This window comes from Chryseobacterium sp. T20 (assembly GCF_047345655.1).
GTDB lineage: Bacteria > Bacteroidota > Bacteroidia > Flavobacteriales > Weeksellaceae > Chryseobacterium.
On sequence record NZ_JBLFDU010000008.1, the window covers coordinates 115,344 to 230,686 of the forward strand.

General features: G+C 35.7%; 116 protein-coding genes and 1 tRNA gene (1 of these 117 only partly in view). 46 read left to right on the forward strand and 71 right to left on the reverse strand.

Translation table 11 applies throughout. The features are described from left to right. Together ACMA47_RS17525 and ACMA47_RS17530 are read left to right on the forward strand one after the other, a co-directional pair. On the forward strand, positions 1 to 1,327 hold the 3' portion of the coding sequence (locus ACMA47_RS17525; protein ID WP_413930826.1) for a DEAD/DEAH box helicase. It extends 1,067 nt beyond the left edge of the window; 1,327 of the gene's 2,394 nt are visible here — the last part of the coding sequence; the start codon falls outside the window, past its left edge; its stop codon occupies positions 1,325 to 1,327. Positions 1,328 to 1,612: 285 nt separating this feature from the next. Further along, the gene (locus ACMA47_RS17530; protein WP_413930827.1) at positions 1,613 to 2,098 is read left to right on the forward strand and encodes a hypothetical protein; all 486 of its coding nucleotides are present in this window, start codon (positions 1,613 to 1,615) and stop codon (positions 2,096 to 2,098) included. A gap of 260 nt (positions 2,099 to 2,358) precedes the next feature. On the opposite strand, the gene ACMA47_RS17535 is transcribed toward ACMA47_RS17530, so the two are convergent. The 4 genes from ACMA47_RS17535 to ACMA47_RS17550 all read right to left on the reverse strand — a co-directional run bounded on the left by ACMA47_RS17535 (position 2,359) and on the right by ACMA47_RS17550 (position 4,636). Further along, positions 2,359 to 2,691 (reverse strand): helix-turn-helix domain-containing protein, encoded by a 333-nt coding sequence (locus ACMA47_RS17535; RefSeq protein WP_413930828.1) that lies wholly within the window; start codon positions 2,689 to 2,691, stop codon positions 2,359 to 2,361. Further along, positions 2,667 to 3,086, reverse strand: coding sequence for a helix-turn-helix domain containing protein (locus ACMA47_RS17540; RefSeq protein ID WP_123279938.1), 420 nt, complete (start codon positions 3,084 to 3,086; stop codon positions 2,667 to 2,669). The genes ACMA47_RS17535 and ACMA47_RS17540 overlap by 25 nt, the downstream gene beginning before the upstream one ends. 41 nt (positions 3,087 to 3,127) lie before the next feature. Beyond that, a complete protein-coding gene (locus tag ACMA47_RS17545; protein ID WP_413930829.1) occupies positions 3,128 to 3,592 on the reverse strand; it encodes a hypothetical protein in 465 nt (154 codons plus the stop codon). A gap of 111 nt (positions 3,593 to 3,703) precedes the next feature. Beyond that, positions 3,704 to 4,636 (reverse strand): hypothetical protein, encoded by a 933-nt coding sequence (locus ACMA47_RS17550; RefSeq protein ID WP_413930830.1) that lies wholly within the window; start codon positions 4,634 to 4,636, stop codon positions 3,704 to 3,706. A 433-nt stretch (positions 4,637 to 5,069) separates the two neighbouring features. Between ACMA47_RS17550 and ACMA47_RS17555 the strand changes: the two genes are divergently transcribed. Both ACMA47_RS17555 and ACMA47_RS17560 read left to right on the forward strand, forming a co-directional pair. Then, positions 5,070 to 8,060: a two-component regulator propeller domain-containing protein gene (locus tag ACMA47_RS17555; RefSeq protein WP_413930831.1), complete on the forward strand. Its 2,991-nt coding sequence runs from the start codon at positions 5,070 to 5,072 to the stop codon at positions 8,058 to 8,060. After that, positions 8,053 to 8,691, forward strand: a complete 639-nt coding sequence (locus ACMA47_RS17560; protein ID WP_413930832.1) for a response regulator — start codon at positions 8,053 to 8,055, stop codon at positions 8,689 to 8,691. Before ACMA47_RS17555 ends, ACMA47_RS17560 begins: the two co-directional genes overlap by 8 nt. A 137-nt stretch (positions 8,692 to 8,828) precedes the next feature. Here ACMA47_RS17560 and ACMA47_RS17565 read toward each other — a convergent pair whose 3' ends face one another. From ACMA47_RS17565 to ACMA47_RS17575, 3 genes are all read right to left on the reverse strand, one after another. After that, positions 8,829 to 9,968: a hypothetical protein gene (locus ACMA47_RS17565; protein ID WP_413930833.1), complete on the reverse strand. Its 1,140-nt coding sequence runs from the start codon at positions 9,966 to 9,968 to the stop codon at positions 8,829 to 8,831. A 582-nt stretch (positions 9,969 to 10,550) separates the two neighbouring features. After that, positions 10,551 to 11,060 carry an ankyrin repeat domain-containing protein gene (locus ACMA47_RS17570; protein ID WP_413930834.1) on the reverse strand — a complete coding sequence of 170 codons (510 nt, stop codon included), beginning with the start codon at positions 11,058 to 11,060 and terminating at the stop codon, positions 10,551 to 10,553. A gap of 5 nt (positions 11,061 to 11,065) precedes the next feature. After that, the gene (locus tag ACMA47_RS17575) at positions 11,066 to 12,589 is read right to left on the reverse strand and encodes a catalase (RefSeq protein WP_413930835.1); all 1,524 of its coding nucleotides are present in this window, start codon (positions 12,587 to 12,589) and stop codon (positions 11,066 to 11,068) included. A gap of 467 nt (positions 12,590 to 13,056) precedes the next feature. Between ACMA47_RS17575 and ACMA47_RS17580 the strand changes: the two genes are divergently transcribed. The 3 genes from ACMA47_RS17580 to ACMA47_RS17590 all read left to right on the forward strand — a co-directional run bounded on the left by ACMA47_RS17580 (position 13,057) and on the right by ACMA47_RS17590 (position 17,624). Further along, complete coding sequence (locus ACMA47_RS17580; protein WP_413930836.1) at positions 13,057 to 13,479, forward strand: lipocalin family protein; 423 nt, start codon at positions 13,057 to 13,059, stop codon at positions 13,477 to 13,479. A gap of 526 nt (positions 13,480 to 14,005) precedes the next feature. Then, positions 14,006 to 16,996, forward strand: coding sequence for a two-component regulator propeller domain-containing protein (locus tag ACMA47_RS17585; protein WP_413930837.1), 2,991 nt, complete (start codon positions 14,006 to 14,008; stop codon positions 16,994 to 16,996). After that, on the forward strand, positions 16,989 to 17,624 hold the full coding sequence (locus ACMA47_RS17590; RefSeq protein ID WP_413930838.1) for a response regulator: 636 nt from the start codon (positions 16,989 to 16,991) through the stop codon (positions 17,622 to 17,624). Before ACMA47_RS17585 ends, ACMA47_RS17590 begins: the two co-directional genes overlap by 8 nt. A 623-nt stretch (positions 17,625 to 18,247) precedes the next feature. Here the strand turns inward: ACMA47_RS17590 and ACMA47_RS17595 are convergent. From ACMA47_RS17595 to ACMA47_RS17610, 4 genes are all read right to left on the reverse strand, one after another. After that, positions 18,248 to 18,319, reverse strand: a tRNA-Arg gene (locus ACMA47_RS17595). 66 nt (positions 18,320 to 18,385) lie between these two features. Further along, on the reverse strand, positions 18,386 to 20,149 hold the full coding sequence (locus ACMA47_RS17600) for a TonB-dependent receptor (RefSeq protein ID WP_413930839.1): 1,764 nt from the start codon (positions 20,147 to 20,149) through the stop codon (positions 18,386 to 18,388). Positions 20,150 to 20,184: 35 nt separating this feature from the next. Beyond that, positions 20,185 to 20,676, reverse strand: a complete 492-nt coding sequence (locus tag ACMA47_RS17605; RefSeq protein WP_413930840.1) for a hypothetical protein — start codon at positions 20,674 to 20,676, stop codon at positions 20,185 to 20,187. 3 nt (positions 20,677 to 20,679) lie between these two features. Then, complete coding sequence (locus tag ACMA47_RS17610) at positions 20,680 to 23,643, reverse strand: tetratricopeptide repeat protein (RefSeq protein WP_413930841.1); 2,964 nt, start codon at positions 23,641 to 23,643, stop codon at positions 20,680 to 20,682. A gap of 257 nt (positions 23,644 to 23,900) precedes the next feature. Between ACMA47_RS17610 and ACMA47_RS17615 the strand changes: the two genes are divergently transcribed. The 3 genes from ACMA47_RS17615 to ACMA47_RS17625 all read left to right on the forward strand — a co-directional run bounded on the left by ACMA47_RS17615 (position 23,901) and on the right by ACMA47_RS17625 (position 28,424). Continuing rightward, a complete protein-coding gene (locus tag ACMA47_RS17615; protein WP_413930842.1) occupies positions 23,901 to 26,141 on the forward strand; it encodes a CocE/NonD family hydrolase in 2,241 nt (746 codons plus the stop codon). A 104-nt stretch (positions 26,142 to 26,245) separates the two neighbouring features. Continuing rightward, a complete protein-coding gene (locus ACMA47_RS17620; protein ID WP_034697088.1) occupies positions 26,246 to 27,928 on the forward strand; it encodes an APC family permease in 1,683 nt (560 codons plus the stop codon). Between the two features lie 157 nt (positions 27,929 to 28,085). Then, positions 28,086 to 28,424: a DUF962 domain-containing protein gene (locus ACMA47_RS17625; RefSeq protein ID WP_034697086.1), complete on the forward strand. Its 339-nt coding sequence runs from the start codon at positions 28,086 to 28,088 to the stop codon at positions 28,422 to 28,424. A gap of 527 nt (positions 28,425 to 28,951) precedes the next feature. On the opposite strand, the gene ACMA47_RS17630 is transcribed toward ACMA47_RS17625, so the two are convergent. The 3 genes from ACMA47_RS17630 to ACMA47_RS17640 form a co-directional block, all read right to left on the reverse strand. Further along, entirely contained in the window at positions 28,952 to 29,416 is a 465-nt protein-coding gene (locus tag ACMA47_RS17630; protein ID WP_413930843.1) for a hypothetical protein, read from the reverse strand. A 25-nt stretch (positions 29,417 to 29,441) separates the two neighbouring features. Beyond that, positions 29,442 to 29,900 (reverse strand): lipocalin family protein, encoded by a 459-nt coding sequence (locus tag ACMA47_RS17635; protein WP_413930844.1) that lies wholly within the window; start codon positions 29,898 to 29,900, stop codon positions 29,442 to 29,444. Positions 29,901 to 30,029: 129 nt separating this feature from the next. Next, a complete protein-coding gene (locus tag ACMA47_RS17640) occupies positions 30,030 to 32,051 on the reverse strand; it encodes a hypothetical protein (protein WP_413930845.1) in 2,022 nt (673 codons plus the stop codon). A 148-nt stretch (positions 32,052 to 32,199) separates the two neighbouring features. Here ACMA47_RS17640 and ACMA47_RS17645 point away from each other — a divergent pair, with 148 nt between their 5' ends. Further along, a complete protein-coding gene (locus ACMA47_RS17645; protein ID WP_413930846.1) occupies positions 32,200 to 32,814 on the forward strand; it encodes a DUF4377 domain-containing protein in 615 nt (204 codons plus the stop codon). Between the two features lie 128 nt (positions 32,815 to 32,942). Here the strand turns inward: ACMA47_RS17645 and ACMA47_RS17650 are convergent, their stop codons facing one another. Then, the gene (locus tag ACMA47_RS17650; protein ID WP_034697083.1) at positions 32,943 to 33,881 is read right to left on the reverse strand and encodes an SPFH domain-containing protein; all 939 of its coding nucleotides are present in this window, start codon (positions 33,879 to 33,881) and stop codon (positions 32,943 to 32,945) included. Between the two features lie 197 nt (positions 33,882 to 34,078). On the opposite strand from ACMA47_RS17650, the gene ACMA47_RS17655 reads away from it, so the two are divergent. The 6 genes from ACMA47_RS17655 (at position 34,079) to ACMA47_RS17680 (ending at position 37,834) form a co-directional block, all read left to right on the forward strand. Continuing rightward, a complete protein-coding gene (locus ACMA47_RS17655; RefSeq protein WP_413930847.1) occupies positions 34,079 to 34,651 on the forward strand; it encodes a Crp/Fnr family transcriptional regulator in 573 nt (190 codons plus the stop codon). Between the two features lie 108 nt (positions 34,652 to 34,759). Then, positions 34,760 to 35,293, forward strand: coding sequence for a YceI family protein (locus tag ACMA47_RS17660; protein WP_413930848.1), 534 nt, complete (start codon positions 34,760 to 34,762; stop codon positions 35,291 to 35,293). Between the two features lie 27 nt (positions 35,294 to 35,320). Continuing rightward, a complete protein-coding gene (locus ACMA47_RS17665; RefSeq protein ID WP_291896516.1) occupies positions 35,321 to 35,539 on the forward strand; it encodes a tautomerase family protein in 219 nt (72 codons plus the stop codon). 7 nt (positions 35,540 to 35,546) lie between these two features. Beyond that, a complete protein-coding gene (locus tag ACMA47_RS17670; protein ID WP_413930849.1) occupies positions 35,547 to 36,281 on the forward strand; it encodes an SDR family NAD(P)-dependent oxidoreductase in 735 nt (244 codons plus the stop codon). After that, positions 36,278 to 36,730, forward strand: a complete 453-nt coding sequence (locus ACMA47_RS17675) for a nuclear transport factor 2 family protein (RefSeq protein ID WP_413930850.1) — start codon at positions 36,278 to 36,280, stop codon at positions 36,728 to 36,730. The genes ACMA47_RS17670 and ACMA47_RS17675 overlap by 4 nt, the downstream gene beginning before the upstream one ends. A 30-nt stretch (positions 36,731 to 36,760) precedes the next feature. After that, on the forward strand, positions 36,761 to 37,834 hold the full coding sequence (locus ACMA47_RS17680) for an NAD(P)H-dependent flavin oxidoreductase (RefSeq protein WP_413930851.1): 1,074 nt from the start codon (positions 36,761 to 36,763) through the stop codon (positions 37,832 to 37,834). Positions 37,835 to 37,841: 7 nt separating this feature from the next. Here the strand turns inward: ACMA47_RS17680 and ACMA47_RS17685 are convergent, their stop codons facing one another. Further along, the gene (locus ACMA47_RS17685; protein WP_413930926.1) at positions 37,842 to 39,197 is read right to left on the reverse strand and encodes a deoxyguanosinetriphosphate triphosphohydrolase; all 1,356 of its coding nucleotides are present in this window, start codon (positions 39,195 to 39,197) and stop codon (positions 37,842 to 37,844) included. Positions 39,198 to 39,395: 198 nt separating this feature from the next. Here ACMA47_RS17685 and ACMA47_RS17690 point away from each other — a divergent pair, with 198 nt between their 5' ends. Continuing rightward, positions 39,396 to 40,025: a class I SAM-dependent methyltransferase gene (locus tag ACMA47_RS17690; RefSeq protein ID WP_413930852.1), complete on the forward strand. Its 630-nt coding sequence runs from the start codon at positions 39,396 to 39,398 to the stop codon at positions 40,023 to 40,025. 178 nt (positions 40,026 to 40,203) lie between these two features. Here the strand turns inward: ACMA47_RS17690 and ACMA47_RS17695 are convergent, their stop codons facing one another. After that, complete coding sequence (locus ACMA47_RS17695; protein WP_413930853.1) at positions 40,204 to 40,926, reverse strand: LytR/AlgR family response regulator transcription factor; 723 nt, start codon at positions 40,924 to 40,926, stop codon at positions 40,204 to 40,206. Continuing rightward, complete coding sequence (locus tag ACMA47_RS17700) at positions 40,926 to 42,002, reverse strand: sensor histidine kinase (RefSeq protein ID WP_413930854.1); 1,077 nt, start codon at positions 42,000 to 42,002, stop codon at positions 40,926 to 40,928. The genes ACMA47_RS17695 and ACMA47_RS17700 overlap by 1 nt, the downstream gene beginning before the upstream one ends. A gap of 191 nt (positions 42,003 to 42,193) precedes the next feature. Here ACMA47_RS17700 and ACMA47_RS17705 point away from each other — a divergent pair, with 191 nt between their 5' ends. The 3 genes from ACMA47_RS17705 to ACMA47_RS17715 all read left to right on the forward strand — a co-directional run bounded on the left by ACMA47_RS17705 (position 42,194) and on the right by ACMA47_RS17715 (position 44,513). Beyond that, positions 42,194 to 42,622 (forward strand): hypothetical protein, encoded by a 429-nt coding sequence (locus ACMA47_RS17705; RefSeq protein ID WP_413930855.1) that lies wholly within the window; start codon positions 42,194 to 42,196, stop codon positions 42,620 to 42,622. Positions 42,623 to 42,629: 7 nt separating this feature from the next. Continuing rightward, positions 42,630 to 43,601, forward strand: coding sequence for a hypothetical protein (locus ACMA47_RS17710; protein WP_413930856.1), 972 nt, complete (start codon positions 42,630 to 42,632; stop codon positions 43,599 to 43,601). A gap of 255 nt (positions 43,602 to 43,856) precedes the next feature. Then, entirely contained in the window at positions 43,857 to 44,513 is a 657-nt protein-coding gene (locus ACMA47_RS17715; RefSeq protein ID WP_413930857.1) for a glycosyltransferase family 32 protein, read from the forward strand. Here ACMA47_RS17715 and ACMA47_RS17720 read toward each other — a convergent pair. Continuing rightward, positions 44,510 to 44,845 carry a DMT family transporter gene (locus ACMA47_RS17720; RefSeq protein ID WP_034697067.1) on the reverse strand — a complete coding sequence of 112 codons (336 nt, stop codon included), beginning with the start codon at positions 44,843 to 44,845 and terminating at the stop codon, positions 44,510 to 44,512. The two genes, ACMA47_RS17715 and ACMA47_RS17720, sit on opposite strands and share 4 nt — an antisense overlap. 70 nt (positions 44,846 to 44,915) lie before the next feature. Then, on the reverse strand, positions 44,916 to 45,038 hold the full coding sequence (locus tag ACMA47_RS17725; protein WP_413930858.1) for a hypothetical protein: 123 nt from the start codon (positions 45,036 to 45,038) through the stop codon (positions 44,916 to 44,918). Between the two features lie 1,005 nt (positions 45,039 to 46,043). On the opposite strand from ACMA47_RS17725, the gene ACMA47_RS17730 reads away from it, so the two are divergent. From ACMA47_RS17730 to ACMA47_RS17765, 8 genes are all read left to right on the forward strand, one after another. Then, positions 46,044 to 46,763, forward strand: coding sequence for an AAA family ATPase (locus ACMA47_RS17730; RefSeq protein ID WP_413930859.1), 720 nt, complete (start codon positions 46,044 to 46,046; stop codon positions 46,761 to 46,763). Next, complete coding sequence (locus ACMA47_RS17735) at positions 46,760 to 47,500, forward strand: YggS family pyridoxal phosphate-dependent enzyme (protein WP_413930860.1); 741 nt, start codon at positions 46,760 to 46,762, stop codon at positions 47,498 to 47,500. The genes ACMA47_RS17730 and ACMA47_RS17735 overlap by 4 nt, the downstream gene beginning before the upstream one ends. Before the next feature lie 12 nt (positions 47,501 to 47,512). Continuing rightward, a complete protein-coding gene (locus tag ACMA47_RS17740) occupies positions 47,513 to 47,935 on the forward strand; it encodes a hypothetical protein (protein WP_413930861.1) in 423 nt (140 codons plus the stop codon). Between the two features lie 436 nt (positions 47,936 to 48,371). Beyond that, positions 48,372 to 49,205 (forward strand): hypothetical protein, encoded by an 834-nt coding sequence (locus tag ACMA47_RS17745; RefSeq protein ID WP_413930862.1) that lies wholly within the window; start codon positions 48,372 to 48,374, stop codon positions 49,203 to 49,205. Between the two features lie 52 nt (positions 49,206 to 49,257). Continuing rightward, on the forward strand, positions 49,258 to 49,515 hold the full coding sequence (locus ACMA47_RS17750) for a hypothetical protein (protein WP_413930863.1): 258 nt from the start codon (positions 49,258 to 49,260) through the stop codon (positions 49,513 to 49,515). A 136-nt stretch (positions 49,516 to 49,651) separates the two neighbouring features. Beyond that, on the forward strand, positions 49,652 to 50,290 hold the full coding sequence (locus ACMA47_RS17755) for a Crp/Fnr family transcriptional regulator (RefSeq protein WP_413930864.1): 639 nt from the start codon (positions 49,652 to 49,654) through the stop codon (positions 50,288 to 50,290). 81 nt (positions 50,291 to 50,371) lie between these two features. Continuing rightward, positions 50,372 to 50,611, forward strand: a complete 240-nt coding sequence (locus tag ACMA47_RS17760; protein ID WP_413930865.1) for a hexameric tyrosine-coordinated heme protein — start codon at positions 50,372 to 50,374, stop codon at positions 50,609 to 50,611. Between the two features lie 194 nt (positions 50,612 to 50,805). Continuing rightward, positions 50,806 to 51,318, forward strand: a complete 513-nt coding sequence (locus ACMA47_RS17765; protein ID WP_413930866.1) for a hypothetical protein — start codon at positions 50,806 to 50,808, stop codon at positions 51,316 to 51,318. Between the two features lie 103 nt (positions 51,319 to 51,421). Here the strand turns inward: ACMA47_RS17765 and gcvP are convergent, their stop codons facing one another. From gcvP to tpx (ACMA47_RS17910), 29 genes are all read right to left on the reverse strand, one after another. Continuing rightward, positions 51,422 to 54,280, reverse strand: coding sequence for an aminomethyl-transferring glycine dehydrogenase (gene gcvP, locus ACMA47_RS17770; protein ID WP_413930867.1), 2,859 nt, complete (start codon positions 54,278 to 54,280; stop codon positions 51,422 to 51,424). Positions 54,281 to 54,918: 638 nt separating this feature from the next. Next, positions 54,919 to 55,566 (reverse strand): J domain-containing protein, encoded by a 648-nt coding sequence (locus ACMA47_RS17775; protein ID WP_413930868.1) that lies wholly within the window; start codon positions 55,564 to 55,566, stop codon positions 54,919 to 54,921. Between the two features lie 382 nt (positions 55,567 to 55,948). Next, on the reverse strand, positions 55,949 to 56,593 hold the full coding sequence (locus ACMA47_RS17780) for an alpha/beta hydrolase (RefSeq protein ID WP_413930869.1): 645 nt from the start codon (positions 56,591 to 56,593) through the stop codon (positions 55,949 to 55,951). 142 nt (positions 56,594 to 56,735) lie between these two features. Next, positions 56,736 to 56,993, reverse strand: coding sequence for a hypothetical protein (locus ACMA47_RS17785; protein ID WP_034697056.1), 258 nt, complete (start codon positions 56,991 to 56,993; stop codon positions 56,736 to 56,738). A 91-nt stretch (positions 56,994 to 57,084) separates the two neighbouring features. Then, positions 57,085 to 57,417, reverse strand: a complete 333-nt coding sequence (locus tag ACMA47_RS17790; RefSeq protein WP_079242141.1) for a hypothetical protein — start codon at positions 57,415 to 57,417, stop codon at positions 57,085 to 57,087. A gap of 11 nt (positions 57,418 to 57,428) precedes the next feature. After that, positions 57,429 to 58,007 (reverse strand): RNA polymerase sigma factor, encoded by a 579-nt coding sequence (locus ACMA47_RS17795; RefSeq protein ID WP_079242142.1) that lies wholly within the window; start codon positions 58,005 to 58,007, stop codon positions 57,429 to 57,431. 442 nt (positions 58,008 to 58,449) lie between these two features. Next, positions 58,450 to 60,453 (reverse strand): S9 family peptidase, encoded by a 2,004-nt coding sequence (locus ACMA47_RS17800; protein ID WP_413930870.1) that lies wholly within the window; start codon positions 60,451 to 60,453, stop codon positions 58,450 to 58,452. A gap of 176 nt (positions 60,454 to 60,629) precedes the next feature. Continuing rightward, a complete protein-coding gene (locus tag ACMA47_RS17805; RefSeq protein ID WP_413930871.1) occupies positions 60,630 to 61,088 on the reverse strand; it encodes a DoxX family protein in 459 nt (152 codons plus the stop codon). A 112-nt stretch (positions 61,089 to 61,200) separates the two neighbouring features. Beyond that, entirely contained in the window at positions 61,201 to 61,659 is a 459-nt protein-coding gene (locus ACMA47_RS17810) for an SRPBCC family protein (RefSeq protein ID WP_209784018.1), read from the reverse strand. A gap of 91 nt (positions 61,660 to 61,750) precedes the next feature. Further along, a complete protein-coding gene (locus ACMA47_RS17815; protein WP_413930872.1) occupies positions 61,751 to 62,179 on the reverse strand; it encodes an SRPBCC domain-containing protein in 429 nt (142 codons plus the stop codon). A gap of 143 nt (positions 62,180 to 62,322) precedes the next feature. Further along, complete coding sequence (locus ACMA47_RS17820; RefSeq protein WP_413930873.1) at positions 62,323 to 63,156, reverse strand: SDR family oxidoreductase; 834 nt, start codon at positions 63,154 to 63,156, stop codon at positions 62,323 to 62,325. A gap of 46 nt (positions 63,157 to 63,202) precedes the next feature. Next, the gene (locus tag ACMA47_RS17825) at positions 63,203 to 64,069 is read right to left on the reverse strand and encodes a VOC family protein (protein WP_413930874.1); all 867 of its coding nucleotides are present in this window, start codon (positions 64,067 to 64,069) and stop codon (positions 63,203 to 63,205) included. A gap of 142 nt (positions 64,070 to 64,211) precedes the next feature. Then, positions 64,212 to 64,451, reverse strand: coding sequence for a hypothetical protein (locus ACMA47_RS17830; RefSeq protein ID WP_413930875.1), 240 nt, complete (start codon positions 64,449 to 64,451; stop codon positions 64,212 to 64,214). Between the two features lie 36 nt (positions 64,452 to 64,487). After that, positions 64,488 to 64,901, reverse strand: coding sequence for an SRPBCC family protein (locus tag ACMA47_RS17835; protein WP_413930876.1), 414 nt, complete (start codon positions 64,899 to 64,901; stop codon positions 64,488 to 64,490). Between the two features lie 78 nt (positions 64,902 to 64,979). Then, positions 64,980 to 65,411, reverse strand: coding sequence for a VOC family protein (locus ACMA47_RS17840; protein WP_413930877.1), 432 nt, complete (start codon positions 65,409 to 65,411; stop codon positions 64,980 to 64,982). Positions 65,412 to 65,501: 90 nt separating this feature from the next. Continuing rightward, positions 65,502 to 66,278 (reverse strand): alpha/beta fold hydrolase, encoded by a 777-nt coding sequence (locus ACMA47_RS17845; RefSeq protein WP_413930878.1) that lies wholly within the window; start codon positions 66,276 to 66,278, stop codon positions 65,502 to 65,504. Between the two features lie 2 nt (positions 66,279 to 66,280). After that, positions 66,281 to 66,781 carry a DinB family protein gene (locus tag ACMA47_RS17850; RefSeq protein ID WP_413930879.1) on the reverse strand — a complete coding sequence of 167 codons (501 nt, stop codon included), beginning with the start codon at positions 66,779 to 66,781 and terminating at the stop codon, positions 66,281 to 66,283. A 324-nt stretch (positions 66,782 to 67,105) separates the two neighbouring features. Continuing rightward, positions 67,106 to 67,567 (reverse strand): hypothetical protein, encoded by a 462-nt coding sequence (locus tag ACMA47_RS17855; protein ID WP_413930880.1) that lies wholly within the window; start codon positions 67,565 to 67,567, stop codon positions 67,106 to 67,108. A gap of 29 nt (positions 67,568 to 67,596) precedes the next feature. Further along, positions 67,597 to 68,007: a VOC family protein gene (locus ACMA47_RS17860; protein ID WP_413930881.1), complete on the reverse strand. Its 411-nt coding sequence runs from the start codon at positions 68,005 to 68,007 to the stop codon at positions 67,597 to 67,599. A 97-nt stretch (positions 68,008 to 68,104) separates the two neighbouring features. Further along, on the reverse strand, positions 68,105 to 68,512 hold the full coding sequence (locus ACMA47_RS17865) for a VOC family protein (protein ID WP_413930882.1): 408 nt from the start codon (positions 68,510 to 68,512) through the stop codon (positions 68,105 to 68,107). Between the two features lie 77 nt (positions 68,513 to 68,589). Continuing rightward, positions 68,590 to 69,180, reverse strand: coding sequence for a Crp/Fnr family transcriptional regulator (locus tag ACMA47_RS17870; RefSeq protein ID WP_051934448.1), 591 nt, complete (start codon positions 69,178 to 69,180; stop codon positions 68,590 to 68,592). A gap of 253 nt (positions 69,181 to 69,433) precedes the next feature. Beyond that, positions 69,434 to 70,645, reverse strand: a complete 1,212-nt coding sequence (locus ACMA47_RS17875) for a DUF763 domain-containing protein (RefSeq protein ID WP_413930883.1) — start codon at positions 70,643 to 70,645, stop codon at positions 69,434 to 69,436. Between the two features lie 63 nt (positions 70,646 to 70,708). Next, complete coding sequence (locus ACMA47_RS17880; RefSeq protein WP_413930884.1) at positions 70,709 to 71,839, reverse strand: FAD-dependent oxidoreductase; 1,131 nt, start codon at positions 71,837 to 71,839, stop codon at positions 70,709 to 70,711. A 47-nt stretch (positions 71,840 to 71,886) separates the two neighbouring features. Then, positions 71,887 to 72,720: a helix-turn-helix domain-containing protein gene (locus tag ACMA47_RS17885; RefSeq protein WP_413930885.1), complete on the reverse strand. Its 834-nt coding sequence runs from the start codon at positions 72,718 to 72,720 to the stop codon at positions 71,887 to 71,889. A 7-nt stretch (positions 72,721 to 72,727) separates the two neighbouring features. Further along, positions 72,728 to 73,132 carry a glyoxalase superfamily protein gene (locus ACMA47_RS17890; protein ID WP_121488204.1) on the reverse strand — a complete coding sequence of 135 codons (405 nt, stop codon included), beginning with the start codon at positions 73,130 to 73,132 and terminating at the stop codon, positions 72,728 to 72,730. Positions 73,133 to 73,144: 12 nt separating this feature from the next. Continuing rightward, positions 73,145 to 73,492: a VOC family protein gene (locus tag ACMA47_RS17895; protein ID WP_413930886.1), complete on the reverse strand. Its 348-nt coding sequence runs from the start codon at positions 73,490 to 73,492 to the stop codon at positions 73,145 to 73,147. A gap of 76 nt (positions 73,493 to 73,568) precedes the next feature. Next, complete coding sequence (locus ACMA47_RS17900) at positions 73,569 to 74,258, reverse strand: alpha/beta hydrolase (protein ID WP_413930887.1); 690 nt, start codon at positions 74,256 to 74,258, stop codon at positions 73,569 to 73,571. Positions 74,259 to 74,335: 77 nt separating this feature from the next. Then, positions 74,336 to 74,911 carry a Crp/Fnr family transcriptional regulator gene (locus tag ACMA47_RS17905; protein ID WP_413930888.1) on the reverse strand — a complete coding sequence of 192 codons (576 nt, stop codon included), beginning with the start codon at positions 74,909 to 74,911 and terminating at the stop codon, positions 74,336 to 74,338. Between the two features lie 84 nt (positions 74,912 to 74,995). After that, on the reverse strand, positions 74,996 to 75,496 hold the full coding sequence (tpx, locus tag ACMA47_RS17910) for a thiol peroxidase (protein ID WP_413930889.1): 501 nt from the start codon (positions 75,494 to 75,496) through the stop codon (positions 74,996 to 74,998). A 358-nt stretch (positions 75,497 to 75,854) separates the two neighbouring features. Here tpx (ACMA47_RS17910) and ACMA47_RS17915 point away from each other — a divergent pair, with 358 nt between their 5' ends. Beyond that, complete coding sequence (locus ACMA47_RS17915; RefSeq protein WP_413930890.1) at positions 75,855 to 78,074, forward strand: NADP-dependent isocitrate dehydrogenase; 2,220 nt, start codon at positions 75,855 to 75,857, stop codon at positions 78,072 to 78,074. Between the two features lie 232 nt (positions 78,075 to 78,306). On the opposite strand, the gene ACMA47_RS17920 is transcribed toward ACMA47_RS17915, so the two are convergent. Continuing rightward, on the reverse strand, positions 78,307 to 78,642 hold the full coding sequence (locus ACMA47_RS17920; RefSeq protein WP_034697290.1) for a winged helix-turn-helix transcriptional regulator: 336 nt from the start codon (positions 78,640 to 78,642) through the stop codon (positions 78,307 to 78,309). Positions 78,643 to 78,743: 101 nt separating this feature from the next. Here ACMA47_RS17920 and ACMA47_RS17925 point away from each other — a divergent pair, with 101 nt between their 5' ends. From ACMA47_RS17925 to ACMA47_RS17955, 7 genes are all read left to right on the forward strand, one after another. Beyond that, positions 78,744 to 79,490 carry an SDR family oxidoreductase gene (locus ACMA47_RS17925; RefSeq protein WP_413930891.1) on the forward strand — a complete coding sequence of 249 codons (747 nt, stop codon included), beginning with the start codon at positions 78,744 to 78,746 and terminating at the stop codon, positions 79,488 to 79,490. Positions 79,491 to 79,661: 171 nt separating this feature from the next. Next, the gene (locus ACMA47_RS17930) at positions 79,662 to 80,645 is read left to right on the forward strand and encodes a heme-binding domain-containing protein (RefSeq protein ID WP_413930892.1); all 984 of its coding nucleotides are present in this window, start codon (positions 79,662 to 79,664) and stop codon (positions 80,643 to 80,645) included. Further along, positions 80,642 to 81,085, forward strand: a complete 444-nt coding sequence (locus ACMA47_RS17935) for a hypothetical protein (protein ID WP_413930893.1) — start codon at positions 80,642 to 80,644, stop codon at positions 81,083 to 81,085. The genes ACMA47_RS17930 and ACMA47_RS17935 overlap by 4 nt, the downstream gene beginning before the upstream one ends. Positions 81,086 to 81,165: 80 nt before the next feature. Then, the gene (locus ACMA47_RS17940) at positions 81,166 to 82,179 is read left to right on the forward strand and encodes a sensor histidine kinase (RefSeq protein ID WP_413930894.1); all 1,014 of its coding nucleotides are present in this window, start codon (positions 81,166 to 81,168) and stop codon (positions 82,177 to 82,179) included. Further along, the gene (locus ACMA47_RS17945) at positions 82,160 to 82,918 is read left to right on the forward strand and encodes a LytR/AlgR family response regulator transcription factor (RefSeq protein ID WP_413930895.1); all 759 of its coding nucleotides are present in this window, start codon (positions 82,160 to 82,162) and stop codon (positions 82,916 to 82,918) included. Before ACMA47_RS17940 ends, ACMA47_RS17945 begins: the two co-directional genes overlap by 20 nt. A 332-nt stretch (positions 82,919 to 83,250) precedes the next feature. After that, on the forward strand, positions 83,251 to 84,027 hold the full coding sequence (locus tag ACMA47_RS17950) for a DUF1223 domain-containing protein (RefSeq protein ID WP_413930896.1): 777 nt from the start codon (positions 83,251 to 83,253) through the stop codon (positions 84,025 to 84,027). A gap of 38 nt (positions 84,028 to 84,065) precedes the next feature. Continuing rightward, entirely contained in the window at positions 84,066 to 84,458 is a 393-nt protein-coding gene (locus ACMA47_RS17955; protein ID WP_413930897.1) for a DoxX family protein, read from the forward strand. 291 nt (positions 84,459 to 84,749) lie between these two features. On the opposite strand, the gene ACMA47_RS17960 is transcribed toward ACMA47_RS17955, so the two are convergent. The 4 genes from ACMA47_RS17960 to ACMA47_RS17975 all read right to left on the reverse strand — a co-directional run bounded on the left by ACMA47_RS17960 (position 84,750) and on the right by ACMA47_RS17975 (position 88,394). Further along, positions 84,750 to 85,742 (reverse strand): MBL fold metallo-hydrolase, encoded by a 993-nt coding sequence (locus ACMA47_RS17960; RefSeq protein WP_413930898.1) that lies wholly within the window; start codon positions 85,740 to 85,742, stop codon positions 84,750 to 84,752. An 85-nt stretch (positions 85,743 to 85,827) separates the two neighbouring features. Continuing rightward, a complete protein-coding gene (locus ACMA47_RS17965; protein ID WP_413930899.1) occupies positions 85,828 to 86,829 on the reverse strand; it encodes an aldo/keto reductase in 1,002 nt (333 codons plus the stop codon). 86 nt (positions 86,830 to 86,915) lie between these two features. Then, a complete protein-coding gene (locus tag ACMA47_RS17970) occupies positions 86,916 to 87,821 on the reverse strand; it encodes a helix-turn-helix domain-containing protein (RefSeq protein ID WP_413930900.1) in 906 nt (301 codons plus the stop codon). A 114-nt stretch (positions 87,822 to 87,935) separates the two neighbouring features. Beyond that, positions 87,936 to 88,394 carry a hypothetical protein gene (locus ACMA47_RS17975; protein ID WP_034697280.1) on the reverse strand — a complete coding sequence of 153 codons (459 nt, stop codon included), beginning with the start codon at positions 88,392 to 88,394 and terminating at the stop codon, positions 87,936 to 87,938. A gap of 527 nt (positions 88,395 to 88,921) precedes the next feature. Here ACMA47_RS17975 and ACMA47_RS17980 point away from each other — a divergent pair. Next, the gene (locus tag ACMA47_RS17980; RefSeq protein ID WP_034697278.1) at positions 88,922 to 89,209 is read left to right on the forward strand and encodes a GNAT family N-acetyltransferase; all 288 of its coding nucleotides are present in this window, start codon (positions 88,922 to 88,924) and stop codon (positions 89,207 to 89,209) included. Here the strand turns inward: ACMA47_RS17980 and ACMA47_RS17985 are convergent, their stop codons facing one another. Beyond that, complete coding sequence (locus ACMA47_RS17985) at positions 89,210 to 90,307, reverse strand: MBL fold metallo-hydrolase (protein WP_413930901.1); 1,098 nt, start codon at positions 90,305 to 90,307, stop codon at positions 89,210 to 89,212. Between the two features lie 172 nt (positions 90,308 to 90,479). On the opposite strand from ACMA47_RS17985, the gene ACMA47_RS17990 reads away from it, so the two are divergent. Beyond that, on the forward strand, positions 90,480 to 92,018 hold the full coding sequence (locus ACMA47_RS17990; protein ID WP_413930902.1) for a S41 family peptidase: 1,539 nt from the start codon (positions 90,480 to 90,482) through the stop codon (positions 92,016 to 92,018). Between the two features lie 42 nt (positions 92,019 to 92,060). On the opposite strand, the gene ACMA47_RS17995 is transcribed toward ACMA47_RS17990, so the two are convergent. The 6 genes from ACMA47_RS17995 to ACMA47_RS18020 all read right to left on the reverse strand — a co-directional run bounded on the left by ACMA47_RS17995 (position 92,061) and on the right by ACMA47_RS18020 (position 97,027). Further along, the gene (locus ACMA47_RS17995) at positions 92,061 to 92,651 is read right to left on the reverse strand and encodes a hypothetical protein (RefSeq protein ID WP_413930903.1); all 591 of its coding nucleotides are present in this window, start codon (positions 92,649 to 92,651) and stop codon (positions 92,061 to 92,063) included. 13 nt (positions 92,652 to 92,664) lie between these two features. Then, positions 92,665 to 93,174 carry an RNA polymerase sigma factor gene (locus ACMA47_RS18000; protein WP_413930904.1) on the reverse strand — a complete coding sequence of 170 codons (510 nt, stop codon included), beginning with the start codon at positions 93,172 to 93,174 and terminating at the stop codon, positions 92,665 to 92,667. Positions 93,175 to 93,484: 310 nt separating this feature from the next. After that, on the reverse strand, positions 93,485 to 93,844 hold the full coding sequence (locus ACMA47_RS18005; RefSeq protein ID WP_413930905.1) for a hypothetical protein: 360 nt from the start codon (positions 93,842 to 93,844) through the stop codon (positions 93,485 to 93,487). Between the two features lie 63 nt (positions 93,845 to 93,907). After that, positions 93,908 to 94,723, reverse strand: coding sequence for a hypothetical protein (locus ACMA47_RS18010; protein WP_413930906.1), 816 nt, complete (start codon positions 94,721 to 94,723; stop codon positions 93,908 to 93,910). A 10-nt stretch (positions 94,724 to 94,733) separates the two neighbouring features. Beyond that, the gene (locus ACMA47_RS18015) at positions 94,734 to 95,243 is read right to left on the reverse strand and encodes an RNA polymerase sigma factor (RefSeq protein ID WP_413930907.1); all 510 of its coding nucleotides are present in this window, start codon (positions 95,241 to 95,243) and stop codon (positions 94,734 to 94,736) included. 155 nt (positions 95,244 to 95,398) lie between these two features. After that, positions 95,399 to 97,027, reverse strand: a complete 1,629-nt coding sequence (locus tag ACMA47_RS18020; RefSeq protein WP_413930908.1) for an NADP-dependent glyceraldehyde-3-phosphate dehydrogenase — start codon at positions 97,025 to 97,027, stop codon at positions 95,399 to 95,401. Between the two features lie 286 nt (positions 97,028 to 97,313). Between ACMA47_RS18020 and tpx (ACMA47_RS18025) the strand changes: the two genes are divergently transcribed. Continuing rightward, positions 97,314 to 97,883, forward strand: a complete 570-nt coding sequence (gene tpx / locus ACMA47_RS18025) for a thiol peroxidase (RefSeq protein ID WP_413930909.1) — start codon at positions 97,314 to 97,316, stop codon at positions 97,881 to 97,883. Between the two features lie 297 nt (positions 97,884 to 98,180). Here the strand turns inward: tpx (ACMA47_RS18025) and ACMA47_RS18030 are convergent, their stop codons facing one another. The 8 genes from ACMA47_RS18030 to ACMA47_RS18065 all read right to left on the reverse strand — a co-directional run bounded on the left by ACMA47_RS18030 (position 98,181) and on the right by ACMA47_RS18065 (position 106,040). Beyond that, on the reverse strand, positions 98,181 to 98,912 hold the full coding sequence (locus tag ACMA47_RS18030) for a hypothetical protein (protein ID WP_413930910.1): 732 nt from the start codon (positions 98,910 to 98,912) through the stop codon (positions 98,181 to 98,183). A gap of 177 nt (positions 98,913 to 99,089) precedes the next feature. Continuing rightward, positions 99,090 to 99,851 carry an MBL fold metallo-hydrolase gene (locus ACMA47_RS18035; RefSeq protein WP_413930911.1) on the reverse strand — a complete coding sequence of 254 codons (762 nt, stop codon included), beginning with the start codon at positions 99,849 to 99,851 and terminating at the stop codon, positions 99,090 to 99,092. Positions 99,852 to 100,081: 230 nt separating this feature from the next. Further along, positions 100,082 to 100,624: a Crp/Fnr family transcriptional regulator gene (locus ACMA47_RS18040; protein WP_413930912.1), complete on the reverse strand. Its 543-nt coding sequence runs from the start codon at positions 100,622 to 100,624 to the stop codon at positions 100,082 to 100,084. Positions 100,625 to 100,638: 14 nt separating this feature from the next. Further along, a complete protein-coding gene (locus ACMA47_RS18045; protein WP_413930913.1) occupies positions 100,639 to 102,624 on the reverse strand; it encodes a urocanate hydratase in 1,986 nt (661 codons plus the stop codon). A gap of 319 nt (positions 102,625 to 102,943) precedes the next feature. Beyond that, positions 102,944 to 103,237: a hypothetical protein gene (locus tag ACMA47_RS18050; protein WP_034699741.1), complete on the reverse strand. Its 294-nt coding sequence runs from the start codon at positions 103,235 to 103,237 to the stop codon at positions 102,944 to 102,946. A 49-nt stretch (positions 103,238 to 103,286) separates the two neighbouring features. Beyond that, complete coding sequence (locus ACMA47_RS18055) at positions 103,287 to 104,273, reverse strand: 2-hydroxyacid dehydrogenase (protein ID WP_413930914.1); 987 nt, start codon at positions 104,271 to 104,273, stop codon at positions 103,287 to 103,289. Positions 104,274 to 104,640: 367 nt separating this feature from the next. Next, positions 104,641 to 105,291, reverse strand: coding sequence for a protein-L-isoaspartate(D-aspartate) O-methyltransferase (locus ACMA47_RS18060; protein WP_253318045.1), 651 nt, complete (start codon positions 105,289 to 105,291; stop codon positions 104,641 to 104,643). A gap of 101 nt (positions 105,292 to 105,392) precedes the next feature. Next, positions 105,393 to 106,040: a hypothetical protein gene (locus tag ACMA47_RS18065; protein ID WP_413930915.1), complete on the reverse strand. Its 648-nt coding sequence runs from the start codon at positions 106,038 to 106,040 to the stop codon at positions 105,393 to 105,395. A gap of 134 nt (positions 106,041 to 106,174) precedes the next feature. On the opposite strand from ACMA47_RS18065, the gene ACMA47_RS18070 reads away from it, so the two are divergent. The 6 genes from ACMA47_RS18070 (at position 106,175) to ACMA47_RS18095 (ending at position 111,900) form a co-directional block, all read left to right on the forward strand. Continuing rightward, entirely contained in the window at positions 106,175 to 107,137 is a 963-nt protein-coding gene (locus ACMA47_RS18070; RefSeq protein ID WP_034699728.1) for a Gfo/Idh/MocA family protein, read from the forward strand. A gap of 453 nt (positions 107,138 to 107,590) precedes the next feature. Further along, on the forward strand, positions 107,591 to 109,321 hold the full coding sequence (locus ACMA47_RS18075; RefSeq protein WP_413930916.1) for a cellulase family glycosylhydrolase: 1,731 nt from the start codon (positions 107,591 to 107,593) through the stop codon (positions 109,319 to 109,321). Between the two features lie 66 nt (positions 109,322 to 109,387). Beyond that, positions 109,388 to 110,266 carry a CGA/CIA family class A beta-lactamase gene (gene bla-A / locus ACMA47_RS18080; RefSeq protein WP_413930917.1) on the forward strand — a complete coding sequence of 293 codons (879 nt, stop codon included), beginning with the start codon at positions 109,388 to 109,390 and terminating at the stop codon, positions 110,264 to 110,266. Between the two features lie 31 nt (positions 110,267 to 110,297). Then, the gene (locus ACMA47_RS18085; protein ID WP_413930918.1) at positions 110,298 to 110,708 is read left to right on the forward strand and encodes a hypothetical protein; all 411 of its coding nucleotides are present in this window, start codon (positions 110,298 to 110,300) and stop codon (positions 110,706 to 110,708) included. A gap of 10 nt (positions 110,709 to 110,718) precedes the next feature. Then, complete coding sequence (locus ACMA47_RS18090; protein ID WP_413930927.1) at positions 110,719 to 111,609, forward strand: 3-hydroxybutyryl-CoA dehydrogenase; 891 nt, start codon at positions 110,719 to 110,721, stop codon at positions 111,607 to 111,609. A gap of 51 nt (positions 111,610 to 111,660) precedes the next feature. Continuing rightward, positions 111,661 to 111,900 carry a hypothetical protein gene (locus ACMA47_RS18095; protein WP_002977986.1) on the forward strand — a complete coding sequence of 80 codons (240 nt, stop codon included), beginning with the start codon at positions 111,661 to 111,663 and terminating at the stop codon, positions 111,898 to 111,900. A 49-nt stretch (positions 111,901 to 111,949) separates the two neighbouring features. Here ACMA47_RS18095 and ACMA47_RS18100 read toward each other — a convergent pair whose 3' ends face one another. Together ACMA47_RS18100 and pheT are read right to left on the reverse strand one after the other, a co-directional pair. After that, positions 111,950 to 112,360 (reverse strand): META domain-containing protein, encoded by a 411-nt coding sequence (locus tag ACMA47_RS18100; RefSeq protein WP_047433591.1) that lies wholly within the window; start codon positions 112,358 to 112,360, stop codon positions 111,950 to 111,952. 541 nt (positions 112,361 to 112,901) lie between these two features. Beyond that, positions 112,902 to 115,304 (reverse strand): phenylalanine--tRNA ligase subunit beta, encoded by a 2,403-nt coding sequence (gene pheT / locus ACMA47_RS18105; protein ID WP_413930919.1) that lies wholly within the window; start codon positions 115,302 to 115,304, stop codon positions 112,902 to 112,904. Positions 115,305 to 115,343 lie beyond the last annotated feature (39 nt).

Sequence of the window (115,343 nt, forward strand, 5' to 3'; positions counted from 1 at the left end):
AGCATTCAGCAGTAAACCAACGCGTGCAGAAAAGGAAATTGAGGAGAGTAGAAAGAGAATTTATGATTTCAATAAAGATCTGGAATATTCGAAATATGAACTCTCTGAAATCAGTAAGAAAAGAACGGTTCAGGAGAGAGATTTAGCTGAAATTCAGAAAAAGGTATCTGTAAAAGTCACTAATCTGATTGACCAGACAAAATTTCTTCCGGAAGTTCAGTCGGTTCTTTCTAAACTGTCCGTCACAAATATAAAAGAAACTAAAAAAAAGGCAGACACTATACTCCTTCAAAAAAGAGATAAGTTAGAAGTTGACACCCATCTATTTTCAGAATATAAAAATCACAGCCCAGGTGTAATAGAATCTGAATTGGAAAGATATCTGCATTTAAGGGCTAAACTAGCTATTTCATCTACTGAAGAACGTTTGAAATCCGTCAATATCATTGCATGCACTTTAGACGGCTATATTGGACGTTACGCAGAATCAAAGTTAAATGTTGAGCATATTTTTCTGGATGAAGCAGGCTATGCCAATATTATTAAGGCTTTGACATTGTTTAATCATTCAACGCCCATTTCATTTCTGGGGGATCACAAGCAATTACCTCCAGTTTGTGAAATCAATGATAGCAGTATTGAAAGGGATAGCAAGTTTTATAATATGTTTTTATGGGCTCAGTCTGCCATTTTCCTGGACACTCTTTTTTCCAAATCAGAATACTTTTGCCGAAGTCAGTACCTGGACAATTCGGAATTCAAATCTGAACACATTTCCAAGACTTCTTTAAACTCGACTTATAGATTCGGAAGTAATCTGGCTCAAATTCTGTCTAAACATGTTTATGAAAACGATTTTAGATCCAATAATCCGGAAGGTGAAACCCAGATACAGTATATTAATGCTAAAAAAACTGAAGGCCCAAAATCAAGAGTATCAATGAATGAAGTTTCAGAAATAAGCAAGCTTGTTCATCATCTTAAAAAAAATGGAACGGAGGACTTTGTCATTTTAACCCCATATAAAAAACAAATAAGATTACTCAACAATTCTTTACCACAAGAAAGAAATGATTTGAAAATCCTCACTGTTCACGGCTCTCAGGGCAGAGAATGGGATACTGTAATTTTAAGTATTGTTGACACTTATGATAAATGGTTTGTTGATACTACCATTCCTATTTCCAAAGGTCTTAATCTGGTTAATACTGCTGTGAGTAGAGCTAAACGAAATTTAATTGTAGTGTGTGACAAAAATTATTGGTCAGCGCAAAGTGGACAGCTTGTCACTGAACTTATCAATTGCGGAAAAGAGATAAAAAATTAATATGATCTCACTCATAACCGAAGGAGTAGAATTATTTTATTTTTAAGTCTTGTTTATAATTACATTTTACTTAAAACTGAATAAGCTTTCTGTCATGGGAAAGCTTATTTTAATTTTATGCAAAACGCGCCACCCCCCTCTATCAAACTATTTTACAGTATTTTATAATTTTATTTTCATTTTCTTAGCACCATTCATCAGTGGAAGCTAACTTAAATCATAAAACAATAGCATCCGGTACAACCTTTTTTGCTTATTTTTACTCATTATAAATAAAAATAATACATGAAAAAAATCGTACTTACGGGAATAGCAGTTATAGGAGGGTTTCTAACAGCAAATGCACAGTGTAAACCCGTAACCGCTCTTACAGAAAGTTTTGATACCTGGAAAGATATCAATAAATGCTGGACTGCTCAATCCGGAAAAGCCATGCTTTATGCAAGTGATAAAAGAATTATATTCTATTCAATGAGCAATCCTGGAGAAAATATGTATCTGGTAACTCCTGAAATCAAGGCTGGAACTTATACGCTGTCTCTTGATCTTTCTGATAATGGAGGAGAAACTACCTTAGAACTTTTCTCAGTGGACAACCCTTCTGATGTAAAAACCTATGTTTCAATTACTAAACCTTCCAAAATAACAGGTGAGAAAAAAACATTTACGGTTTCTTTGAAAAAAGACTCCCATATAGGTTTGAAAGTTATGCTGAATGGAGTACATCAGGCAGTTTATATGGATAACTTGTCTCTACAGGCAAAGAAATAGAGACTTACGCTCTATTTTTTACTCATAAAAAAGCATCTGTTTTTACAGATGCTTTTTATATAGGTTACGTGTAACATCACAGATGTACAATAAAAATTAATATTTGTAGGTAAAAAACTACATTCCACAGAAAGCACTCCACTTCAAACCTTTGAAAATTAACAGCAAAAAGAGTATATCTGATGGATATACTCTTAAAAACTTAGAAAAAAAACGAAGTAATACTCCCCTTATTACTTTTTATAATGAAAAGATGCAGATTATACTAAAAACTTACGTTTCCATTTTGTAACGGTATTTCTGCTTAATCTAAAATGTTTGGCCAGCTGGCTATTATTTAATTTATGTGTTTTCTGATAATCAAGAATTTCAAAAATAGTCTGTTTATCATAGGATTTGAATTTCTGACTTTCAGAGAATCCATCAAAAAAAATAATATTATTAATCTTCAAAACATCGGATAAAGAGATGGTATCTTTTGATAGATATTTCTTTACATATTCTCTTTTATCCGGACATTTAGACTCTATGAAATCATGGTAAATTCTTTTATAATTAGGTCCCGTATTTATTGTTTGTACTTGCTTATCCATTTATTCAATGTTGATTTGGGAATTCCGTAATGATTAATAATTTCAACTTGAGTCTTCTGTTTATTTTCGAGGAGCTCCAGCATATAGTCTATAATTTCTTTTGTATATAAACTCTTCCGGAATTGAGGCAGTTTTGATTTTACTACATTTTTATTCTGGCTGGCAACGGGAGCGTATAATATTAAATGATTGGAGTAGAGACGGAAAAAATCATATTCCAACAACTTTGACCATTTTAGAAGTACATCCACATCTAAGGATTTCATAGAATACATTTCCAGGATTTCTTTTTCTGTTGAGTGTAAGAATCTGCAGATTCTGCCCATATCAATATCCTGTTCATTTACACGCTCATATACCAAAGCACCAATATGAATATCTTTTAAATTTTCCATCTTAAACTAATTTGTCTGTATTCAAAAAGCAACATCATTGATCAGCAGTATGTTCCTGATCTTTCCTTTACTAAATTGTCAGCTATATCTCCTAAAAGCTGTTGGGTTTCATTCTCACTACAAAAAGTAATATCAATATTTCTTCTTAATACCTTTCCTGAAGAATTTGAAAAAAGAATGATTAAATATTTCCGAAAGCCTCTATTTTTTATTTCTATCCGTACAATTTTCTTTTGAGGCATTTCAAAGACCGGCAATTTTTTCCCACCTGAAAACCATTGATAGTTTTTAATGGAAACCACCTGTCCGGAATTCTCATATTCAAATACAAAACTTTTTTTCAATGCTCCGTATACGAGCACAAGTAAGGCTGTCAAGCAAAATATTCCTGAAAATAAAGGGTAACCAAAATACCTGAGAATAATAATGATCAAAAAAAGCAGCACCAATACAACTAACTGAAAAGTCATATAATGGCTTACTTTTTTCTTATTATTTATTTTCATTCTCCTCCAATATTAAAATTGTTTATTCTTATTTATTTTCTCTTCATACATCCTTGAATTCAAATGGCGGAATATCGCTATCCCGCTCATTCAAAAATGTAATTAATAATTTTAATTTTTATAAAAACTATATCCTACGGATTGTACTCCCCAGTTTTGCAAAAGACCAGGGTTCGTAAGGGTTTCTCTTGATGAAAAGTTTTCTATTCCATATAACAATTCTACTTTATATTCGCTATCAGGATCTACACTCACTGTCGTACCATCTCCAATACTATAAAAAGCAGATAAAAAATATCTGAAATTCTGGTTGGTACTCCCTGGTGTTGTATATAGATTTCCTGTATTATCTCTGGTTGTAGATTCTTGAAGATATGGTGAAATCTGAGTGGTCTGCATTGTAACTGTAACTACATCCACAACAGACCATGTAGTTCCCGTTTTTTTATAGAGTCTGGCATAGGCCCTGCTATGAAAGAAAAGGGGTAATCTAATTCTCCCAGTTCCTCCAATTATATTTATTTGGGACCAGTCAAATCCATAGGCCATTTCAAACCAAGTACTCCATGTTGCTGTACCCCTCCTTATAGACCCTGAAGGAAACTTAAATATAACTTGTGAATTAGGTATCACCCAGCAGTTAGCTGGCTGTATAGTAGTCCCTGAGCCACCATCCTGTGCATTCGTTTGCAGTGGATTTAATATAGATGTTAAGGGTACATTTGCACTTGTATTTTGTCTAACATTACTATCAACATTGTACAAAATAAAATCGTTTGGGTCAACTGCCTTAAACATTCCTATATTTCCATTGCCATCGGCAACCATAGGAGTTCCTGCTGGAATAATTGGTAAATCTCTCACACGTAACTGGCCATTTACGTCTAGCGTTTTTGTTGGAGATGTTGTATTGATCCCTACATTTCCAGTTTGTGCAAAAATGCCGGATGATAAGCCTAACAGAAGTGCTGTTAAAGATGTAATTTTGGTGTTTTTAATAGTACTGGGGTTTAATTTTTTCACATTCATTTGCTTGTTGTTCATCTTTTGTTTTTAAGAAACAGATATTTAATTCATAATTTATTTATGTAAAATATTTTTCAATGAAAACCTGTATAATTTTCACTTAAAAAAACATGTGTAAAGTAGATCTATTTATCTCTATAAATACAGAGGAGAAGCTACTCCCCTGTATGAAATGACCTTGAAGTCAAGTTTAAAATGCTTGGGAACATATTTAACTTTAATGGTTAAAATCAAGTAATAAATTTATAGTGCAAAGATCTGATAACCTTGATAAACCCTAAAATAATTACTGTAAAGATAGATTAGCAATATTGTCATTTTTAATTGGCTTCGTTGTAGTTTATAAACGACATTTTAAAATTTTAACAATCATTAATTTTTACTACATTTATGTTACTAATAGTTCAATGCAGAAATCACAAATGAAAAAATTATCTTTAATACCCCACCCATGTCTTCTAAAATCCTCATATTCCTGATCTCGGTCTGTATACAGTTTTGTTACAGCCAGCCAACAGCTTCTGTATGGTATGACACGGATAACGGACTTCCACAAAACAGTGTAAAAGACATTATTAAAGATAAATATGGTTTTATTTGGCTCAGTACAGAAAATGGATTAGTACGCTATGACGGCTATAATTTTGTAACATATAATCATCTTAACCTTAAGAATAACCGGTTTTCAGTATTTTTTGGAAGTATAAAAAAAGATTCTATTTATAATATAACTGCCTATACTGAAAACATAGTTCTGCTTACAAAAAGAAATATAAGCGTTTTGCAGCAGCAGACCAATTGTACGAAAAAAGTGCAGCATGAAAGTAAATCATATGGACTATTTGTAAAAAGCGGAACCCCGGAAAAAATAAATACTAAAAGTTTTTTTATCTATTTTGACAAAAAGAATTCCTACCATTTACTGAACAATGGAACCATATGGTATAATGATGCCAACACAGTTCCTTTAAAAGAATTGCACAATAATTATATAGCAGATACATTTTGTTTTGGGCAAGATATTTTTATTGTTTCCAGAACATTAAAAAAGATTATCAAAATTTCGTCAGGGAAAGTTGATTATTTGGAGGCTTCAGACATTTTCTTCCAAAAGAATGTCAAAATTTACTGGAGCCAGATCAACAATCAATGTTTTATCCTCCATGATAATGTTTTGTACAAAGTTTCCTATCAAGACAATGTGATCGGATTAAAAAAAATGATCAATTATGATCTTAATGAAAACTCTTTGGCTTCCATTTATCATGATGAGATCAACAATAAATTGTATCTCGGAACTTTATCAGATGGGTTGAATGTCATCAAGTTTAACAATTTTCATGTAGCCAACCGATCTGATAAATCTTATGAAAATATTTTTTATTCTATACTTCCTTTTGAGAATGATAAAGTAATTACCTCTTCAGGAGATGTATACGATGAAAATGGACTGCTAAAACAGTATCATTTTAATACAACAACCAAATATTTCTTACTGTATGACAGCCAAAAAAATATTATTGTTCAAAATGGCACGTCATTACTCCGTTTTTTAAAGAGTTCTGATTATTCTAGAAACGAATCACATCATTTTGACAAAACAGCATCTTATGTATTGAATATCAACAATTACTACATTATAACGTTTCACATCCCTTCGTTACAATCTGAGCTCACCTTCTATAAAGACTCCAGTTTTGAAACTCCTTTTTTACATTTTTCGATTCCTAATATTGTTACTTCGGTACAGGAACTGGGTCATAATAAATGGCTGGTAGGGAGCAGAGATGCTTTGTATTCGATAGAAGCTCCTTCTTTTATTCCCAAAAAAATATCTGTAAGCCCCATACATATTAGAGAAATTACCAAGACAAGGGATGGAAATTTTTGGATTATGACTCAGGGAAACGGCTTTTTCCTCTATAAAAATGGGCAACTCATTAAAATGCCTGAAGATAAAAACGGTTATCTTTTATTTTCGCATACTATTCTGGAGGATAAAAACGGGTTTCTATGGATCAGTACTAATAACGGTTTATTCAAGGTATTCAAAGACAATCTGCTTCAATCTGCTAAAGACCCAAAAGTCTTACCCAACTATTACCGATACAGCAAAGAAGACGGCTTTAACACGAATGAGTTTAACGGAGGATGTTCGCCCAGTGCAGCAGCTCTTCAGAATGGAAGTTTCGTGTTTCCTTCCATCAAAGGACTGGTATTTTTCGATCCTCAGAAAATAAGAAGCTATTATCCTAAAAACTTCTTTTTGGAACGGGTCGTATTTTCAGAATCCAAAAGCAGTATAAAAGGCCAGAATATTAATCTTGAAAATAATTTCTATAAAGCGGTTATTTTAATTGACATCCCTTATTATGCTAACAGGGCCAATCTGGTTATCGAAGCAAAACTAAAGGATTCCAAGAATGAAAAATGGGAAAGAGTAAACAATGATGGTAAATATTATATAGCCAATCTTGAGCCCGGAGAATATCAGCTCATTGTGAGGGTATTAACATCGCCGAAAGGCAAATACATCTATAAAACACTTAATATCAACGTAAAACATCTATTTTATCAGACGCTTATTTTTAAATCCTTTATTGCTTTACTATTAGCTCTCATTGTATTTACCCTCTTTAAAATAAGAATAAAAAGGCAGGAACAGAAAAAAAGAGAACTTGAAAAAATTATTGAAGCGAGAACCCGAAAGCTATCAAAAACGGTTTCAAAATTAGAATATACTAAAGAACAGCTCCGAAAAGAGAGTGTACAACAGAAAAAACTGCTGGAGACCATAAGCCACGATATTATTACCCCTATAAAGTTTTTATCCATTACAGCGCAAAAGTTATATGAAACCGATGAGCATGACCGTTATATTCAAAAGAAATATTTTGAAAGTTTCTACAAATCTTCGGTAGAATTTTACAATTTCGTGAAAACCTTAAAGGAGTATGCAGAAATTTATAATATTTCTGAAAAGAATGAAACCTATAATATTTATGAAGTTGTAGAAGCAAAAAAAATACTTTTTGAAGTTGCTGCTAAAGAACAGAATACCCTGATCGTTAACAATATTAAAGATCCTACTTACTCAAAGATCAATCAGAATGTGATTGCCGTTATCATCCATAATCTCATAGACAATGCAATTAAAAATACCACCAATGGAGTTATAGAACTTTCTACTATTGAGGATAGCACCTTCTTCTTTCTGGAAGTAAGAGATACCGGTAAAGGAATGAGTAAGGAACAGATGACCTATTATGAAAAGCTTCAGGATAATATCGAAAATGAAAAACTTGTTTTACAAAAATACAGTTTAGGATTGCACCTCATCCTTCAGCTTCTCATGATGATCAATGGTAAAATAGAATTTAAAAATAACACTCCTATTGGAACGATTGTATCAATTAAAATAAAAAAACAAAAAAATGACTAGAAAAATTATTATCGCCGATGATCATTTTGTAGTAAGATTAGGAACAACCCTGATTTTAGAATCACACTACAAAGATGTAAAAATTTCATGTGCAGAATCTTATACAGAACTCACAGAAAAATTACATACTGAACAATTTGACTTGCTCATCCTGGATATCAATATGCCGGAAAGCAAATATTTAAGCATGATTGGAGAATTAAAAAAAATACAACCCACTCTTAAAATTCTGGTTTTCTCTGTATATGACAATGATATTGCAGTACAGTATATCATTGAGGGTGCCGATGGATATATCAATAAATTATCGGATGAAAACAATATTCTGGAAGCAGTTCAGCAAATCCTTGAAACCGGAACCTACTACTCTCCTGAGATTGTGAAAAAACTGGTTTCTTCTGCTAAAAAAAATAACCCGATAAATCCCCTTGAAACATTATCAGAAAGAGAAAAGGAAATATTTGATCTACTGGTTAAAGGCTACGGAAACATAGAAATATCAAATGAATTAAACCTTCACCTTTCTACAGTAAGCACCTACAAGGCAAGAATTTACAAAAAACTGAATATTAAAAATACCGTTGACCTTGTAAGGTTAGGTGATAAAAACCAAACACACAAACACAAATAATCAACTGGTAATTGGTATAAAAAATATCAACCCACATATAGAATGTATGTAAAATAAAAAAACGGAATTAATATATTCCGTTTTTTTAATCATCTGTATTCTATCAGAATCGTCAAGTTCTGGTTACAATTTTATTACTATTTTTTTGACTTAATTTTCTTTTGTAATTTTTGGGTTAAGTCAAGTAGTTTATTGATTTGTTCTTTTTGAGCGTCAATCTGCGCTTGTTGTTTTATAACATGTAAGTAAAGTTCTTCAACCTTCTCTAATGTCTGGGTTGAAAGTTCTGATAAATTAAATGAGTAAAGTCCATTTTCCGTTTTTGCTAAATCATTAATAGAAGTTACCCCAGGTAAATGATTGTTTTCTTTAATAAATTTTTCTGTATCATAAATATTTAAAAATTTATATTTAGAATTCAATAAAGATTTTCCATTATAATACTTATCAAATACATAATCGGGATAAGTAGTTGTTGCTGTCGTAATACTTCCGCTTACTTTTAATTTTTCACCTGGCGCAAAAGTAGTAGTGGAATATCCAACACCTACATTTTTAACAAAAAAGGCATCTCCATTTGGTTCAATACTTACTTGTGTACTTCCATTAGCGCCTGCCGCTGGGGTAGTCACAAAATTAATACCTGTAGGAGCATTTGTAAAACCTGTCCCAATAGAAAGTCCAGTACTGTTTCCTGTAGCTAAAATTTGTGCTTCTGAGTTGGTATCACAATAAATAAACAATGAATAATTTCCACCATTAGAAAATCCCATTGAAGATCTTCCTCCCGTTCCTGAATCCTGTACGATACCGAGCCCCACACTATTATTAATAGTTGTAGTTTGTTGATTCACAAATTTTAAATCCTTTCCATTTTGTGTAACCGTTCTCGTACTGGTAAGAGTACCATCTGCATTATAAATATTGTTATAAGAACTGATCAGTTTCTGCCATACTGTACCATCAAAATAATAGTAGCCAATAGCGTCAATATTTACTCTTGGTCCGGTATTATTACCCGCTGAGATATCTGTAATATATATCAGTGCTCCTTTTTGATTGGCTCCATAAAGAGCATCTCCTTTCGCAGAAAGCTGCCCGCGGGTAAGTCTTGGTGCCTGAAGCCCGTCAATATCAGTAACCCCTAGTTTTCCATTGACATCCAATGTGGAATTAGGTGTTGTAGTATCAATCCCTACACCTGCTGTCTGTGCAAAAATGCCAGCAGAAGTTACCAATAGGACTACTGTTAATAAGGTTGTTAAATTTTTTCTCATTATTTTAATTTTAGTATTTAAACTTTTTTGAAGTGAAAAACATGGGATAATCAAGCAAATATGATTCTCATATCCACTTGTGCACCGATGGCACAAGACTGAGAAATATTCCTTTACTTAAAATGGAATAGGAAAAAGGATGTTTTTGTGTAAGGATAAACAAAAAGTAGAATTAAAATCTTTATAGAGGCTGTACAGTCTGAGATAAATGTATTCTTCTACGGATGTTTTTTTATTACTACCTTGTTTGAGAGTCTAAATATATTTTATTATTGTTTATTTGCATTTTTATCATTATCAAACTAATTTTTCAAGAATTGAACTTATTCATTTTGATGGTACAAATTTAAAATACAAGATGTGAAAAATTCAGTTTTACCATGTAAAAACAAATTGTCGCCCGTGTAGTATTACATCCCGCTTATGTAGTTTAAAAATTACAAACCTCTGTAAATCGTGAAAATATAAATAAACCGGCTGTTACTGCTTCGCAGCCTGGCAAAACATTATAAATAATCCCCCTATCAGGCTGACAGGAGGATTATTGCGGAAGTTGACAAAGAATAAAACTCTTCTCTGAAATTACAATGACTGAAGCAGTTTTACAGCTTCTTCATTATTTTGCATCACGGCATGCTGTAAAGCTGTATTGCCTCTGTTATCCTTAGCATTTTTATCTGCTCCATTTTCTAAAAGCAGTTTTATAATTTCTGTTCTTGCGAAAACCGCAGCATAAATAAGAGGCGTTGCATCATTATAGTTTTTGATGTTTACGTTTGCCTTATGAGAAATCAACAGTACAATCATTTCTTTATATCCTTTAAAGGTAGCTCCCATCAGTGCTGTATTACCACTGTTATCCTGCAGATCAGGCAGGGCTCCATTTTCAAGAAGCCACTTTGCCGTTTTTTCCTGATTATGATATACCGCAAGTATTAAAGGAGTATAGCCTTCCTCATTTTTAGAATTGATTTCTTTTTTGAACTGAGCAATAGCTTCTACATTATCTGTCTTTGCATAAGAAAAAATATCCTGTGCACTCACTCTGCTTATCGCTAGAAGCATCATGATGGTAGAAAAAAGATATTTCATTATTTCTATTTTGAAGATAATAAAGATTCCAGCTGCTGACGATCCATTTTTACATATTGAGCCAGTCGTTTTCCGTATTCTGCATCTGCCTGATAGAAATAAGAGATCATTTTAGCTACTACTTTTTTATTTTCTACACTGTTCAGAGCACTACCCAGATTTTTAATCAGGTTATCCTGGTCTTTTTTTGAGAAAGAACGATAAAGTTCTCCAGCTTGTTTAAAATTGTTTTCCTTATCTATTTTAGCCTGTACTGTTGTTGTACCAGCAGGGAAAACAGTTGGGGAGTATTTGAATTTTTTATTGTCGATAACTTCAGGCTTAGCGGTTGAAGGCTGATAATTTACTTCTCCACTCTGAGCTCTCATAGACATGTAACCGTTTTGGTTATATGTTGTTACATTATTTTTTGAAGCATTAATTGGTAACTGCTGGAAATTTCCACCAATTCTGTGTCTTTGGGTATCAAAATAGGAGAACAGTCTTCCCTGCAACAGTTTATCTTCTGAAGGCTCAATTCCAGGAACAAGAGTTCCGGGAGAAAAAGCAGCCTGTTCTACCTGCTGAAAATAATTTGTCGGATTTTGATTAAGGATCATCGTTCCTACTTTCACTGATTTTGCGATAGATTCCGGCCAAACTTTGGTCACATCAACCGGATTAAAATCAAGCTTTTCAAAATCATCCTTTTTCAGCATCTGTACATATAAATCCCATTTTGGAAAATCTTTCTTCTGGATAGAATTATATAAATCTCTTGTTGCATGTTCTATTTGCGTTGCCTGTATTTTGTCAGCCTCTTCCTGAGTAAGGTTTCTTTCGCCCTGCTTTGGAACCCACTTATATTTCACATAAGTTATTTCTCCTTTTGCATTAATCCATTTGAAAGCGTGTACTCCGTTTCCCTGCATCTCTCTGTAATTGGCAGGAATTCCATTGTCAGAGAACAACCATGTCAGCATATGGGTAGCCTCCGGGATATTAGCCATAAAATCAAAAACCCTGTTATTATCCGAAGCATTATTGGTTACCGGAGAAGGTTTAAATGCATGAACCATATCTGGAAACTTAATGGCATCTCTGATAAAGAACACCGGTAAATTATTACCTACCAAGTCATAATTCCCCTGATCTGTATAAAATTTAACAGCAAATCCTCTTGGATCTCTGAAAGTTTCCGGAGATCCCTGCTGATGTACTACAGTAGAAAACCTTACCAATACTGGAGTTTTCTTACCAGCCTTTGATAAAAAGTCAGCCATTGTAACATCAGAAAAATCAGCATCTGCAACAAATTCACCGATGGCTCCAGCTCCTCTCGCATGCACTACCCTTTCAGGAATTCGCTCTCTGTCAAAAGCAGCCAGCTTCTCAATTAAATGAATATCCTCCAGCAATACCGGACCGTTATTACCAACTGTTTTAGAATTCTGATTATCCCCAACAGGGCTCCCTGTATTGGTTGTCAACTGCTGAGAATAGAATGTTGATGTGATCAGAACACCCACTAGTAAAACATTTTTTTTCATAATTTTTTCTTTTATAGTGGGGCAAATATAGAAAGATGATTTACTGAATTGATCTTAATAAATTCAATCATTTAAATTTACTCAATCTATCACTTTAATGATTGTTGATAGACAATGTCTACTATGTTTTATAAAATAAATATTATAGAAATACACCTCAACTTTCTGGCTGCCAATTAAAATTGTGCCTTATGTAGTTTTATAACTACAGGTTTAAAAACCTCTTATAAAGAACATTTGTGTACTTTTGCGAATAATATTTTATTGACCTTATATTGGTAAAAATAATAGAAATACGATATTAATTTTTGAAAAAAAATCAGCTTATTATTTACTAAAATCTATTATAGCAGCTACTTTACAGGATCAGCCTATAGAGAGATGATCGGTTACAGATTACCTACAGCCGCTATATATAACAGCGTAAATAACAAACACTTAAAGGCATAAAACAAAGACATATAATTATGAAGCAAAAAACAATTTCAATAATTATCCTCAGTATTTTGGCAGCATGTACCTCCCCAAAAAAGGAAAACATAAAGGCAGATCCCAACACAACATCGGACCCTAACACCAAAAGGGCTGAGCTTATAGGAAAATGGGTACAACCTATTCCAGGACAGGAAAATGAAAAGCAAGGGATTGAGCTTCATGACAATGGTATTGCAGCATCAATAAATATGCACACATTGCTGTATGAACAGTGGAAAGTTTCCCATGATACACTTTTTCTATGGAGTCGCACTGTAGGAGTAGCCCAACCCTCAGTCAGTAGCGATATTGACACCTTACTTATTCAAAAGCTTGACCATCAATCGTTAACAGTAGTCTCTTTAATTGGGGATCCAAAAAATAACGTTCCCCAAACTTACAACAAAGGAAAATAAGTTCGGAACCCTGATCATCAACAGTGAAGTTTTTTCTTTAGTATAAAACACTACTATTGAAGAAGTTTATAAGAAAAAACAGATTTTAAAGTCTATTTTTCCTACTGATAATTGGTCCGTTCTATTATTTTATTTCAACCCGTTATAACTAGAAATTACAAATTGTTTCCTGGTCCTGATATTCCCGATGGTATACTTAAGAACTCTATCCGTTCTTTACAATATAAAAATCAGCTTTTTATACTCATCTGATGTCTACTGATTTTCTTTTATCATAAAGAAAACAAATCATATCATTAATAACAAAATTCCTTTCAGCACAAATACTTACACAACACAAAGTTTGACAAGCATTTGATTTACACATCTTGCTCATTCTGACAGCCCTGATAGTTAGCACAGCTATCATTTTAAATGTAAAAGCATGTAGTTTTAAAACGATGCTCAACACTTTTGCCGGCTGTTAAAATTTGATAATCTTAAGAATACTAATCCCATGAATACTTTATAATTACAAGTATTAAAAATGTTTTATAAGCAACTTATATTCCTATTTCTTATCAATATACAACTGTACAACAGCCAGCAGCCCGCTTCTATATGGTATGATACAGATAAAGGACTTCCTCAGAACAGTGTAAAAGACGTTACCAGGGATCAATACGGATTCATCTGGATCAGTACGGAAAACGGGTTGGTGCGGTATGACGGAAATAATTTTGTTACCTATAATCATCTCAACTTTAAGAATAACAGGTTTACCTCTTTTTTTGGAAATGCAAAGAAAGATACAATTTACAACACCACAGCTTTCGATGAAAATACGGCATTAATATCTAAAAGAAATGTAAGCGTTCTTACTCGTAAATCGGGCTGCCTGCAAAGGGTATTGCGTGAAAGCAAATCGAACTTTGTTTTTACAAAGAATGCTATATCAGATCAGTTTGAAGATAAAGATTTCTTTATTTATTTTGACAGGAAAAACTATTATCACTTATTGCATGACGGAAGCGTACAATACAAGGATCATAAAGTTACAACACTGAAGCATCTACCTAAAAACTATATTTCAGATACATTTTGTTTTGACCAGACAATTTTTATCATTTCAAGATCATTAAAAAAAATAATTAAAATCTCTCCTACCCGAATAACTTATCTGGATGCCCCTGATATTTTCTTTACAAAAGGTATAGAAGTATACTGGAGTCAGATCAATAATCAATCTTTTATTATCCTGAATCATACGTTGTATAAAATTGGCTATGAGCGTAATACTTTTAGTTTTAAAAAATTAGCAGATTATGACCTTAATAAAAACTCCCTATCTGCTATCTATCATGATGAAATAAACAATAAACTCTACCTTGGAACATTATCTGATGGGTTGAATGTAATAAAATTCAATAATTTTCATGTTGCCAACAAATCAGATAAATCCTATGAAAATATTTTTTATTCAATACTTCCTTTTGAAAATGATAAGGTAATCACTTCCTTAGGTGATGTATATAATGAAAACGGATTGGTAAAGCAGTATCATTTTAATACGACAAGCAGCTTTTTTTCCTTGTATGATCATCATCAGAATATTCTTGTTCAGGGAGAATCTGGCTTACTACGTTTTCTTAAGAGGTCTAATTATTCTAAAAAAGAAAACCTCAGTTTCCAAAATGAACCTTCTTATGCATGGAGGGTGAGAAATTATTGTATGGTAACGTTTCACAAACCTACTCTGAAATCTCTCCTTACCTTTTACAGAGACTATGATTTTAAAAAACCACTCTTACAATTTTCCTTCCCTAATATTGTAACCACTGTATATGAATATCGGCATGATAAATGGCTGGTAGGAACAAGAGATGCTCTGTTTTTAATAGAAGCTCCTACTTTTGTTCCTAAAAAGATATCTACCAGCTCTTTACATGTAAGAGAAATCACAAAAACAAAAGATGGAAATTTTTGGATCATGACCCAGGGAAATGGCTTTTTCCTTTATAAGAATAAGAAGCTCATTAAAATGCCCGAAGATAAAAACAACTATCTTCTATTTTCACATACTATTCTGGAGGACCCAAGAGGATTCCTCTGGATCAGCACTAATAACGGACTGTTTCAGGTACTGAAAAACAATCTTCTTCAATATGCCAAAGACAGAAAAACTTTACCCAACTATTACCGATACAGCAAGGAAGACGGCTTTAACACAAATGAGTTTAACGGCGGATGCTCGCCCAGTGCAGCAGTTCTTCAGAATGGAAATTTTGTATTCCCTTCCATTAAAGGTCTGGTATTTTTCGATCCCCAGAAAATAAGAAGCTATTATCCTAAAAACTTCTTTCTGGAACGGGTTATTTTTTATGATTCAAAAAGCAGTATACAAGGGCAAAATATTAACCTGGAAAATAATTTCTATAAAGCAGCAATTTGGGTGGATATACCGTATTATGCCAACAGGGCCAATCTGGTTATCGAAGCAAAACTGAAGGGTTCTAAGAATGAAAAATGGGAAAGAGTAAATAGTGATGGTAAATACAGTATTTCAAATCTGGCCCCAGGCCACTATCAACTTATTGTAAGGGTTTTAACTTCTCCAAAGGGAAAATATATTTATAAATCAATTAATATCAATGTAAAATATCTGTTTTATCAGATACTTATCTTTAAGTTTTTTGCCATTGTGTTTATATCTGTCTTTGCATTAAAGCTGATAAAGCTTAGAATAAAAAGACAAATATTAAAAAAGAAGGAACTTGAAGACATCATTGAAACAAGAACCCGGAAATTATCAAAAACAGTTTCAAAATTAGAATATACCAAAGAACAGCTCCGAAAAGAAAGTGTGCAACAGAAAAAACTATTGGAAACAATCAGTCATGATATTATTACGCCCATCAAATTCTTGTCTATAACTGCCAAAAAGCTGTATGAAACTGATGAGCATGACCGTTATATTCAAAAGAAACATTTTGAAAGTTTCTACAAATCTTCAGTAGAGTTTTACAATTTCGTGAAAACATTAAAGGAGTATGCAGAAATTTATAATATTTCTGAAAAGAATGAAACTTATAATGTTTATGAAGTTGTTGAAGCCAAAAAAGCACTTTTTGAAGTGGCTGCCAAAGAACAGAATACTCTTATTGTCAGCAATATTAAAGATCCCACTTATTCAAAGATCAATCAGAATGTAGTAGCCGTTATCATCCATAACCTCATAGACAATGCGATTAAAAATACCACCAATGGAGTCATCGAGCTTTCTACCATTGAGGATGAAAGCATCTTCTTTCTGGAAGTAAGGGATACCGGTAAAGGAATGAGTAAAGAACAGATGACCTATTATGAAAAGCTTCAGGATAATATTGAAAATGAAAAGCTTGTGTTGCAAAAATACAGTTTAGGATTACACCTCATCCTTCAGCTTCTCATGATGATCAATGGTAAAATTGAATTTAACAATAACATCCCCAATGGAACTATTGTATCCATTAAAATAAAAAAACAAAAATATGACTAGAAAAATTATTATTGCTGATGATCATTTTGTGGTAAGACTAGGTACAACCCTGATTTTAGAATCCCACTACAAAGACGTAAAAATCTCATGTGCAGAATCTTATACAGAACTCACAGATAAATTATATGCCGAAGAATTCGATCTGCTCATCCTGGATATCAATATGCCGGAAAGCAAATATTTAAGCATGATTGGTGAATTAAAAAAAATACAGCCCACTCTTAAAATTCTGGTTTTCTCCGTATATGACAATGATATCGCAATACAGTATATCATTGAAGGTGCCGATGGATATATTAACAAATTATCAGATGAAAACAACATTCTGGAAGCAGTTCAGCAAATCTTTGAGACCGGAACCTACTACTCTCCCGAGATTGTGAAAAAACTGGTTTCTTCCGCTAAAAAAGATACTCCAATAAATCCATTGGAAGCCTTATCCGAAAGAGAAAAGGAAATATTTGATCTACTGGTTAAAGGGTATGGGAATATTGAAATATCCAATGAATTAAGTCTTCATCTTTCCACAGTAAGCACCTACAAGGCAAGAATTTACAAAAAACTGAATATTAAAAACACGGTTGATCTTGTCAGGTTAGGAGATCGAAATCAGGTACATAAAAAATAAATTAAAAATTATTGTGTATTTAACAATTTGCAGGGTGTTGCTGTTTTGAGATATGTTGTTCTGGTGGTATTTTAAATTTTAAAGCAGAGCTTTTTACGACTATGAACCCTTCTTAATCACAATAAAAATTGTCAGTCCTATCGTTTAATAACTACAGCTGTGATGGTTTTTCAAGTTACCTTATTGTATAGTTTTGCTTTATGAAAAAAAATAATGTAAAAAGGTTGCTTTTATTTTTCGTCATCCCCATTGGGATGATAGTAGCAGGGATGTGGTTATTCAAATCTAATCATAAAAATGTTTCAGCTCATGATCAGGCATCAGCGGCAGGCTCTTCTGATAGTAAAGGCAGTCACTTCAAGAAACTATATCTTAATAAATGAGAAATAAAATTCCTAAAGAGAGAATGATTAATATTTTTACCAAAACATTCACTTAATAGTTTACCGAAACAAAAACTGAGAGCCAAGAAAGTACAGATCTTTAAAGCTGGCTTAGAAGAATGAAATATCAAGAAAAGATTGATGATAAAAATTATGCATTTAGAAAAACAAATCGTGTATTAAGCGAATTCAATAGCAAAAAAATGGGACAAATCTAAAATTTAGATTTGTCCCAATTAGTGACCGCAGAAGGATTCGAACCCTCACTGTCGGAGCCGAAATCCGAAGTTCTATCCATTAAACTATGCAGCCTATTCCAGGTAGCAGATGATAGGAATTAGGTGTTGAGCCTTTTAATTCTATCCTGTATTCTACCTTTTAGAAAGTAATTTTCACACCTCCCAGAATCTGTGCACCCAGGACTTTATATCCTTTGTACGTCTGGTATTTTGAACTCAGAAGATTATTTCCGAGTGCGAAAATACTGAAATTTTTGTGAATTTTATACTCTGCAGAAAGATTTAAATCAGCATAACCACCCACTTTATCGTTTGTATTCTCCGTAGATTGGAAGATTACATTCGGAGCACCTACTCCTTCAATCGCATAAGAGTTTGTCGTTCTGTCACTTGCAAAGATTCCTTTGAATCCTAACAATAACTTCTTGTCAAGCATGGTATATTTCGCCCCGATGCTTGCATTGAATAAAGGAACGTTATAAATGTTGTCGTAATTCTTAAGATCATAATTCGTAAACCTTAACTCTCCATCAATAATAAGATTGGCCAATGGGAAATACTGTACACTCCCTTTGATATCGCTTACATTTCCGTCATCATATACCGCAGAGAATGTATTGGCAAAATTATATGCAGAACGGTTAACAGATGTATTATCAAAAAGACCGTTGGCTTTAAAGAACATAATATCTCTCATCTTTCCATAACCTGCAGAGAAGTCGTATTTCAACGTTTCATCGATATCTCCTCTCAATCCTACATAAAAATGATATTTCGTCTCTGTAGGCTTTAAAAACTGGTCAGAAAGGATGAATGGATTCGTCTGTAACATGTCACCGTAAGTATTCAGCTTCAGACCTCCGTCTACCCCTCCGTAGAATTTAAACTCTTTGGCAGCTGCAAACTGGAACTCCGCTTGTGGGAACCAATACGTTTTATTGTTTTTCTGCTGAGAAACCAGTTCTGCTGAGTTTTTAGCATTCAGGAAAGAGAATGAAGATCCTAATGTCAAGTAAGAATCTCCTTTTCTGAATGTTACTTTCGGAGTCAGGCTGGTATTGAAGAAATTGGAAGAGTTTTTATCTCTGATGGCAAAATCTGTCTTCACCGCATCCAATCCTACTCCAAGATCTGCATTCAGGTTGATTCCTGATTTTCCTAATTCAACAGCATGTTTGGAGAAATTGGCAAGGATGGAAACCTGGTTTTCCGAAGCATCAAAATGATCCTTCAGGAACGATGATTTTACCCTTACATCATTTAAGATTTCATTGGAATAAAAATCATAATATCCATTTACTTTAAACTGATTTACTTTTTGCTTCAGATCAAGTTCTCCGGTAGGCTGCATGGCATAGATTCCATAATAGTTATAGCTGTCTAAACCATATTCAGCATTAAGGTTAAACTTCCCTTTTTCTCCGTAAGAGTTTAAGAAAGCACCAACATTAGCAGAAGTCTGTCCGGATTTCCAGTCGTACTCTTTTTTAAGACCATTGGTGGAAAGAACATGAACATCTGCTCCTACTTCAAGCTTATTTTCAAGAGTTTTTGAAACGTTTCCGTCTACCAGAACTTTCCCGTAATTACCCATTCCAAACTGGAAATAGTTATTCTGAGCTGTTCCGTCAAATTTTGGAGCCACATCTTCCCCCTGAATGGTAGAAGTTTTGAAGTCTGAAACAGCAGGAACATCCGTGATGTTATACTTCACAGGAGTCTGCGATTTCTCTTCCGGCGGATAATTTTTGATGGTTTCCACAGAAGTTTTCTTCTTCTCAATCTTCTTCACTTCCGGCTCTCTCTTTTTGTTAAGAACCAGTTTTTCCTCCTTGATCTGGGAAAACGCCACCGACGAGAACCCTAAAAATAATATGGATAATAATTGAATTTTCTTGTTCATATTTTCTTTATTTGAAAAAAATATATAACGGGCTTTTATTTATTGGAAGCAATGTAGTTGCCTAATAAAGCTTTCCCTGACTGTTTTGTAAAAGTTCTCCCCAGTCTGAATATATTAAACAGCCAAAGGCTTTGATAAACTTGTAATTTGTATTGATAATTTTTCGTTGTACTGTTCTCAGCTACATCATAACTATAAGAAATATCATATGGAAATCCTGAAGGCAATAATCCGACGGTGAGCATACTTCCAATCATTGGGTTTCCACAAGGAGGAGTACGCGTCGTCATAGGATGCAGCGTGATCTTAGCTGCATTAGCACTGTCTTCTACAATTTCATAAATATCAGAATGTTTTAAAATTTTAAATTCTTCCTCAAGATCCTTATTCACCACAAAAGCTTTTTGCTTTTTGAAATCAGCTTTTGCATGGTTATACTCCTTTGGATATGCACTATATGAAGGAATGCAGCTCCAGAGAGAACCGGAAATTAAAAAAGAATATATGGCAATTTTAAACACCTTCATTTCCTATTTCTTAATCTGCTTTTTAACTTCTTTAGCTTCCGCTACGATCTCAGGGAAATCCTTGTAGTTCGCAATGATCTGATCACAGGTATAACTTGCCTGATAGTTGTCTTTCAGACCGATATAGTTTTTCGCCATCAATACCAAAGCTTTTGCTCCCCAGAATTCTTCTGAAGCATAGTTGTTGGCAAGCTTAAAGATGGTTTCATTAGAAGACTTGAAAGCTTTTCCTTTGTTCTGATAATACGCTTTAGCATACAAAGCTTCCGCAGCTACCGAAGTATTGGATGATTTTTCAAGGGAAACATAAGCAGCCTGTGCCTCTTTATCTTTTCCGGAGTTCATCAGACTTCTTGCCTTAATCACTTTCGCTGTTTCAATAACCGCTGCTGAGTTTTTAGAATTGGCAATCACTGCATTGGCTAATTTTTCCGCTTCAGAGAAATTATTTTCTTCTGCATACAGTTTCATTAACTCTACATTCGCATAGTTTTTAATGCTGATGTTGGAAGAGTTTTTAATGCCTTCAAGGTACTTTTTAGCTTCTGCAGTATTCCCCTGTGCAATAAAGATTTGAGCTAAACGAGTTTGTGCATCATCCTGGTAATCGTTCTGAATTACAGCAACTTCCTGAAGCACAAGTAAAGCTTTAGTTGAATTGTTAGTCTGATAATAACTTTCTCCTAATTCGTACTTAGCCTGGTACAATCCTTCACCTGTCGGATTCTGTGTCAGATACTTTTCGTAGTAAGAAATTGCATTCTTATAATCTTTCTTCGCGAACAACTGCTTCCCTGTAGATAAGTTGATCTCATCAATTTCAGCAGCATCTACATTCACCCCAATATTTCTTGCGAAAGTCTCATAACCTGAAACATCTCCGTTTTTCGTAAAGATTGGTTTTGCAGCCTGAACTACTTTCTGAGCATAGGCTGTATTTTTATACTGCTCACCCAGAGATTTCAGTTCAGAAAGTGCTTTATCATTCTGATTCTGATCGATGTAATTCTGTGCTCTGTAGATAGATGCGTTAGCAATCAGATCCTTGTCTGAAGATCCTTTAATTACTTTTCCGAAATAATCATTTGAGTTCGCAAAATCATCCTGAGCAGCATAGGCTGTTCCTATTTCGTATTGAGCATCATCATAATATTCGGAATCCGGATATTTTGATAAAAGGTTTTTAAGGTTGGTAATCTTCGCCTGCGTATCTCCCTTGAATCCTAAAGCCATTGCTTTTTGGTACAAAGTATAATCTGTAGCATCCTCATTTTTATCGTAGATGGCAATCGCTTCGTTCAGATCATTGTTGGCATAATGAATATCTGCGAGACGAAGTTCTGCATCATTTTTAAATTCCGGTTTCGGATTGGTAAGATATTGTTTGAAATACGTAGCAGCCTGATCAAATTTCTTGGATTTAAAATAAGCATATCCTAAATCATAAGGCAGCTGCTGTTTTTCAGGGAAGTTTTCAGTAAGAAGCTTTTCGTAACGAACAATGGCAGAAGGATAATTTCCTTTCTGATAATATACCTGTGCCAGCCAGTACAAAGCTCTGCTATTGAATTCTTTATTGATATTAAAACCAAGACTTCTTAAGAAATATTTCTCCGCTTCATCATAGTTTCCTTTGTTGAATTCTTCAGTCCCCAATAAATAAGAAACCTCCTGATCTACTTTGTTGATCTCAGGAGTCGAACTCTGCAATCTGTCAATCGCATTCAGCGTTTCTTTATAGTTTCCGGAGTACAGATAAGACTTCACCAATAATGACCTCATTTCTGTGGCATTGGCTCCGTTCTGATTTTCGTTGATATAACTTTGGATAACCGCAGAAGGACTTTCAAACGGGTTACCAATATCGTAACTTAATTTAGCATACTGCTCATGAGCCAGCTTTTTCACTTTTGCATCATAATCCATCTGATAAGAAGAACGGAATGCGGAAAGAGCCTCCTGCTTTTTATCTACAGCCAGATAAGCATTTCCTAACTGGTAGTAAGCATTTTGAGCCAAAGCAGAATTACTATTCAAAAGCTGGTTGTAATAAGAAACCGCTTCATCATATTTTTTAAGCTGTGCAGCCACAAATCCCATCTCATACAAATCGTTTTCTGATGGATTTTGCTGTACGCTCAGATAATCTTTTAAATGGGGGTAGGCAGAAGTATAATCATTCTTCATGAAATAGCTCTCCCCAATGATCTTATGAACTTCAGCTTTATAAGAATCTGAAATATTTTCGTTTAACAGAGCATTTCCTTCTGTAATAGCCTGATCGTAGTTCTTATCATTGTAATACATCTGTACATAATAAGGACGTACCAGTTTGGAGAACTTATCCTGATCCTTTATGGAATCAAAATACTGGAAAGCTTTATCACTTTGTCTGTTGCTATAATACAAATGCCCAAGCATATAAGCAATATCTCCTTTTTGAGACTGATCTGCTGTTTTATAAGCTTCTTCAAGGGCATCGGTAGCTCCTTTGGAATCACCCGTCATGAATTTTGCATATCCAAGCTTCAGAATATACTGGGTATTTTCTTCTTTTGAAAGCTGATACTGATTCACTTTTTTCAGGGTTTCCAGTGCTTTGTCAAAGTCTTTTTTCGCTAAATAGTAATCTGCCAAAGGAAGATTAGCCTGTGCAAAATAAGCAGAGTTAGGATATTCTTTCATAAAAGCCGTTAACCCATCTTCAGCATGATTTTTCTGAAGAATCACACCGATCACATTATCAAAAAACTGCGCAGCTTCTTTTTTCGAACGGGACAAATTCTGATTGTAGAAGTATTGTCTTGCATATTCGTATTGAGAAGCATTGTATATTTTAGTCTGATAAAGATTTTCGGCTAGATTGAACCTGTAATTTTCTTTCTGGGTAAAATATTGAGACTGTTGAGCATCGGAGATTCCGAAATATATTACAGCAGCCGCTAAAAGTATTTTTTTTGATTTCATTCTTCTTGATATAAGAAAATTAGTCTAAATAAGTTAACGAAAATATTAAAAACTTATTGTTTAAGCAAGTTTTAACAGTGTTAATGGCTGTTAATTCTTATTTCATAACAATGTAAATTTTCTCACCATACAATGATAAAATTTACTACTTTCGTTTGATAAAATGTAAACAATTTTAATAAACAGTTATCAAAAACACATTTTAATTTGATACTTTTTCAACAGCAGCTAAAAACATACCATAAACACACCATCACATGAAATTTAAGATTCTTTTAGCATTAATTTTTGTCAACCTCCTGCAGGCACAAAAATTTTACTTTCCGAAGACCGCTGTAACTGACTCTGTTCTATTGGAAAAACAGATACCGGGACTTGCCATGCAAGTAATTCCTCATCTTCAGTCGGAAAAATACAAGCCGGAAAATACCGTTGATCTTATGGACAACCTTTTCCGTTTGCAGATAGTGGCTCAGGATTATAAAAATTCGCTGACTTCTCTTACCGAAAACCGTAAGCTCTTTGCGGATAACAATATGGGAGACTACAGATATATAGGATTTGAATTGTATGCCCTTACGAAAATGGAGCAAAAAGAAAACAATACTTCCTTTTCCAATGCCCTTCAAAAAGTATTTAATAAAAAATATGAAAGCCTTTTAGAAAAAACGATTCCCAGACTAGGAATTGCTCTTGACGGAGATGTGCGAGAATCTAAAAAACAACTGAAGAAAGTACTGGATAAACAAAAAGACAAAGACAGTATAGATTACAGGACAGCCCTTGCTCTATGCAAAAGCTATTTGAGTTATAAAACCTATTCAGGGATCAAACCTCAGGTGATGCAGCTGCTGACTTCAAAAGACAAGGAAAGATTCATTATTGAAACCAAAGATCTTACTATAAAAAACGGAGCTACCTTAACGATCACTATTGTTCGGAAAAAGGGTAATACGTCACCACTTCCTGTTATTCTTACCAGCAATATTTATGCAGGTTCATTTGATGAATTCTTCGGAAAAAGAGCGGCTACTTATAACTACGTAGGTGCTGTTGTTAATACACGTGGTAAAAGAAACAGTAATAATGTAAATAATCCTTTTGAACATGAATCTGAAGATCTTTATGAAGTCATCGACTGGGTAAGCAAACAACCATGGTGCAATGGAAAAGTGGGAATGATTGGGGGAAGTTACTTAGGTTTCAGCCAATGGGGAGCTGTAAAAAAACTACATCCGGCATTAAAAACTATTGTTCCTCAGGTTGCTGTTGGAATCGGGATCGATTATCCGGCTCAGAATAATATCTTCATGAGCTATATGCTTCAGTGGATACAGTATGTGACCAATAACAAACTTACGGACGAGGCTGATTTCGCCAATGCTGTAAAATGGGATTCTATTTATACAAAATGGTACAAAAATGGAAAAGCATTCAGGTCTTTGGACACCATAAGCGGAAAACCGAGCAAAATATTCCAGCGATGGCTGGATCATCCGGGATATGATCAGTACTGGCAGAAAATGGTTCCTTACAAAGAGGATTTTTCTAAAATCAATATTCCTATCCTGACGACTACAGGATATTATGATGATGATCAGATTGGTGCGCTGTATTATTTTAAACAACATCACCTATACAATAAAAATGCAGATCATTATCTGGTCATAGGCCCTTATAATCATGGAGGAGCCCAAAGTTTCGGGTTTACTTATGTGAATGGAAACCCTATTGATCCGGTAGCCAGAATAAGCATTGATGATCTCGCTTTCTCATGGTTTGATTATATTCTTAAAGGCGGTAAAAAACCGGAAATGTTAAAAGACAAAATCAATTTTCAGGTAATGAATACGAATACATGGAAGCATGTGGCTGATCTTGATAAAATGCATAATTCTTCTTTGAAATTTTACCTCCAGGACAAAAAAAATACATCTTCTGTATTTAATAAACCTGAAAACAAGACCTTCACAACACAAATTGTTGATCTTAAAAACAGAGACCAGAAAGACACTTATTACAAAGTCAGCAAAAAAGACAGCATAAAAATGACGAATTCTGTGGCTTTTGAAAGCGAAGTTCTTGACAAGGATATCGCCATGAGCGGAAATCTTTCCGGAGTCTTCAATGTTTCCATCAATAAAAAAGATTTTGACACGGATACTTACCTGTATCAGATTCAACCGGATGGGAAATCTTCGTTACTCTCCACTCATATTGTGAGAGCCAGCTATGCAAAGAATAATGAAAAACGACAGCTTCTTGAACCCAATAAAACGGAACAGATTCCGATTAACAATTCCTATTTCATGAGTAAAAAGATAGAAAAAGGAAGTAAACTCCTGTTATTGGTTGGAGTGAATAAAAGTCCCAACTGGCAAATCAACTACGGTTCCGGTAAAGATGTAAGTGATGAAACGATTAAGGATTCCGGGGAGCCTCTGCAGATAAAATGGTACAACGACAGCTATGTGGAAATCCCTGTTTATAAGGACTAAAGCCTTTTGTTTGAGCATTTTTACCCAAATGTTCTTAACAACTGTTAACATCAAAATAAAAAATCATTACATTTGCTTTTTTTCAAATCAAATATAGTTATTGAATGAGTCAACTTTTTAGAAGAAAAATCTATTCAGATACAGATACTTCAACGGGACTTTTAAGAGTCTTAGGTGTATGGGACATTGTCTTTTTTGGTATAGCGGCCATTATTGGAGCTGGAAGTTTCAGCAGTTTGGGAGAAGCCGTTTTCAGAGGTGGTCCCGGTGTTATTCTACTATATTTGATCTGCGGATTTGCCTGTGGGTTTACCGCTTTATGCTATGCTGAATTTGCCAGCAGAATTCCTACTGCAGGTTCTGCTTACACGTATGCCTATGCCAGTTTTGGTGAGCTTATTGCGTGGGTAATCGGATGGGCTCTGATCATGGAGTATTCTTTCGGGAATATTTACGTAGCCTTTTCCTGGTCAGATTATTTCACCAGTTTCCTAGGACGTCTCGGAATGCATATCCCTGATTATCTAACCTGCAGCTATACTGAAGCGAGAAAAGCGGTTCAATATGGTTCTGAAAACAAGGAATTACTAAATGCATGGAAAACAGCTCCATTAATCGGAAGTTTGAAATTCATTGTAGATATTCCGGCATTGGTTATTAACGGTTTGATTACATGGCTTTGTTATGTAGGAGTAAAAGAAAGTAAAAACTTCAACAACTCTTTGGTTATCTTAAAGCTTGGAGTTATTTTACTGGTTATTCTGGTTGGTTTCTCTTATATCAATACTGAAAACTGGACTCCAGTAAGTCCTACAACAGGAACACCATCCTTCATGCCGAATGGCTTTGCTGGGGTAATGAGTGCGGTATCAGGAGTATTCTTTGCTTATATCGGATTTGATGCTTTAAGTGTTCTTTCTGAAGAGACTAAAGACCCACAAAAGACTTTACCAAAGGGAATGATCATCTCTCTTGTGCTGTGTACTGTGATCTATATCGCATTAACGCTTGTATTGACGGGTATGGTAGATTACAAGAAATTTGACGGCGTGGGAGATCCGCTTTCCTTTATATTTGAAAAAACAAATGCTAATGTAGCCTGGATGGAGCTTGTGGTTTCTTTCGTTGCAATTGTTGCCATTACTACCGTATTATTGGTTTTCCAGATGGGACAGCCGAGAATCTGGTATGCCATGAGCCGTGACGGACTGATGCCTCAGAGATTCCAGAAAGTACATCCTAAGTATAAAACGCCATCGTATGCAACTATTGTTACAGGGATTGTGGTAGGTATTCCTATCCTGTTTACAGATAAAACTTTCATCCTTGACTTTACCAGTATCGGAACTATTTTCGCCTTTGTACTGGTGTGTGCAGGAGTGCTTATGCTTCCGGCTAAAGAAAAAATAAAAGGCAGATTCCACCTTCCGTATGTGAATGGAAAAATCATTTTCCCTGTTATTTTTATTGGTGGTTTGCTGGCATTCTACAAATGGCAACCGGAGTTTTTTGACAACCTGATGAATTGGTCAGATCCTAATGAAGGAGAATTCAGAGCTTCTATTTTCTTCTTTATTATCATTAACCTGATTCTATGTGTCGTAGCTTTTATCAAGAATTTATCATTAATTCCATTGATTGGATTAAGTTCATGTCTTTACCTTCTTACAGGAATGAGCCATGAGAACTGGTTCTGGTTCGGAATGTGGTTCCTGATTGGAATGGTAATTTATTTCTGCTACGGATACAAAAACAGTAAACTTGGAAAAGAATTAAAAGACAGCTAAATAAGCAATCAATACCATTGCGGAAAGGCAAAATAGCAAAGAGGTTAAACCTGATGGAAAGACTGATTCGCTGTTTTGCCTTTTTCTTTTTCAGGCTCTCTTAAAAATCGGCAGCATTATTGCTTTAACTTCAATAGAATCAACAAACTAGATCACCATGGCCGAAAGAATCAAAACATACAGAGAGTTTTACCAGTTCTATCTTACAGAGCACAGTAAAACAGGAACCCGCATCTTTCATTTTATCGGAACATTTCTCGTCTTTTTCGTTATATGGTACGTCATCAGTTCCGGAAAAGAACGGTTTCTATGGTACATCCCAATCGTAGGCTATGGATTTGCCTGGTTCAGTCATGCCGTGATTGAGAAAAATAAACCGGCTACTTTTAAGTATCCTTTATGGTCTCTCATTTCAGATTTCAGACTGTTTTTTGAACTTCTGATCGGTAAACAGAAATTCTTCACCTCCAATAATCAGCCTCAGAAACAGGAATAGCCTTGAGTTTCTTTTCTTTTTTTAGTTTTGAATACGCAAGAACATTTCGACTTCGCTTAATGTGAGATTTCTGCAAATGATACAGTATTATTTTTCTCGCAGATTATGGAGATTACGCAGATTTTTTTTAATAATATCTGCCTAATTTTCAAGAGCTGTAGAGGATATTAAAGTTTAGATTCCTTGCTTTGCTCGGAATGACAAAAATGCTGGTGAATTCATTCAACACCTACTATTTGTAGAAAAGCGAAGCTTTTTAACAAAAAAATCTACTCAATTCGCTTACTCTGCGAGAGAGTATTAAAGTCTGGATTATTTAACTATGTTCGAAAGCCTTCAGTTTTTGTCTGGAGCGCCAAAGGCATCTTTGAAATATCAGTTTCATTTTTAGAGAAGTACAATTTTATCGGAGATAAAATCTTTGCGTCTTAAAAGCATATAGTTTGTAAAAACCTTGTGCCTTTGCGTTTTTCAACGAGCAGCTTTATGAATAATATTGAGATTGCTTCACCTTCGGTTCGCAATGACTATATGTCGGTAGAATTCTGTTTATTATGATGAAGTTTCTTCCCAATCAGATAACCTAATGAAGGCAGAATAAACGATAATAGAACCGGAACAATCAATGCCAGACCTGAACCATCAAGAATAATCGTTAACGGAAAAAGGTATCCATTATAAACAATAAGTGCCAATGAAAAAAGAAAACTGTCACTATTACTTGTAGAAAGGATATTAAAATGGCTCCCAAACTGATCAAACAAACCGGAACAAGCAAATAAAAATACATTCACAAAAAATATCCACAGAACTGTTCTGTAGATCATTCCTTTTTTGGCATTCAGATATCCTGCAAACACCAGAAAGAGGGATAGGATTCCGGAAACCATATAATCCAGACTGGACATTGCCACCTCACTTCCGGTTCTTCCAAAGAAATACAAAGCATACAATACGATGTTAAGGAGATAAATTAGCGTTACATAATTCATACGTCAAAAAGTTTATTATTTATCATCAATACTGTTTTTCAAGGATATCATAGTGAACGGTGTTTACTATTTTTTCAGCAAGAGCATCGCCATTCACTTTTGTCTTTTTAGGAATATAACTTGAAAAAGTGATCGTTTTATCATTATTCAAAGTCACTTCTACTTCTTCCAAAATGTTTTGGTCATCCACATAAAACTGGATTCTGTTTTCTACAATCCTCCAAAAAGAAAGTCTTGGTTCGGAAGGGCTGCAATCTCCTGTTTTTCCTTCTACATAATTATAAATGGCAAAACCATCTTCCCTGATCGCGTAATTCCTCATCAAACGGCAGTTATCAAATTCTTTTATCACTTTCTTTTTCCCTTCATAAAATCCGGCTTCCTTCAGTTTCCAGAATCCTGTAACATTTTCTTTGGTCAAACTCTGTGCTTTAACAAATGAGGAAACCGCAACACAAAGTCCCGCAACCATTATCCTGTTCATATATAAAATTGTATTTTTCAATTGATTATCAATGAATATTATTAGAATAAATAGTTTCGGCGGGCGGCTTCGCCGCTCGCCGAAACTTTAAACCTTGAACCTTAAATTTTAAACTTTGAATGTAAAGCTCTATTTAAATTTCTTTTTAAAGCTGAATTTAAGCATATTCATCAATCCTGGTTCAATGATATCAATTCCCAGTCCGAAATTACTGTCGGCAACGGTATGATGATCTGTTCTGAATTGTTCAAACTCGCTTTGCGGAATTTCAAGATTGATCAGAGGATTATATTCAATATTCACACTAGCCCCGTTCTTGTTCACTTTTTTACGGCTTTTGTAGTCAAAATATGGATTCGCTATTGTGCTTTCCTGAATTGTATATTTTTCTTCAGTATCAATTTTCTGATCTGTATGCAGGTTGATTTCATATTTCTCACTGTCGAAATTATGCCAGAATGGTAAATCTTTATGAATAAAATCTCTTGCACTTGCCTTGACTACATTTCGGTCGAAGTACATCAGAAAACGGTTTTTCTGTGGATCTACAAAATAAGGATTCTCAATAGCAGCGGTATACTGAATCTTCACTTCATTCAGTTTCTTATCATCGCTTACTACATCAATAGCAGCATCTTTGAATACATTTCGGACATCTGTCCCATTTCGGTCACCTGAATAATTGAGTGCATAGAAAAGGAAACTGTTCCAGCTGTCTATAATTTCTCTTTTATTAGTACTTTTAAAATACCTTCTCATAGCATTCGCTCTGTTTCCTTTATAAGTCGTTGACAGAGTAAGTTTTCCGCTATTACCCTGTGCCGTTAAATCAACTCTTTCATTAATGCAGAAATAAGGGAATTTATACGATTTTCTCACCTGAAGTTCCTGATCTCTTTTCACTTCCAGATAATGCATAAAATAGATAAATCCTCTGTTTTCAATCAATCCGAATTCATCGCGGATGGTGGCATCAATGAAATATTCTCCGCCTTTATAGTTTACTTTTACCACTACGTGATTAAAGTTTAATAATGAAGTAAGATAGTATTTAATATAATAATCTGTATTAAAATTCACCAGCACTACAGATGCATCCACTCCAATATAATCAAGGATTACTTTTAACAAAACGGATTTTGCCTTACAGTCTCCCTGTTTATTTTCATAAGTTACTGACGGTTCCTGCGGCTTATGTCCATTCATTTCATCCGCGTTGAAGATGTAATAAATATGATTCTGAACATATTCTATGGCAAACTGCAGCTTTTCATCCTGATCAGTAATCGCATCCAGTTTTTCAATCAGATTCGGAGCAAAATCCTTTAAGGAAGCTTTATTGAAAATCTCCTCATAGATCGGTACAATATAGTTGGAAAGGTCTTTCCAGTTACTTTCTGTAGCAAAATCTATATAAGGGAAAATTTCACGTCCTGAGTCTACAGGATTTATATAATTCTCTTCTTCAATGACGAACCGTTCTCCTTTTTTCAGATGATTGATTTCCGGTTCAAGAACATTGCCCTGTTCATCTCTAAAAAAAGTTTTTTTATAAGCAATTGTCTGTTCACGTTCGTTGATAAATGTGAATTTAAAACTGCCATAAGCCCAATAATTATCGGGACTTACCCAGACATATTTTGAGAATTCCTTTCTCAGAAAATCACGATCTGTAAATTCTTTGATTCTTGAATCTTCTAAAATCAGAACATCATACAGTCTGAGATCTTTGATGGTAATATTGATTTTTTTATTACTGCTCAAGACTCCACCACTGCTCTGGTTTTCACTGTCAAGAACCTTAATTTTCGTATCCGGAATCTTATCAATCAGCACTCCGTCTCTCAACACACTGATCCTGTGAATCTGATAGACTTCATTCTCCTCAACAATCACGTCAGAAACAGAAGCCCTTTCCAGGTTTCCCGGTTCATTCAGAGTGTAGGCCATGCAGACATACTCACTGTTTTCGGTGTTGCTTGTGTAGTATTTTTTATCCAAAAAGTAGCAGTAATCACGACCTTCATCAATTTGTCTTTTGGCAAATTCGGAGTCTTTGATTCGGCTTTTTATTTCCTCATCCCCGATATTTCCTGCCCACATTTCAGGTTTTTGAATCCTGTAATTTTCAACTTGCATTTGATTTTCCATATTTATTATAAGAATTATGTTTTGTGGTTAGTGTTTAAGAAATTCAAATTAAATGATTAAAAAAGTAAAAAGCAATAGCAGAAGTACTACAATTCAGGAAAGCTAATTTCGGCATGGTAATTGCGAGGTATGGGGAAAAATCAAGTTTATGAAAAGTATAGCAACAATTCTAAAAGGGGCAGCTCCCGCATTAGCATTATTCGCAATGACGCAATGTACAACCACAGCCAATGCATCCGCAGGGGATGAAAAAACTTTCATCGTAGGACCACAAACAGCAGATTGTACAGGAGTAGCTCCTATGAAATGTCTGCAGGTAAAAGAAAATGGTTCCGGAGACTGGACGAATTTCTACAGCAATATCGAAGGATTTACTTATGAACCGGGGTATGAATATGTTTTAAAGGTAAAAACGGAGAAAATTGCCAATCCACCAGCTGATGCATCTTCCATAAAATACACCTTGGTAAAGCAGGTTTCTAAGACAAAAAAGAAAGAACTGGCAGCCAATGAAAAAACAATTATCGTAGGACCACAAACTGTAGAGTGTTCTGCTGGAGCTGGCCGTATGCAATGCATGCAGGTAAAAGAAAGTGCTTCTACAGACTGGACGAATTTCTACAGCCACATTGAAGGCTTTACTTATGAGCCGGGTTATGAATATGTTTTAAAAGTAAAAACAGAAAAAATCGCTAATCCACCGGCAGATGCTTCTTCAATCAAATATACATTGGTAGAACAGGTTTCTAAAACGAAGAAATAATAAATAAAAAAAGTTCCTGAAAATTTCAGGAACTTTTTTTATGTTGGAAGCTGGAAGAATGAAGTCAGAAGTTACTTTTGGTCAATCCGGAAAAGTTAACCATTATATCTTCATTTTCCTTTTTTATCTTAAAATCCGGTTTCTTTTTGTGGAGGATCAGGATATTTTCCTTTAGTAGCTTCTCCTACTGTGTTTGCTGTTGTCATAGCAACAACAAGATCGTTCAGCATTCCGCTTGCTGCGGTAGGTGAATTAGGAAGAAGGACAAGATTACTTCTGTTGCTTGCTCCCACTGAATGTAAAGTATCATAATGCTGTGTTACTACAATAAGTGCTGATGCTTCGTGAGAATTGATATCCACGTTATTCAGCATTCTTACAGATTCTTCAAGACCTTTGGCTATTTCTCTTCTTTGATCTGCAATCCCCTGCCCTTGTAGCTTTTTAGATTCAGCTTCTGCTTTTGCAACAGCTACAATACGGATTCTTTGTGCTTCAGACTCATATTCTGCCGCTGTTTTTTCTCTTTCCGCAGCATTGATTCTGTTCATGGCATGCTTCACCTGTTCATCCGGATCAATATCCGTTACCAAAGCTTTGATAATATCATAACCATAACTGTTCATCGCTTCCTGAAGTTCTCCTTTCACTGCGATTGCCACATCATCTTTTCTTACAAACACATCGTCCAGTTTCAGCTTTGGAACTTCTGCTCTTACCACATCAAAAACAAATGAAGTAATTTGATTTTCAGGATTTTCCAAACGATAGTAAGCGTCCCCTACCTGGCTTCTAATCACCTGATACTGAACAGAAATTTTCATTTTAATGAAAACATTGTCTAATGTTTTGGTATCAATCATCACATCAAGCTGCTGAATTCTCAAATTCAGTCTTTTTGCAATCTGATCTATGATTGGTAATTTTAGGTGAAGACCTGAATGTTTTACAGCACGGAATTTCCCGAAACGTTCAATAATCGCCGCTGTTTCCTGCTTAACCACAAAAAACGAAGCGAATAAAATGATAAGCCCAAAGAAAATAACGGGCGCTAAATATATACCCATAGTTTTAATTTTTATTAATATGTCGTCACAAATCCTGTTTTGTTAAAAACAATTTGTGGGTGTCTGTTTAAATATAGGAAAAATAAATGTAAGATTTGGAATATAATTCACAGAAAATCAACCACAATACTACCCGATTTCTTTTCACATTAAAATTATTCTGAAAAAGACTTACTTTTGAATATTCATTACACATCATGGTTAATTCTAAAGAAATATTAAAGGATCACATTTCAAAATTTACTTCTCTCACAGAAGAGCAGTTTGATTATGTTTTTGGGCATTTTAATCTGATTACTTTAAAAAAGGGACAAAGTCTCATCTCGGAAGGTGATTTTGTGAATCATGAATATTTTGTTCTGGAAGGCTGTCTGAAAGCTTTTTATCTTAATGACAGCATGAAAATGTTTATCCTTCAGTTTGCCATGCCTACGTGGTGGGTGACAGATTTTGATGCACTTTACAGTAAAACAAGGGCAACCATCAATGTAGACTGCATCACCAACGCTACAATCCTTTCTATTTCTAACGAAGACCGAGAAAAAATCTGTAATGAAATTCATGAGGTTGAACATTTCTTCCGATGGAGAACCAACAAAGGGTATGTAGCCGCCCAGAAACGTTTGCTTTCTTTTATGAATAATGATGCCAAATTCCGGTATGAAGAACTTCTATCCATGTACCCTCAGTTGTACAACCTGGTTCCAAAGCATCTGATTGCTTCTTATCTGGGAGTAACCAGAGAAACATTGAGCAGACTGCATCAATAATCAACCTCTTTAAAAACGATTGAGCTCCTCCTCTATTTTGTGAGGTATATCACGTAACTTTTTCTTTTGATCGGCTGAACTTTGTGTCAATATTTAAACCCAATAAAAATGGACACAAAAAATTTTAAAGTCAATAAAGAAAACAGTACTATCGACTGGATCGGAAGAAAAGTAACCGGAGCTCATAACGGTACAATTGGTGTAAAAGAAGGTAACTTCACATTTGGAGAAGGAAAACCTGTCTCCGGAAAGTTCATCATTGATACCCAAGCCATCAAAATCCTTGATATTGAGGATGCTGAAACCAACACACAGTTTGCCAATCATCTGGCTTCTGATGATTTCTTTAATTCTGAACAGTTTCCTGAAGCTTATTTCGAAATCACACATGCAGAACCCAGTGAAGAAAATCTTTATTATGTAAAAGGAGATCTTACTATAAAGGGGATTACCCATCCTATCGATACCAGCCTGGAAATTGTAAAAACGGATAATACAGCTGTTCTTAAAAGCAAGATCGCAGTTGACAGAACGAAATTCAACATCAGATTCAGATCGTCTAATTTCTTTACCAACCTTGGTGACACACTCATCTACAACAATTTTGATTTAAACATTCATCTTGTTGCGGAAGCTTATTAATTCAAATAACCTTAAAAATTTACCATCATGCCATTCATCAAAGTAGATGTGCTTCGCGAAGATCTTACCCGCGAAACCAAACAACAATTAATCAGAAAAATAAGTGAAGCCGTGACTTCAGTTTTGAATAAGGATCCTCATTTAACCCATATTGTGATCAATGAAATTGAAGATGATAACTGGGGATATGCCGGAGAACAGGTTTCAGTGTTAAAAGAACAGGGATTTTCAACAGAAAAAAAATAAATCAGTAATGAAAAAACAAACCGTAATTATAACAGGAGCTTCTTCAGGAATAGGATTGGAAACAGCCCGTTATTTCTTAGACAGAGGCGATAATGTCATCATTAATTCACAAACCGCATCCAAATTAGAGGAAGTTTTCCATGAATTGGGAGCAGGAGAAAATCTGGCGATGGTTGCAGGAAATGTTTCAGACAAAACAACTGGAGAAGCACTGTTAAAAACAGCTTTAGAAAGATTCGGATCTGTTGATGTTCTTATCAATAATGCAGGAATCTATGAAAACAAACCATTTCTGGACGTTACAGAAGACTATCTGGACCGTTTTTTAACGACCAATTTAAAAGGAACATTCTTCACTACGCAGGCTGTCATTCCTCAGATGATCAAACAAAAAGACGGTGTGGTGATCAATGTGGGAACGCCATTGGTATATCATGCGATTGCAGAATCTCCTTCTACTGCACCTATTTCGAGTAAAGGAGCTATTCACGCACTGACTTTACAACTGGCTGCAGAGTTTGGAAAAGAGAATATCAGAGTCAATACCGTTGCTCCGGGATTGATCAGAACTCCAATGCACGGTGCAGATCTTGACAATAATGCAGGAATCCATTTGATCAAACGCATCGGAGAACCTGAAGAAGTTGCTCAGATGATTCATGCAATTGCCAAGAACAAATTAATTTCCGGAGCCATCATCAATGTTGACGGAGGAATGGGTGCCGGGCATCATTTATCATGAAACTATCATTAATTATAGCATGGCTGCTCAGCTTTCCGTTGAGCGGCCTTGCACAAAATCTAAAGGATATGAAAACCAATCAGACCGCAGAAACTGAAATAAGAAATGTCATAGAGAATTATTATTTCAAAGGGATTTATGAAGGAAATACGGAACTTCTTACCAAAGCTTTTTATAAAGACGCTCTACTTTTCGGAGACGTTAACGGAGTTCCGTATTTCAAAACAGCAGAACAATATATTGAAGGCGTTGGAAGTCGTGTAAGCCCGGAAAAATCCGGAAAGGAATTTAAAGCTGTAATTATTTCAATCGATATCATTCATTCAATTGCTGTTGCAAAATTAAATGTAAGGATGTATGATTTTAATTATTATAATTTCATAACTTTCAATTATATCGATGGGAAATGGCTGATCGTCAACAAGACATTGACCAACGTACAACCTTAATTCAGATTTTTAATAAAAACCAGTACAATCATGTGGAATAAAAATAGAATTACGGAATTATTAGGAATTGAATATCCTATCCTGCAAGGGCCTTTTGGCGGAGGTCTTTCTACTGTTGAATTGACAACAACAGTGAGTAATCTTGGCGGATTGGGAGGTTTTGGAGCGTATACGTTATCACCGCAGGAAATCTATGATGTTCACAAAGCGATACAATCCAAAACGGACAAACCTTACAATCTTAATCTCTGGGTAAGCGATCACGATATCATTAACGAAGAACATATAAAAGAGCAATATCAAAAGGCGGTTGAGACTTTCCAACCTTATTTTGATCTTTTGCAAACGGATATTCCTTCACCACCACTCTCTTTTGAATCAAGATTTCAAAATCAGCTGGATGTCATTTTTGATATAAAGCCTAAAGTTTTCAGCTTTATGTTTGGACTGCTTAGCGAAAACCTCATCGAAGATCTTCACCGTCAGGGAACCGTTGTGTTGGGAAATGCAACAACGCTTGATGAAGCAATTGCTTTGGAAAAAACAGGAGTGGATGTTATAGTTGCTTCCGGTTTTGAAAGCGGCGGGCACAGACCTTCGTTTCTGGATCAGGCAGAACTTTCTACAACGGGAACTTTTGCTTTGATTCAATTAATTAAAGATCGGGTAAAAATTCCTGTGGTAGCTGCAGGAGGAATTGCCAACGGCCGTGGAATTGCGGGAGCTTTCAAACTGGGAGCTGATGCCGTACAAATCGGAACAGCATTTCTGGCGACTGAAGAATCCGGAGCTTTACCGATACACAAAGAGTTTTTGTTTTCCGACGCTGCTAAATCCACTACGCTTTCCAGAGCGTATACCGGAAGATTAGGACGTGGAATTACAACAAAAATCACAAGAGATCTATTGGCTGCAACGGACAAAACCCTTCCTTTTCCTTTGCAGACTCATTTTATGGGAGCATTGAGAAAAGCTGCTTTGGAACAGCAAAAGAATGATCTGGTATTCTTCTGGTCTGGTCAGATTGCCCCGCTTTTAAAGCATAAAAAAGCCTCCACTTTAATGAAATCATTAATAGAAGAGGCTTCTGAATTATTACAATAAATAGAATTTATACCGTCATTCCGATGTCTATTCCTTTAATTTTTCTATACAAATCGGTAGCGTAATTATCAGTCATTCCGGAAACGAAATCAATGACTCCAAGAACTTTTTGATAATCGGTTCCGTCATTATAAATGAATTGCTTTGGAATTAATTTCAAAGCTTTTACATCATAAGATTTTCTTTGCCCATCAGGCTTTAGGATGGAAGGAATAAAATGATCCAGCAATTCATACATTACGTTATACCCGGCATTTTCAATTTCAACAACGGCTTTATGATTGTAAATTTTTTCTACCGAGAAACTCTCAATATCCTGCAGTGCTTTATTTTCTTTTTTATAAATATCAAGTAAGCCATTACTCAGATTTCCTTCAAGAATTGTTTCAAAGTTATGCTTATACATCTCAATCGATTTGTTGATTAAGGCATTGATTACTTTTGCTCTTAAATAAGAAATCTGTTCATTTTCATTAGAGATAGAACTTAACTTTGTCTCAATTCTCTGAACATCATCTGTTTCTGATTTTACCAGCTCAAAAAACAGGTTTTTACAGTCTGCTGTGGAAACAATTCCCAATCGGTGGGCATCTTCCATATCAATGATGTTGTAACAGATATCGTCAGCCGCTTCTACCAGCCATACAAAAGGATGTCTTTTGAAAATATGAGGTTCCTCACTTTCAGAAATAAGCTGGGTTCCTTTGGCAATTTCCAGGAATATATCTTTTTCATTCTGGAAAAACCCGAATTTCTTTCTGTGAATGATTCCTTTTTTCTTTGCAACTGCTTCACAAGGATATTTTGCAATACTTGCCAGTGTGGAAAATGTCAGCTGAATACCACCAGCATCTTTTCCTTGCTGCTGCTGTGCCAGCACTCTGATGGCATTGGCGTTTCCTTCAAAATTAACCAGATCTGCCCACTCCTTTTCATTGAATTTTGATTTCAGATCTTTTTCATTCCTTTCAAAATAGCTGGCAATAGCATCTTCTCCGGAATGTCCGAATGCAGGATTTCCTACATCATGGCACAAACACGCTGCTGCAATGACATTTCCTAAATTATAGAGATAGAAATTCTTTGAATCTTCAGTCAGTTCATTTTTAAAATCTTCAGCAATAAATTCACCGATAATACTTCCTAAACTTCTTCCTACGGATGAAACCTCTAGAGAATGTGTAAGTCTGTTGTGTACAAAAACACTTCCGGGAAGAGGAAAAACCTGCGTTTTATTCTGCAGTCTTCTGAAGGCAGAAGAGAAGATAATTCTATCGAAATCCCTTTGAAAATCAGTTCGTGAAGCTTTGGTCTGTGGATTGTTTCCTGTACGTTGATTGGTGAAAATCTGGTTTAAATTCATCATTTTTCAAAATTACTCCAAATTTTAATTGTACGGAATAGTATTTAGATTTTTATTAGAGAGATCTTCCATTCAAAAAATCTATTATAGTAAACGTTTTTTAGGGATCGGAAAGCTTGAATAAATATTTTACATTTGATACAACTAATACAATTGAAGAATCCCTATAATTCTTCTTTCAAATTTTAAATTATAACTATGACAGACAACACATGGCTCAACAGATGGGACGAAAGGTACAGCAGCGAAGAATTTGCGTATGGAACAGAACCTAACAATTATCTAAGAGAAAAATTAATCCGATTAACTCCCGGCAAAATACTTTTCCCCGCAGAAGGTGAAGGTCGAAATGCGGTTTTTGCAGCCACACAAGGATGGCAGGTTTCTGCTTTCGATATCAGTGCCAATGGAAGAAGCAAAGCGTTGCAGTTGGCTGAGCAACAACAAACTACTATTGATTATCAAGTGGGAGAACTTTCTACTTTAAATTATCAGAAAGAGCAGTTCGATGCTATTGCTCTTATTTATGCTCATTTTCCAGGTGCTATCAAATCTTCTATTCATCAGATGCTGAATCAATATCTGCGTAAAGGTGGTTGTATTATTTTCGAAGCTTTCAGTAAAAACCATCTTGAATATATTGCAAAAAACGAAAAGGTAGGCGGTCCAAAGGATATCGAATCTTTATTCTCTATTGAAGAAATCAAAGCCGATTTTCCGGATTATAACATTATTGAATTAGAAGAAACGGAAATAGAACTGAATGAGGGATTATTTCACAACGGGACGGGTTCTGTGATTCGTTTTGTGGGACAAAAATTGGTGTAATTTTTAAGTTTGGGCTAAAGCCGTTGAAAGATTTGATTTATTTAAACGGGCTAAAGCCCGTTTCTATTGAATCATAATATTGTATTTTCTCCCACTGATTACACAGATTTTCACAGATTTTTTGATCACTTGAGTGATATTTATTATTACTTATTGCTCATTACCCATTACTCATAAATCAGTCTGAGTTAAGAAGTCCTCCGGCAAATTTTGTAAAGAACTCGGCTCTGTATACTTCTCCAAGAGGAATTTCGGAGTCTTCAATGTATATATTATGATTGTCGAATGAATCTATAAAATTCATATTCACCACGTAGGATTTGCTTACTCTGATAAAAGTTTGCCCGGAAATCTTCTGATGAATGGTTTTTAAATTCATTGCCGTGATGAGCTTTTGCTGCTTTGTATGAATAACGACATAGTCTTTGAGCCCTTCTATAAATTTAATATCGGAAAAACTTATTTTATAGAACCTTCGTTCTGCTTTGATGAATAAAAAGTCTGCCGTATTAGATTCTACGGTGTTTTTTACGGTATCTTTAGACAAAAGCTCAGTATAAAGTACCGCTTTATCAATTGCTTTTTCCAGTCTTTGGGGATCAATAGGTTTCAAAAGATAGTCTACTGCTTCCAGTTCATAGCTTTTCAATGCATATTGAGAATAAGCGGTGGTAAAGATAATCAGGGATTTTTTCGGAAGCATTTCTGCAAATTCGAGACCTGTTACCATGGGCATTTCTATATCGAGGAAAATAAGATCTACTTCATTATCCTTAAGAAAGTCGAGAGCAGAAGGAGCATTGGAAAATTCGCCCAGGACATCCATACTGGAAATTTCAGCAATCAGAGATCTCATTTCAGACCTTGCCAGAGGTTCATCATCAACAATAATACAATTCATCACACGGGAATTTTTAAATTTACAACATATTCTTTATCATCGGATTCTATCTTCAGATCAAAGGTATCACCGTAAAGAAGCTCCAGTCTTCTGGTGATATTGGCAAGTCCAAGCCCACTGTTTTTTTTATCTGAAACGGTATATCCGGTACTTCTTGAATTAATACACCTGAAATAAAGCTGTTTATTCTCAATATTGATTTCTATTTCTACATAAGATTCTCCTCCACTGAGATCTACACTGTGCTTCACCGCATTTTCCACAAAAGTGGTAAACAGATTGGGAGGGATAAAAGTGCTGTTAACAATTCTTTTGTCAAGATTCACCTGAATATCAAAAGTGAAATTGTCACGTCTTATTTTTTCAAGGTTTAAAAAATTGGACAGAAAATCAATCTCTGAAGTCAGTAGCGTTTTCTCTTCACTGTTTTCATAGAGCTGGTATCTGAGAAACTCTGAAAGTTTTACAATCACCACCGAAGCTTTTGTCGGATCTGTTCTGATGAGTGCTTTTACATTATTCAGCATATTAAACAGAAAATGTGGATTGATCTGGTTTCTCAATTCATTCAGTTCCATATTCAGGGTAAGGTTGCTCAGTTCATTGATCCTTTTATTATCACTGATCCATTTCTGCAGAAGCTTGATGGTAGTTGTTGTCATAATAATCGGTATGCACATCAGAACCCCTTCATAAATTCCCCCTTTCTCATTTTCTCTAAGAATATTTTTCACTCTGAATTCTTCAAAGAACATTTTAAAGCCATATCCAATAAAATTGAGTCCTACAACTCCCATCAGAACAAGCAATGCCAGATAAGTGACATATTTTGTTTTAAAGAAAAATCTGGGAACCAATACATATATATTAATGTAGACCATGGTGATCAGAATCGTATACACAAAAAATAAAACATAATACTGATACATCCCTGAATACCAATGCCAGAATCTTGCACTGTAGATCAAAATGAAAAAGAAGATCAGAAATAGCAAATGTCTTCGGAGTCCGTACTTCGCTTCCACCAAAAAATCCATTACAAAGGTTTCTTCAAATTTCCACGGACTGTATTTCATACGATAGGCTCATTTTATGATTAACAAAAATAGTCAATAACGTAAATTACAACTATTTTATTATACAAAACCTGTATTTTATTATACCAATTATCATACTCGGGGATTTTGTATAAAATACCTGCCATTTTGTATAAAAACAAATTTACACACTTCTTTTCTCTATTCCTTTGTACCGTAAAATGACACATATGGAATTAACAGTTTTTCACGAGCTCACTCAGGAAATATCACTAGAATGCTTTTTTATGACAGAATCTCAACAGGAAGAAAAAGTAATACAGCTCATTGATCTGCATCATTTTGTAGAATGTTTCGATTCGGAAATGAAAATTCTCAGCTATCTGCACCATTCTATTAATATTGTAGAACATGAAGGAGAGAAAAAAGGAATTCTGTTTTGTGACCTTAAACATTCTCCTGTGCCTGACAGCAATGCCTCTGAAGAGTTTAGAAGAAGATACGGATTGTCAGAACTCTGGTTTGTTTTTGTAGAGGAAACCTTTGTTCAGGATACTGCGTGCTATACGGATGCTATTATTGAAAACAGTCTGGATATCTTCTATGAGAGAATTTTTACCTTCAGTTTTTTCCAATCTATTATTCAGCCCTTAAAATAAACTACCCATGAAAACATTGAGAAGAGTACTTGTCCCCCTGGCAATACTTCCTTTTAAAAACATTATTTATGCTCAGAAAAAGGACAGTATTCCTTTGAAGGTCCGTGCTTTCTTTGCAGATAAAATCCCACAGTCACGAAACTTCAATATTGAATATACTCTGGTAACTCCATCTTCTTTTTCTTCACAGCTTCAAGGCCAGGATCTGCCGGATAATAAGATCAAAAGTTTTCAGCAAATGAAGGCGGATGCCAATATTTATTTTATCAAAAACAGAAGCTGGCTTTTGAGCACTGCATTGAGTTATCGCTATACTTCTATCATGAATGAAAACCCTGTCATCCCCGGAACTCAGAGTGAGGAAAATTTTCATTATCATTCGGAAGCTATTAATCTAAGCTACTTTTCAACGTTATTTAAAAAGACCGCAGTATATTCCGCCAGCATTTCTACAGATGGAAGTGACCAGCATTTTGAACGGATCAGAGGATTGGTAACCGCTTCATTGATTTTAAAGGTAACTCCAAAAACAAAAATGAGTATCGGGCTGGCAGGTATTATTGACCCTAGTTCCCAAATTCCCGTGCTCCCTGTTTTCACCTATGAGAACAGATTCAATAACGGATGGGTACTGGACGTCCTTCTTCCGAAAAAAGTACTGGTCAGAAAAGATATTTTTTCCAGCGGCAGAATTTCTCTGGGAACGGAAATGGATAACACCTCATTTTATACTTACCATAATGATAACACTTATGAATTCCGGCAGGTTGCCATCAATTCAGGAGCTATTTACGAGCATAATCTTGGTGGAAATTTCATAGGTACTTTCAAAACAGGAATCAGAGCCAATATCAATTCGAGAGCATTTAATAAGCAGGATTCTTTTAATGATTATATATGGAAAGCAACTTATAAACCTTCGTTATATTTCAATATTGGAATTTCGTACAATCCTTTTGAAAGACCGAGGGTAAAATAAATTCAAAATACCATCCAATTTTACAATATCAGGCCTTATTCCTGAACTTCCACCATCGAAAGATTAAAAAAAAATTAAAATTTTTCTCCACACTATTTAACCATTCGTCTAAAATAGAATCAAAACTCCAGCTAAGCATAAGCTATTTCAAAGATAGATATCTCTCTATTTCAGGAAAAATCTTATTACTGCTACACATTGCTGATGAAAAAATGATTCCGGTTTTTATATAAGAATATACTTTAAAAAAAGAAAATGGCAGTACCCAAACAAATATTTCAGACTTTTATAACTAAAAAACTTCCTTTGATTACAAGGTATCACATCTGGAATATGAAAAGGAAAAATCCGGAATACCGCTATTTTTTCTATGATGACCAGGATATAGAGAAGTTTATCTCCGAAGAATTTCCTCCCGAATATATTAAAAGTTATCGTAAACTGACTATTGGAGCGGCAAAAGCAGATTTCTTCAGGTATGCTATTTTATATAAAAAAGGGGGAATATACCTGGATATAGACAGCAGCACTATCAAACCGTTTGAAAAACTTATTCAGGAAGATGATGAAGCTGTAATCAGTGTAGAAAGACACGAAAATCTGTATGTTCAATGGGCCCTTATTTTCAATAAAAATCATCCTTTTCTAAAGAAGACATTAGAATTGATGATTGATAATATAGACACTCACCGCTATCCGCATAATATCCATGCTACTACAGGTCCTACTGTATTCAGTAAAGGAATAAGGGAATCATTAAAGGAAAATCCGACCATTCCTTTTACATTATTTAATGGCATTGAGTTCCGAGGATATTTAAAGTTCAAATATAAACTGGGAAAGTTCTTTTTATACAAAACAAGATCTCAGCACTGGAAACAGAAGCAAAAGCAGCAGGAGATTATTTTTTAATGAGTCCCCATTTTTGAGAACACATTAATAATAATCACTCCAATTACAATCAGGGCAATCCCAATAATCGCAGGCAGGTCAGGAACCTGCTTGAATGCTATCACCCCGATCATCGTTATAAAAATAATACCTACTCCGGACCAGATGGCGTAGGTAATTCCTACAGGAATATGACGAAGAGTAAGACTCAGAAAATAAAATGCACAGGCATAACCAATAACTGTCACTACCGATGGCCATAGCTTAGAAAATTCCTCAGACTTTTTCAGAAAAGTCGTGGCAATAATCTCAAATACAATTGCCAGAGCAAGAAAAATATAACTGCGTCCCATAAATTCATTCTTTCTACAAAAGTAGTAAAAGCCTCCGGGGAATTCAAAAAGAGAATTCTCTCATCCCTCTCTATTCCCCGGACAAGAAATGTTTATAGTATCCCTGAAAGGTCAGCTCTTTCAAAGCTTCAATAATTTTCACAGAAGCCCCAATACCATTAAGTACTTCATTTTCAAAACCAATCATTCTCATTGTAGGGGTTTTACTGAATTGAAATAAATTGGTCAGCAGACAACTTTATTTTCCATTTTGACACCAATTGCTATTTCTCTATGACATGAAATGTGACAGCTGACAAAAATTCCAGCATAAAAATCAGCGCTAAAAATAAATTTTATTAACATAAAAATCTATTTAAAGTGAAAAATTAAAGTTCAAAAATTACAATTTACAATAATATTATGCTACGCATTATTTATTATTTGTTTTATCAACTCCAATATAGAAGTCAATAAACGATTAACACATTCACATAATTTTACAGATAGAATAATAAAAGTATTAATAATTTTCAAATAATACATTAATTTAATGTAAACAAAAATTCACTAATACATGAACCACAACCAACGTAATACACTGATATACATCATAGTGTTTTACTTTGGCACATGATTTGAAAGTAGTAATATTGCAATTGAAAGATTGATAAAAAAAAGTCAAATAATTAAAAATAATACAAAATGGTAACTTATATCGGTATCGTAACAGGTTTAGTGGTAATCACTTCATATTTCGCAACAGTAAGAAGAGAAAGAAACTAATATCAAAATAAAACAAGCCTATAGAATATCTATACTAATTATATTGTTTTATGTTTTTAGTCTGAGAAATCGGATTGCTCTTTTACCATCGGGTAAAAGGGCCCAAAAACATAAGCTGAAAGATCTTAGTTTCATAACAAATTTTAATATCCAAGTGAGAAAAGCCAGTCGCAAGTCTGGCTTTTCTTTTTTTATTGGAAGCGTTTTGTAAAAACATCATTATTTATTTCCCACAGATTTCGCAGATTTTCACAGATGTTTAGGAATATTTTTTGTTTTAAAGATGTACCCCCATACATCACTCATAATTCATAATTTATAATTTATAACTTATCATTCACTTTACGTTGGACCAGACATTTATTCTGATTCAGGATTCTTTTTGACATTCAATAAAGCTTTATCTTTGTTTATTCAATAATCATTAATCATCATGAATCTGTACAACCTCATTATTCAAGATAAAGAACAGGTAAACCTTAACGAAGTATTTCTCAATACCAACAACAGAGAACAGCTTGTACAGCTTATTAAAGAGCATGCTTACGTTAAAGAACTCCAGGAGTACGGCTTGCCGGTTAACCATAAAATTTTGCTTGAAGGAAGCTCCGGATGTGGAAAGACAATGACGGCAAAAGCAATTGCCAATGCCCTTGGAAAAAATATTATTATTTTAAATCTTAGTAATATTGTCTCATCCCGTATCGGAGAAACGTCACAAAACATTAAAATGATTTTTGATAAAGCTGCCAGAGAAAGATCGGTATTATTTCTTGATGAACTGGATCAGATCGGGAAAGCGAGAGGCAGCGATGACAAAGATGTAGGCGAAATGAGAAGATTGGTTAATACTTTGATTCAGTTGATTGACTATTACCCTGAGAATGCTCTTTTAATCTGTGCTACCAATCATCCTGAGATTATTGATACTGCCATTTTAAGACGTTTCCAATTAAAAATTAATTATGAAATGCCTTCTACTGAGATTCTGAATACATTCTACGATCAGTTATTAGCTCAGTTTCCGGAAGATATGAGAACTATTGAAAGAAAGTATTCCATTTCCTTTGCTGAAGCTAAAGATTATGCCTTAACAGCTGTTAAAGCTGCTTTAATTAAAAAACTGGAAGCCAAAGAAACCATCTCATCATGAAAGAAGATACCGTCCACAATCTCACTTTGATCAATGATCGGATAAAAAAGGCCTGTGAGCAATCCGGAAGAAACAGGAATGAAGTCAGATTATTACTGGCAACAAAAACGGTTTCTGCAGAGCGCATCAAAATTGCTTTGGAAAATGGACAGACGTTAATTGCTGAAAATAAAGTCCAGGAACTGAAGGAGAAATATGAGGAGCTAAAGGATATTCCCCATGAAAATCATTTTATAGGCCATCTTCAGACCAATAAAATCAAAGATATTCTGAAATATGGTGTTACCTGCATTCAGTCTCTGGATCGTCTGGAACTTGCCGAGAAACTTCATCAAAAGCTTTTAGCTGAAAACAGAACGATGGATGTTTTAATTCAGGTGAATACGTCCAATGAAGAGAGTAAATTTGGTGTTGACCCCAATGAAGCCATTGAACTTACCCGAAAGATCTCCAACTACTCTACCTTAAAAATAAAAGGACTGATGACAATCGGTTTATTCAGTGCTGAAACCGAGAAAGTAAGAGCATGTTTTAAAATCCTGAAAAAACTTCAACAAGACATCATCACCGAAAATATTCCCAATGTAGAAATGAAAGAGCTTTCTATGGGAATGAGCGGAGATCTGGAGACCGCCATTGAAGAAGGCGCAACCATTGTACGGGTAGGCACTGCTGTTTTTGGAACAAGAATCTATCCGGACAACTATTATTGGAATGAAGGAAAAACAAGTAACTAAGCTTTAAATTATATGTTTCCATTTACTTATACTTTTGAGAGAGAAATCATAAAAGATAAAACCTCTGATGAGGTCATCTATACAGTACGTGATCTGTTAAGAGAGAAAAAGGTTCAAAATATTCTTTACGGACCTGGATTTGTTTATTTCAACGAAGGCTTTCCCAGAGCAAGAAGCAATAATGATTACTTATCTTTAATAGATGATGGAAAATTTACTTATGATCAAAACACCAAGGTGCTGACTTATAAAGTAAAATTATGGAAATTGCATCTGGTTGCCTTTGTATTTCTTATTATTACAATGATTTATTTTGAAGGTTTCTTTGGAAAATCACTTCCTGTTTTCGGACTTTTGATCAATCATTTATTCTCTTATTTTGGAAGTCAAGGTTTAATTGAAGAAATTGTCCATAAGCTGAATTACCTTTCATAATCCCACTCTCCTATTTATTTGTTGGTAACTAAAAGTAATTAAAATCCCTGAAACACTACATTTTTAAAGTCTACAAATCCGGTATACTTTTTGCTGTAAATATTTTATAACCAAACAAATACATTTATGGATAAAAAATTACTATCGGTATGTCTATTCATGACATTATTATTCTTTTTTTCATGTGAAAAAGAAAACACACAGATGAAAAGTGGAATTTCCATTGAAACTATTTCAATTATAACCTGCGTTACTATGGGCGTAGCTATTTTGCTTGCTTATAGCTTTAAAAGAAGATAACAGCTGGAATTTAAATACTAAGACACCTCTCAATTTTTGGGAGGTGATTTTGTTTAAAAATTTTAATTAAATGATTGGCATTTCATTAAAATATAATAAATTTCACAGAAGTTTCCTTTCGTAACTAATAACCCCAATGAAAAAAACATTCCTGTCAGCATTTTTACCTTTGTTCATTTTGAATTGTACTCACAAAAAAGAAAATATTCAACAGACGGACAAAGAGAATCCAAACCTTACCATGTCTATTCCCCTTGAATATCTTGCGAATTACCCTGCAATTAAAGACTCTTCGAAGTTTATTCAAAACCTTCAGCAAGCTTTTGATCTGCATGTTCATGAAAGTCCTGTTCAGCAAAAAGGTGAAAAAATAACAGTATTCAAAAAGGTAAAAATCAATGGTTCAGATCAGGAATACTACTTTATTGAATACGACTGGAAAACGGGACCAAATTCTGGATATCCCTGGAAAAATCAACTCTTATTAACACAAGAAGGGAAGCTTGTTAAAATCTTATCCGCAGAACGGTATGAATTTGTTTCTATTTTCCCCAAACAAAATCCGCACTTACTGGCAACCACGGTCACAGGCCACGGAAACGGAGGCCATGAAATTTACAAGGTAACAGCAGACTCTTTGGAAAATATTTACGGAGGTAACGTCAGAACATATGACGCTCATGAAGACAACAAAATTTATGAACCACATGAGCTGCAATTAAAGATTAAAGACTACAATAATGATGGTTTTAACGATATTGCTTTCACGGGAAAACTTGTATTCATCCAGGGCCGTACTCCTCAAGGTGACTGGTACGATGCTACTACAATAGATGGTAAACAAGTCGATTATTCTGTTGATCATCCTTTTCAAAAAATTCCTGTGGAGTATATTTTTCTCTATGATAAAAAATCAGGACATTTTAAGGCAAAAGAAGATTATGCAGAGAAATATAAACTATTTGAATGATAAAACAGAAATCCTATCAGATATCATTTGCATAATTAATCCATAAAATTTCATGAAATACATTTTCCTTATCCTCACCATTGTGATACAGTTTATTATAATTGTATCATTACAGCTGCTGGACAGCTTTGAACTTATCATCGGAATCTTCATTGCTTGTCTTCTGTTGGGTACTCTTATTTACTTTTCAAGGTCAGAAAAAATATCATCACTTAAAAATCTTGGTTTTGGTCTTTTCTATGGTTCACTGATATCACTGGTAAGCGTGATTGGCTTTATGACGTGGCTTTCTTATAATTTCCCAAAGTAATCAATCAAAGGAAAATAAAGATATCATCAGACTTTGAGATTGCTTCGCTTTGCTCGCAATGACAATAAAAACATAAATCCTTCTCGATATTGAGAGGGATTTGTTATATTCAACGCTATAAAATGCTTCCCGACTTATGGCTCCTACAAACATTCTTGAAAAATGCCTTCCTGATTTTGGAAAAGAACTGATCACAGAAATTGAAAAATTCGGAATCATCAAGACATTTTCCACCCAGGATTTTATTGTAAAACAGGGACAGCTGATCCGTTATCTTCCTATTGTTTTAGAGGGGAATGTAAAAGCCTATAGTGAAGAAGATGGTGTACAATTTCTGTTGTATTTTATTCCGCCAGGATCGTCCTGTATTTTTAGTTTTGTACATCTGTTCAATCAACATCCTATTGATTTTTCAGCAATTCCGGAAGGTCAATCAACCATTCTGCTGATTCCTATTGATAAAGCGAAAGAATGGCTTATCCGCTATCCATCCTTTAATAATTTGATTATCGCGGAATTCCAAAAACATTATAATGACCTGCTTCATACGACGAAACAGATTATCTGCTACAAACTTGAAGACAGGCTTTGGGAGTATTTGCAAACAAAAGCAAAGATTTCCGGTACTCATGAAATTGCTATATCACATCAAAGCATTGCTGATGATCTGGGAACGACAAGAGAAGTAATATCCAGGCTGATGAAAAAGATTGAACTGGATAAAAAATTAATACAGGATCATAGAAAAATAAAATTACTGATCGGTGACTTTTGATACTCATTTCAGAAATAGTGACTTCTATATTTGTTGAGTACAATAAAAACAATATTTAAGCAGAACATTAAAAACAATACAATGAGTGAACAGATTCAACTGGTCCCAAACAATTCTTTATTGACCAAAACGCCTGAAGAAGGACGACAATTAGCCGTAAAAATGGCCAGATTAATTATTAAAGTAACACAACCTGATGCAGCGGTACGTGAAAAACTGCGTCCTGTATATGCAGATGATGCATCCATGCTGATTGCAATAGGGCAAACCGTTGCTACTGAATTTGCGACTATTGCTGCAGCCAATAATTACTGGAGATAATTTAAGATTGCTTCGTATTACCTGCAACGACTACAAAAAACAAAAGTCCCTTTCATTGCTGATGAAAGGGATTCATTTTAGCAGAGAAGCCCCCTTCGTTACTAAGATTTCAGATTCATTTCAATAAAATTCATTATTTTTACAAGTATATAAAATCGGAGTATCAATTCTCTACGATTTAAATTCATTTGTATATGTCCAAAACTAATAATCAAAATTATTTCTTACTCTTCCTTTTATTGATTCCCAATTTTCTTTTAGCCAATGCAGGTTCTCCAATGATTTGGTTTAGCTTTTTACATTTGATTTGGATCAATTTCATCATCGGAACCTTTGAAAGTAAACTTCTTGCAGAAAAATTCAACCTCCAAAACAGAAAGTGGCTGATCATTGCAGCCAACTATGTTTCTATGTTTGTAGGATACTATTTCATTGCACCACATTTTTCTTTGGTAAACGGATATCCAGACTTTTGGGGTATGAAATCAGGGGTAGGCCAATATGAACTGGGAGGATTTTTTATTGGTTTCCTGTACAGTTTTGGAGCAACTCTGGTTATTGAATTTCCTTTTTACTGGCTTTCATTGAAAACAAAACAGAAGGGATGGAAATTATTAGCACCATTCTTTTTAGTCAATCTTTTCACAAATATTATCATGCTTACTATTTATTTTGCAATTGTTGCTTTTGCTGCAAAATGGAACTAATGAGTAAAGTTGAGATTGCTTCGCTTTATTCGCAATGACATACAAAAAAACAAAAATCCCTCTCATTACTGAAAGGGATTTTTTATCGTTAAAAAAACTGAGATTACATATAAGCTTCAATTGGCTCACAAGTACATACCAAGTTTCTGTCTCCGTATGCTTCATCTACTCTTGATACAGAAGCGAAGAATTTGTGGTCTCTTACCCACTCTAATGGATAAGCTGCCTTTTCTCTGCTGTATGGTTTATCCCAAGAATCAGAGATTACCAATTGTTCTGTGTGAGGAGCGTTTTTCAATACGTTGTTGGTAGCATCTGCTTCACCGTTTGCAATTTCATCGATTTCTTTTTTGATAGAGATCAATGCTTCTGCAAAACGATCAATTTCAGACTTGCTTTCAGATTCTGTAGGCTCAATCATTAGTGTACCTGCAACCGGGAAGGAAACGGTAGGAGCATGGAAACCATAATCCATTAATCTCTTCGCCACATCAGCCACTTCAATTCCTAAAGACTTGAACTGACGGAAATCTACGATACATTCGTGGGCTACTCTTCCGTTTTCGTTTGAATATAAAATCGGGAAATGCTCTGCCAGAATTTCTTTCAGGTAGTTAGCATTCATGATAGCATGTCCTGTAGCCTTTTTAAGACCTTCTGTTCCTAACATTTTGATGTAAGAATAAGAAATATTAAGGATCAATCCTGAACCGTAAGGTGCAGCAGAAATACCCTCGATAGCTTCTTTAGAACCAATTCTGATATTCGCGTTAGAAGGAAGGAAAGGTACTAAGTGTTTAGCAACACAGATCGGACCAACTCCAGGACCTCCACCTCCGTGAGGAATTGCGAAAGTTTTGTGAAGGTTAAGGTGGCAAACGTCAGCTCCGATGTTTCCAGGACTTGTAAATCCTACCTGAGCGTTCATATTCGCACCATCCATATATACTTGTCCTCCGTGCTCGTGGATAAGGTTGGTAATTTCTTTAATGTTAGCATCAAAGAATCCGTAAGTAGAAGGGTAAGTGATCATTACAGCAGATAAGTTAGCTGAATGAAGTTCTGTTTTAGCTTTAAGATCTTCGAAGTCGATTTCCCCGTTTTCAAGGTTTTTCACCACTACGATTTTCATTCCTGCCATTGCAGCAGAAGCCGGGTTTGTTCCGTGTGCAGACTGAGGAATCAATACTACATTTCTGTGGTGGTCTCCTCTTGAAATATGGTATTCTCTGATTACCATTAATCCTGCATATTCTCCCTGTGCTCCGGAGTTTGGCTGAAGAGAAGTTCCTGCAAAACCTGTAATTTCTGCTAAGTCTTTCTCCAGTTCACGGATCATTTCCTGATATCCTTCAGCCTGGTTTACAGGCACAAATGGATGAACTGCTCCCCAGTTTTCCCATGAAAGCGGTAACATTTGAGTCGCTGCGTTCAGTTTCATGGTACAAGATCCTAAAGAAATCATTGAATGAGTCAATGATAAGTCTTTTCTCTCAAGACGCTTGATGTAACGCATCAATTCTGTTTCCGTATGGTATTTGTTGAATACTGATTCTGTAAGAATTTCGTCTTTTCTTAAATTCTCTTCCGGAATGCTGTATCCTTCTTTGATTTCTAATTTGAAAGTCTGCTTGTCTTTAAACTGAGCGAAAGAAGCCATTAGGTAGTTTAATTTCTCTAATGTTGTACTTTCGTTGATCGCAATGCTTACTACTCCTTCTGTGAAATAGTTTAAGTTTAATCTGTGATCAAGCATCAGTCTTACCAATCTTGCTTTCTCATCTTCAGCCATTGTGATTTTCACAGTATCGAAGATTGGCTCTTCTACTACCTGATATCCTAATGCCTTAAGACCGTTTTTCAAAGCATTTGCTTTAAAGTGGATCTGATCAGCAATATAGCCTAACCCTTTCGGACCGTGGTAAACAGCATACATACCAGCCATTACTGCCAAAAGAACCTGAGCTGTACAGATGTTTGAAGTAGCTTTCTCTCTTTTGATGTGCTGCTCTCTTGTCTGTAATGCCATTCTTAAAGCACGTCTTCCGTACATATCCTGAGAAACTCCAATGATTCTTCCAGGAATATCTCTTTTATAATCTTCTCTACAAGCAAAGAAAGCTGCGTGAGGGCCTCCGTACCCTAATGGAATACCGAATCTCTGCGTAGTTCCTACCGCACAGTCAGCACCCATTTCTGCAGGAGACTTTAGCTTAACCAAAGCCATCGGGTCACATGCAACCGCTACCTGAAGATCAAGTTTTTTATAGTCTACGATATCATCTGTATAATCTAAAACGATTCCGTTTTTACCAGGATATTGTAATAAAATACCGTAATAAGAAGCATCAAACTGGTGAGTTTTATGATCTCCTACTACGATTTCGATTTCTAATCCTTCAGCTTTTGTTTTTAATACAGAAACTGTTTGAGGAAGTACAAGATCCGAAATGAAGAACTTATTAGCTCCTGCTTTTTTCTGGTCTTTAGATCTGTTGTTGAAGAACATGTGCATTGCTTCAGCAGCAGCTGTAGATTCATCCAACAAAGAGGCATTAGCTAATGCAAAACCAGTAAGATCACATACTACAGTCTGGAAATTAAGAAGAGCTTCAAGTCTTCCCTGTGCAATTTCAGCCTGATATGGAGTATATGCCGTATACCAGCTAGGGTTTTCAAAAATATTTCTCTGGATTGCTGAAGGTAAAAGTGTATTGTGGTATCCAAATCCGATATAACTTGTATAATCAGTATTTTTAGATGCCAATTCCTTTGAGTGGTTCAACATTTCGTATTCAGAAAGTGGTTCCGAGATCTCAAGATCTTTCTCTAAACGGATAGATGAAGGGATGGTTTGAGAAATTAACTCTTCAATACTAGAAACGCCAAGTTTTTCCAACATCGCCTGTTTATCGGCTTCATTAAGGGAAATGTGACGGCTCACAAACTGTTCTGTATTCATTTTTATTTATTAGATTTTGTTTGTAAAAAGATGGGTAAAATTACAATTTTTTGGACGATTGTACAAGAGGGTATCCAAAGCGATAATTCACAAAAATATTTGTGACTTTTCTCACAATTTGTTTTTCACAAACATCACACAAGGTTCGCATTAGTTTCAACAATAATATTCATTATTCTACACATAATACATAATAAAAACATCAATTATCATACAATTAAACACTCTCGATTTTATCAAAGTGAAATAAATTATTCAACAACATCTGTTCTATTGATTAAACTTATCTTGTAAAAAGTCTGTAAATTTTAATTTTATTCAAAAAACAAACTTTAGCGTCATTTATGGTGAATGTAAGAAGTGAAGAGAGCGCCAATCCAGCCCTTTTATTTCTTTATGTAAAGGACTTTTCCCGTTATACATCAGGTTTTAAGAATTTTATGAAATTTTATTAATTATATTTATTCTAAATTAATATATTTGCAGCATGAATATGATTGTCCCATTTAAAGTTCCGCCATTGGCGCCTTACTCATTCAATAACGAAGAGATGTTCTGTGAAAAGAAATCTTGTTGTAAAAAATTCAAAAAAGGGAAAAGATGTAAAAAATGCCCGGGAAGAAAGAAAATGGCATAAACTAGCTGAAATTCTTTATCAGTATATAGATAGCAATCGCTAAAATAATAATTCCCCAGATCAGCATCATAATCTTAGGCTGACCAGATTTGTTAATTCTTGTTCTGGGCTGCGGCTTAAACATTTCTTCTACTGAGTTTTTGAACTTTTCAGAATCGTTCTCAAAAACTTCTGTAATGGTAATTCCCTGAACAACCGTTTTGTGCAAAAGAGAATTTGTTGCATGAAGCAAAATCTGGAATTTCCCGTCTTTAAATTCTGTGATCTTGAAGATCCTCTCTCCATACGGCTTTTCCAATCCGAAAGGCAATACCTTTACTACATCAGCATTGCTCGTCTGCCAGTTGATGATAATCTCCTCTCCTTTTTTCGCATGAATTTTATTCGCTGTAAAAGTTTTGATAGCTGGCGGAATATTATATCTGAAACTTCTCTGATGATTTTCCAGATTCTGATCATAAGTACGTCTAAGCGCACGATCACTTAAGGTCTCATAGGCCTCCTGAATCTCACGGAAACGATCAGCAAAAAAGTCGTCATTGTCATTTTTATCAGGATGATATTTTAAAGACAGTTTCCGATAGGCTTTTTTGACGTCTTCTTCCGAAGCATCCTGCGATATACCGAGAAAATAGTAGTAATCTTTCATTGAGCAATACAAAAATAAGGATTTATTTTTCTTTGTGTTGGATGTTTACAGTAATTTTTTGTTGAAAGTAAGGATCAAAAAGTCATTGCGAACCGAAGGTGAAGCAATCTCAATATGCTTATACTCTGATGATTGGAAAACGCAAAGACGCTAAGTCTTTTTACAACAAGCTGTATATTTTTAAGGCGCAAGGATTTTATCTCCGATAAAATTGTACTTCTCAACAAATGCTGCGAATTGAATGAGTTCAACAGTCCTTTATCATTCCGAGCATAGGGAGAAGTCTCAACTTTAATTTCTGCCCGCAGATTTTACAGATTACGCAGATCATTTCGTAGTAACTTCAATCATAAGAACTAAGCGGTAATAGACCTACAAGTATCTATTTATAGGAAATCCAATCCTTAGTGGGAGCAATCCAATCGTTGAGAGCTTTAAACAGAAAACCGTGATGTAAACCCGTATTAAGTTCAATTTCCTTAAAATCTTTAATATCAGATCTGATAAACCTTTGTTCCTTCGATAACGGCACATGTCCGTCATCCGATTTCTCCGTAATGGAAAGTACTCTTCCATACAACCTGAAGTTTTTATCCTTTTCCAAAGAATCATTTTTGAAACTGGCTCCAATAAATACAAACTTCAATTGCGGGTTCTTTTCATAATAAGATACATATTGTGCAATATAACCTCCCTGAGAAGTTCCTACCACTGTTATTTTTCCAGCTGGAATTCCTTTTTTCAGGAGACTATCAATCTGCTTCTTTACCTTCTCAGCATACACCGATGGATCTGTATCTGCTTTTCTTTTCTCAGAAATAACAATTGTATTTTGACCTCTGAGTTTGTTGAGTATTGTTTCATATTCTGCAACACCATATTTGGGATGTTTTTCCTCAAAAGAATGATCTTCCAGAAATTTATTGTGTAAAAAGAAAATATATTGTTTTTGTTGTGACTTTTGCCCAAACAATATGATCGAAAAAAATGAAAGTATGACAATAAAAACATTTCTAAACCTCATCATATCCTGAAATAGCTTTTAATTAGAAAGAAACAAATATAGTATTAAAAAGCCTTTGCTGGGACTATTTTATATAAAAATTCCGGCGCGGGAAGCAAAGCTTCCCGCGCCGGAATTAAACAATTTCAATTTAGTCCTATATGGATTATGCTTCACACATATTATCCTTCTTGCAGCATCTTGAATGGAATTCTTTTTTGAATTTCCCTTTCAGTTCCTGATAGTCCTCCTCATTCATTTCTCTGATCTTATCTGCCAGTCCGAAAGGTGACTTTTCTTTAATTCCGTACTCATCAAAAATACCTTTGATAAATCTTTTTCTTTGTATTGCTTTTTTAGCAATTAAGGCTACACCTACAACGGCTAATGCTCCAAGAGCTCCTTTTAATGCTGAATTTTTCATTTTTTCAAAATTTTAAATTTTACTACTTCTTGTTTTTTATAGAGACGAATGAATTCTTATTTTACTTTACTACTTCTTTAAAAATTTCAAATTATTCGTTATTTCTGTTGAAGAATCCTCCCGAGCATTTATTTCTCCAAACCTCCTTGAATTTCTCTCTTTCCTCCGGGGATAAACCTTCCATTTTCTCTCTCATTTTTCTTTCCTTGAAATCTCTCATTCCTTTCCCGAAATGGAAACCACCGAAAAGAATTTTGCTTAGGATCAGTATTCCCATGGCCTGCCAGAAAGTAATGGTTTTAGCTCCTAAAATCTCCGGAAGAAGGCAGTTCCAAAGCATCATGACAATCCATGTAACGGCAACTAAAATTAATGGCGGGCATAGCAATAAAAAAAACCAACCCTTTTTGTGTTTATGATTCATAATTTCTTTTTCTAACTTTTTAAATCTTCGTATAACTTTCTCAATCTGTTTCTCAAGTGCTTCACAGCATAGTTTTTTCTACTGATGATGGTTTTGATGTTTTCTCCCTGTTCATCGGCGATCTCCTGGAGGGTTTTGTCGTTCAGTTCGTTTTCTACGTAGACCAGCCTTTGTTTTTCGGGAAGTTCATCAAGCGCTTCAAATAGTTTTTTCCAGATCTCATCCTGAAACATCTTCACTTCAGGACCGGCACTTTCATCCATCAAAAGGATATCCTTGATAGAAAAACTGCCGTCTTCATCTTCATATACGAAATCTTCAAGATTTTCTGTTTTCTTTTTTCGGTAACGGTCTGTGATTTTATTTGCCGTCACCCTGTACAGCCAGCCCCCAACGTTTACGATCTCCGAGAGATTCGTAAGGCTACTGAACTGATACCACACTTCCTGCAGAATATCTTCCGCATCCTCCGTGTTTTTCACTTTCGGACGAATATAAGACATCAGCTTCCCTCCGTAGTTGGAAACGGTCTGTGAGATGATGTTTTCTTTCTCCTTCTGTGGCATTGTTATTTTTTCGACAACCTCCATATGGTTATGACGGTTGAACTTTTGGTTTTACTTTAATAAATTTAAAATATTTTTCTTAGAATTCAATTTTTCTTTTATTCATCGTGTTTTTATTTCATAAATTTTCAGCAACTTAGGTATAAATTATTTTTTCAGAAGCTTTTTCCCGCTATCCGCTCATACTCCTCACGCCAACTATCCCACACCGTTGCCCTCCAACTCTCCCACTCATGTTCCGGGGTAACCGCTGCTATCGGGGCTAGGAATATCAATGATGAAGACCTTTTTATCCATTCTCAATTTCTAACTTCATTTGAGATTCCTACGGAATGACATAATTGTAATGATAGTTTATCCATACAGCTTGTCATTCCGTAGGAATCTAAACACCCACTTAGTCATAATAACAAAAAAAGAAACGGAAGACCTAAGTCCTCCGTTCAAATGCTATTTAATTAATAGTTTATTTATTAAAATTTTCTGCAAAGAATCCCAGCATCGATTTATAAAGCTCAATTCTGTTCGGTTCTTTTCCAAATCCGTGTCCTTCATCATATTTTACCAGATAAGGAACTTCAAAACCTTTGGCACGCATCGCTTTTACAATCTGATCAGATTCATTGATATTTACTCTTGGGTCATTAGCTCCCTGTACCACAAATAATGGTTTCTTAATCTTATCAATCTGGAATACCGGGGAAACTTCTTTAGCAATTTTGGCTTCTTCAGGGTTATCAAGATCATACCAGATCTGTTTTACCATTTCTTTATATGGCTTCCAGTATTCCGGGAAAGAATCAAAGAAAGTAAAGATATTGGATACGCCTACATAGTCTACTCCACATGCATATAAATCAGGAGTTTTGATCAACCCCATCAATGTTGCATATCCACCATGACTTCCTCCATAGATGGCAACTTTATCTTTGTCTACCCAACCCTGCTCAATGGCGTATTTTACACCATCTTCCACATCATCCATTGCTTTTCTTCCGATCTGCTTGTAACCCGCTTTCTGAAATGATTTTCCATACCCACCTGAAATTCTGAAGTTCACCTGAAGCGTAGCATATCCACGGCTTGCAAACAACTGTGTTTCCGGATTGAATCCCCAGCTGTCTCTGATTCCCTGAGGGCCACCGTGAGGGTTGACAATCAAAGGAACTTTTTTACCTTCCAAAGCAGCTTTAGGCAGGGTAATATATCCATGAATGGTCAGTCCGTCTCTGCTTTTGAATTCGATAGGTCTCATTTCAGCCATATCTTCTTCCTTCAGCTGAGGCATCAGGTTGTAAAGAAGTTTGGTCTGTTTAGTTTTGGTATCGTATTCATAATAAGTCCCATACAGCTTATCGCTTCCTACAACAACCAGAAGCTTATCATTATTATCATCAGAAGAAGCAATTCCAAATTCCTTATCTCCGAACTGAGATTTTAATCGATCATGGATTTCTTTATAAAATTTACTTACCGGAACGGTTTCTCCTTTAGTTCCTTCATAGCTGATATAGTCAAGTTCATAGTTTCTGTTTTTACCGGCAGTGCTTATTGAGCTTACATCATATACCGGATTAGAATAGATTTCTTTAATCACAGCATTTTTCTTCAGATCATACAGCACGATTCTCGCTTTATCGCTATCCAGATTCGTTACCACATACGCTTCGTCTTTATTTTTAGAATTTTCATTAAATTCTATAATACTGAAAGTATCAGACCAGTCTGCAGATTTAATCAGATTGAATTTTCCGGTCTGCAGATCTTTATAATAGGTTTTTGTGGTTAACCCGTTTTCAAGAACACTATAACCTCTCAGATTTCCATCTTTATCAAAAAGATAGTCGTCAATAGGGCTGTTGACATCTTTATTTTCATACAACTGGGTCATTTCCCCTGTAACGAAATTGATTTTAAACGGTTCAAAGATTTGTTTATTATTCTTATTCATCGTTACCACTACAAAATCAGTATCTTTTATAGGAATAATAGACTGTACTTTCACCCCGTCAAATGGTGTCAAATCTTTCTGATTTCCCCCATCAATATCCGTCGCATACAAATGAATATTTTCATTTCCGCCTCTATCCTGAGTATAGAAAAGACGTTTTTTGTTCAGCCATCCATATCCTCTTACCAGATCATCTTTTTCTACAATGGCTTTCGTAATTTTCCCTGTACTCAGGTCTTTTACATAGACATGATTTTTTTTCTCCTGATCTTTTTCTTTATAGGAAAGATATTTCCCGTCAGGAGAGATTTTAAATGCTGAAGCTTTAGGTCTCGCAAAATAGTCCTCTACTTTGTATTTAAAGTTTCCTTTGTCGTAAGAAATCAGTTTCTCAAGATTAGCCTTGGAAGATGGCAAAGTAGGGTCTCCCGGCAGTTTGGCAGTAGAGCTCTGTGCGTTGGTCATAATGGTAGATAGTACAATAAGGGCTGTACCGAAAATGTTGTGATTTAGGTTCATAACTTCTGTTTTAAAGGTTAAAGTTATAGAAAGCACTCATTTTTAAAACAATAGAAAACAAATGCATTTTATACAATAAGACACATTCAGGTTACAAAATGTTACAATTTTATATCATTTAATTAAAAAAAATCTCAATTATATAAAAAAGACAGCCTTAGTGACTGTCTTTTTATCTAGTGTAAATAAATTCCGAAATACCAGGTCCAGACGATCAGAATAATCTGCATGGGAATTCTTTGAGTGTAAAGATATTTCATTCCCGGACCGGTATAATCGGCTTTAAAAATATTAATCTTTTTCCTGGAAGAATTGATATTGGCTATAAAAACCAATACATAGAAAATGATCAGTAAAATTGCTGTCATCTCACGAATTGACGGAATCATCAATCCGATTCCTGCTGCAATTTCCAGAACTCCGGTAAAGTATACCCAAAACATTCTGGCAGGGATAAAATCAGGAATCATCATCGCCATTCCCTTTTGAAATTTAAAATGGGAGAAACCTGTAAATAGGATGAAAACAGCCATTCCCAAATTTCCTGAAAATATAAAATCCGGCTTCCCCAGAAACAAAAAAGTCCCCAGCAAAGCCAGAATAAAAGTTGCGAAAAGTATTACTAGTAATTTCATTTTTAGGTGGTAGACAGGTGGTAGATATTAGGTGGCAGATATTAGTACTTAGGGTAAAATAGCAACATTAAACCTTGAACTTTAAACTTTAAACATTAAATTTTAAACATCCTCAAACTGAGCCAAGGCTCACTCCTTCTGCAAGGCTTTTCACAACCATTAATCCTTTTGTAAAGCCTGTGTTCATATGATCCTGCCATTGTTTTTCTACCTGAACTTCAGCGTGAAGTTTTGTTTTTCCGTCAAAGTCTATCAAAAAGTATTTCTCAAAACTTCCGTTCCATTCCATGACTTCTTTACTCTGGGTGTCTTCATTTCCCTCTTTATCCACCATTCCCAGATGTTTGAATACAATCTGGTTAGGCTCATCCAGGCTGTCTATGGTTGAAACCATTCCTTCTCCGTGGGCATTAAGGAAATAGGTTTTCCCGCCTACCTTCCAGTCTGATTTCATAACAGATCCCGCCCCGAAATACTTAGTCCATTCACTGTACGTTTCAGGATTCCAGAGGATGTCCCATACTTTTTGCAGAGGAGCATCAATTACTGTTTCGTATGATAAGGTTTCCATTTGTTTCATTTTTTTTAAGTGGTCATTATGAGCAAAGTGAAGCAATCTCAAAGCTCAAATGATTTTTTCTTTTTAGTTCAAACCGAATTGTTTATAACTGATTTTCTGAGAGATGTTTCACAATTGACATTGCCTTTGGAAATTTCTCTTCAAAAAATTCTTTAAATTCTGCCGGAGTCTGAATTTCCGTTTTCAGTAAAGTTCCTTCTTCGTTCTCTTCAAGAAAGTAAGCTTCTGTAGCTTCTCCCCAATCCTGAGGTACTTCAATACCGTCATAAATTTCACCCAGATGCAGAAATTTTATTTCTTCATTAGGAATCACTTTTTCTACTCTGCTGTACATCCCATTGTTTTTGGGATCAAGAAATTTGACAATATTATTCTCTTCTAGCGTTCCCTCATAAAAAGAGCCATCAGTAAAAGCTGTTGTCCATTGTCTGTAGGTAATGTCTCCCCAAAGTACGCTCCATACTTTTTCAGCTTCTGCATTGATTTCTATTTCGTATGATAATTTTTCCATATATTTTTTTTAAGGTATTAGGTGGTCGATAATGGGTTGCAGGTGATTGTGTGGGAGGATGAGTGAGTTTGAGAGTTTGAGGGTGAGAGAGTAAGAGCGTTATTTTGTGACCGCTTCTAACTTCTAACTTCTAATTTCTCTTTCTATCCTCCGACAAAATCACCTCCGTTAATGTGAATTATTTCTCCAGTGATATAACTTGCATCTTTTGAAGCAAGAAAAACATAGGCAGGTGCTACTTCAGAAGGCTGTCCCGCTCGTTTCAGCGGAGTATCTTTTCCAAACGTAGAAAGATCATCAAAGGCTTCTTTTACAAGCGGCGTCCATATTGGGCCGGGAGCAATCCCGTTCACCAGAATTTTCTTTTCTGCAAGGTTATCTGCCAAAGACCGGATAAAAGATAAAACAGCACCTTTTGTTGCCGCATAATCTATTAAGCGATCACTTCCTCTGTAAGCTGTAACAGAAGTTGTACAGATGATTCTCCCTCCTTTTGCAATCATCGGAAGAAAATTTCTGGTAAATGAAATCATCGACATGATATTGGTATCAAATGTTTCCTGAATCTGTTCATCAGAAATTTTTTCCAGACTGCTTTTTGAGGTATGAATTCCTGCATTATTAACAAGAATATCAAGATTCTTCCATTCTGTTTTAATCTTGTCTGCACATCTGGTTCTGAATACTTTCCGGGTAAGATCTCCTTTAACCAGAAGACATTTCTGTCCTTCTTTTTCAACCAGTTTTTGGGTTTCTCTGGCATCATGGTCACTTTCTTTATAGATAATGGCGACATCTGCTCCTTCTCTCGCAAAATGAACCGCTACCGCCTGTCCTATCCCGCTGTCTCCTCCGGAAATAACCGCTTTCTTGCCCTGCAGCTTCCGGCTTCCCCGATAATCATTCCGGATAATCTCCGGAAAAATCCCTTCTTTAGGGACTTTTGACTTAGATTTTGATTTGTTCTGTGTTTTCATAAGCAAATCTTTTCTCTAAATTACATCAAACAATACGCCGAAAAGTTTAAGAATTATAAGCATCTTCCAGATCCTGGATGATAATTTTCTGCATTTTCATCATTGCCTGAACTACTTTATAAGCTTTTTCACGATCAGCATCATTCATTAACTGGATAAGTCTTTTAGGAACAATCTGCCAGCTTAGTCCATATTTATCTTTCAGCCAGCCGCACATGCTTTCTCTTCCTCCGTCTGCTGTAAAAGTATTCCAGTATTTGTCGGTTTGCTCCTGGTCATCTGTCATTACCACCAATGAAATTCCTTCATTAAAATCAAACTGATGGTCGTAGGAATTATCCATACAGAATAAGCTGTAATTATCGATTGTAAAATGAGCATGCTGAACATTTTCTGCCGGTTCCGGGAGGTCATGGCCTTCACTGCCTGCTCCATAGGTTAATATATTCCCGATACTTGAATTAGGAAAAGTTCCGGTATAAAGCTCCATTGCCTCTTTTGCTTTTCCATTATTCTGATGGATAAACATTAAAGTCGGAATTATTTTCTGATCACTAGCCTTTTCTCCTAAAAACAATTGCCATGTTACTCCATATTTATCCTGAACCCATCCATATTTCGGGCTCCATGAGTAAGATCCCAGTTCCATCAAAGCTATTCCGCCATCCAGTAACTGATCCCAGTATTTTTGAACTTCATCTTCTGTCTCACAGATTACCATAAAAGAGATAGAAGCATTTTTTTTGAATTGAGGGCCTCCATTCAGAAGCATGATCCTTTGTCCAAACAAATCAATGTTCATTACAACAGGAGTATCTGCTGTGATTTCGCCTCCAAAAACTTTACAGTAGAATTCAGCAGACTGCTTGGCGTCTCCATCATACCAGAGACATGGGAAAATATCGTTATTCATAATTTTAAATTTTAACAGGGAAAATGTATTTATACTTTTAAATTCTCTATACTACAGCAAAACAGATCTTATGCCTTTGCATTGAAACGATACAATTACGTTTTACTGCAATGACACTGCAAATTTTTCAGTCGTATATTTATTATGCTTCTTTAAAGCAGACCTGATTTTCTTTCATGTAATTCTTCAGTTTCATCATGGTATTTTTACCGAAACCATGCAGCTGCATGATTTCTTTTTCGGAATAATCTGAAAGTTTTTCCAAAGAATTTATTTTTTCTTTTTCTAAGGCTCTTCTTGCAGGTATTGCAATAACTCCGTGAAGGAATTGCTCTGCAGAGTCATAATTAAAAGCATAAATAGAGTTTAAACTCTTTGACATGATAACTAGATTGATCATGGCTACAAAAAAATATTGTTAATGATTCTCAACATATTTGTGGAAGTTGTTGAGAATAGCATACCAGCCATCTCGCTGCATTTCCACAGAATTTTGTTTTTCCGGATCGAAAATTTCAATCACTTTCGTTGTATTCTCATCTATTTTATCGAAAACAACTTCTACTTTTCGTCCGTCCTCCATGTGATATTTGATGACCTCATGAGGAACAATTTCATCATATACGCCTTCAAAATCGAATCCGAAACTTTTGTCTTTCGCTTCCATTCTGTTTTTGAATTTGCCTCCTACCGTAAGATTATTTTCAGAACTAGGACACTGCCAGGTTTCATGGGCGAAATTCCATTTCGTGATGTGTTTGGGTTCATTGAAATAATTCCAAACCTTTTCCACCGGTGCTAAAATTGTAATATCGATTTTAATTGGATCCATAGTTCTAAATTTTTAAAAGTTAAATAAAGAGTTGCCCAAAAATGAGCATCTCTTTATTATCATTAGTTAAATATAAGATTATTTTGCATATTCTTCATTATAGTTCACCATCCAATGAACACCGTACTTATCCTGGAAACACCCAAAATAGTCTCCCCAAAACTGATCTTCGATTGGCATTTCTACATTTCCGCCATCAGAAAGTTCTTTAAAAATCCTGTCTGCTTCACTTTTGGAATCAGGAAAAATAGAAACATAATTGTTGTTTCCTACCGTAAGAGTCTGCCCAAATCCGGGTACAATATCTGATGCCATTAAAAGATCACCTCCGATAGGCAAAGCAATGTGCATTACTCTGTTTTTTTCTTCTTCCGAAAGGTTTTCTGTTCCGGGAGCATTTCCCATTTTATGAATTCCTCCAACGAATTCACCACCGAAAACCGTTTTGTAAAAATTGAACGCTTCTTCTGCTGTTCCATCAAAATTTAGGTATGGATTTAATTTAGCCATGATTTTTAATTTTAAAGTTATTATTATAAGATATAGTTTCTACTGTTGGTCCATTAAGGATTAATTAATTTACTATGAATAAAAAAATGCTTAATGGTTTAAAAATTTCGCCACTTCTCTGACCGTAAAGTCTATTAGATTGGTATCCATACTTCCGTCAAAGTCCGGCATCATATAAGTGCCATGAGTGGCAGGAAGGATCATTAATCGTGAGCCTTTTACCAAACGCCACATCGCTGAAACATGTTCAGGTTTCATCACATCCTGATCACCACTGATGAATAAGGTGGGAGATTTGATAGACGCCAGCACCTCATCATCCCAATCTTCAAAAGTCTTCATCCTTGTGCAGTCTTTCTCAAAAAGGTTTTCCAGTTTTGAAAAATCCGGATTGAGATTTAAAAAATTAATTTTAAAAGGTTCCGGCATTGATTCGAGAGTAGCTTCCTGCATGCCTTCAAAAAAGCCATCTATCATTCCACTTCGTTTATAAAAAGCTGAAGCCACGACCAATTTTTCAACTATTCCCGGATGACGATGACCAATCTGCATTACGGTACTTCCTCCGTTACTGAATCCCCAGAATGAAGCTTTTTCAATGTCAAGTTCTGCTAAAAATCCGGCTACATCATCTGCATCCTGTTCAAATGTTTCAGGAATATCGCGGTGTTCACTTCTGCCATGATTTTGTAAATCTATTCCTATCAACTGAAATTGGTCAGCCAGTCTTGCAATGACTTCTTTAAAATCATAAAGCATGGAAGAACCACCGCCATGGATCAATACCACAGGCTTTCCTGATCCATAGATTTCATAATACAATTGGATTCCGTTGACTTTTTTATAGCCTTTTTCTACTGGATCCATTGTTAGTACTTAAGATTTTCGTCCACGTCATACTTCATGCCCGGATAGTCTAAAATTCTTCGCATTAAGCCTATCTGTCCGCATAAATAGTCTTCACGACCGATACACATTCCGACAAAATTGAGTTTTGTTTCTTTAATGAAAGGTATATTCATTCCTATTTCAAATATTTCATCCAGCTCTTCATCGGTTACTTCATAAAGCTTTTCATATACTTTAGCTGAAATTGCATGAAAATTTTCTTTCAATTCGGCCAGCGTTGGATATTTAAAGCTTTCATCCAGTGCTTTTCCCTGGAAAAATAAATCGCTGTACGGATCTTCGTCACGAAGTCCAAGCACCCAGCCTAAGCCATAGCGCATGTTGACAAAGTTTCCTGCCATCCACACGATGTGATTGGTTTTATTTTCAATTCTTTTCAAGGCGTCTTCTTCCGAAATGCCATCCAATACATTCATAAAGCTTTGGGAATGCATTCTGTAAGCCGGAATGACGAGTTCCATTTTTTTTGATTTTGGTGTGTTCATTTTTAATTAGAGATTAGAAGTTAGAAATTAGAGGTTAGAATTTTGGAGAAACGCTAAGGCGCTAAGGGTTTTACATACATACGTTTTTAAGGCGCGAGGATTTTATCTTCGATAAAATTGTACTCTTCTAAAAAGAGTATGGAAAACTTAAATTGTTCATTTGTCATTCCGAGCAAAGCAGGGAATCTAAATTTAAGATGCTCTCGCAGATCTTGGAGATTTTGCAGATGATTGCAGGTATTATTTTGCTTAATCTGTTTTTCTCATTTCTGACAAGGTTAGAGATCTAAAAATAGCATGCTATTTTATAGCACCCGGTTTTCCTAAAATTCTTCGGAGATAGCCCAGCTGTCCGCTGTGATAGATTTCATGAAGGCTGAGAGTGGATATATCTTTAACCATTTCAGCTTGAAAGCTTTCAAGAGTGCTGAGTTTTGCTTCCAGCTTATCCTGAGATTGTTTCAGATAGGATTTTAAATCTTCAAAATTAACCAATTCATCTTTTCGATCCAAAGGTATTTCCCCTCTGTTGTAACAAGAAAATTTTTCGCTGTCCCAGACAGATTCTTCTCCTAAAATATTCAGTAAAGGATTTCTGATTTGGATCAAATGCCCAAGAATCCAGTTCATACAATTGGCTTCACCATTAGGAAAAATCATTGATTCTTCATGGGTAATGCCGTCAATATTCATCGTAATCACATAGTAGTTACTGGCTACCTGATTTTTGATGATTTCTATCTCGTTTGATTGTGTTTCCATTGGATGTATATTTTTTTGATATAAGCAGACTATTCAGCAGGGACCTGAGAAACATCTCCATGCATTACTTCCCACTGATGGCCATTGATATCTGCAAAACTGCTTTGATACATCCATCCGTAATCTACGGGTTCACTGTATTTTGAACCTCCGTTTTCAATGGCTGTTTTTACCATACCATCTACTTCTTCCCGGCTGTTTGCCCCGATGGCAAGAAGTACCTGAGTAGTATCTCCCTTCGCAAAAGGTCTATTGGTAAAGGTTTGGAAAAACTCTTCTTTAAGAAACATGGTATAGATGTGATTTTCTTTCATAACTACACATATTGCCTTCTCATCTGAAAACTGTTCATTAATAGAAAAGCCAAGCTTCGTCCAGAATTCTCTGGTTTTTTGAACGTCTTTTACGGGTAAATTGACGTAAATATCGGTAATATTCATTTTGTAAATTTTAGTGGTGATTGTTATCCAAAATTACCAGGATATGGTAAGAATGTGCTTGCCATAGGACAAGATTTATTTTTTATTTGGATTTAAATTATTCTGTTGGCATTTGAGACATATCGGCAAAAGTGATATTCCAGCCGTGCCCATCCAGATCCCAGAAAGAATTCTGGTACATCCATCCATAATCCTGAGGTTCTTCATGCTGCCACGCACCATTCTCTACAGCAGTATTCACTATTTTATCCACTTCTTCACGGCTGTTTAATCCTACCGCTACAAGAACCTGACTGGTATTTTCTTTGGCAACAGGTTTATTGGTGAAGGTCATAAAATAATCTTCCTGCAGAAACATCACATAGATGGTATCATTCAAAACAACACAGGTTGCTTTATCATCAGAGAATTGTTCATTGATAGAAAAACCTACCTTAGTCCAGAATTCTTTTGTTTTCTGTACATCTTTTACCGGAAGGTTCACATAAATTTGGTTGATTTTCATTTTTCGTAATTTTAGTGTTAAACTGTAATCCAAAATTACCGAGGTGCAATGAAAATCTACTTGTCATAGGGCAAGATTTAAATTTTCTTAGGATGGGAGACGATTTCCTTACGGATACGACTTAGCGAAGTGTCTGTAACTCCCAGATAGGAAGCAATTTGTTTTAAGGGGGCAAATTGTATGACTTTAGATTTTTGCTCCAGCAGATTCAGATATCTTCTGGTGGCAGAAAGGGTAAACATCTCTACAGATCTTTGTTTGTAGGCAAAAAGCTCCTGAGACATCCAAGATCTACCCCATTCCCTGAGGTTTGGGATTTTATGGAACAGCTCCTGGAAGGTGTCATAATCTAATCTCCAGCATTCGCAGTCTGTAATACAAACGATATTCTCCTGAGACGGAACTCGTTGAAACATTGACAAGACCTCAATAATGACTTCATTTTCTACAAAGAAATGAGTGGTTACTTCATTTCCATTGAAATCATTCACATAGGAACGCGCCAATCCGCTTTCAAGAATATAATATTCATTGGCCGTTTTTCCTTCTTCAAGAATGAAATCACCTTTCTGGAAAGATGTTTTTTCATGAGCCTGAAATATTTCAGCAAGCTCTTCAGGGAAAAAGAAGGGGAAATCATAACAAATTTCTAAAGCTTTATTGGTCATTGGTGTCATTTTTTTTAAGTCTTTAAAAGTAAAATTTTTAATTGAATTAAAAACAAGAAACATTAAACAAAGAATACAATACCTTTATAAAAAGCCATGTATTACACTCTAATCAATACTATTTTAAAATCTATAATATTAAACAGTCATTTAAACCACCCCGTCAAAAATTCTTTGAATTTTCGCCACCCCTCCGGAGGATGGGAATGGTAAAACATTTATTTGACGGTAATAGAATTATAAGACTTTTGCTTTAAAATAAAGAAAGTTGTATTGGTTTGGGAGGATTGGGTTTCTGGGCATCTCCAAATACAGTTTTTCCACCAAAACGCCAGGAATTTTGTCTTTCTTCTTCAATGACCTGCTGAATATCAAAATCCGGTGTAAAGTCTTTTTCTGCTTCAGTGACAATCTGGTGAAGTTTGTTTAAAGAATTCAGTTTATCAGAATTCCCCAATTTGGACTTTTCAATTCCTTTTCTGAGAATGCTGATACTTTCGTCATACGTATTGATCGGAACAGGGAAAGGATGTCCGTCTTTACCACCATGAGCAAAGGAAAACCTTGCCGGATCAGCAAATCTTGACGGAGCTCCGTGAATCACTTCACTTACCAAAGCCAATGACTGCATGGTTCTTGGTCCTACTCCTTCCAGCATCAGTAAGTCTTCAAAATTCTGAGGCTGCTGTTCTCTGGTAACATACAAAAGTGCTCCAAGCCGTTTCAGGTCAACATCAGAAGCCTGAACATCATGATGGGCAGGAAGAATCAGTCTTGCAAAATCCTTCATCACTTCTGCTGAATCGGTATGGGAAATATCCAGAATTCCTTTTCTGTTCTCTGAAGCTTCAGTATCTGTAAGATTAAGAATTCGTCCTCTGGAAACTCCGTTGATTCCTGTGTGAGGTTTTTCTACAAATGAGGTAATATTTTCAGAATGCCAGTGGTAACGTCTTGCTGTTCCATCGGATTCATGCATTCCCTGTTGAATAACGCTCCAGTTTCCGTTGTCTGAAAGAATAAAATTGTGCAAATAAAGCTGGTACCCATCCTGAACAGCCGTATTATCTACTTTTGCAGAAAGTTTGCTGGCTCTTACCAGATCTGTTCCGTTCAGTCCGGTTTTATCTGCAATTCTGATAAGTTCTGACGGAGTTTCACGGGAAAATTTCCCTTTTCCGCCACAAATATAAAGTCCCAGCGATTGAGAATTAGGATTAATAGAACGTTTCAAAGCACCCATAACGGAAGTGGTAATTCCTGAAGAATGCCAGTCCATTCCCATCACCGCCCCAAAACTTTGAAACCAGAACGGATCTGCTAATCGGCGCAGTACTTCATCTTTACCGTAATCCATCAGAATGACTTCAACAATGGACAATCCGAGAACAGACATACGTTCATACAGCCATGGCGGTACTTTGCCATAGTGAAGGGGTAAATCTGCTGTTCCTGAACGTTTCATTCTGTTTTTAAAATGTAAAGGTAAGTTTTATTCCCCTTATTTTTTAATGATCCGGATCATTAATTATTGGATAAGGCTTGTAAAAGAGAAGTTGACATCCCGCATTTCCAGTTCGTTTTTGCTGGATTCAAACTGTGCTTCTTTGGCATAAAGAAACATCTCTTTTTCATAAGCGTTAATGGCTTCAAAGAGGGTTAGGTATCTTCCTTCTGTCAGATTTTCTGATAAAATGAATGCATCCAACAATCCGGTATTCACGCCCTGTCCTGCAAAAGGTGGCATCACATGAGCAGCATCGCCAATCAATGTTACAGGCAACAAACGGTTATTTCTCCAGGGTTTTTCTAATGGAATTCTTCTTGTTGGCAACCCTACAAAAAAGGAAGTTGAGTTAAATAGCTGTTGATAAAGCTCGCTCCAGGAAGAGAATCTTTCAGAAAGAAATTGACGAACCTGTTCTGTATCTTTAAAGTTTAAGGTACAGCCATCTTCCCATTCTTCAGGCTTTTTAAATATAACTCCATAAGTCAGAGCACCATTATTAAAAGGATTGGCTACCAACAAATTGCCTTCAAAAGCTGCCATTGGTCTTTTCCCTTCACACCAATTGAAAAATTCGGGACAAGTTTTTTCAGGCTGTGGAACATCTCCCTGAATGATAAACGTTCCCGTTTCTTCCACTTCTGCTTCCGTGACGTATTTTCTTACTTTGGACATTCCACCATTGGCACCAATAACAAGATTGGCTATTACATCAGGTTTGTCTTTAAAATGGAGCAGCCATTGGCCATCATTTTCTTCCATTCCGGTAAAATTCATATCCCAGATTACGGTATCATCGGCCAGACTGCCAAGCAGCATTGCTCTCAAATGATTTCTGTTAATTTCTGGATTGTCATATTGATTTTCGGAAGTAATTTCTTTTGTAAACAGAATATTTCCCTGTTCATCGGCAATTTTGATTCCCATGGGTAAAGCTGTAGCGTAATATTGATCCAACAGACCCGCTTTTTTCATTGCTTTTTGTCCTGATTCTTTATGAAGATCCAAGGTTCCGCCCCAGGCTCTTGTCTGTGCATTCAGATCTCTTTCATAAACATTTACTTCAACGCCTTTTTGCTGTAACAGAACAGCCATTGTCAAACCAACTGGACCAGCGCCAATGATGGCGACTTTTTTATGATTCAGTACCATAATTTTACTGTATTTATTAGGGTACAAAATTCAGGAATGCAGTTGTATTATGCTTGTACAAATGCGACAAAATCATTGCTTAAAGCCTGCTTTCTTTTTTTGGCTTCCCGTGCAAAAACAGCAGGAGTTGTGCCACTGTAGCGTTTAAAATCTCTGCTTAAATGAGATTGGTCTGTATATCCAAATTCCTGCGCAAGTTCAGCAATAGAAGATTCAGGAGTATTCCACAAATGGTTTCTTATCTGCTCAAAACGCATAATTCCGGAGACATCTTTTACGGTGTGACCGGAAGATTGTTTAAACTTTCTTTCTAACGTCCGAACTGTTGTATGGGCTGAATCGGCCACTTGATTGACAGGAATCGCTCCTTTATTTTTTCTCATAGCAGCTCCGGCTTTAGAAAGGAGGCTGTCTGATTTGATATTTTGATGTAATTTCAGAAAATATTGTTCTACCTGGGCAATAGCTTCTTCTATTTTTCCTTGGGTAATCAGATCATTCAATACAGTTTGAAGCTCTGCCAGAGGATGTTCAAATGTATGAACTCCGTTTTCCGTTTTTTCTGACGAAAGCCCTAGTAAGTCGAAAACAGCCCAGGGAAAACATCTGATACCGATAATTTCCAGTTGATTTTGAGCATGAAAAATAGCAGGCTGATTGAGCAGTCCCATGATAAACGGAGAAGGTAAAGTCTGTAAAATTCCCTGATGAGCAATACTGCATCCGCTTCCAAAATGAAAAATAATTTCTGCATAACCATCCGGAAGTACTGTAAATTCGGACAGTTCTTCTCCATAATCTCTTCTGTTATACCAAAAGCATTTGATGGTATCCTTTACTTCTTCCGGGACTCCAAATTCCTGATGTATATTTGACAACATAGCTTTATCAATCGTGAGAATACAGTTTCAAGTCTTTATGTTTGGCTTCGTCATATTCTTCTTCGAAGGTAATTTTATTTCCAAAAGGATCAATTACAGTAAACGATACGGCTCCGTAAAACGTTTTTTCAAGTCCGGGACGGTTGTATTTGTATTTTTTATCGATCAGTTCTTTGTGATATTCAGGGACGCCTTCACCCCAGACAGCAACTCTTGTTCCCGGTGTTCCGTCTCCATGATGTTCACTTAAATGGAAAATGATATTTTCTCTTTTCACTTCCATATAAACGGGGGTATTTTCATCAAAATAATGTTCCCAGACGATCTCAAATCCCAGCCAGTCTACATAAAATTCTTTTGTTTTCTGATAATCGAAGATTCTTAATACAGGAATAATTCTATCCGCTTTCATTGTACAATGTATTTATTGGTGAGACAGTATATTGATCAGTTTCTGAAAAGGATCTTTAACGAAAAATCTTCGGACACCCCAGTCTTCGTTGGTAAGCTCGTAAGTGATTTCAAAACCGGCCCTTTTCATCTTGTCATACACTTCATCCACATTATCTACTTCAATGGAAAGATCGGGAACTTCTGTATCGTTTCCTCCCTGTTCGGCAAAGCTGATCTGAATTTTAGCTTCTTCTTCGTTACCCAGCGTTTTAATCCAGCCATGATCCATCAAAACATCCAGTTCTAAAATATCCTGATAAAACTGATGGGCTCTGGAAAGATCATTGGTTTTAATATTGGCTACGATTCTTTTTACCATTTCTAAAGTATTTTTTCATTAAAAAAAGCCTTGTGAAATTACGTAAAATTTCACAAGGCTTAACCAATTATTGTATTTAAACAGCTGCCGCTGCTTCTAAAATCAGTTGAGTAACTTCTTCCGGATGTGATGCCAATGAAGCATGTCCTGCATCTAAAGAAATTATTTTCTTCGGCTCAAGACGTTCTGCCATCTCTTTTTCTGTTTCTGCGGGAATCATGCGGTCCTGCAACGAAATCTGATACCAACTTGGTCGAGTTTTCCATGCTGGTTCACCCGCTACGTCACCAAAACACTGTCCGTGAATAGGCTTTTGTGACAATGACATTACCAGTGCTTTTTCATCGTCTAAGTCCTGACAGAAAGCCGATTTGAATTCATCATATTTAATCCATAAAAAGCCTTTGCTATCCGGATAAATACTTGCTCCACCCGGAGATTCTCTTCTTCCTAACAGAGATCCGAGACTGTCTCCTGCATCTGGCGCGAAAGCCGCAATATAAACCAGTCCTGCAACTTTATCATGATGTCCGGCTCCTGAAATAACAGCACCACCATAAGAGTGTCCTACTAAAAGTACTTTGCCATCTTGGGCATCGATAAGATCTTTTGTCTTATTAATATCGTCCTGCAACGATGTTAATGGATTCTGAACACTTCTTACTTTATACCCTGCTTTTGTCAGTGAAGGGATAATGTACTGCCAGTGTGATCCGTCTCCCCATGCTCCGTGTACCAAAATAATGGTTAAATCTTTTTGTTCCATAATGATTGTGTTAAAATTTGATGATGTTTGATGATGATAAAGCTACGGTTTAAAACATCAGTGAACGTTAACTTAAGTTAATTAACGATTCGGCTTCTGATACGGCTGAGTGATTGTTCTGTTACGCCAAGGTAACTGGCAATGTGTTTCTGGGCAATTTTCTGAAAGAGTGCAGGTTGTTTTTTGACTAAATTAAGATATCTGTTTTCAGGGGAAAAGCACAAAAGATCATCAATTCGTTTTTTGGCATCCAGATAAATCTTTTCACTCATTACTCTTCCGAACTGCTGCCAGTACGCTTCTTTTTTGTATAAATCCTGTAAATGTTCTTTGCTCAGCAGTAGAATTTCACAGTTTTCAAGGGCTTGAATATTCATATTGGATACAGTATCACAAAGGATGCTTTCATAATCGGTAAAAAATTCATTTTCAAAATAAAATCCGAAATTGATTTCGCGTCCCTGATCGTTGATGTAAAAAGATCTGATGGTTCCTTTTTTAATAAAGCCCAGATATTTACATTTTTCTCCCTGTTTGAGAAAAAAATCTGATTTTAAAAGTCTCGTATCCTGCAGTAAAGCATAGAATTCTTCAAAATGATCGGAGTCTACCTGAAAAAGTTCTCCATATTTCTGATAATTATTTGACGTCATTTGGTGTGATTTGATTAGGTGTTATATTCAAAAAAAGCCTCGCAAAATTTACATTCACAAGGCTTTTCTACAAAAATAATTTTATTATTTCAATGCGGCAAGAGCAGCATCGTAATTAGGTTCATTGGCAATTTCCGGAACCTGCTCTGTATAAACTACTTTATTGTTTTCGTCAGTAACAATTACCGCACGGCTCAATAATCCTTTCAAAGGAGAGTCTGCAATCGTCACTTCATAATCATCTCCGAAGCTGCTTCTGAAATCTGAAAGCGTTTCCACATTATTCAATCCTTCAGCAGCACAGAATCTTCCTAATGCAAATGGAAGGTCTTTAGAAACGTTGATCACCACTGTATTATCAAGTTTTGAAGCCTCTTCATTGAATTTTCTGGAAGAAGCAGCACAAGTAGGTGTGTCAATACTTGGGAAAATATTGAATACTTTTTTCTTTCCTGCAAAAGTGTCAAGAGTTTTTACAGCCAACCCTGAATCTACCAGTGTAAAGTCTTTTACAGTGGTTCCTACTGATGGCAATGTTCCTATTGTGTGTACTTCGTTTCCTTTTAAAGTGATTGTCGTCGACATAATATTTATTTTTAAAGTTTTTCAAATTTAATCAAAAAAGAAAATTTTATCCGTTTTATTATGATTAAATTAATCTTAAAGTGAAAATAAAATTCATCCATTTGATAATCAAGTTTCCAAACAAAAAATTCACAATTTCTATAGTCAGGAAAAAGAAGATTTTATGAACAAAAAGTTCAGCTTATGAAAATTGTAAAATTGTTTTTAAAATAATTATGAAAGGAAGTGAAGCATAAATTATACAGATATAAAATTAAAGAGTCAAAAGCTTCTTTTTTTTATGGAAATATCTTAAATAAAACAATGATATTTACTAAATTTGTGGGACTTAAAATTTCAAATAAAAAATTACAGTATAATGTCAGAAAAATCAAAAATCTATTACACACTTACTGATGAAGCTCCAATGCTGGCTACTCACTCGTTTTTACCTATCGTAAAAGCTTTCACAAAATCAGCAGATATCGAAATTGCAGTTCCGGATATTTCTCTGGCAGGAAGAATTTTAGCTAACTTCCCTGAGTTTTTAAAAGACGATCAGAAAATTGGTGATGCTTTGGCAGAACTGGGAGAATTGGCAACACAACCTGATGCGAACATCATTAAGCTACCTAACATTTCTGCTTCTGTACCTCAATTGGATGCAGCTATTGCTGAATTACAAGGTAAAGGTTTCGCAGTTCCAAACTATCCTGCAGAGCCTAAAAATGACGAAGAAAAAGCAATCAAAGCTAAATATGCTAAAGTATTAGGAAGTGCTGTAAACCCTGTATTAAGAGAAGGAAACTCTGACAGACGTGCTCCAAAAGCTGTTAAAAACTATGCAAAAGCAAACCCTCACAGAATGGGTAACTGGGCATCTGACAGCAAAACTGATGTAGCTCACATGAATAATGGTGATTTCTACGGTACAGAAACTTCTACAACATTAGAAAATGCTACCAAATACAGAATCGTATTCAAAGGTAATGATGGTTCTGAATCTGTATTAAAAGACTTCGCAGGTCTTCAGGCTGGTGAAGTAATTGATTCTTCTGTAATGAACTTAAATGCATTAAGAGCATTCGTTCAGGAAGCTATCGAGGAAGCTAAGAAAAGAAATGTACTTCTTTCTGCTCACCTTAAAGCAACGATGATGAAAATCTCTGACCCAATCATTTTCGGGGCTATCGTTGAGACTTTCTTCAAAGAAGTATTTATTAAATATGCTGAGACTTTCAAGTCTTTAGACATCAATCCAAATAATGGTCTTGCTGATCTTTTCGATAAAATCAAAGGAAATGCTCAGGAAGCTGATATCAAAGCTGATATTGAAAAAGCTCTTGCTGAAGGACCTAGAGTGGCAATGGTAAATTCTGATAAAGGAATCACTAACTTCCACGTACCTTCTGACATTATCGTTGATGCCTCTATGGCTGCTCTTGTAAGAGGTGGAGGTAAAATGTGGAACAAAGACGGAAACGAAGAAGATACTGTTTGTATCATTCCAGACCGTTCTTACGCAGGTTTCTATCAGTCGGTAATTGACGATATGAAAGCGCACGGAAAATTAGACCCTACAACAATGGGATCTGTTCCAAACGTAGGTTTAATGGCTCAAAAAGCTGAAGAATACGGATCTCACGATAAAACTTTCCAATTAGCTGCTGACGGAACTGTAGAGGTTCAGGACGAAGCTGGAAACGTTCTTCTTTCTCAGAAAGTAGAAAAAGATGACATCTTCAGAATGTGTCAGACTAAAGATGCACCTATCCAGGACTGGGTAAAATTGGCAGTAAACAGATCAAGATTATCTGATACTCCTGCTATCTTCTGGTTAGACAAAGGAAGAGCTCACGACAGAGAAATCATCAAAAAAGTAGAAAAATATCTTGCTGATCACGATACAACAGGTCTTGACATCAGAATCCTTGATGTAAAAGATGCAATGACTGAAACGTTGAAAAGAGCTAGAGAAGGTAAAGATACGATCTCTGTTTCCGGAAACGTATTGAGAGATTATTTAACAGACCTTTTGCCAATCCTTGAGCTTGGTACTTCTGCAAAAATGCTTTCTATTGTTCCATTGATGAACGGTGGTGGTTTATTTGAAACAGGTGCCGGAGGTTCTGCTCCAAAACACGTTGAGCAGTTCTTAGAAGAAGGATATTTAAGATGGGATTCTCTTGGTGAATTCTTAGCACTTCAGGCTTCTTTAGAGCACCTTGCACAAACTCAGGGGAACACGAAATCTCAGGTTCTAGCTGACGCATTGGATGAAGCTAATGCTAAATTCTTAGCGACAGACAAATCTCCTGCAAGAAAAGTAGGTCAGATTGATAACAGAGGTTCTCACTTCTATTTAGCAATGTACTGGGCGGAAGCGTTAGCTAACCAGACTGCAGATGCTGAATTGGCAGCTCAATTTGCTCCTGTTGCTCAGGCAATGCAGGAAAACGAAGAGGTAATCAATGCTGAATTAATTGGTGCTCAGGGTAAACCTCAGAACATTGAAGGATACTACAAAACTGATACGTATAAAACGTATGCAGCAATGAGACCTAGTACTGTTTTAAATGAAATCATTGACGGAATTTAATTGTTCGTTTTGATATAAATGAAAGCTCCTTTTTTAAGGGGCTTTTTTTGTGGATACAATCTGCATAGTAAACCACCCCGCCAAAAGTATACCGTTAAAACCACCCCGTCAAAAATTCAAAGAACTTTTGCCACCCCTCCAGAGGAGGGGAATATTGAGTACCTATTTACTCATCGAGGTCGGCGAATCCCTAATCCCTGCAACCTAACATCTGCAACCTGCCACCTCTCACCTATCTATCCTCAACGATCACTCTCCTATGCTCTCTGCCCCAGTTGATCATTTCCATAATGATGTTTCCAAAAGTCCGGCAGTATTCTGTGGGCTCATATTCTATTAAAACAGGAGTTTCCGGGTAAACGGTACGTTTTAGCAGTTTATTCAGCTCCATATCTTTCAGTTCTTTGGAAAGCATTCTGGTGGTAATTCCGGGAATACTTCGCTCAATTTCCCTGAAGCGTCTGTTTCCGTTACACAATGAATTGATCACAGGAATCCGCCATTTCCCTCCGATAAAATAAAGGGTATCCTGCAAGGCTCTAAGTTCTTCTGTCTGATCTCTTTCCATAGTTGCAAAGTTAAGTGATATCACGAATGATACTGGTATACTCTGTGATACTGGTTACAAAAGTATACCATTTTGAAATAACTTTGTCAAAAAATTTTACAATGAAAAAATTAACCCATAAATTGGCTGTCGTAACAGGAGGAAATAGCGGAATAGGATTCGCTGCAGCCAAAGAACTTATTTCAGAAGGAGCAACCGTGATCATTACCGGAAGACGAAAAGAAGCTGTAGAAAAAGCAGCTCAGGAGCTTGGAGCAATCCCGTTCATTGCAGACCAGTCTAATCTTGATGATATTGATCTGTTGAAGAAAGAAGTAGAGAAAAAGTTCGGTAAAGCAGATATTCTGTTTATCAATGCAGGAATTACCGGAACTCTGACTCCTATTGAAAATATGGATGCAGAAAATTTTGATCAGGTGATGAATATTAATTTCAGGGGAGCTTATTTTACATTAAGCAAATTCATTCCATTGTTAAATGATGGTGCTTCTGTTATCTTTTTATCTTCTATTGTTGCTTCTACTTATAAACCTAACAGTTCGGCTTATCAGGCAAGCAAAGCTGCGTTGAATTCTATCGCCAAAACGGCAGCTGCAGAATTAGCACCAAGGAAAATCAGAGTGAACATGATAAGTCCGGGGCCTATAAAAACAGAAATAATGAATAAGGCTGGTCTGGATGAAGAAACTTTGAAAAATATTAAAAATCATCTTATAGACCAGATTCCATTGAAGAAAATGGGAACTGCTGAAGAAGTTGCGAAACTGGTTACTTATTTATCAGATAATGATTCTTCCGGATATGTGACAGGAACTGAGATTGTGATAGACGGAGGTCTTACTTTATAAACAATAGTTTTTATTAAATCCCGGTAGCCCAACTATCGGGATTTTTCTTTTGTATTTTCAGGGTTAAAATTTCCGGATTCACCTTTTGATTTGTCCGGATCGGACTGTTTTCCGTTTCACAATTTGCCTTGCCCACCTACTTTTGATCCAGAAAATAAAACAATACTCATTATGGATACCGTAAAGAAAAAAAGAAATCCCATTGCCATTGTATTTCTGGCTATACTAGGAGTTTTCGGAGGGTTGCAGTTATTCAGCAAACCTTTGGAAGGAAAACCGGTTACAGGAAAAATTGAGGCACCAAAGGAAGTGATCAGTATTCTTGAAAACTCATGTTTCAACTGCCATTCCAATCAGCAGAATTTGAGCTGGTATGATCAAATAGCTCCTGTTTCCTGGGCTGTGAATAAAGACATCCAAAGAGCCAGAGAAGTTTTGAATTTTTCTGAATGGGAAAAGTACTCTCCGGCTGATCATCAGGGAAAAATGTACGCCATTCTGAACATGATGCAAAGCGGAAAAATGCCTCTTCATGAATACACGTTACTGCATCCTTCGGCTAAGATTACGGCAAAAGATATTGAAACGATTAAAAAATATACGCTTTCATTATCCTCAGTACAACCTTCTGTACAAAATAAAACTGTGCCCAATTCACCTTCTGCAGTTAAAACTGATATAACTCCAGCTCAATTTCCGGTTTCTCCCAATGGAGTTCAATATACTCCTGATTTTAAAAACTGGAAAGTGATCAGCATGAGTACTCTTTTTGACAATTCCATCCGTGTAATCTATGGAAATGACATCGCTGTAAAAGCGGTAGAAACTGAAGATTTTCATCCTTGGCCGGACGGAAGTATTGTGGTAAAATCCGTGTGGAAACAACAGGAATTTCCTAACGGAGAAATCAGACCCGGGAAATTTATCAATGCGCAGTTTATGGTCAAAGATTCCAAGCAATATCAAGATACTGAGGGTTGGGGATTTGCGAAATTCTCAGGAGATGATCTCCATCCAACAGGAAAAACGGCTTCTTTCGCCAAAGAATCCTGCATTGCCTGTCACAGACAATTAGCTGAAAAAACAGGGTATCTGTTTGATGTCCCGATGAAAGTCAATACCCAAAGATTAATCCAAAATTTACAGAAAAAATGAAAAATACCATCCTCATCTTACTGGTAAGTCTTATAGCTTTTACCGCTTGCAGCAAAGAAAATCATGATACAAATAATGGACTTTCAAGGGTTGTTTTTAACCCTGGTCATCTGAAATTCATCTCCAATTCTTTAAACCCTAAGAAGAAAACGATGTCTGCACTGTATGGAAATGAAAAAGCTTTGGAATCTTTATCCAAAGAAAATCAGGCACCAGAAGCTGGTTCTGTGATGAAACTGGTAACTTGGAAATATCATGATAATCCTCAATACACGGGCGGAACGATCACCGGAGAATTGGTAAGTATTGAAACTGTTCAGGCTGACAATGCAGGAAACGTTTCTTATGATCTTAAAAATGATCTGCCACAAAACAGCTCTCCCAATAAAGAAGAAAGAGTACAGTATTTTATGAGTTACCACCCTGTAAGCAGACCTTAATAAAAAACTACAGTTTCACTATTTATCATAATATTTTAAATAAAAAAGATTAATTTAACCTTTTCAAATCAGCAGATTTCATGCAACAGCAAAAAATAAAAATTTCCCAAGCCATTATTTGGATAAGCTCCATTTTCCTGGGTATTTTATCATCCGTACCTCAGCTGGCATCCCATCAATTCAACTGGAAAGAAGCTTTGGTAAACTCAGCCATTACGGCAGCATTTTCGGTGATCATGTGGTACATCAATATTTATATGCTGAACCGCACGAAAAAACGAAGGCAGCATATCTCCTATTCAAGATTGATGGTGGTCCTCGCTTTTGGGATGGTGATTATGTTTGGCCTGGCATGGATTCAACAGCTGATTCTCTCCCATATTAATTTTGGTCCGGTGATGCTGATGATCGAGGTAAGAGGAATCCTGATCAATCTGGTGTGCTATATGTTCCTGAACCTTCTTCAGAATAATTACACAGGACAACAGGTACAGCTTGAACTGGAAAAGGTAAAAAGTGACAATTTAGGAGCTCAATATGAATTATTAAAGCAACAGATCAATCCTCATTTTCTTTTCAACAGTCTGAACACGTTAAAACTGATGGCAGAAACCCGTGATGAAGAAACTGTTGATTTCATTATAAAACTGTCTGATTTTTACCGATTTACTCTTGAAAGCAGAAAACTGGACCTCATCAGCGTTCAGGAAGAAATGAAAATAGTAGATTCTTATTTATTCCTTCAGAAAGCCCGTTTTGGAGAAGGAATTAAGTTCACCAACGAACTTGGAAAAGAAACTGCTCAAACCCTTATTCCTCCTTTTACGCTTCAGCTTTTGGTGGAGAACTGTATCAAACATAATATTGTTTCGCAGAGCAAACCTTTACATATTAAAATTTATACTGCTGATGATCATATTGTGATTGAAAATCCTATACAGCGAAAAGTGAATCCCGAAGATTCTTTGGGAGTTGGGCTGGACAATATTAAAATGCGTTACAAACATTTGCTGGAAAAGGACATTACTATTAATTCAGACGAAAAAACGTTTCAGATAAAATTACCATTAATCCATGAATATAATCATTATTGAAGATGAATTCCGGGCTGCGAAATCTCTTCAGAATTTAATTTCAGATTTAAAACCGGACTCAAAGATACTGGGTGTTTACGACAGTATTGAAACAAGTATTGAAGGCTTAAAGGAAATCAAGCCAGATCTTATTTTTATGGATATCCATCTTTCGGACGGACTTTCCTTTGAAATTTTCAAATCGGTGGAGATCACCTGTCCTGTGGTTTTTTGTACTGCTTTTGATCAATATATGCTGGATGCTTTTAAAAGTAAAGGTGTTGATTATGTTTTAAAACCATTTTCAAAAGAAGATATTGCTGAAGCCCTGAGAAAGGTTGATGAATTGAAAAAATTCTTTCAGAAAAACGATCTTCCGGATCTGGAATCTATCATACAGAAAATGAATCAGCCTGCGGGTAAAAGTAACTTCCTGGTCTTTAAAAATCAGAAATATACTACGATTCCTACTGAAGACATTGCGTATTTTTATATCCACAATGAGATCACCCATCTGGTTACATTTGCCAAAGAGCAGTTTTCTCTTACCCAGCCTTTGGGACAGGTAGCGGAACAGGTTTCTGATAAACAGTTCTTCAGAGTCAACCGACAGTACCTTGTTAATTTTAAAGCCATTAAGGAAATGGAACATTATTTCCAGCGTAAAATACTGGTAAAGCTTACCATTGAAACCCCTGAAAAACTTTTGATTAATAAAGAAAAGACCCATAGTTTTTTTACATGGCTGGAGGATAGGTAAAGGAGAAAGGAAGCTGGAGGTTGGGTGCTGGAAGTACTTGAAGACATTATAATCTATAAAAGTCTTATTTAAATTATAACCCTGATTGATATGATCAGGGTTTTCTATTGCTTTAATTTTTTAAGCTTCATTGCTTATATTTTTACTATCAAAAAATATAAACATCAATTCCTTTTTGCACTCCAAAAACTTTCTTCCTCTCTCTTCCTGCATCCAGCCTTAAAATACTTCCCTTCACAATTTCCTGATTCACCTCTTAATTTGTCCGGTTTACCCTTTTTTGCATTCTTTTGCCTTTGCAGAGTATCTACTTTTGAATCAAATTAAAAGACATGATACTAAAAAACTTAATCACAGTAAGTGCTTTCACCACATTACTATTTGCTACCTCAGCATTTATTCATCAAAATAAAGAACAAAAGACATCACAATCTCAAACTTCTGAGCATAATGGATTTGCTGTTTTGGAACTTTTTACTTCAGAAGGGTGTTCCAGTTGCCCTCCGGCAGATGAGCTGATGGGAAAAATTGAAAAAGAATATAAGGGTGAACCTGTGTATCTACTCTCCTACCATGTGGATTACTGGAACCGCCTTGGATGGAAAGACCGATTCAGTAATTCTGAAAACTCTCAACGGCAACAGCAGTACAGCCGTATATTGAATTCGCAGGTTTATACTCCGCAGCTGGTAGTAAACGGAAAAACAGAATTCGTAGGCTCCGATGAAAACAATATCAAAAATGCCATTCAAAAAGCCTTGTTTACTTCTAAAAAAACAAATGTAGAATTATCTGCAACCGTTTCTCAGAATGCAGTTACTATCCAGTATAAAGCACCTTCCATCGATCCTCAGAATATACTTCTCGTTAATCTGGTGGAAAAACATTCTTCTACTCAGGTAGGAAAAGGTGAAAATGAAGGACGTCATCTGCATCACTGGCAGATTGTTCACAAGCAAAACACAATCTCATTGAATAAGCAACAGGAAGGGAAAACAACATTCAAACTTCCGGAAGGTTTCTCTCCTGAAAACTGGGAAGTCATCGCTTTTATTCAGAATATGAAAACCGGAGAAATTTCAGGATCAGCAAAAACTGCTTTTAAATAAAATAATATACAATTTAATCAATACTAAAAATTACGATAATGAAAACAAAAACAACAAAAATCATCTATTGGGCAGGCGCTATTTATATGTCATTATGGTTTGGAGCCAGCGGTTTCTTTGAACTGACAAAGAATCCGGTGGTATGGGACATTACTCAACAGCTAGGTTATCCGCCTCATTTCATTTATATATTGGGAGTTTTTAAAATTGCAGGAGTTCTGGTTTTGCTGCTTCCCAATAGATTATTAAGATTGAAAGAATGGGTATTTGCAGGAATGTTTTTTGACATCCTTTTCGCTTTCTTTTCGAAAATTGCTGTGCTTGGTTTTCCTTCTACAGTAGATGCAATAATCGCTTTTTCTGTGCTAACAGTAACTTATATAATGTTCAGAAAGCTGTATTCTCCTGAAATGGTATTTAGAGAGGCTTGATAGGCATACAATTCTAATTTTTTCTTATGTTTGAAACAGATCCTTCCGTTGCCTGGAAGGATCTGTTGTTTTATAAGTTTGGGCTGAAGCCCAATGAATGAGCGTTGTTTGTGAGAGCGGACTAAAGTCCGGTGCTATTGATTAACCACCCCGTCAAAAATTCTTTGAATTTTTGCCACCCCTCCGGAGGAGGGGAATGCTGAGTACATATTTATTAATCAAGGTTAATGTATTTCTTATTCCTAATCCTCTTTACCTCTCACCTACGACCTGCTACCTTCTACCTATTACCTAATTCATAAAACTTTCCGGGAACCATTCAAATGCTATTGCTTTTTTCTTTGTGTATCCCAAACCTGGCCATGGTAAATGATAAGCAAATACTCTGATTTTGGTATCTGCCAGTTGCTGAAGGAGTTTTTTTCTTGATGCCGTTGCGATATCCAGATCAGTGTCACCAAAATAGCCCCATTCAGGATGTGGGAAAAGAACTACATCAGAATGAATCAAATCTGCGATATAGATTAACTTTTCATTTCCTGAAGAAATGGTTGTCACCGTTAAACCTGGGGTATGACCGGGAGCTAACTGGAAACTAAAATAATCATACAGTGGATGATTAAGGTCATAAAATTTCAGTTTAGGCTGGATGGTTTTCAGAATATTCTGTACTGCCGGGATAACCTGATTAAGAAATTCAGGTTGTGTTTTCAGAGCACTGTTACTGAAATCTTTGATAGAAGCTTTCATCCAGAAATCATGTTCTATCTTAGAAATAAAAATATTGGCATTGGGAAAAATAAATTGATTCTGTTTATCTATGACTCCTCCGATATGGTCCGGATGGGCATGAGAGATAAAAACATCGGTAATATCTTTCGCAGAAAATCCTGCTTTTTGGAGACTTTTTAATAGAAATCCTGTTCTTTCATCAGCAAAAATCCCCATTCCCGTATCGAATAAGATGAGTTTATTTTTTGTTTTAACCAATAGAATATTCATCGCCATATCGATATAATTCTCCGGTCTGAAATTGTTTTTAAGGATTGATTTCAATTCTGAAACAGTTCCTCTCGGAGCAAATGAGTTCAGGTTTTCTTCATGAATATATCCGTCTGTCAGGACAAAAAGTTCCAGTTCTCCAAGCTTTAATTTTTTAAAACCGGAAAGGTCGTCTCCAGTTTTTTCAACAGTTGTTTTAGACTGTGCCATTAAGCTGGAAAAAGGAACCATGCTCAATGTTCCTGCCAATAATCCGTTCTTTAATAATTCCCTTCTGTTCATAGCCGAATGCTTTTCATTTTAAAATTTAAAACAAAAAAACTGAGTTCCTTCATTATCAGGAACTCAGTTTTTATATGAATTGTCTTTAGTTGTTCACAAGTTTCATGGAACCTTCTGTATATCTTTCCCCTACGTTCGGGTACTTTTTCAGGATTGCATCAATGGTATCCAGATCTGATTGGGAAAGTTCAATATTGACTGCAGCAATATTTTCTTCAAGATATTTAATTCTTTTTGTTCCAGGAATCGGGATAATATCGTCTCCCTGATTCAATACCCATGCTAGTGCCAGCTGAGTTCCTTTTACTCCTTTGGAAGCTGCCAACTCGTTGATCTCGTTTGCCAGTTTAGTATTATTTTCAAGATATTCCTGCTGGTAACGAGGTAGTGATTTTCTGAAGTCATCATCACCCAAATTCTGCACTTCATAAATATTGGTAAAAAGTCCTCTAGCCAATGGAGAATAAGGCACTAAGGAAATTCCAAGCTCTCTGATGGTCGGTAAAATCTCTTTTTCAACATCTTTGGTAAGGATAGAATATTCTGACTGTAATGCTGCAATAGGGTGAATTTTGTTAGCTTTTCTAATCGATTCTGCAGAAGCTTCAGATAATCCGATATATTTCACTTTTCCTGCTTTCACCAACTCTGCCATAGCTCCTACTGTTTCTTCTACAGGCACATTGGGATCTACTCTGTGGGCATAATACAAATCAATAGTATCAATCTTTAATCTTTGAAGACTTAGATCTACTGCCTGTCTGATCCATTCCGGAGAACCGTCAAAATATGTTCCGGGAGCTCCACTGTGACTTGCTTTACCATCTTTAAACCTGAATCCGAATTTGGTGGCAATAAAAATCTTATCTCTGTTCGGTACTAAAACTTTTGAGATCAGTTTTTCATTTTCTCCATTGGCATACATATCTGCAGTATCCCAAAAGTTGACGCCTAAATCCAGTGCTCTGTGCAGGGTGTTGATACTTTCCTGCTCGTCTGTAGGACCATAAGCAAAGCTCATTCCCATACATCCTAAACCGATTGCTGATAACTGTTCTTCTGTGTTTCCTAATTTTTTAAATTTCATGATAGGTATGATTTAATTTTATATGACAAAATTAGAACATCCGGAAACCAACCACGATATAGAATTCAAACTAAGAATTATAAAATTCAAACAACATCCATTCTTAGTGCATTGGGAGTAATTCCGGTTTGTTTTTTAAAGTAATTGGTGAAATAAGCAGGTTCTTCAAAGCCTAATCCATAGGCAATCTCAGAAATATTCCAATCTGTATGTTTCAATAAGGCATTGGCTTCCTGGATAATTCTTCCGGTAATCTGCTGACTGGTTGTTTTCCCTGTAATCTCTTTTACCGAACGGTTCAAAGAATTCACATGAATGGAAAGACTCTGCGCATAATCATTCGGAGTTTTTAATTTCAAAAAGGCCTCTGGGCTGTCGATAGGAAACTGTCTTTCCAATAGTTCCATAAATAAGGAAGCCACTCTTTGTGAAGCATTCTGATAAGGTTCAAAACTTTCCGCCGGCTGCATTCTCATCGTTTCATGAATCATCAGATGAAGGTATGCTCTCAACATATCATATTTGTGAATATAATCCGACTGAATCTCCGTCATCATTTTGGTATACATCTCAGAAAGTATCGTCTGCTGTTCTTCATCGACAAAGAAAACCGGAGTTCCCCCAATTTTGAACAGCGGAGAATCCTGAAGGTTTCCCATACGGCTTCCATTGTGCAGAAACTGATCGGTAAAGAGGCAGAACCAGCCTTTCTGATCTTCATCATCCGCTTCCCAGGAATAAGGAATAATGGGATTGGAAAACAATAAGGCGGGACGATCTACTTTGATCCATTTATCAGCATAATGAAGCTTTCCTTTTCCTATGATCAAAGATATTTTATAATAATCTCTCCTGCTGTAAGGAGTGTGCGGAGAGCAATACTCTCGTGAAAAGACATTGAAGTGCCCCATTTTATTCACCCCAATACATTGAGATGCCAGATTAGAAGCATTCCTTTCATAAAAACCATTCAGTGATTCGTGTGATTCCATAGATCAAAGTTATAAAAATCAAACAAATTAAATCACAATAATTATGGGATTAAAAAATTAAATGGCTGACAATCCTGCCAGCCATTTAAAAGTGAATATTGAGTTGATAATATTTTAGTCCCAATCATCATCATGTCCGTGACCATGATGTTTATTTTGTTTTTTGTAGTATTTCTCCTGATTTTTATAATACTTCTCCTGTTGTTTACGGTATTTTTTATAATCGTTTTTGTTTCTTCCATAAACGATTACAGGGTTTTGTCCTCTGTAGTATTTCTTTTTAAAGATGATATACTTTTCTCTACCCAGAATTCTTTCCAACTCTGAATAACGGTCGTTTCTCCATCTTCCCGGTTCTACAACATACACTCTGTTCCAGGTATCATAATCATGGTATCTGTCATTCAGTACATAGATTTGATTGGCCTGCGTTGTTGAAAGCACAAGGTCAGTAATGACTCTTTGCCAGTTGATATCCGAAATACTCCTTCTGTAGTCATTATAATAATCTGATTGGGCATAACTTAAACTGAATGTCCCGACCAATAATGCTGTTAATATTAACTTTTTCATTTCATTCCACTTTAAAAATAGTTATCAAGTGATAGTCAATTAAAGTGCCAATTCTTAATTACAAATACTAATATTTGTTAAGAAAAACGACAAACAACTGATTATCTTTGAAATATTTTCTTTTATTTCATCAAATTATTGAATGTTGATGAGTTTAAAATAGAATTAAAAAGTGATGAGTTTTATTAGACAATAAAAGTAAAAAAAACATTAATAATCAATGGATTGAATATTTAAATTTGGAGGCTTAAAATCTATATTTTTAAGTTTTGGCTAAAGCCAATGGATCGATATTTTATTGTTAGGCGGGTTAAAACCTACCTCTATTGAATTTTAACAACATCTTTTATCTTTTATCTTTTATCTTTTATCTTTTATCTTTTATCTAATTACCATTTATGTTATAAAATTCGTTAAGATCTCCAAAAACTATTATTTCATATGATTTAATTTCGTAATTTTAATGGAGAGAATGTTTTTAAAGAAATCTTCTCAAATTATTTTTAATCAACCAAATCTTCATTGTTATGGAAAATATAAAGTTTCAGGTATCTCAATATCAGGATGAATTGCAGCTACTTATAGACGGGAAAAAGGCAGGTTATATGTCCATAGAGGTTGACGGAAGACTGCTTATTGTATATTATACGAAACTTGACGAAGAGCGTGAGGGAAAAGGATATGCTAAACTATTACTGGATGAGCTGGTACGCTACGCGGAAGAGAAAGATTTGCTTGTAGACCCGGAATGTGATTTTGTAAGACAGCAGTTTGAAAATCATCCCGCAAGATATAAAGAAATCTGGCATGCCTGATCAGCTTTCCCACCAGGCTGTAAATTGTTGTTCTGACTGATTCAGATCTACTACCTCGCCGATCTTCGGAGTGAGGATATTTAGTTTTTTTTCTTTTCCAAGAGCCGTTATCTTTTGTAAAGGTTCATTCCATGGATGAAGTGCTAATGCAAATTTTGCAGCATGAACAGGAAGAATATGCTCTGTTTTCAGATCAATGCCAGCCTGAATAACATCTTCCGGTAATGTATGGATATACCTCCATGCTTCTCCATATTGTCCATTTTCAAGAATAGCATAATCGAAAGGTCCATATTGCTCGCCAATCGTTTTAAAATGGGAATCATAGCCACTATCTCCTCCTAAGAATATTCTCTTTGTAGGCGTTATCAGAACATACGAAGTCCAAAGGGTATCATTCTGTCTTACCCTTCTGCCGGAAAAATGCCTGGCAGGAGTAAAAGCAATTTTCATATCATTTTTCAGGGCAACTTCTGTTCCCCATTCTTCTTCAATAAGCTTATTTTCAGCATACCCCCATCTTTCCAGATGTGCACCTACTCCCAAAGGTACAATAGCCATTCCTGTTCTTTGTTCGATAGATTTTACGGTTGGGTAATCCAGATGGTCAAAATGATCATGGGTAATGACCAGATAATCTATACCGGGGATATCTTCAGGTTTAAAAATATCTGAGCCTTTAAAAGCTTTATTAAAGTATTTGAAAGGTGAGCCATACAGACTCAGCACAGGATCTATTAAAAAGGAAACTCCATCGGTCTGCAGATAATAAGACGAATGCCCCAGCCAGATAAATACATCCTGATTTCTATCAATATTTTTCAAATCAGTATGAATAGAAGGTATTTCTTTCAATGGCTTCAGCAACGGATCTTTTTTACCTAAAAAGAAATCATATGTCACTTTTGACATCTTGTAACCTTCTGTAATGGAAGGTGTATGGCTTATATTCTGAAACTGTCTCTTTTTATAGAGTTTTGACTGTCTGATACGCTTCAACCTCTTCCCTTTTGGCACTCCACCAAACGCCTTCATATTGATCACTATAAAAAAGGTAACGGTCAAAACAGCCACGCTCGTAATAATCCAGTAAATCATCTGTACAAAATAAATATCAAATGTATTGACTTTTGTTTTTAAATGAAAATTTATTCCATTTTACTACATTTTTTAACTAAATTTATCATGTATTTTAAAAAATTTATTACTCATTTAAGTCATGATTAATTTTAAACTTTTTATTTTAGCACCTTAAAAAAACTCAGATACATTGAAAAATTATTCGGTAATATTTCTTCTCGCTATTTTTTCGTCATGTGCCTCTATAAAAAAACACAACGAACAGCGGGCTTCATGTATTCCACCGGAGCAACTTAAGGAGGATGTAGATTTTGCCTATTCCAAATTACAGCAAATGCACCCTCAATTATACTGGTATATTTCCAAGAAGGAATTGGAATATAAATTTGACAGTCTTAAGCAGACCATCACCGAACCTCTTACTCCTCTTCAGTTTTATTTTAAACTTCAGCCTGTTATTGCAGGTATTCGGGAAGGACATCTTTCATTGAGAATTCCCAGAAAGAAGTTTACTAAAAAGGAAATCAAAAGGCTGGAACATCAGAAAGGAATGTTCAGCCGCTTTGAATATTATATTTCTGGAGACCGTATGTATATCATTCAAAACAGAGATTCTATTGAACACATACAGCCCGGAACTGAAATTTTATCTATCAATAATATTCCTGTATCCGATTATATTAAGAAATACCGAAGCCTGATCAGCAGTGATGGGGATAATACCACTTTCCATCCGTACTTTTTAAAAGATCTGTTCTTTAATTTTTATACGGCAGAAAATGGTTTTGACAGCAAAGCTACTCTTGAAACCCTATACCAAGGAGAAAAAAAGACGTACACCTTAACCAGAGAAACGAAATCCGATTCTGATCTTGAAAAGGATAAGGAAATGCAGAAGAAAACTCCGGAAAAGAAACTGAATGACTATGTGGCTTCCAGTGATTCTTATAACAGAAGCTTCAAATTTCTGGATAAGGACAGCACTATTGCGTATATTAAAGTGAAAAGCTTTTCAAGGGATTATTCGGATGAGTTTTATAAAAAAACTTTTGCCAAGATCAACGATGCAAAGGCCCCTTACCTCATCATCGATGTCCGAAATAATTATGGCGGTTCATTGTATGAAATCAATAATCTGTATTCTTATTTGGCTGAAGCTCCATTTACCCTGATCAAACCTTCTCAGCTCACTTCTAGAGATGCTCCTTTACGCACCAATTATTTCAGAAAAAGCACTCCTTTAGAATATGCTCTTAAAAGTATTGCCTACCCAAGTTATTTTTTTGCACAAACTTTCAGCACCTATAAAAAGGATGGAAAGGTATTCTACAAAATGAAGGCTGACAAACCTACAAAACCCAAAAAGGATGCTTTCCACGGAAAAGTTTTTGTACTGATTAACGGAGGAAGTTTCTCGGCATCTTCTATTATTACCGCCAAACTTAAAAATGATAAAAGAGCAACGCTTGTGGGAGAAGAAACAGGCGGTGCCAATGACGGAACGGTTGCCGGTTTTTATTCCTACCAAAAGCTTCCCAATTCTGAAATCAGATTTCCAATAGGCCTACTTTTGGTACAGCCTAATATCAGTTTTTCAGACTCACGGAAAGGCGTTGTTCCGGATGTGACTGTTACTGAAAACATGCAGGATATTATTGATCATAAAGATCCTCAACTGGATTGGATAAAGGACGAAATTGCAAAAGAAAAAGAACATAAAGGACAGTAATGAATATAGGTTCGGCGGGCTTTCAGCCCGCCGAACTCTTTTTTATCTTTTTAATTCTTCTAAAAGATCTTCAATATATTGGATATATCTTCCATAGTAGCGTTGATACCAGAATCTTCCAACAAAATAAAGTAAAAATAATCCTACGGTTACTGTACTAATTAAGATCACTGCAATCTTCAATTCACTCAGAGGCTTTGGCCAAGGAATAAATTCCAGGACAATAAGGATCTCACATACAAGAAACGGAGCGAAACTGATGTAATACGAGAGATAATATTGTTTATTAAGATTGAGCTGCATCACGAGATCTTTCAAAGAATCATAAGTCTTTGGTGCAGGATTACTGATTTCATTATACAGTTTAAAGAACTTACTGAAAAAGAAAACAGTGACAATAAGCATGGAGGCAATTAATACGGTTATGTACAATTGAAGTTTAAAGGGTCTGCATACAGAGCACACCAGAAAAGCGAAGACAAAGATTCCTATCATCCACCAGAATTCCACGCGCATATTTTTGCGTATTTTTTCAAGGGGAAGATTCAGTTTATTGCTCTGTTCTATGCTTATTTCGGGAGTTTCCTCCACAATATCTTCGTTCCAGGTATTTTTCAATTCATCGATATTCATTGGATTACTGATTTTAATGTTGGTTGGTTTTTATTTGGCTTAAGATATCTTTAAGTTTATTTTTGGCCCGGTTCATTTTCACTCTTGCATTGCCTTCAGAAATTCCCATCTGTTCGGCAATCTGCTTTCCTGAAAAATCTTCCAGATAATAGAAGATAAAAGCCTTGTCAATAGAATTAAGCTGATGGATAGCTTTATACATTTCAGTCAGGCGCTCTTCTTTACGATCATCATAGTCTTCCTGAACAATGATCTGATTAGAAAAATCCTCATGGGTAATAAAACTTCTTCTCTTTTCTGTTTTAAGGAAAATAATTGCTGTATTCAAAGAGATTCTGTACAGCCATGTAGAGAATTCACTTTCACCTCTGAAACCAGGAAATGCTTTCCAGAGCTGATAGGTAATCTCCTGAAAAAGATCATCACGGTCATCCTTTTCAGTCATGTACATCTTAGCAATCTTAAACAGGATTCCTTTATGCTGTTCAATTTTACTGATAAACTCTTGTTCTAGTGAGGTCATAGCTTGTTACTCTATAGAGTTAGTTTTCGTTTAAAAAAATTGTTACAGATTTTTACAAAAGAAATAAAAAAACCCAACAGAAAATTACTGTCAGGCCTCATTATGTGTTTTTTAATGATTACTATTTTCTCATAATAGTATTGCTCTCGAAATAATTTGTGTTGGATGTTATTTTTATACCCTTTCTACAGGCAGTTGTTATTTTTAACTTGAACAGTTAGTAGAAAAAACGTAAAAATGTTACATAAAAAAACAATAACCTGATATTTTTTCACATCAGGTTATTCATTTAAAGTATTTAATTCTTTTATTATTTAAAATCTAAGAAATCATCTTTTTCAAGATAATGATTCAGGGCAGTAATAAGCTGAGAAGAAGTAATATCCGTATGCTGGTTAAAAGCAAGATCTACCACGTCCTGAATATTTTCATCCGAACACATATAATGAAGCTTGTTATGAAAAACGAAATCAGGTAGGATTTCATTATCATTTTCACCAATATCCAAAGGATCTCCGATAAAAATTTTCATTTCAGGCTTAAACTCATCTGTTGAAGAATAAACTGCATAATTATATTCCGGATCAAAGGATGCTTTCCTATCCTGTTTTGTCTTTACAAGCTCCAGAAATTCTTCTATAGAATACACTTGATTTTTAAAATCATCCATGTGATATTTTTTTACAACTCAATGTTCTAAAGATTAGAAATTTTACAGAAGATAGCGTAATTTCTAATTCAGTTTATTTAAAGCCCTCTGCAATGATCCGATATCCAGAAAATCAAGTTTTGCTCCTACGATGATAATGATCAAAAGAACAATTGTCAGAAATAAAATGATAATAAAGTACATGGATACAAACCATATGATGGTATTCAGGACGTTCCCTTTAATCCCCATTTTATTCATAAAAAATTTCTGTGAACGCTCAAACCATGCCATTCTTTTCTCACGTTTTGGTTTTACTTCAATTCCATTAAGTTCATCTACCAAACGCACCACATCATCAATGTATCTTCCATACATATAATAGATCCAGTATTTGATAATAAAAGCAATCAACAGAAGGGTAATGAGAAGACTGATCCCGAAAATGGCCAGGTTATATTCTCTATCAAAATGAAAATTAATTTGAATCAGAGATAAAAGAAACCCAAGAGGGATATAAGCAATATAATAGGAAATATAAATTTGTTTCGAGATGAGAAGCTGCGTTTTGAGATTAAACAGATCATAATTTGTATTGGTACTGTTTTTTCTGAGCAGCTTATACAATTTCAGGAAGCGGGAATAAAAATAAACAATAATAGCAACGGTCAGAATCGTGACAAACACTGAAATCGTTTTAATATTAGAATCCTTAGATGCAAAAGGAAAACCTGTTAACAGCAAAGGTAATGTAACAATCATCAGCCAGAATTCAGTTTCCATATTCACCTTCAGCATCTGCAGTGGAGAATGTATTTCCTTCTGTTTTTCCAGAGAAATTTCAGGGGATTCCTGTCCTGTATCTTTATTCCAAAGTTCTTTAAAGTTTTCTAATTCCATAGTGTTATTTTTAATAGGAACCTGTACCCTGTCTGGTAATGATCTCTTTCAGCTTTTCTTTTGCTCTCTTCAGCTTTACCCGTGTATTCACTTCAGTAATTCCCAACTGTACAGCAATCTCTTTTCCGGAAAAACCCTCTAAAAAGAAGAATATAAGGGCTTTATCAATGGGGCTTAGCTGGTGGATAGCTTCATACATCCGCTTCATATTCATATCATCCGTATCATTATAAGGTTCCTGGCGGGCACTCAGCCCATCTACATTCTGATTCTGTATAAAACTACGTTTTTTTTCACTTCGCAAAAAAACAATTGCTGTGTTGAGCGCAGTTCTGTACAGCCATGTGGAGAAATCACTCCTCTTTTGAAAATCACCATATGATTTCCAGGCCTGGTAAATGATCTCCTGATAGAGGTCATTCTGATCGTCCTTATTATCCATATACATTTTAGAGATCTTGAAAACCACTCCTTTGTGTTTTTCAATTTTCTCTAAAAATTCTTTTTCGGGTGAAGACATGATTTACACACTGATCCTTAGATGATATTTCTAAAAAACACCATCTTATTATAACACAAAACTCTAATTTCCGGCATTAAGTTAAAAAAATCCTCAACAAACTAAGGTGTTTATTGAGGATTTTTATTTTATGTTAAATACAATATCAGCCAGAATCAGAAAATATAATCTGTGCTTAAAAAGTTGGAATCATGTTCTCTGACAATAGTATTCAGCAACTCTTTGTTGGAATCTGTTAGTTTTGCAGCCACCAGAGACCGGATGGAGAATGAACGGAGCGCATCAAAAACGGAAAGTGTTCCTTCTGCACTGTCTTTTCTTCCGGTAAATGGAAAGACATCGGGACCTCTCTGTGCCTGGCAGTTGATATTGACACGACTTACAAGATTCACAAAAGGATCAATCAATCTTGCTACTTCATGCGGATCTTCGCTGAAAATACTGACCTGCATTCCATGTGAAGCATTCACCTGATATTCTATAGGCTCTTCTATATCTTCGAAGGGAACAACAGGAATCACCGGACCAAACTGTTCCTCATGATAAAGTTTCATATCATTGTTTACAGGATATACTACTGCCGGGAAAACAAAAGATTCATCTGTATAGCCTCCATCTTTATTAAGTACTGCAGCTCCTTTCTGTAAAGCATCATCAATACATTCTTTCAGATAAGCTGGTTTATTGACCTCCGGAAGTGGAGTTACTTTCACATCTTTTTCCCATGGCAGCCCAGCCTTCAAAGCAGAGACAGCAGCACTTAATTTCTCTGTAAACTCCAATGCTACTTCTTTCTGAACGAATATCAGTTTCAGTGCCGTACAACGCTGTCCGTTGAATGAAAGTGCACCCAAAATACATTCACTCACCGCAACATCAAGATTTGCATTTTTGGTAACAATGGCTGCGTTTTTAGCATCCAGACTTAGGATAGCTCTTAAACGATTTACTTTCGGGTGTAGTTTTTTCAGTCCGTTCGCCACTTTACTGGATCCGATAAAGGCAAGTACATTCACTTTTCCACTTTCCATAATGGGAGTGATAATTTCTGATCCCTTTCCGTATAACGTATTCACTGTTCCTTTCGGGAAGGCTTCTTTGAAAGCATTTAATAAAGGATAATGGGCAAGGACACCATGTTTCGGCAGTTTAAAAAGGATGGTATTTCCCATGATCAGAGCAGGAATCAATGTGGTAAAAATTTCATTCAGAGGATAATTGAAAGGTCCCATACTTAACACTACGCCAAGCGGTGCCCTTCTGATCTGTGCAATCGTTCCTTCCGCCTGTTGAAAACGGGAAGATTCTCTGTCAAGATCTTTCAATGCATCAATGGTCTGATTGATATAATCTACAGTACGGTCAAATTCTTTAGTAGAATCAGCCAGTGTTTTTCCGATTTCCCACATCAGTAACTTAATGATCAGGTCTCTTTGCTGGATCATCAGGTACACGAATTTCTGCATGCATTTGATTCGTCCCTCCACAGACATTGTCGGCCACTCACCCAGCCCATTATCATAGGCTTTTACGCAAGCTTCGAGAACTTCCATCGCCTCATTCGGGCCAATATTCGGAATACTTCCCAGAAGTTTTCTTTCCAATCCGTTTTCTGTTGGGATGCACACTGGAGAATAAATTTCCGTGACATCTCCTTTCCATTCTACCAGTTCGCCATTCAAAAGATAAGTTCTCTGATGGATGACCGGAACTTTATATTCTTCCGGAATTTCGTTTTCTCTTTTAAAAATGTGATGAAATGATGCTGTATTTTCTGAACTCATAAATCTTTCTATTTTTTTATGTGATAAGATTGAGATTGTCTCAAAATTTAAATTATTTGACTTTTGTCATTCTGGCGAAGGAAGAATCGTTATTGATTTTTATATGAGATTCTTAATTATATTTTATTTCATTCAGAATGACACCTTTGAAACTACTACATTTTATAACATAAAGGTAGAGGTAAAATATTTTGAAAGAAACAATCTGACAATAGATTCGATCTATTTGAATTAAAATTAATCTTAGCTCCTAAAAAAAGAATAATTTAGCTTAAAAATAAATTTCATGTTTTCAAAATTAGTTTGCGGCACACTGCTATTCTTCTCTGCGGTGGGCTTTGCTCAAAAATCTAAAGCTACAAATACTGTTTTAATGGGCGGAAAAGAAGTTCATACTTATGCCAAATTACCGGCTCTGAATAAACCGGCTCCGAAATTTACCCTTACAGATGTCAATATGAATGACCAGACCCTGGATTCCTTCAAAGGAAGATACGTTATTCTGAATATCTTCCCGAGTGTAGACACTGGTGTTTGCTCTGCTTCTGTACATCATTTCAATGAAGAGGCGGGAAATCTTCCCAATACCGTAGTTCTTTGTATTTCCAAAGACCTGCCTTTTGCCCAGAAAAGATTCTGTGGTGCAGAAGGAATTAAAAATGTAGTAATGCTTTCTGATTTCCGTTCAGATTTCGGATGGAACTATGGGGTGGAACTGGTAGATTCTGCCATGAAAGGTCTTCTGAGCAGAGCGGTTGTGGTGATAGATCCTTCAGGAACTATTATTTATGAAGAGCAGGTAGCAGATATTGCTCAAGAACCGAATTATGAAGCAGCTATTGCGGCTGTAAAATAATAAATTACATTAAACCATTAAGAAAATTTTAGTTGTTAAGAAGATTAATATTCTTAATGGTTCAAAAAAAATAAACTCAGCAAGTCGCTGAGTTTTTTCTGTATCATAGTTGGATCAACGCTAAGGCGCAAAATGATATTTAAAAAGACTGTTTTAAGGCGCAAAGATTTTATCTACGATAAAATTTCACACCACCACTGTCATTGCGAACCGAAGGTGAAGCAATCTCAATGTTCTCTCGCAGATTAAGCAGATAAATATGAAAAAGATCTGTGATTTGTGAGAAAATAAAGAGTCTTAATTTGTTTTATATTTTTTTCTTTTTGTAGTAATTACGATTACCCCATCTTTGGCTTTTTCGCCATACTTTGCAGATGCAGAAGCTCCCTTCAGAACATTCATCGTTTTTATCCAATTAGAATCCAGAGCTTTTACTTTTTCATAATCACTGATCTTTCCATCTACAACATACAGTGGATTATAAGGTTTCGCTTTGCTTGAAGGTACCCCGCCCATACGTACTGCGCTTATACTTTGAACAACATCGGGTGACACCTGTGTAGTCAATGGTTGGGCTAAATTGGGAGCAGATATTTTACTTTTCTTCTCTTTGCAGGCTATAGCATCAGCAGGTACTACAGAAACTGATCCGAGTAATTTCCTGTCTTTATGAGTCCCAAATTCAGTAACGGTAATTTCCCGGATGTCTTCAGTTTTTAAAGTATAATTGGCTGTCTTTTGCTGTGCATTCACACTTATGATTCCTCCCGTTGTCAAAATAAAACCTACTGCAAACTTCACAAAAAGAGAATTAATATGAGAATAATGCAGATCTCTGTTGAGTTGTGATGGATTAAAATTCCCACAGATTTTCTGCGAAGCATTAGTAAAAGCTTCTATAATCTCATCATCCGGAGCTCTTCTGAAATCTCTCACCGTTTTGGAACAGACCGCACAAAATCTTCCTTTTTCATCAGGTGTCATAGCGTTCCAGTTTTCATGACAGGGTTTAGGTATGGTTATTTTCATAGGATTCTTTTCTTATAAAGATGCCGTGACACAAGAAAAGGTTGGAATTGCTATTAATTTTTTTGGTTAAAATAATGATGTTGTAATTGTTTTGTTGGAAAACCATTTAATCATTGTTGAGATTCTTCATTCCACTGCATTTCACTCAGAATGACAATTTTCCTTACAAATATCAGTTTAAGATTCTGCCAATAATTCTCCATCCTTCAAAATCACAAATTCCTGTCGTACTTCCTCAGAAATATTTTTCAAATCCTGATCATCAAACACCTGAGGAATATAGCATTTCTCATGCGCAAACAATCCGTAATGAATGGGCACCAGCTTTTTAGCATGCAGAAGATGGGCTGCTGCAAAGGCTTCTTTCAGGTTGAGGGAAGCTGGAACAGGGCTGTATTCTAATCCAATGATCTCAAAGTTCACTACGACTCCGTTTACGGGTAAGAAAGCGTAATCTATATTGGGGGTTTCTTTTCTTGGCTTCCAGAATTGGTTGTGCCAGATGGTATCTCCTCCATGAAATATCTTGGTAGTTCCATCATCTACAATCCATGAAGACTGTATTTCTCCCACGCCATCCATCGCAAATACCGGTTTGAAGGTGATATTGTTTTCTGTAAAGGTTTCATCAAGATTTAGTACAATTAGTTCTACATCTTCTACCAATTTTTTCACCACAGCTTCCAGTCCGGCATAGACGATCAGCTTTCCACCTTTCTTTAAACATTTTCGGATCACTCCTTTATCAAAATGATCGAGATGCATATGCGTAAACAGGATATAATCTGCCTGCACATCATCTGAAAATTCTATGATATTCTCCACAGCATCTCCCAAAACGGGTTTGTAATAAGAGAAATCTTCTACTGCATCTATTAAGATCGTTTTGTTGTGAGAAGTGATGCGAATGCCTGCCCAGTTTAATTTTTGTATTTCCATATTCTTTTTTAGCAAAGGAAGAGACTTACGGAAGGCCAGACAATAAACAAAAGATAATAAATGAGAATGTTTTGAGATTGGGAGTTTGAGGATGGATGATGGAAGTTATTGAGGTAATAGAACAACTATTTCTCTTTCTATTTAAAATGATTTTCCAAATTAATTATTAAAGCCTACAGAAAATCTGAAGACTGACAGTAACTCCCAGCTCCCTTCACCCAGCTTCCTGCTTACAAAATCCTTTTCCTGATTCGGCTTAAAGAGATAGGTGTAATCCCAATATAAGAGGCCAGGTATTTCAAAGGAATATTTTGAATATAATGAGGCTTGTTCTTTAGCAGATATTCATAGAGATCCTGCGGAGTGTTTTTCAACAGGAGCATTTCTCTTTTCATTGCAGCATTGAGCTTTCTGCTCAGATAATAATTCTGTACGAAACGGCAGTGTGGATTTACAGCGAACAGGTTTTTTACCTCATCCAGAGTGATTTCCCATGCCAGTCCTCTGTTGATGGACTCGTAAACGGCATCGGAACTTTTTTCTTCAACAGTAAAAATATCACCGGGAAAATAGAATTCTGCACAGATCTCGGTATCAATATCCGAGGTATTGTTAATGTAGTATTTACGGACAAGCCCATCTTCTACAAGATAGGCTTTGTTGTCAGTAAATATGTTTTTCTTTGAAAACTCAACCTCAGCAAACTTCTCCCATACAGGATCACTATCCTCTACGTTCAGGTGTGAAAACAATTTTTTGTTGATCGTTGCCAATGTTGAATTTTATATTACAATAAGTTTTCGTCTACAAGATTCGGAAGTGTAACTTTCAGATTCGGTTCTACTTCCATGGCTCTTTTAATGGCGAAAATAGCACCTTCATTTCTGGCCCAGCTTCTTCTTGAGATTCCGTTGTTCACATCCCAGAAAAGCATAGACTTCAGTCTTCTGTCGGCATCATCGCTTCCGTCAAGAAGCATTCCGAAACCTCCGTTGATTACTTCTCCCCAGCCTACTCCACCACCATTGTGAATGGAAACCCAGGTCGCTCCACGGAAACTGTCCCCAATCACATTGTGAATAGCCATATCCGCAGTAAATCTTGATCCGTCATAAATATTGGAAGTCTCTCGGTAAGGAGAATCTGTTCCTGAAACATCGTGATGGTCTCTACCCAATACAACGGGTCCTATTTCCCCATTTTTAATGGCTTTGTTGAAGGCTTCAGCAATTTTCATTCTTCCTTCTGCATCTGCATAAAGGATTCTTGCCTGAGAACCCACTACCAGTTTATTTTCCTGTGCTCCTTTAATCCATTGAATATTGTCTTTCATCTGCTGCTGGATCTCTTCCGGAGAGTTTTTAACCATTTCCTCCAATACTGCACATGCAATATCATCCGTTTTCTGCAGATCTTCCGGATTTCCACTGGAACATACCCAACGGAACGGTCCGAAACCATAATCAAAACACATAGGTCCCATGATATCCTGTACATAACTCGGATATTTGAATTCTCTTCCCAATGTCGGATTTTCTGCCATTACATCAGCTCCCGCTCTGGAAGCTTCCAATAAAAAGGCGTTTCCGTAATCGAAGAAATACGTTCCTTTTGCGGTATGTTTGTTGATGGCTGCTGCATGTCTTCTCAACGTTTCCTGAACTTTTTCTTTGAATAACTCAGGATTTTCAGCCATCATAATATTAGATTCTTCAAAACTCTGTCCTGCAGGATAATAACCTCCCGCCCAAGGATTGTGAAGGGAAGTCTGATCCGATCCGATATCAATTCTTACATCTTCCTGATCAAATTTCTCCCAAACTTCAACAATATTTCCAAGGTAAGCCAAAGACACGGTTTCTTTGTTAGCCTGTGCTTCTCTTACTCTTTTTACCAATGCATCAAGATCTTCATGAATTTCATTCACCCATTTCTGATCGTGACGGATTTTCGTGATTTTTGGATTCACTTCTGCACATACGGTAACGCAACCAGCAATATTTCCTGCTTTTGGCTGAGCTCCACTCATTCCTCCTAATCCTGAAGTAACAAAAAGTCCTCCTTTCGGTTCTTTTTTTATTTTTCTGAAAGCATTTAACACCGTAATCGTTGTTCCATGAACAATCCCCTGTGGCCCGATATACATATAACTTCCTGCCGTCATTTGCCCATATTGAGTAACGCCCAATGCATTGAATTTCTCCCAATCATCCGGTTTTGAATAATTCGGGATCATCATACCATTCGTTACAACCACTCTTGGCGCATCTTTATGAGAAGGGAACAATCCCATCGGATGTCCTGAATACATCACCAATGTCTGATCATTATTCATTTCCGAAAGATATTTCATCGTTAGCAGATACTGTGCCCAGTTTGAGAAAACCGCTCCATTTCCACCATAGGTAATCAGTTCGTGAGGGTGCTGTGCCACCGCATAATCCAGATTATTCTGAATCATCAGCATAATGGCTTTTGCCTGCTCAGATTTTCCGGGATAGTCTGTGATAGGTCTCGCCTTCATTTCATAATCCGGACGGAAACGGTACATATAAATCCTTCCGTAATCTTCCAGTTCCTGCTTGAATTCAGGAATCAGTTCTGCGTGAAACTGCGGTTCAAAATAACGTAAAGCATTCTTCAATGCCAGTTTTTTCTCTTCTTCTCCTAAAATTTCTTTACGCTTCGGAGCATGGTTGATATTGGTCTCGTATGGTTTTGGTTGCGGCAGTTGATTAGGAATCCCCTGCTGTATCTGTTCTTGAAATGTCATATTGCTATTTAAAGATCTATGTTTTAAACAATGTTTGAAGTTTTAAAGATATTCAAAATAGGAAATATAGGCAAGGGAAGAATGGTTTAAAGTTTAAAGTTTAAGGTTTAAGGTTTAAGGTTTAAGGTTTAAGGTTTAAGGTTTAAGGTTTAAGGTTTAAGGTTTAAGCAAAGTTATAAAAGTTGTAAACCGGCCACCATTTGATATTAAATACTATATTTGAATAAATACGCCTCAATTCCCCTCCTATATTAGTTATTATTTCACATAAAAAAACCTTACTGAAATTCAATAAGGCTGGTTTTTGTATCGTTAAAGTTTAGGTTAAAACATCATCGTTTTCTTCTTCATGGTCATCTTCATTATCGCTGAGACTCCAGTAGTTGTTTTCCTCATCTTCCTCTCCTATTTCTTCCATCTCATCATCATCCTCAGCGCCTGGAATATCTAAGCCTTTATCAATTTTATCATCGTCAAAATCTTCATCCAGAATAGGATTTCCGTCTCCATCAAGCGAAATATGTCTTTCTCTCTTAAATATATCTTCGTTGGGGTTATAATCCATCTGTTCTAACCTCTTGTTTTGCTCATTAATATTTTTCTCTGGTGCCATAGTATTTAAGATTTTAGGTTTATGTAATCAGAACAAAAATAATTCCAAGTTATGATGATTGATGAGAATAAACGTCAGGATTTGCACAATTTGGCATTTTCTCATTTTTTGAAAAAGCAATAATATTTCCTGCAGCTAATCTTGCCATCCCATTTCGGGCTTCCACAGTCGCAGAACCGATATGTGGCAGAATACAGACACTTGAAAGTCCCAGAATAGGATCATCTGCAGACATCGGTTCCGGATTGGTAACATCCAGACCGGCTCCCCAGATTTTCTTGTCAACGAGTGCCTGATACAGATCTTTTTGGTTGTGAAACCCTCCTCTGGCTGTATTAATGAAAATAGCATTCGGTTTCATCTGCTCAAATATAGACTCATTGAATAACTCTTTCTGCTCCGGAGTGAAATTAGCATGTACACTCAATACATCTGATCTCTGAATCAGTTCTTCGAATGAAACATACGTTGCTCCCAACTCGTTTTCTGCTTCTTCATTTTGACGACGGTTGTGGTAAATGATATTCATTCCAAAAGCCTTTTTTGATTTCTCAGCCATTTCATAGCCGATACGTCCCAATCCAAAAACTCCCAGTGTTTTTCCGTACAGCTCCTGTCCCAAAGCATGTAAAGGATCAAATGCACCCCAGTTATCTTCTTTTACTTTCTGAAAATTATAGCTCGCTCTTCTGGCAACAGACTGCATCAATAAAAACGCAACATCTGAAGTGGCTCTGCTCAAGACATCCGGAGTATTTCCTACCGGAATATTTCTTTGGGTAGCTTCATGAATATCTACATGATCAAACCCTACAGAGTATAAAGCAATGGCTTTGACATTCGGGCAGGTATCAAAAAAATTCTTATCATATTTGAAATCCCCGCCTACATTGAGTATGGTGTCAGTGTTTTTACAATAATGAATCCATTCTTCGTAAGAAAGGTTTTCGTTTTCCGGAAATATAAGTTCCAGACCAGCCTCATTCAGCATTTCAATTCCTGTTTCGGGAATTCTTTTATTGATAAAAACTTTCATTGTACTGTTGTTTAATGATTTTAAATAAAAAAACCTCACTCGCAAAAAGTAAGGTTATTGAACTTTAATATTAAAAAAATTATTTCTTTTCATCTGAATGTTTGATTCAAGATCTATTTATTTTCTGTGATGGTGATTGTATACTGAGGGTTTTAATTCCATCAATTTTCATTCCGAAATAGAGTTAAAAGATTTTAAATTTTGATTAAATCAGATGAATTTTATCTATGAAAAATAGGTTCTCTAAAAGCCAAACTAGCTGGCTTTTGCCGTTCTGATTGAGAAAGAATCTTATTGACTAAGCTGTATGAGATTCTTCATTACATTTCATTTCATTCAGAATGACGCACTCTTTGGAAATCTCTTACTATTGATTCGTATTCCCGAGCATCGGAACAAATTTATAGGCTCCAAATTCTTCTTTTTCGAATTCTGTAGGACCTACTTTTGTAAATCGGTATAAAACCTGCTCATTTGTTGGCCCCAATGGGATTACCATTATTCCTCCGACATTCAGTTGTTTTAAAAGTTCTGTAGGGAGTGTGGAAGCACCACAGGTTACGATTATTTTGTCGAAAGGAGCGAAAGTAGGAAGCCCTGCAAAACCATCTCCAAAACTTTGAAATTTTGGGAACAGATGAAGTTCTCTGAGTTTCTTTTTAGAAAAATCAAACAGATCTTTCTGTCTTTCCACCGTATAGACATGGGCTTTCATCGCCATTAAAACTGCAGTCTGGTATCCGCATCCTGTTCCAATTTCCAACACTTTTTCACCTGGTTTTACCTTCAATAGTTCAGACTGTTCCGCTACCGTGGAAGGATGGGAAATGGTCTGATGAGCCAGAATAGGAAATGCTCTGTCTTCATAGGCAAAATCTTCAAAAATACTTTCGATAAAAAGGTGTCTTGGAACTTCACTCATCGCCGAAAGTACATTTTCATCCGAAATACCAATTCTGTTTCGAAGGTAATCTACTAAAATCTTTCTTTTTCCTTTATGTACAAACGAATCCTGCATTTGACAAAAGTAAGAAATTAGAAATTAGATTTCCGAAATTGAAGCAAAGAATTATCCACAAAAATAAAGCAATCAAAAAATGATTGCTTGGTTTTTATTTCTTAATTCCACTTTATCTGATAAGGTCCGTAAAAATCGCTGAAGGTATTATCAGCACATTTTTTTCTCACAAAAAAGTTATAATTCACTGTTTTACTTAACCCTACATAAATAGCTTTTTGACCAGCATACACCAAATCTCCACTTGCAGGAGGTACAGAACTTGTTGTCAAAACCGTTTCATAGGCAGAGACACCATCATTTTCCCAGGACACTGTAGCATCAAAAATAGAAGAATTCGCAGAAGAGGTTGTTTTTGAATAGGTTGCATACTCTGGCTTTACACAGGTGGTTGTATTAGTGGCCAAAACAGTAACAGGTCCTGCCCAATGGCTCCGCCCATTAGCCGTTCCACAATTTTTTCTCACATAAAGGTCGTATTTATGATCTTTATAGAGAGGAAGGTTATAAAAATAATTGTTGGTGGCCACTGTAGTTCCGTTTCCCAAAGAGAACCCCTGTTCCCCATACTGTACTTCAAAATATCCTTCGCCCTGACTTATAAAGCTCCAGGAAAGCTTGTTATTTCCTTTTTCAAATATCAGATTTGTTGGAGTTCCACATTGAGCCTGCGGGTCATATGGACTTTCTCCTATACATCCTGCAGTACATAATCCCAGGATGAATACAATCGAAATTATTCTTTTCATAGTTATTTTTCAGACCGTGAATTTACTGTAATTTCTTTAATGAATACATGGGTTCCATCTTGAATATCTCCAAGTGAAAAGTCATGTATTTTATAAATGTACATTCACTATATTTACAAAAATTTAATACAGCTATGTTAAAAGCAGGTTTGGTAGGTGCCGGACACTTGGGAAAAATACATTTAAAACTTCTTAATCAGTCAGATAGATATGAATTTGTAGGTTTCCATGATAAAGATATTGAAAACGGAAAGAAATTAGAAGCCGAATTCGGATATAAATATTTTGAAAATTTTGATGAATTGCTTGAGCAGATTGACATGCTTGACATTGTCACTCCTACAGTTTATCACTATGATTATGCTTTAAAAGCTATTGAAAAAGGTCTTCATTTCTTTATTGAAAAACCGGTAACCCAGACTCTTGAACAGGCGGAAGAAATTCTTCGTTTGTGCCAGGAAAAAGGAATCAAAGCACAGGTAGGACACGTTGAGCGATACAACCCTGCATTTATTGCGACTAAAGAATACATCAGCACTCCGATGTTTATTGAAATCCACAGACTGGCAGAGTTTAACCCGCGTGGTACAGATGTTTCTGTAGTATTGGATCTTATGATTCACGATCTTGATATCTTATTAAGTATTGCGAAATCTAAAGTGAAAAACATCCATGCAAGCGGTGTCTGTGTAGTCAGCAAAACGCCGGATATTGCCAATGCAAGAATTGAATTTGAAAACGGATGTGTGGCCAACCTTACCACTTCCAGAATTTCTATGAAAGCGATGAGAAAAAGCAGATTCTTCCAGAAAGATGCTTACATTTCCGTTGATTTCCTTGAGAAAAAGGCTGAAGTAATCAGAATGAAGGATGCTCCTGAAAACCCTACTCCATTTGATATGATTATTGAAAATGCAGAGGGAGAAAAGAACCAGATTCTGTTTGAATATCCGAATATCCAGCCTAACAATGCTATTCTGGATGAATTAAATTCTTTCGCTGATGCGATTACGGGCGACAAAAATGTAGAAGTTTCTCTTGAAGATGGAACTGAAGCGTTGAAGGTGGCTTTAGAGATTATGAAACTGATCAGTTAAAAAGATACGCTGTTTTCATGAACAGCAATAGATACAATGCTATCTTATAATCAGAATAATGGGTTATGAGGTAGCATTTTTAGTTTCTGATATTATATGCAAAGTTTTCATTTTCAACTATGCATGATATTGAGTGAGCAAAGGCTGAATCGATTAAAAATCGATTTGATGAAGCGATATTATTTATTCTGTTAATTTCTGCTTTACATCCTTTACTACTTATAATGAAATAAAAACTTTCCATTAATAATTACTTATTTATCAATAAAAAATCCATTTCAAAACAAAAAAACAATATATTTGAAGAATAATTCAATAAAGCATTGAAAGATTTTGTTTTACATATATGGATATCCGACACCACAAATGGTCTGAATACAGATTCACCTTGTCCTGTCATCATTCATTATAATTTCTAATATTTCCCTATTATTTTAAACCATTGAAACTACTATGAAAAGAGCCATTCTATTATCCGCACTTTTATTGTCTCAATTTGGGACATCACAATTACTGAAGACTTCAGGACAGAAAATCATTAATGATAAAGGTGAAAATATTCAATTGAAAGGCCTTGGTCTTGGTGGTTGGATGCTTCAGGAAGGATATATGCTGAAAACTGCTGATTTTGCAGGCCCTCAGTATAAGATTAAGGAGAAAATTGCAGAATTAATTGGCGAAGACGGAATGAATGAGTTCTACAAGGCTTACCTGAAAAACGGAATCACTAAACAGGATATCGACTTTCTAGCCAAAGCCGGATTTAATTCTATAAGACTTCCGATGCATTACAAACTTTATACACTACCGATTGAAAAGGAGACTGCTAAAGGAAAAGATACGTGGCTGGAGGAAGGTTTTAAAATGACTGATGATCTTCTTCAATGGTGTACAGATAACAAAATATACCTGATTCTGGATCTTCATGCTGCACCGGGAGGACAGGGAAATGATGCCAACATCTCTGACAATGATAAGTCTAAACCTTCACTATGGGCTAATGAAGAAAATCAGAGAAAAACGATTGCGCTTTGGAAAAAACTAGCCGAGAGGTATAAAGACAATCCATGGATTGGAGGTTACGACCTGATTAACGAACCCAACATCAATTTTACAGGTAAAAATCCGAATGGTACAGATGAAATGTCTAATGCTCCACTTTGGAAGCTTCAGAAAGACATTACGGCAGCCATTAGAGAGGTTGATAAAAAACATATTATTTTCATTGAAGGAAACGGCTGGGGAAATAATTATAACGGATTACCAGCTATCTGGGATAACAATATGGCTTTCAGCTTTCATAAATACTGGAATTACAATGATGATCAAACGTTGAAATTTGCACTGGATCTTAGAGAGAAGCACAATATGCCGATCTGGCTTGGGGAAACGGGTGAGAATTCCAATGTATGGTTTACTGAGTTGATTCAGCTTTTAGGCAAGCATAATATCGGATATGCCTTCTGGCCAATGAAAAAGATTGATAATATTGCAGGAATTACCAACGTAAAAATCACGCCTGAATATGAAAAGCTATTGGACTACTGGAAAAACGGAGGTGAAAAGCCTTCTAAAGAGTATGCAAAAAAAGCTTTACTACAGATTGCCGATAATTATAAACTGAACAACACGGAAATTAAAAGAGATGTGATTGATGCGATGTTCAGACAGATTACAGATGCTTCAACAAAACCTTTTAGAAATCATCAGGCTCCGGGAAGAATATTCGCTTCAGAATATGATTTGGGAAGAATGGGTGCTGCCTATCTGGATCAGGATTTCATTAATCTTTGGGTAAGTGATCCGGCAAAAAGATCAGAATGGAACTCCGGACAGCAGATGAGAAATGATGGGGTGGATATCTATAAATGTAATGATAAGGTTACGAATCAGTATTATGTAGGAAAAACAGAAACCGGAGAATGGCTTCAGTACACGGTTCAGTCCAAAGGAGATAAAAATTATACATTTGACATCAGATATTCTGCTACCAACGATTCTAAAATAAGAATTGAAACAGCTTCCGGAAAAGTTTTAGCTACAGTATCATTGGCATCAACGGGTGGAAATGAAAACTGGAAAACGGTTTCAGCAAAAAACATCAGCCTTCAGAAAGGAGAAAACAAAATCAGAATCGTCTTTGAAAATGATGGTGTCAATCTGAATTATTTTGAATTAAAATAGTAATAATTGTCTTAAATTGCAGCTCTCTTCCGGTCTTCGGAAGAGGGCTTTTTTAATGATCATATTATGAAAAAAACAGCATTCTTTTTTCTTCTGATTTCAGCATTCACCTTTGCTCAGAACTCTCTATTAATACAAAAAATAAACTCAATTCTTAAGAACAAAAAAGCCACCGTGGGCGTTTCGGTCTTAGGTTTTGAAAATGGTTTTACATACGATAAAAATGCAGATAAAAAACTGCCGATGCAGAGTGTATTCAAGTTTCACATTGCAGCAGCAGCGCTGAACAGTGTAGATCAGGGAAAGCTTTCTCTGGATCAGAAAATTGCCCTAAATAAATCAAATTTATTGGAGAACACATGGTCGCCACTTCGGGATCAATATGCAGGAAAAGATGTTGAAGTTCCGCTAAGTGAAGTGATTGAATATACGGTTGCCAAAAGTGATAACAACGGCTGTGATATTCTTCTAAAGCTATTGGGAGGAACCCAGATTGTTCAAAGATTCATGGATTCCAAAGGGGTAAAAGGTTTTCAGATCAAATATAATGAAGAGGACATGCATAAAGACTGGAATGTTCAATATGAAAACTACAGCACTACAAAATCAGCAGTTGATGTCCTTAAAAAATTCTATGACGGAAAATTACTTTCCAAAAAATCTACAGATTATCTGATGAAAGTTCTATGGTCTACTTCCACAGGATTGAATAAAATGGTAGAACAACTTCCCAAAAACACTCCCGTGGCAAGAAAAACGGGATCTTCCGGGAAGAATAAAGCAGGTTTGACAGGTGCAGAAAATGAAATAGGAATCATTACTTTACCTAACGGCAAACACTATGCATTAGCTGTATTTGTCAGTAATTCAACGGAAACGGATGCTGTCAACTGCAGGATGATTTCGGATATTTCCCGAGAGGTTTGGGAATATTTTAATAAGTAAAATTTTAAGCTTATTTTTAAAGCGATTTAACATGAAAAAAATAATAATAACAACGGCTCTATTCGCTTTCACATTCTTTTACGCTCAGAAGAATCAGAATTATTTAGAGATCAGCTACGGAAGTGTATGCTGTGGTCCTGCTTCTGATAAACCTGTGATGAGTTTTCTGAAAGAATTTAAGAACAAAAGCCAGATAAAAAGCCTGGAAGTCCTGATCCAAAAAGGGATGGGAAGAGAAGGCGAATATACGTTATACGTGGGCACAGATTTTCTCACAAAGAATCAGAAAAAACGATTGATAAGAGGATTAACGGCTACTGTTTCCAACCAGAACAATAATAAGAAAAGTCAAAGTACAGGAAATGTTTCCTTTGACTCTACAGCTGTTGTCACACAATCGGATCTTACAGACGTAAAAAATTTAACTATCTATAAAAAATAAAGGAAAAATGATCAAAAACATTGTAGTTATCGGAGCGGGAACCATGGGGAATGGTATTGCACATACTTTCGCACAAAGCGGTTTTAAAGTAAATCTTGTAGATGTATCCCAGGAAGCTTTGGACAGAGGTTTAAAAACCATTACTACCAATCTTGACAGAATCATTGCAAAAGGAAACCTTACAGAGGAGCAAAAAGCTGAAACTTTAGGTAACATCACTACTTTTACAGCATTGAATGATGCTGCAGGTTCTGCAGATCTTATTGTAGAAGCAGCAACAGAAAACCTGGATCTTAAATTAAAGATCTTTGGTCAAATGGATGAACTGGCTCCAGCCAACTGTATTCTTGCAACCAATACTTCTTCTATTTCTATCACAAAAATTGCTGCAGCTACCAAAAGAGCTGATAAAGTAATCGGAATGCACTTCATGAACCCGGTTCCAATCATGAAACTGGTAGAAATCATCAAAGGATATTCTACTTCCAAAGAAACTTTTGATTCAATTTATGAAATGAGTAAAACTTTGGGTAAAGTTCCTGTAGAGGTGAATGACTATCCAGGTTTTGTGGCGAACAGAATTCTAATGCCAATGATTAATGAGTCTATCGAAACACTTTATAACGGAGTGGCGGGTGTAGAAGAAATTGATACGGTAATGAAATTGGGAATGGCTCATCCGATGGGCCCACTTCAGCTGGCAGACTTTATTGGTCTTGATGTATGCCTTGCCATTCTGAACGTAATGTATGACGGTTTCAAAAATCCTAAGTACGCTCCAAACCCATTGCTTGTAAATATGGTGACAGCCGGAAAACTGGGTGTAAAATCAGGAGAAGGGTTCTACGATTATTCTGAAAGCAAAAAAGCTGAAAAAGTTTCAAAAATGTTTTTGAAGTAATCTTAAATCAATAATTTTATTTATCTTTGAGAAAGTTAAAACATTAAAAAAATGAAATTACCAAAGTTTTTATTAGCAGATAATTCGGAGTTTCCAGAGGATCTATTCGTAGTTCATACAGAATATCCAAGATTTATCCTAAACGTTGAGGAAGAAGAAGTTGAGTGGTTAGATGATCTTGAAGGTGATGATGAAGAAACGATGGCAGACGAGGCTACTAAAGTAGTAGAAGCAGCGTTCAAATGGTGCGACGAAGAGTTGGCTAAGTACGACGAAGAAGAGGAAGATTAATAACACTCTAAACATAAAAAAGGAACTCAATTGAGTTCCTTTTGTTTTTTTATTCTGATTTTGTGAATTTCAATAGTAAAAGATTGTCTTTGTACAATTCTAAAGTATTTCCGGAAACCACATATTTGTTAGCTTTTCCCATCATATCCATAAAGTTCTGCTCTACTCCGATGTTGCTACACATCATTTTCGTAGATCCCATCTGTCCAGCTGTAAAACTACCTGTAGACGGATCTATTGTAGCTGTTCCGAAATAGTTATTACATCCTGCATTTCCAGTGATCTTTTCTCCTTCAATATTCAATGTTGGAACTTTCCCTTTTACCGTTTCAGCCAAAGTCCATTTTGTGCTGGCAAGAGCAGGCTGAGCTTTTCCTACTTTAGATGCAGAAGGGCTTGTCATAGATCCACATGAAGCCAATACTGCCGCTGTACATATACTTAAAAAAAGATTTTTCATTTTTTTCTTTTTGAATTAACCCAAATTTACGGAAATTATATTATTTAAACGGGTTGCCGTGAATTTTATTATTCTTTAACAGTTGATATTTTGAATATTTTTCCGAGTAAAAGATCTTATTATACGGTCATAAGTTGGAAAACGCAAAGGCGCAAATTTCTTAATATGCAAAGAGTTTAAGGCGCTAGAATTTTATCTTCGATAAAATTTTCTGGTGTCTGTCTTTGTCATTCCGAGCAAAGCAAGGAATCTATACTACAATTGGGTTATAAAATATATTGAGATACCTACGGAATACAAAGGCTGTGGATAGATTGTTTTTATACAAGATTTCCATTTTAACACTAATGACACTAATATTTTCACTAATATCACTAATGCGATTCAATAGGAACGGGCTATCATCCTGAGCGGAGCATGCTTGTTTAAAACATAAACATACCAATGGCTTTAGCCCAAGCCTAATAACAACGCAATAAAAACAAAAAAACGGACTTAAAAAAGTCCGTTTCTATTTATTAATGAAATATATTTTCAAATATTAAGATCTCAACTCAGCGTTGAATTCTTTCTGGAAAGCTTTGATTAAAGAATCCATTACTTCTGTAATCTCCTTTTCTTCCAGTGTTTTTTCTTCGTTTAACAGCTCGAAGCTCATGGCATAAGACTTCTTACCTTCAGGAAGATTTTTACCTTCATATACATCGAATAGGTTAATATTCTTAATGAATGGAGATTTGTTCTTCTTAGCCGTCTGATATAAATCCTGATAATTTACCGTTTTATCAATCAGTAAAGCCAAGTCTCTTCTGATTTTGTTGAATTTAGGAATATCTTTGAATTTCAATTCATTTTTAGAACGCAATTCCTGAGCATATTCCAGTTCAATTTCTGCATAGAAACATTCCTGATCGATATCAAAGTCTTTTAACAACACAGGTGCTACTTTTCCGATTCTTACCAAAGTTTTACCTTCTGCCTCGTATGCCAATGCATCAGAGAATCTATCATCAGAAAGAGCAACTTCTTTGTAATCTACCGCAAGTCTTTCCAATAAAACTTTTACGTAAGCTTTAAGGTTATAGAAACTTACAGCAGATTTTGGCTGAAGCCAGTTTTCTGCAACATCTCTTCCTGAAACCAATAATGCCAATTGTTTTCTTTCTTCGTATTTATCTTTTTTGTGATAGATTTTTCCTAATTCGAAGAATTTGATATCCTGATTCTTTCTGTTGATATTATATACTGTATTCTGAAGAAGTCCTTCTAATAAAGACTTTCTCATGAATGCCAAATCACCGCTTAAAGGGTTCAATAGTTTTACAGCATCTGTTTCGTCTTTCACAGAAGTCAATGAGTTGTTCATTACTTCATTGAAACCAAGACCCTGTAAAGTTCTTGCCCAGCTGTTTTCCAGTTCGTCCTGATCGTTCGCACTTAGCTTAACAGGAGTAAACGAAATCTTCTGAGGAGCATCAATTTTATTATATCCGTAGATTCTTAAAATCTCTTCAATCACATCAATTTCTCTCGTTACATCAGCTCTGTATGCAGGAACTGAGATTTCGAAACCGTTAGGAATTTCATTTAAAACCTGAATTTCCAGGGCTTTTAAGATTTCTTTTACTTTTTCTCTGTGAATTTTTGTTCCTAAAATCTGTTCAATTTTAGAGAATCTGATAATCACATAGTTGTCTTCTATTTTCTTAGGGTATTCTTCCAGTAACTCTCCTACTAATTTTCCTTCAGCAATTTCCTGAATCATTTTAATAGCGTGAGTGATGGCTGTTCTGGTAAGGTTCGGGTCTACTCCTCTCTCAAATCTGAAAGAAGCATCTGTATTCAAGCTATGCGCTTTAGCTCCTTTTCTTACAGCAATCGGATTGAAGTAAGCACTTTCAAGGAATATTGTTTTGGTTGTTTCAGATACTCCTGAGTTCTCACCACCGAATACTCCGGCAATACACATTGGTTTATCTTTACCGTCTTTGATCATGATTTCAGAACCATTCAATGTTCTTTCAACACCATCTAAAGTCGTAAATTTTGTTCCCGGTTTTACCACACCTACTTTCACTTTCTTATCTGCAATTTTATCTGCATCAAATGCGTGAAGCGGCTGTCCGTAACCGTGAAGAATATAGTTGGTAATATCTACAACGTTGTTAATCGGGCTTAATCCGATCGCTTTCAGTCTGTCTTTCAACCAGGATGGTGATTCTGCAACTTTTACATCTTCAATAACTGCTCCGATATATCTTGGACACAATTCTGCATCTTCAATTTCCAGTTTGAAATCATGAGTTCCTTCATTATTCAAAACTTCAGAAGCTACTTTATTAAATTGAGACTTCAATTGGTTTGTAGAAAGATATGCGTGTAAATCTCTGGCAACACCATAGTGAGACATAGCATCTGTTCTGTTCGGCGTTAAACCGATTTCAAATACCTCATCATTAGTCAGTTCAAAATAGTCTGCAAAGTTTTTCCCTACTTCATATTTGGTTTCATCCAACACCATGATTCCTCCATGATCTTCGCTAAGACCTAGTTCGTCTTCTGCACAGATCATTCCCTGAGAAACCTCTCCTCTGATTTTTGCTTCTTTAATTTCAAAAAAGTTTCCTGTTTTATCGTAGATTTTTGTTCCGACAACGGCTACAGGAACAGTCTGCCCTGCTTCAACATTCGGAGCTCCGCAAACAATGTTCAACACTTTTCCGTTTCCTACATCTACTGTTGTCTTCTTCAGTTTGTCAGCATTCGGATGTTTTTCGCAGGTAAGTACTTTACCTACAACAATTCCTTCCAGGCTGCCTCTTACACTTTCAAATTTATCTATCCCTTCAACCTCAAGACCTATATCTGTAAGGAATTCACCGATTCTTTCAGTTTTTGATTCCGTTTTTACAAAGTCCTTCAGCCAGTTGTTTGATATTTTCATTTGTTAATCTATCTACTTATTTAATTCGTCAGATGTGCT

What these genes read in the sequence shown, in the direction of transcription:
- ACMA47_RS17530 (WP_413930827.1), top strand. Translation starts at nt 1,613, where the DNA reads ATGAAAAAAATCGTACTTACGGGAATAGCAGTTATAGGAGGGTTTCTA.
- ACMA47_RS17535 (WP_413930828.1), bottom strand. Translation starts at nt 2,691, where the DNA reads ATGGATAAGCAAGTACAAACAATAAATACGGGACCTAATTATAAAAGA.
- ACMA47_RS17540 (WP_123279938.1), bottom strand. Translation starts at nt 3,086, where the DNA reads ATGGAAAATTTAAAAGATATTCATATTGGTGCTTTGGTATATGAGCGT.
- ACMA47_RS17545 (WP_413930829.1), bottom strand. Translation starts at nt 3,592, where the DNA reads ATGAAAATAAATAATAAGAAAAAAGTAAGCCATTATATGACTTTTCAG.
- ACMA47_RS17550 (WP_413930830.1), bottom strand. Translation starts at nt 4,636, where the DNA reads ATGAACAACAAGCAAATGAATGTGAAAAAATTAAACCCCAGTACTATT.
- ACMA47_RS17555 (WP_413930831.1), top strand. Translation starts at nt 5,070, where the DNA reads ATGTCTTCTAAAATCCTCATATTCCTGATCTCGGTCTGTATACAGTTT.
- ACMA47_RS17560 (WP_413930832.1), top strand. Translation starts at nt 8,053, where the DNA reads ATGACTAGAAAAATTATTATCGCCGATGATCATTTTGTAGTAAGATTA.
- ACMA47_RS17565 (WP_413930833.1), bottom strand. Translation starts at nt 9,968, where the DNA reads ATGAGAAAAAATTTAACAACCTTATTAACAGTAGTCCTATTGGTAACT.
- ACMA47_RS17570 (WP_413930834.1), bottom strand. Translation starts at nt 11,060, where the DNA reads ATGAAATATCTTTTTTCTACCATCATGATGCTTCTAGCGATAAGCAGA.
- ACMA47_RS17575 (WP_413930835.1), bottom strand. Translation starts at nt 12,589, where the DNA reads ATGAAAAAAAATGTTTTACTAGTGGGTGTTCTGATCACATCAACATTC.
- ACMA47_RS17580 (WP_413930836.1), top strand. Translation starts at nt 13,057, where the DNA reads ATGAAGCAAAAAACAATTTCAATAATTATCCTCAGTATTTTGGCAGCA.
- ACMA47_RS17585 (WP_413930837.1), top strand. Translation starts at nt 14,006, where the DNA reads ATGTTTTATAAGCAACTTATATTCCTATTTCTTATCAATATACAACTG.
- ACMA47_RS17590 (WP_413930838.1), top strand. Translation starts at nt 16,989, where the DNA reads ATGACTAGAAAAATTATTATTGCTGATGATCATTTTGTGGTAAGACTA.
- ACMA47_RS17600 (WP_413930839.1), bottom strand. Translation starts at nt 20,149, where the DNA reads ATGAACAAGAAAATTCAATTATTATCCATATTATTTTTAGGGTTCTCG.
- ACMA47_RS17605 (WP_413930840.1), bottom strand. Translation starts at nt 20,676, where the DNA reads ATGAAGGTGTTTAAAATTGCCATATATTCTTTTTTAATTTCCGGTTCT.
- ACMA47_RS17610 (WP_413930841.1), bottom strand. Translation starts at nt 23,643, where the DNA reads ATGAAATCAAAAAAAATACTTTTAGCGGCTGCTGTAATATATTTCGGA.
- ACMA47_RS17615 (WP_413930842.1), top strand. Translation starts at nt 23,901, where the DNA reads ATGAAATTTAAGATTCTTTTAGCATTAATTTTTGTCAACCTCCTGCAG.
- ACMA47_RS17620 (WP_034697088.1), top strand. Translation starts at nt 26,246, where the DNA reads ATGAGTCAACTTTTTAGAAGAAAAATCTATTCAGATACAGATACTTCA.
- ACMA47_RS17625 (WP_034697086.1), top strand. Translation starts at nt 28,086, where the DNA reads ATGGCCGAAAGAATCAAAACATACAGAGAGTTTTACCAGTTCTATCTT.
- ACMA47_RS17630 (WP_413930843.1), bottom strand. Translation starts at nt 29,416, where the DNA reads ATGAATTATGTAACGCTAATTTATCTCCTTAACATCGTATTGTATGCT.
- ACMA47_RS17635 (WP_413930844.1), bottom strand. Translation starts at nt 29,900, where the DNA reads ATGAACAGGATAATGGTTGCGGGACTTTGTGTTGCGGTTTCCTCATTT.
- ACMA47_RS17640 (WP_413930845.1), bottom strand. Translation starts at nt 32,051, where the DNA reads ATGGAAAATCAAATGCAAGTTGAAAATTACAGGATTCAAAAACCTGAA.
- ACMA47_RS17645 (WP_413930846.1), top strand. Translation starts at nt 32,200, where the DNA reads ATGAAAAGTATAGCAACAATTCTAAAAGGGGCAGCTCCCGCATTAGCA.
- ACMA47_RS17650 (WP_034697083.1), bottom strand. Translation starts at nt 33,881, where the DNA reads ATGGGTATATATTTAGCGCCCGTTATTTTCTTTGGGCTTATCATTTTA.
- ACMA47_RS17655 (WP_413930847.1), top strand. Translation starts at nt 34,079, where the DNA reads ATGGTTAATTCTAAAGAAATATTAAAGGATCACATTTCAAAATTTACT.
- ACMA47_RS17660 (WP_413930848.1), top strand. Translation starts at nt 34,760, where the DNA reads ATGGACACAAAAAATTTTAAAGTCAATAAAGAAAACAGTACTATCGAC.
- ACMA47_RS17665 (WP_291896516.1), top strand. Translation starts at nt 35,321, where the DNA reads ATGCCATTCATCAAAGTAGATGTGCTTCGCGAAGATCTTACCCGCGAA.
- ACMA47_RS17670 (WP_413930849.1), top strand. Translation starts at nt 35,547, where the DNA reads ATGAAAAAACAAACCGTAATTATAACAGGAGCTTCTTCAGGAATAGGA.
- ACMA47_RS17675 (WP_413930850.1), top strand. Translation starts at nt 36,278, where the DNA reads ATGAAACTATCATTAATTATAGCATGGCTGCTCAGCTTTCCGTTGAGC.
- ACMA47_RS17680 (WP_413930851.1), top strand. Translation starts at nt 36,761, where the DNA reads ATGTGGAATAAAAATAGAATTACGGAATTATTAGGAATTGAATATCCT.
- ACMA47_RS17685 (WP_413930926.1), bottom strand. Translation starts at nt 39,197, where the DNA reads ATGAATTTAAACCAGATTTTCACCAATCAACGTACAGGAAACAATCCA.
- ACMA47_RS17690 (WP_413930852.1), top strand. Translation starts at nt 39,396, where the DNA reads ATGACAGACAACACATGGCTCAACAGATGGGACGAAAGGTACAGCAGC.
- ACMA47_RS17695 (WP_413930853.1), bottom strand. Translation starts at nt 40,926, where the DNA reads ATGAATTGTATTATTGTTGATGATGAACCTCTGGCAAGGTCTGAAATG.
- ACMA47_RS17700 (WP_413930854.1), bottom strand. Translation starts at nt 42,002, where the DNA reads ATGAAATACAGTCCGTGGAAATTTGAAGAAACCTTTGTAATGGATTTT.
- ACMA47_RS17705 (WP_413930855.1), top strand. Translation starts at nt 42,194, where the DNA reads ATGGAATTAACAGTTTTTCACGAGCTCACTCAGGAAATATCACTAGAA.
- ACMA47_RS17710 (WP_413930856.1), top strand. Translation starts at nt 42,630, where the DNA reads ATGAAAACATTGAGAAGAGTACTTGTCCCCCTGGCAATACTTCCTTTT.
- ACMA47_RS17715 (WP_413930857.1), top strand. Translation starts at nt 43,857, where the DNA reads ATGGCAGTACCCAAACAAATATTTCAGACTTTTATAACTAAAAAACTT.
- ACMA47_RS17720 (WP_034697067.1), bottom strand. Translation starts at nt 44,845, where the DNA reads ATGGGACGCAGTTATATTTTTCTTGCTCTGGCAATTGTATTTGAGATT.
- ACMA47_RS17725 (WP_413930858.1), bottom strand. Translation starts at nt 45,038, where the DNA reads ATGAGAATGATTGGTTTTGAAAATGAAGTACTTAATGGTATTGGGGCT.
- ACMA47_RS17730 (WP_413930859.1), top strand. Translation starts at nt 46,044, where the DNA reads ATGAATCTGTACAACCTCATTATTCAAGATAAAGAACAGGTAAACCTT.
- ACMA47_RS17735 (WP_413930860.1), top strand. Translation starts at nt 46,760, where the DNA reads ATGAAAGAAGATACCGTCCACAATCTCACTTTGATCAATGATCGGATA.
- ACMA47_RS17740 (WP_413930861.1), top strand. Translation starts at nt 47,513, where the DNA reads ATGTTTCCATTTACTTATACTTTTGAGAGAGAAATCATAAAAGATAAA.
- ACMA47_RS17745 (WP_413930862.1), top strand. Translation starts at nt 48,372, where the DNA reads ATGAAAAAAACATTCCTGTCAGCATTTTTACCTTTGTTCATTTTGAAT.
- ACMA47_RS17750 (WP_413930863.1), top strand. Translation starts at nt 49,258, where the DNA reads ATGAAATACATTTTCCTTATCCTCACCATTGTGATACAGTTTATTATA.
- ACMA47_RS17755 (WP_413930864.1), top strand. Translation starts at nt 49,652, where the DNA reads ATGGCTCCTACAAACATTCTTGAAAAATGCCTTCCTGATTTTGGAAAA.
- ACMA47_RS17760 (WP_413930865.1), top strand. Translation starts at nt 50,372, where the DNA reads ATGAGTGAACAGATTCAACTGGTCCCAAACAATTCTTTATTGACCAAA.
- ACMA47_RS17765 (WP_413930866.1), top strand. Translation starts at nt 50,806, where the DNA reads ATGTCCAAAACTAATAATCAAAATTATTTCTTACTCTTCCTTTTATTG.
- gcvP (WP_413930867.1), bottom strand. Translation starts at nt 54,280, where the DNA reads ATGAATACAGAACAGTTTGTGAGCCGTCACATTTCCCTTAATGAAGCC.
- ACMA47_RS17775 (WP_413930868.1), bottom strand. Translation starts at nt 55,566, where the DNA reads ATGAAAGATTACTACTATTTTCTCGGTATATCGCAGGATGCTTCGGAA.
- ACMA47_RS17780 (WP_413930869.1), bottom strand. Translation starts at nt 56,593, where the DNA reads ATGATGAGGTTTAGAAATGTTTTTATTGTCATACTTTCATTTTTTTCG.
- ACMA47_RS17785 (WP_034697056.1), bottom strand. Translation starts at nt 56,993, where the DNA reads ATGAAAAATTCAGCATTAAAAGGAGCTCTTGGAGCATTAGCCGTTGTA.
- ACMA47_RS17790 (WP_079242141.1), bottom strand. Translation starts at nt 57,417, where the DNA reads ATGAATCATAAACACAAAAAGGGTTGGTTTTTTTTATTGCTATGCCCG.
- ACMA47_RS17795 (WP_079242142.1), bottom strand. Translation starts at nt 58,007, where the DNA reads ATGGAGGTTGTCGAAAAAATAACAATGCCACAGAAGGAGAAAGAAAAC.
- ACMA47_RS17800 (WP_413930870.1), bottom strand. Translation starts at nt 60,453, where the DNA reads ATGAACCTAAATCACAACATTTTCGGTACAGCCCTTATTGTACTATCT.
- ACMA47_RS17805 (WP_413930871.1), bottom strand. Translation starts at nt 61,088, where the DNA reads ATGAAATTACTAGTAATACTTTTCGCAACTTTTATTCTGGCTTTGCTG.
- ACMA47_RS17810 (WP_209784018.1), bottom strand. Translation starts at nt 61,659, where the DNA reads ATGGAAACCTTATCATACGAAACAGTAATTGATGCTCCTCTGCAAAAA.
- ACMA47_RS17815 (WP_413930872.1), bottom strand. Translation starts at nt 62,179, where the DNA reads ATGGAAAAATTATCATACGAAATAGAAATCAATGCAGAAGCTGAAAAA.
- ACMA47_RS17820 (WP_413930873.1), bottom strand. Translation starts at nt 63,156, where the DNA reads ATGAAAACACAGAACAAATCAAAATCTAAGTCAAAAGTCCCTAAAGAA.
- ACMA47_RS17825 (WP_413930874.1), bottom strand. Translation starts at nt 64,069, where the DNA reads ATGAATAACGATATTTTCCCATGTCTCTGGTATGATGGAGACGCCAAG.
- ACMA47_RS17830 (WP_413930875.1), bottom strand. Translation starts at nt 64,451, where the DNA reads ATGTCAAAGAGTTTAAACTCTATTTATGCTTTTAATTATGACTCTGCA.
- ACMA47_RS17835 (WP_413930876.1), bottom strand. Translation starts at nt 64,901, where the DNA reads ATGGATCCAATTAAAATCGATATTACAATTTTAGCACCGGTGGAAAAG.
- ACMA47_RS17840 (WP_413930877.1), bottom strand. Translation starts at nt 65,411, where the DNA reads ATGGCTAAATTAAATCCATACCTAAATTTTGATGGAACAGCAGAAGAA.
- ACMA47_RS17845 (WP_413930878.1), bottom strand. Translation starts at nt 66,278, where the DNA reads ATGGATCCAGTAGAAAAAGGCTATAAAAAAGTCAACGGAATCCAATTG.
- ACMA47_RS17850 (WP_413930879.1), bottom strand. Translation starts at nt 66,781, where the DNA reads ATGGAACTCGTCATTCCGGCTTACAGAATGCATTCCCAAAGCTTTATG.
- ACMA47_RS17855 (WP_413930880.1), bottom strand. Translation starts at nt 67,567, where the DNA reads ATGGAAACACAATCAAACGAGATAGAAATCATCAAAAATCAGGTAGCC.
- ACMA47_RS17860 (WP_413930881.1), bottom strand. Translation starts at nt 68,007, where the DNA reads ATGAATATTACCGATATTTACGTCAATTTACCCGTAAAAGACGTTCAA.
- ACMA47_RS17865 (WP_413930882.1), bottom strand. Translation starts at nt 68,512, where the DNA reads ATGAAAATCAACCAAATTTATGTGAACCTTCCGGTAAAAGATGTACAG.
- ACMA47_RS17870 (WP_051934448.1), bottom strand. Translation starts at nt 69,180, where the DNA reads ATGACCAATAAAGCTTTAGAAATTTGTTATGATTTCCCCTTCTTTTTC.
- ACMA47_RS17875 (WP_413930883.1), bottom strand. Translation starts at nt 70,645, where the DNA reads ATGAAACGTTCAGGAACAGCAGATTTACCCCTTCACTATGGCAAAGTA.
- ACMA47_RS17880 (WP_413930884.1), bottom strand. Translation starts at nt 71,839, where the DNA reads ATGGTACTGAATCATAAAAAAGTCGCCATCATTGGCGCTGGTCCAGTT.
- ACMA47_RS17885 (WP_413930885.1), bottom strand. Translation starts at nt 72,720, where the DNA reads ATGTTGTCAAATATACATCAGGAATTTGGAGTCCCGGAAGAAGTAAAG.
- ACMA47_RS17890 (WP_121488204.1), bottom strand. Translation starts at nt 73,132, where the DNA reads ATGAAAGCGGATAGAATTATTCCTGTATTAAGAATCTTCGATTATCAG.
- ACMA47_RS17895 (WP_413930886.1), bottom strand. Translation starts at nt 73,492, where the DNA reads ATGGTAAAAAGAATCGTAGCCAATATTAAAACCAATGATCTTTCCAGA.
- ACMA47_RS17900 (WP_413930887.1), bottom strand. Translation starts at nt 74,258, where the DNA reads ATGGAACAAAAAGATTTAACCATTATTTTGGTACACGGAGCATGGGGA.
- ACMA47_RS17905 (WP_413930888.1), bottom strand. Translation starts at nt 74,911, where the DNA reads ATGACGTCAAATAATTATCAGAAATATGGAGAACTTTTTCAGGTAGAC.
- tpx (WP_413930889.1), bottom strand. Translation starts at nt 75,496, where the DNA reads ATGTCGACGACAATCACTTTAAAAGGAAACGAAGTACACACAATAGGA.
- ACMA47_RS17915 (WP_413930890.1), top strand. Translation starts at nt 75,855, where the DNA reads ATGTCAGAAAAATCAAAAATCTATTACACACTTACTGATGAAGCTCCA.
- ACMA47_RS17920 (WP_034697290.1), bottom strand. Translation starts at nt 78,642, where the DNA reads ATGGAAAGAGATCAGACAGAAGAACTTAGAGCCTTGCAGGATACCCTT.
- ACMA47_RS17925 (WP_413930891.1), top strand. Translation starts at nt 78,744, where the DNA reads ATGAAAAAATTAACCCATAAATTGGCTGTCGTAACAGGAGGAAATAGC.
- ACMA47_RS17930 (WP_413930892.1), top strand. Translation starts at nt 79,662, where the DNA reads ATGGATACCGTAAAGAAAAAAAGAAATCCCATTGCCATTGTATTTCTG.
- ACMA47_RS17935 (WP_413930893.1), top strand. Translation starts at nt 80,642, where the DNA reads ATGAAAAATACCATCCTCATCTTACTGGTAAGTCTTATAGCTTTTACC.
- ACMA47_RS17940 (WP_413930894.1), top strand. Translation starts at nt 81,166, where the DNA reads ATGCAACAGCAAAAAATAAAAATTTCCCAAGCCATTATTTGGATAAGC.
- ACMA47_RS17945 (WP_413930895.1), top strand. Translation starts at nt 82,160, where the DNA reads ATGAATATAATCATTATTGAAGATGAATTCCGGGCTGCGAAATCTCTT.
- ACMA47_RS17950 (WP_413930896.1), top strand. Translation starts at nt 83,251, where the DNA reads ATGATACTAAAAAACTTAATCACAGTAAGTGCTTTCACCACATTACTA.
- ACMA47_RS17955 (WP_413930897.1), top strand. Translation starts at nt 84,066, where the DNA reads ATGAAAACAAAAACAACAAAAATCATCTATTGGGCAGGCGCTATTTAT.
- ACMA47_RS17960 (WP_413930898.1), bottom strand. Translation starts at nt 85,742, where the DNA reads ATGAACAGAAGGGAATTATTAAAGAACGGATTATTGGCAGGAACATTG.
- ACMA47_RS17965 (WP_413930899.1), bottom strand. Translation starts at nt 86,829, where the DNA reads ATGAAATTTAAAAAATTAGGAAACACAGAAGAACAGTTATCAGCAATC.
- ACMA47_RS17970 (WP_413930900.1), bottom strand. Translation starts at nt 87,821, where the DNA reads ATGGAATCACACGAATCACTGAATGGTTTTTATGAAAGGAATGCTTCT.
- ACMA47_RS17975 (WP_034697280.1), bottom strand. Translation starts at nt 88,394, where the DNA reads ATGAAAAAGTTAATATTAACAGCATTATTGGTCGGGACATTCAGTTTA.
- ACMA47_RS17980 (WP_034697278.1), top strand. Translation starts at nt 88,922, where the DNA reads ATGGAAAATATAAAGTTTCAGGTATCTCAATATCAGGATGAATTGCAG.
- ACMA47_RS17985 (WP_413930901.1), bottom strand. Translation starts at nt 90,307, where the DNA reads ATGATTTACTGGATTATTACGAGCGTGGCTGTTTTGACCGTTACCTTT.
- ACMA47_RS17995 (WP_413930903.1), bottom strand. Translation starts at nt 92,651, where the DNA reads ATGAATATCGATGAATTGAAAAATACCTGGAACGAAGATATTGTGGAG.
- ACMA47_RS18000 (WP_413930904.1), bottom strand. Translation starts at nt 93,174, where the DNA reads ATGACCTCACTAGAACAAGAGTTTATCAGTAAAATTGAACAGCATAAA.
- ACMA47_RS18005 (WP_413930905.1), bottom strand. Translation starts at nt 93,844, where the DNA reads ATGGATGATTTTAAAAATCAAGTGTATTCTATAGAAGAATTTCTGGAG.
- ACMA47_RS18010 (WP_413930906.1), bottom strand. Translation starts at nt 94,723, where the DNA reads ATGGAATTAGAAAACTTTAAAGAACTTTGGAATAAAGATACAGGACAG.
- ACMA47_RS18015 (WP_413930907.1), bottom strand. Translation starts at nt 95,243, where the DNA reads ATGTCTTCACCCGAAAAAGAATTTTTAGAGAAAATTGAAAAACACAAA.
- ACMA47_RS18020 (WP_413930908.1), bottom strand. Translation starts at nt 97,027, where the DNA reads ATGAGTTCAGAAAATACAGCATCATTTCATCACATTTTTAAAAGAGAA.
- tpx (WP_413930909.1), top strand. Translation starts at nt 97,314, where the DNA reads ATGTTTTCAAAATTAGTTTGCGGCACACTGCTATTCTTCTCTGCGGTG.
- ACMA47_RS18030 (WP_413930910.1), bottom strand. Translation starts at nt 98,912, where the DNA reads ATGAAAATAACCATACCTAAACCCTGTCATGAAAACTGGAACGCTATG.
- ACMA47_RS18035 (WP_413930911.1), bottom strand. Translation starts at nt 99,851, where the DNA reads ATGGAAATACAAAAATTAAACTGGGCAGGCATTCGCATCACTTCTCAC.
- ACMA47_RS18045 (WP_413930913.1), bottom strand. Translation starts at nt 102,624, where the DNA reads ATGACATTTCAAGAACAGATACAGCAGGGGATTCCTAATCAACTGCCG.
- ACMA47_RS18050 (WP_034699741.1), bottom strand. Translation starts at nt 103,237, where the DNA reads ATGGCACCAGAGAAAAATATTAATGAGCAAAACAAGAGGTTAGAACAG.
- ACMA47_RS18055 (WP_413930914.1), bottom strand. Translation starts at nt 104,273, where the DNA reads ATGAAAGTTTTTATCAATAAAAGAATTCCCGAAACAGGAATTGAAATG.
- ACMA47_RS18060 (WP_253318045.1), bottom strand. Translation starts at nt 105,291, where the DNA reads ATGCAGGATTCGTTTGTACATAAAGGAAAAAGAAAGATTTTAGTAGAT.
- ACMA47_RS18065 (WP_413930915.1), bottom strand. Translation starts at nt 106,040, where the DNA reads ATGAAAAGAATAATTTCGATTGTATTCATCCTGGGATTATGTACTGCA.
- ACMA47_RS18070 (WP_034699728.1), top strand. Translation starts at nt 106,175, where the DNA reads ATGTTAAAAGCAGGTTTGGTAGGTGCCGGACACTTGGGAAAAATACAT.
- ACMA47_RS18075 (WP_413930916.1), top strand. Translation starts at nt 107,591, where the DNA reads ATGAAAAGAGCCATTCTATTATCCGCACTTTTATTGTCTCAATTTGGG.
- bla-A (WP_413930917.1), top strand. Translation starts at nt 109,388, where the DNA reads ATGAAAAAAACAGCATTCTTTTTTCTTCTGATTTCAGCATTCACCTTT.
- ACMA47_RS18085 (WP_413930918.1), top strand. Translation starts at nt 110,298, where the DNA reads ATGAAAAAAATAATAATAACAACGGCTCTATTCGCTTTCACATTCTTT.
- ACMA47_RS18095 (WP_002977986.1), top strand. Translation starts at nt 111,661, where the DNA reads ATGAAATTACCAAAGTTTTTATTAGCAGATAATTCGGAGTTTCCAGAG.
- ACMA47_RS18100 (WP_047433591.1), bottom strand. Translation starts at nt 112,360, where the DNA reads ATGAAAAATCTTTTTTTAAGTATATGTACAGCGGCAGTATTGGCTTCA.
- pheT (WP_413930919.1), bottom strand. Translation starts at nt 115,304, where the DNA reads ATGAAAATATCAAACAACTGGCTGAAGGACTTTGTAAAAACGGAATCA.